This window comes from Polaromonas sp. YR568 (genome assembly GCF_943372955.1).
Classification (GTDB): Bacteria; Pseudomonadota; Gammaproteobacteria; order Burkholderiales; family Burkholderiaceae_C; genus Polaromonas.
This window is the reverse complement of sequence record NZ_CALSAL010000005.1, coordinates 111,414-225,381: the sequence shown is the minus strand read 5'-3', so window position 1 is coordinate 225,381 and position 113,968 is coordinate 111,414. Positions and strand designations below refer to the sequence as shown.

Here is a 113,968-nt window from a genome sequence, read left to right as displayed (position 1 = left end):
TCAACAAGGCGGACGCCTGGATTACGCGCGCTCGGCCATGTGTTAGTCCGGTATCGATGTCTTGCATCTGCAGGCATCTCTCGCCTTGTTCGGTCCATGGGCGGCTTTCGGCCAACAGCGACCCTTCGCTCTAGATCTCCGCCAATGTCGGGTGTCGGCAACCGCGGTCATTCGACCGTCAAGATTGACCGACGGCAGTCAGCCTGAAACGGTCTTCCTCAGACTTGACCCAACGTCCGCCTCCAAGAAGGAGCCGACAACTCCGATGCGCACTTACAGCGCCACTCTCAAGAGGCCCGCTTCACCCGACTGACGCCGCCCCCGTCACACCCACAGCACTCGTCAGCAGCTTAATCAGCTGCCGTGTCGCCGCCTACAAGTACCCTTTGTCGCGGTACATCATTACAAGTCACCCCAGCATGGTCTTCTCTTTCAACGGCACCTCTTTAAGCGCGGCGCCGCGCGGATTAGCCTTCAGGGGGTGGCGGGAGATGAAGTTCAGCAACCCGGTCTCGGCAATCAGCGCGCGCAGGCCCGAATTCGGCGAGTTGATGCAGACGATGAGAAGTGCTTGTATCTGTATAGCGTATTGAACATTATGGCGTTATTGTCTACAATACAATACATATGCCAGCCGCCACTCCCCTCAACAACACGCTCGACCGTCAACTGCTGATCCAGTTGGGTCAGCGCCTGCGCCAGGCACGCAAGGCGCAGGGCGTCACCACGACACAGATGGCCGACCGCGCCGGCATCGCCCGCATGACCTTGGCCTCTGTCGAGGCGGGGGAGCCTTCCGCCACCATGGGCACGTACGTGCGCGTCATGTCTGCCCTGGGTTTGTCTGGTGACCTGGTATTGCTGGCCAGCGGGGCGCGCCAGGCCGATGGACAGGCACCGATGAAGAAGGTGCAGGCCCGGGCTGCGAATCACGACGTCCAGGACCTGCAAAGCCTCATGCTGCACGAGGAAGCGGTGGCGATGCTGAAGAAGGAACCAGCGCTGATCGCACACGCGCAGGAAACACTGGAGAAGTGGCGCGCCACGGGGAACTCGAGCAGCAGGGTGCTGTGGGACGAATGGTCGGTGATCCTGCACCGCAGAGACTGGCGCCGAGCGCTGGCACGCACCCGGCGCTCGAACGAACTGCGCCAGGCATCGCCACTGCCCGTGCTGCTTCCCCCCGAGACCCGGGCACGGGTGCTCGACCAGGTGCGCCAGTTGAAAGAAGGCGTTGATCTCGCTGCGGCCACGCCGGGCCAGCATCACGCGGTGGATGCAACATGAAGCGGGCCGACCTTGAGCACGTGATCCGCGCGGCCGCCGACGCGACCGGCGAGTACGAGTTCGTGATCATCGGCAGCCAATCCATCCTTGGCGCTGTTGCGCACCCACCCGAAGAGCTGACCATGTCGATGGAGGCCGACATCTACCCACTGAACGCGGAGGAGAAGGCAGATGTGATCGACGGCGCGATCGGCGAGGGCTCGCCTTTCCAGGACACCTTTGGCTACTACGCGCAGGGCGTCGACTCCACCACGGCGATCTTGCCCGAGGGCTGGAAAGAGCGTCTGCATCGCGTTCAGAACGACGGGACCAATGGCTACCTGGGCTACTGCCTCGACGTCATCGATCTGTTCATGTCCAAGCTGGCGGCGCACCGCGAGAAGGATCGTGAATTCAACATGGCTCTGCTGCGTTTGGGTTATGTACGGATGGGCGCGGCACTCGCGATGGTGGGCAGCATGCCGCTCGACACAGAACGTAAACAGGAGTTGCGCCGACGGATCCGGCGCATGGTGCGCATGCTGAGGGATCGCGGGCACGAGCTTGCCGAATAGCGAGAAAGATCCGCCCAACAAAAACGCGCCCGAAGGCGCGTTTTTCATGGCGCATGAAGCCGCTTACTTCGCCACAACGCGCACCATCTCCAGGCACTTGTTGGAGTAGCCCCACTCGTTGTCGTACCAGGCGACGACCTTGATGAAGGTACCGTCGAGTGCGATGGACGCGTCAGCGTCAAAGATCGAGGTGCGGGTATCGCCGCGGAAGTCGGTGGCGACCACCTTGTCTTCGGTGTAGCCGAGCACGCCCTTGAGCGCGCCTTCGCTCTGCGCTTTCATCTCGGCGCAAATTTCTTTGAGCGTGGCTTCCTTGTTCAGCTCGCAGGTCAGGTCCACCACCGACACATCGGAAGTGGGCACGCGGAACGACATACCGGTGAGCTTCTTGTTCAGCTCGGGAATCACCACGCCCACCGCCTTGGCGGCGCCGGTCGAGGAAGGAATGATGTTTTCCAGAATGCCGCGGCCACCGCGCCAGTCTTTGTTGGAAGGGCCGTCCACGGTTTTTTGCGTGGCGGTGGCGGCGTGCACCGTGGTCATCAGGCCGCGCTTGATGCCCCACTTGTCGTTCAGCACCTTGGCCACAGGCGCCAGGCAGTTGGTGGTGCAGGAGGCGTTGGAGATGATGTCTTCGCCCTTGTAGGTCTTGTCGTTCACGCCGAAGACGAACATCGGGGTGTCGTCTTTCGACGGAGCCGAGATGATGACCTTCTTGGCACCCGCAGCCAGGTGCTTGCCAGCGCCAGCCTTGTCGAGGAAGAGGCCAGTGGATTCGAGCACGATGTCGGCGCCGATGTCGCCCCACTTCAGGTTGGCCGGGTCACGCTCCTGCGTCAGGCGGATCTTCTTGCCGTTGACGATCAGCGTGTTGCCGTCGACAGACACCTCGCCCTTGAAGCGGCCATGCACCGAGTCGTACTGCAGCATGTACGCCAGGTATTCCGGCTCCAGCAGGTCATTGATGCCCACGATCTCGATGTCGCTGAAGCTCTGCACCGCCGAGCGGAACACATTGCGGCCGATGCGGCCAAAACCATTGATACCGAGTTTGATAGTCATCTGAAGTTCTCCTGGAGGTTGAATCTTGGCGTTCCGTTCGCACTGAGCCCGAACGGTTGTGAAATCTGGTTTACTTTTTCAGAACCTTGCGCACGGTGTCTGCCACGTTCTCGGGCGTGAAGCCGAAGTGCTTGAACAGCACCGGCGCCGGGGCCGACTCGCCATAGGTGTCGATGCCGACCACCGCCGCGCAGCCGTATTTCCACCAGCCGTCAGTCACACCCATCTCCACGGCGATGCGCGGAAGGCCTTCGGGCAGCACTTCCGATTTGTAGGCGGGTTTTTGCTGGTCAAAGGTGGTGGTGCTGGGCATGGAGACCACGCGCACCGCAATCTTGTAGGTGGTGGCCAGCAGCTCCTGCGCCTTCAGTGCCAGCTGCACTTCGGAGCCGGTGGCGATGATGACGGCCTGGGCCTTTTTGTTCAGGCCCACTTCGGCAGGCTCGGCCAGCACGTAAGCGCCTTTGCTGATTTCACCCAGATCGTTTTTGGGTGCATAGGGCAGGTTCTGGCGGCTCAGCAGCAGCGCGGTGGGCTTGGTCTTGTTCTGCAGCGACACGGCCCAGGCCACGGCGGTTTCGGCGGTGTCTGCGGGGCGCCAGACATCGAGGTTGGGGATCAGGCGCAGGCTGGCGGCGTGCTCAACGGACTGGTGCGTCGGGCCGTCTTCACCCAGACCAATGGAGTCGTGCGTGAACACATGCACCACGCGCAGCTTCATCAGTGCGGCCATGCGGATGGCGTTGCGGCTGTAGTCGCTGAAGGTCAGGAACGTGCCGCCGTAGGGGATGTAGCCACCGTGTAGTGCCACGCCATTCATGATGGCGGCCATGCCAAACTCGCGCACGCCGTAGTTGATATGGCGGCCCACGACACCCACACCGTCAGCGTTGGGCGTCAGCACCACTTCGCCATTCATGTCGAAGCGCAGGGCCGGCGTGGCCTTGGTGTTGGTCAGGTTGGAGCCGGTGAGGTCGGCCGAGCCGCCCAGCAGCTCGGGCAGGCCGGCAGTGAAGGATTCGAGCGCCAGTTGCGAGGCCTTGCGCGAGGCCACGGTTTCGGCCTTGGTGTGCGCGCCGATGACGGTGTCCACCGCCAGCTGCGAGAAGCTCTTGGGCAGCTCGCCCTTCATGCGGCGCACCAGCTCGGCAGCGAGTTCCGGGTGCGCGGCCTTGTAGGCGGCGAATTTCGCGTCCCACGCGGCTTCGGCGGCCAGGCCCTTGGCCTTGGCGTCCCACGCGTCGTAGCTTTCCTTGGGAATCTCGAACGGCGCGTGCGGCCAGTTCAGGGCCTCGCGCGTGAGCTTGATTTCTTCCGCGCCCAGCGGCTCGCCGTGCGCTTTGGCGGTGTTGACGCGGTTGGGCGAGCCTTTGCCGATGTGCGTCTTGCAGATGACCAGCGTGGGCTTGTCGGTGGATTTCTTGGCGTCGGCAATCGCAGCCGTTACCGCGTCCACATCATGGCCGTCCACCGGGCCGATCACGTTCCAGCCGTAGGCAGCAAAACGCAGCGCGGTGTTGTCAACAAACCAGGGCGTGACCTGACCATCAATCGAAATGCCGTTGTCGTCGTACAGCGCAATCAGCTTGCCCAGCTTCCACGCGCCAGCCAGCGCCGCCGCTTCGTGGCTGATGCCTTCCATCATGCAGCCGTCACCCATGAACACATAGGTGTGGTGGTCGACGACGGTGTGGCCTTCGCGGTTGAATTCCTTGGCCAGCAGCTTCTCGGCCAGCGCCATGCCGACCGCGTTGGTGATGCCCTGGCCCAGCGGGCCAGTGGTGGTTTCCACGCCCGGCGTCACGCCCACTTCGGGGTGGCCAGCGGTCTTGCTGTGCAGCTGGCGGAAGTTTTTCAGCTCGCCAATCGGCAGCTTGTAGCCGGTGAGGTGCAGCAGCGCATAAATCAGCATCGACCCGTGGCCGTTGGACAGCACAAAGCGGTCGCGGTCCAGCCAGTGCGGGTTGTGCGGGCTGTGCTTGAGGTGGCGACCCCACAGGGCGACTGCCATGTCGGCCATGCCCATCGGGGCACCGGGGTGGCCGGAATTGGCCTGTTGAACAGCATCCATGGCCAGTGCGCGGATGGAATTGGCCATGAGGGATGAGGTGGTGTCAGCCATTGATGGGGTCCAGAGTGGAATGAGGAAACGGGAATCGAAGCACCCGGGGCCGGAATGGCACAACAACATCTGTTGAAGCGTGCGGCCACCGGCTCAGGGGAAACCCAGAATTTTAAGGGATGGGGCATAGCGGAACCCGATGACCCACCCGTACAGGGCCACGGACGAGGCAATGCTATGAAATCAATAGCTGTTTGACCATACTTAAAGCGGTGCCTCAGGCTTTGCGGTGTCAGCCCGAGGCGGGGCAGCGATAATCCGCCACACATGAGCACCCAAGCCCTGATCCTCGCCGCCGGACGCGGCGATCGCATGCGCCCCCTGACCGACGCCTGCCCGAAACCGCTGCTGGCGGTGCAGGGCCAAGCGCTGATTGCGTGGCATCTCGAAAACCTGGCGCGCGCCGGCGTGCGCGATGTGGTCATCAACACCGCCTGGCTGGAGGAACAGTTCGCGCCCGCGCTGGGCGATGGCAGCGCTTTCGGCCTGCGCATCCGCTATTCCCATGAAGGCGCCCGCTTTGGTGGCGCGCTCGAAACCGCAGGCGGCATTGCCACCGCGTTGCCGCTGCTGCGCGACGAGCCGTTCTGGCTGGTGGCGGGCGATGTGTACATGCCGGGCTTTACGTTTCCGGCAGCCGACGCAGCCGCCTTTGCAGCCTCCAACGCACTGGCCCACATCTATCTGGTGCCCAACCCGCCGCACAACCCCAAGGGCGACTTTGGCCTCTCAGCTGACGGGCTGGCGCTCAATGATGCCGACATCAAATACACCTACAGCACGGTGGGCCTGTACCGCCCCGCACTGTTTGCCAACACCCCGCCCGGCCAGAAAGCCGCACTGGCGCCGCTGCTTCGTGCCGCCATGCAGCACGAGCAGGTGACGGCGGCGCTATATTCAGGCGCATGGACCGACGTCGGCACACCGGAGCGTCTGGCCGAGTTGAATAGCTGAATTGAACGACTGACCGCGCCCAGCGGCAACACGGAAGCGACATGACTACCTCTACCACCGCTGTATACGCCAAACGCCGCGCCACCATCGCCCGCGCACTGAGAGCTGCCGGCGGCGGCATCGCGCTGCTGCCCACCGCACCCGAGTACCCGCGCAACCGCGACAGCGACTTTCCCTACCGGCACGACAGCTACTTTTATTACCTGACCGGCTTCACCGAGCCGCAGGGCTGGCTGGTGATCGAGTCCACCGGCAAGACCACGCTGTTTTGCCGCCCGAAAGACCTCGAACGCGAGATCTGGGACGGCATTCGCCTCGGCCCCAAGGCGGCTGTGACAGCGCTGGGCGTTGATGCTGCTTTTGCGGTGGACCTACTCGACGACAAGATGCCGCAGCTGCTGGCCAACCAGCCGGCGGTGTGGTTTCCGTTTGCCACGCACAAGGGGCTGGAAACACAGGTCGACAGCTGGCTGAACAAGGTGCGCGCCCGGGTACGCTTCGGCGCCGAATGCCCGCAGAGCCAGCACGACCTGTGCAAGCTGCTCGACGAGATGCGGCTGGTGAAAGACAGCCACGAAGTCGCCATCCTGCGCCGCGCTGGGCAGATCTCGGCCGGTGCCCATGTGCGCGCCATGATGACCTCGGCCGCCATGCTGCGCACAGGCGTCAAAGGCGGGCTTCGTGAGTACCACCTTGAAGCCGAGCTGCTGCACGAGTTCCGCCGCCATGGCTCGCAGTTCCCCGCCTATGGCAGCATCGTGGCCGCAGGCGCCAACGCCTGCATCCTGCATTACCGCGCCGGCGACACCGAACTGAAACCCGGCCAGTTGTGCCTGATCGACGCTGGCTGCGAGCTCGACGGCTACGCCAGCGACATCACACGCACCTTCCCGGCCGACGGCAAGTTCACGCCCGCCCAGCGCACGCTGTACGACATCGTGCTGGCCGCACAGGACGCTGCGGTGAAGGTCACCAAACCGGGCAAGCGCTTTCTGGACCCGCACGAAGCGGCTACGCGGGTGCTGGTGCAGGGCATGCTCGACACCGGCCTGCTGGCCAAGGCCAAACATGGCAGCGTCGATGATGTGCTGGAGTCCGGCGCCTACCGCCAGTTCTACATGCACCGCACCGGCCACTGGATGGGCATGGACGTGCACGACTGCGGCGACTACACCGAACCCGGCAGCAAGCCGCGCGAAGAGAAAGACGCTTTGGGCCAGACCGTGATGCGCAAGCCTTCACGCATCTTGCGGCCTGGCATGGTGCTGACCATTGAGCCGGGCATTTATGTGCGGCCGGCCAAGGGCGTGCCGAAAGAGTTCTGGAACATCGGCATCCGCATCGAAGACGATGCGCTGGTCACCGCCAAAGGCTGCGAGCTGATGACGCGCGGCGTGCCAGTGAAGGCCGACGAGATTGAAGCGCTGATGCGGGGCTGAGCCCCCTCACCCTCAAGTCCCGCCGGGTTCAGCCTTCGGTGCTGCCCACGGTGGCGGCACCACCATCGACCACCACGCCACGGGGGCTTGCCGGTTGTACAGGCGCCTGCGAAATCGTCATCACCACCACCCGGCCGCCGACGCTCACGCGCAGTTGCAGCGGCAGCCCGCCCGCTGGCGGCTGTGTGGCTACAAACGACTGGCTCTGCGCGTCGAAGCGCACCCATGCCGGCAAGGGCAGACCCGTGAGCGTGGTCACCGTCACTGGTGCACCAGCAGCTGCCTGGGCCAGCAGGCTCTGCGGCAACGAGAAGCGGAACAAGCCACCAGAGGCAGACGCGTCACGCGGCAGATTGACGGACACCAGGCCCGCTGCGCTGTCGGTCGGCTCGCGCACGGTGCCCACCTGCACGCCGGGGCTGTTGGCAGCGACGCAATTGGCTCCCTCGCAGCCGCTGCCAGCCGCCGTCGGGTTGCTCTCCAGCAGGGCATTGGCATCGGCCACGCTGAGGCCCGTCGCGACGGGCGCCGGTGCAGGCAAGGTCGAAGGTGGTGGCGTACCCGACAGAACCACGTTGCGGCTGGTCGTGAGGTCCACCACCGACGCGGTGGCGCTGGCGGTAGTGTCCTGCAGCACATAGTTCTGCGCATCGGCGCCGCCCAGCGCGATGCCGGTGATGGCGACCGGCTTGTTCGTGCCGGCTGCTGCCGTGTCAAAGTTGCCGGTGGCGGCGGCCACCGACAGGCTGTCGCCAGACACCGCGCCCACATAGGTGGCGCCGCCGGTGTTCAGCGAGGCCTGCGTGCCACCGTCCTGGGCCTTGTTGTTGGCCGTGATGCCGGCCACCCGGCTGATCGTCGCCGGCGTGATGTTGGCCGTGGTGACGGCGGTAGCGCTGACCGCGTAGTTGCCCGCATCGGTACCGCTGGCGCCCAACCCGCTCACGGTGACGGTCTTGCCGTTGCCCACATTCTTGTCGGCGAAGTTGGCGCCACCGCTGCTCACAGTGAGCACGTCGCCGGCCACCCGGTTGTCGGTGAGCGACACCGTCGCTGCGGTGCTGCCGTCATACACGCGGTTCTGCGCAGTGGCCGACACCGTCAGCGTGCGGGCCGTGATGTCGGCGCTGGTGCTGGCGGTGGTGTTTGCGCTGTAGTTGCCGGCGTCGGTGCCGGTCACGCTGATGCCGGTCACGCTGAGTGCCTTGCCGGTGCCCACATTCTTGTTGGCAAAGCTGGTCGTATTGCTGGACAGCGTGAGCACATCGCCGCTGAGGCGGTTGTCGCTCAGGTTGACGGTAGCACTGGTGGTGCCGTCATAGACACGGTTGACGCCAGTGGCGCTGACCGTCAGCGCGCGCTGTGTGATGGTCAGCGCGCCGTTGGTCAGTGCCAGCGTGTAGTTCTCGTTGTTGGTGGCCGAGACGGTGATCGCCACCGGACCGGCAGCCACGGCGGTGCGGTCCAGCGCGGTGGTGGCATAGGCCACGCCCACCCCGGTGGCGGTGTCGCCATCAATCAGGCCCGAGACGGTGCCTGTGAGCGTCGGGTTGCTGTCGCCATAGACTTTGGACTTGTTGTCGGTCACCACCGTCAGCGTGGGCGCGATGCGGTACAGGAAAGTGTTGGCACTGCCAGCAGGCACAAAGCTGGCGTTGCTGTTGTAGCGCTTGCTGTAGCCGGTGACGCCCTCGGTGGTGGTGGACGGGTTACCGGTGTAAACCAGATAGCGGCCCGCACTGGCTACGATGCCCGCAGTGCCGACGTTGTTGATCACCTGGCCGCCAGTGGCCGTGCCGGCCGCGTTCGAGCTGCCGGCCTTGAGCACCACCGCGTCGCCGGTTGCGCCTGAACTCACGGCGTTGTTCAGGGTCAGGTCAGATGCTGCACCGGTGGTTTCGATGCGCGCCGCGCCGGTGGTGGTGACACCCGCCACACCCACCGTGCCGACAGTCAGCGCGCCAGCCTGACGGTAGTCCACGCTGCCGGTGCTGGCCGCCAGCGTGGTGACGGCGTTGCTGGCGTGGGTGAGGGTGTAGGCACCGCCCGTTCCCTGCAGCGACAGCCCCGCCGCCTGAATGGCGCCGGTCTGCGTCACGGCACCAGTGGCAGACAACGTGGCATTGCCCGTGGTGGACAGCGCTGCCACGGCGACACCATTGCTGTCGGTGTACTGCAGCGCGCCTGCGGCGCTGGCCGTGTCGCCGGCGTTGCGCGCCTGCAGGTTCACGGTAGTCGCATCGTTGCCGGTGTTGGTGAGGGTGATGCCCGCGGTTCCTGCCGACAGCGTCTTCACATTCAGCGTGCCAGCCGTCAGGTTGCCAGTGGATGCCGTCTGCGTCACGGCGCCGGTGGCCACCAGGTCCAGCGTGCCCGTGCCCACGCTGGAAGCGCCGGTACCCACACCGAGGTTGACCGCGCCGGAACGGATGAACGCGCTGGCGTTGCCAGTGGTGTTGATGCTGAGGTCGGTGACCGCCACATCGATGCCATTGGCAGTGCTGGTGCCGATCTGCCCGTTGGCGTTCAGCGACAACTGGTCCGCCGTGATGGTGCGCACGCCGGTGTCGGTCATGCTGCCGGCGTTGAGCGTGAGGTTCTTGCCTGCCAGATTCACCGCAGCGCCCACGGTCAGCACACCGGTGCTGGCGATGTCACCGATCACGATCGCACCTGTGGCGCCGGTAGTAAGCGCGGTGAGCTCCGCCGTCTGCAGATCGAACGAACCGGCGGCGCCCAGCGTCATGGCGCGCGACGCCGTCCTGGGTTTGAGCGTGAGCGCGCCAGATGTGCTGAAGGCGTTGTTGCCGGTGTTGGTGTTGAGCGTCACGCTGTCGGCCACCACCGTGATGGCACCGCTGCCTGTGGCCACGTCAATGTTTGCGTTCTGCGTGTAAGTGCCGGTACCGGCATCAATGCTGACGGCGGCATTGGTGGTCGACAGGTTGCCGGCCACAGTGACGCTGCTGTTGCCATTGGTCAGTGCAAAGCCACCAGCAGCGGTGATGGCGTTGAGGGTGGTGATGTTGTTGGTCTGCGACGCGAGTTGCACCGCACCGCTGTCTGTACCCGTGACAGCCAGCGAGCCGGCGACGATTGCGCCCGACTGCGTCACGTTGCCCGCAGACTGCAGCGTCAGCGAGCTGGCGGTGTTGACGCCCGACAGATCAAAACCGCTGGCATCGCGCAGGCTGATGGCGCCCGCAGCGTTGGCCGTGTCTCCGCCATTGCGCGCCTGCAGGTTGGCGGTGGTGACCTCATTGCCGGCGTTGTTCAGGGTGATGGCAGCGCCGGCATTGATCAGTGTTTTGGCCGTCAGTGTGGGCGTGGTGATGGCACCGCTTTGCGTGATGGCGCCGCCGGCTGTCACCGACAGGCTGGTGGCCGCGCTGCTGGTGCCGAGGACGACGGCGTTGGAATCGCGCAGCGTGACGTTGTTGCCGCTGGTGATGGCGATACTGGAGAAGTTGTTGGTGGCGGTGCTCAGCGTGATGTTGTTACCCGTCCCCGCAGCCAGCGTGGTCGCGCCCGTCGCGACGACAGCGCCGCTCTGCGTGATGGCGCCTGCGGTGTTCACGTCCAGCGTGCCCGAGACAGTGGAGGTGCCCAGCACCAGCGCATTGGCGTCGGTGATGCCGACATTCAATCCGCTGGTCACGGCCACCGAGCCGAAGTCGTTGCCGCTGTTGTTCAGCGTGACGCTGTTGGTGGCACCTGCGGCCACGGTCGCAGTGCCCTTGATTTGAAGCGCGGTGCCTGCACCCTGGGTGATGGCGCCGGCGCCGGTGACGGTGAAGTTGCCGGTTCCGGCGCCGCCGGTGGTGTCGATGCTGCCCAGCACCTTGCTGACGCTGGTGTTGGTGAGGGTGACGTTGCCGCCGCCGGTGGTGATGGCGCCGCTGGCGCCGAAGCTGGTGGCGCCAGTACCGCTGGTGATGGCCACAGCCGTGTTGGTGCTGGTGATGGCGCCGTTGAGCGCGACCGCGTTGTTGCCGTTGGTGAGCGTGAAGCCGCCCGGCGTGGTGAGCGTGCCAAGGGCGGCGATGTTGTTGGTCTGCGTGCCAAGGTTCAGCGCGCTGCCCGCACCGGTCAGCGTGGCGCCAAGACTGGCGGCACTGACCACCCCGCTCTGCGTGACGGAGCCGCCGGCACCCAACGACAAGGTTCCGCTGACGGTGGAGGCGCCCAGTACCAAAGCGTTGCTGTCCGTCAGGCTGACGTTATTGCCGCTGGTCACGGCGACCGTGGCGAAGTTGTTGCTGCTGTTGTCCAGCGTGATGTTATTGGCTACGCCTGCCACCAGGGTGGTGGTGCCGGTCACGGCCAGCGCGCCGGTTTGCGTGATGCTGCCCGCTGTGGTCACGCCCAGCGTGCCGGAGATGGTGGAGGCGCCGAGCACCGCCGCATTGGCGTCGCGCAGGCTCACGTTACGACCAGACACCACCGACACCGTGCCGCTGAAATCATTTCCGGTATTGCTGAGCGTGATGTCGTTGCCAGCGCCCGCCGTCAGTGAGGTGGTGCCGCCTACAGTCAGGGCGCCGGTCTGGGTGACCGCGCCCGCTGCAGTCAGCGCGAGGTTGCCGCTGACACTGCTGGCTCCGACGATGACAACGCCACTGTCGCGCAGTGTGACGTTATTGCCGCTGGTGATGGCCACCGTGGCGAAGTTGTTGGTCGCGGTGCCCAGCGTGATGTCGTTGCCGGTGCCGGCGGCCAGCGTGGCGACCCCCGTCACCGCGACTGCGCCGGTCTGCGTGATGCTGCCTGCCGTGGTCACGCCCAGCGTGCCGGATACCGTGGAGGTGCCCAGCACGGCAGCATTCGCGTCCTGCAGGGTCACGTTGCGGCCAGAGACAACCGACACCGCGCCAGTGAAGTCGTTGCCAGTGTTGTTGAGCGTGATGTCGTTGGTCGTACCGGCTGTCAGTGAGGTGGTGCCGCCGATGGTCAGGGCGCCGGTCTGGGTGACGGCGCCGGCTGTCGTCAACGCCAGATTGCCGGTCACGCTGCTGGCGCCAAGTGCAACGGCGTTGGCATCGCGCAGCGTGACGTTATTGCCGCTGGTGATGGAGACGCTGGAAAAGTTGTTGGTGGCGGTGCTCAACGTGATGTTGTTGCCCGTGCCTGCGGCCAGCGTGGTCGCGCCGGTCGCCACGACAGTGCCGCTCTGCGTGATGGCGCCTGCGGTGTTCACGCCTAGCGTGCCGGAGATAGTGGAGGTGCCCAGCACCAGGGCGTTGCTGTCGGTCAGGCTGACGTTGTTGCCGCTGGTGATGGCCACCGTGGCGAAGTTGTTGCCGCTGTTGTCCAGCGTGATGTTATTGGCTGCCCCGGCCACCAGGGTGGTTGTGCCCGTCACGGCGAGCGCACCGGTCTGCGTGATGCTGCCTGCAGTGGTCACGCCCAGCGTGCCGGAAACGGTGGACGCACCCAGCACTGCCGCGTTGGCGTCCCTCAGGCTCACATTGCGGCCGGAAACGACCGACACCGCGCCTGTGAAGTTGTTGCCGGTGTTGCTGAGGGTGATGTCGTTGCCCGCGCCCGCCGTCAGTGAGGTGGTGCCGCCCACCGCGAGAGCGGCCGTCTGGGTGACGGCGCCCGCTGCCGTCAATGCCAGATTGCCGGTCACGCTGCTGGCGCCAAGTGCAACGGCGTTGGCATCGCGCAGCGTGACGTTATTGCCGCTGGTGATGGAGACGCTGGCGAAGTTGTTGGTCGCGCTGTCCAGGGTGATGTCGTTGCCTGTGCCGGCGGTCAGGGTCGTGGCGCCCTTGATCACCAGGGCGCCCGAGGTCTGCGACACGGCACCGGTGCCGGTGATGCTGAAATTGCCGGTGCCCGTGCCACCGGTGGTGTCGATGGCCCCCAGCGATTTGGTGGTGCCGGTGATGGCCACGTTGCCACCGCGTGTAGCCAGCGAGCCGCCCGCGCCGAAAGTGGTTGTCCCCGCTGCATTCAGGTTGGTTGACAGCGACGCGGTGGACGAGGTGATGGCGGCGTTGACCGCGATGTTGCCGTCGGCCGCCAGTGTCAGGGTGCGTGCGGTACCGCCGGTGTAGGCAATGTTGTTGGCCACCGTGATGTTGCCGCTGCCGCCCGTACCGGGGCTGGTGTTGACGATGACGTTGGCGCTGGCCAGCTGGCCCAACAGCGTGGTGATGTTGAGGTTGGCGGTGCCAGTGCCGTTCTGGAAGGTCGGGCCGGTGCCCAGCCCGCCTGAATTGGCGGCGGTGGAAATGGTGATGTCTGACGGGTCCAGCAGCAGCGTGCCGGTCGCCCCGCGTGCAGCCGTCAGGTCGGCCAGACCGGTGTATTCCAGATACTGTTTGCCGGAAACCTCGGCCATGCCGCCGTTACCGGACTCGCTGCCGCCGGCGGATGCGATCTGACCGGCAAAACGGGTGGTGTGATCGGCCCACACCACGACCTTGCCGCCATCGCCCGTGCGGCCGGCGCTGGCGTTGATCTGCACCTGCTCGCCGACAAAGGTGCCGCTGGCGTTCTGTTCCGGGCCTTGCCCCTGGTAGTTGCCGCCCACCAGCACCGTGCCGCCACCCGCATCGCCCGAGGTGTTGATGCGCGCGCCATCAGTGAGCGCCACCTTGTCGCCCAGCACATGCACCGTGCCGCCGGTCTGCCCTGAGGCGGTGCCACGGGCACTCAGCTCGCCGCTCACATTCACCACGCCGCTGCTGCCACCGCTCAACACGATCATGCCGTCGCGCTCAACAGCAGTGTCTGCGCGGATCACCCCGCTCTGGTTGATGACGGTCGCCAGCGCATCGCCCATGGCGCTTGCCAGCACCGCGACCTGGCCGCCGCTGGCGGTGATGCTGCCGCTGTTGCTGATGGCCGCACGGGCAGCAGCCGCATCGACAGAAAACCGCACCAGCCCTGCGCCGGAGGTGTCGACCGAGACACGGGAGCCGGCCAGCAGGCCCACCGAGCCGCCTTCAGCCGCGATGCTGCCCGCGTTGCTGACCTGCGGTGCCGCCAGCAACACGTAGCCGCCGCGATTCGTCTGGATGGTGCCGTGATTCTCGACCGGTCCTGCGCCTGCGGGCCCGGCGCTGAAGCGGTAACGGCCAGCCATGAAGTCATCGTTGCCAATGGCCAGGCTGGACGCGACGAGCCCGCCCACACTGACCTGCGCGCCGGGCGCAAACATCACGCCCGCCGGGTTGATGAGAAACACCTGTCCGTTGGCCGAGAGTGAGCCGAAGATGGACGAGGCGCCGTCACCGATCACCCGGTTGAGCGCGACCGAGGCCGCGCCGGGCTGGAGAAACTGCACCGACTGCCCGGCCCCGATGTTGAAGCTCTGCCAGTTCAGCACGGCCTTGTCGGTCGCCTGCGTGATCTGCATGGACTGGCCGCCTGTGGTGGCGATGCTGGCCTGCCCGGCAACCACCTCGCCGCCCGAAGGCAAGGCCGATGCCGGTTGCCATGCGGCCCCCAGCAGGAGCGCCAGCAGACTGGAAAGGCAACGTGCGGCGCGGATGCGGTAGGTGGCGGTCAGCTTGCGCGACAGGCGCACCGTGACGATACGCACCTGCCAGGGCGCGTAGGGCTTGCCTGAGTGGACGCCGTTACGCATGGCAATACCCAGTATGAGCGCCTGCGCGGCACCTGTCGATACCCCTGTCGAGGTCGATTTGGGAGCAAGGATCGATCATCTCGACTAGAACCAGGTTTGCGCCGACACCCAGGCACGTGGGGCCTTGGCACCATCGCCGGTGGAAGGCGGCAGGTCATTGCGTGGCCAGGCCAGGTAGGTGCGCAGCAGGAAGCGGCCGCTCTGACCCACGGTGGCGCCGATTCCGAAGCCGCTGAGGGTGAGGCTGTTGGCCGCCCCCGCCACCGTAGCGCCGTTGCGGTTGAAGTGCACCTGCCCGATGTCGTAGAAGGCCAGCAGTGTCAGGGGCAGCCCGATGACCGAGGCATCAATGTCATGGCGGTATTCGAGGTTGAGCAGCAGGCCGGTGTCGCCCACGCCTTCACCGACGGGGTAGGCCCGCACGCCGTAAGGCCCGCCCAGCGTCATCTTCTCGGCGGACGACAGGTTTTTGCTGGCCCACTGGGCTTGCGCCAGCAGCGAAACGCTGGCCGCCCGGTCAAGAATCTGCAGGCGCTGGTAATCGAGGTTCAATTTGCGGAAGGTACCGGCAGTCTTCAGCCCGGTCGCCCCGCTGTCACCGGCCTGGTCGGCCGGGCTCAGCGTCAGCTGGCCCAGCGTGGCGGTGGCCGAGTAGCTGTTGCGTGCCTGCCCGCCGCCGACGCCGTCGGCAAAATTCCCGGCCAGCCCGGCTTTGAGCGACAGGATTTCCCGCTCGCTCCGCAGCGCGGGGGTGGCGGTTTCATCCACCAGCTTCTTGCGCTCCACACCAGCGATGCCCTGCAGATTGGACTCGCGGCTTCGCACCAGCGGCTGAACCACCGTGACGCCGACGATGTCCGCCTGCCCGGTCGCACCCAGCGCCGTGAACTGCTTGCCCAATGCGTATTCGAGCCGCAGCACCTGCGCACTGACTTTGGTGCCGTAACCGCCCACCGGCAGGGTGTAGCCCACCCGGTAGGTGGCCGAGCCCTGCTGACTGGTGTTCTGGACGGTTGCCGCCAGCAGATCGCCACGGCCGAGCAGGTTGTTGACGCTGGCATTGACCGATGCACGGGCTGCCCCCGCCGCGCGGGCGCCGTGGTTGTCCACACCCACGGACAGGTCGGTGCGCGACCCGGCGGCCGTGACCGTCACCACCACATCGGCCTGCCCCGCCTCGCGGCCGGGCTCCACCACGGCGGCGGCATCGTAGCCCGCCAGATCACGCAGCAGCAGCACCGCCTTGTCGAGGGCGTATTCGGTGACTGCCTCGCCGGCCACCAGCTGCTGGCGGACCAGTTGCGTGGCAAAAGCGCTGGATATCTCCGGCGCCTCCGTCTTCACCGTGACCTGTCCGATGCGGGCTTCCAGCACCGCGATGGTCACCGTGCCACCGGTGGCCGCAAAAGCCTGCGCCGGAATGTAGGCCTCGGTGAGCAGATAGCCACGGGCCCGGTAAAAGGCGCTGATCCGGTTGGCGGCTTCCGTCAGGCCAACCAGGTCGGTGGGCCGGTTCAGCTGATCGGCCAGCAGGGGCGCCAGCACTGCGGCATCGAACACCCGGTTCCCCACAAAGCGGAACGCCGCCGGGGCCATGCGCACGGCAAGCGAGGCGGGTGAGCGCACCGCCGGCGCAGGGGCGCGAATGATGGGCGCGCCCTGGCGGGGCGCCGGCAGCGCGGGCGCCTGTGGCACCGACAACACACCCGCATCGGGTCGCCCACGCGGGGTTTGCGCCGTGGCTGCTGCAACAAGCAGCAGACCGACGATCAACAAACCCGAACGGGCCAACAACGGCGACACCGCGCGTGTGAGCAAGACTGTCTCCCCTTACAAAACGAAACAATTTGTAGTGCATCGGGTTGTAGTCGTTCCCCCGATGTAAGTCCAATGCTTTACGCGAAAGAGCTGATGCAAATGCCGGTTCTGCGCAATTTTGGGCATCAAATACAGTCAGGTCGTGCCTATTTCACGACAGTTCGGACTCAAGGCACAGCATGGCTCAGCGCACCGCACAGTCCTGAATTTCCTTGCCCGGGGCGAATTTCGCGACCGAAAAGTCACAGGCGCAGCACCTGTTTTGGCAACACCGCACAGCGCGGCACCTTTGTTGCATGCGCCTACAATCGCAAACCCTTACACGAAATTGACGGCCTCACCGGCCGCGTCTGCTGGAGACCCACTGAATGTCGACCACCCCCGCTGCAACGCCCGCCAACGGCGTGACTCCCCGTGAAGAAAAACGCGCTGAACTGCGCCGTGCAGCGCTCGAATACCACGAGTTTCCGACCCCGGGCAAGGTGGCCATCGCAGCGACCAAGCAACTGACCAACCAGCGCGACCTAGCGCTGGCTTACTCGCCAGGCGTGGCCGCGCCCTGCGAGGAAATCGTCAAGGACCCCAACAACGCGTTCAAGTACACCAGCCGGGGCAACCTGGTGGCCGTCGTCACCAACGGCACTGCCGTGCTGGGCCTGGGCGACATCGGCCCGCTGGCCTCCAAGCCGGTGATGGAAGGCAAGGGCGTGCTGTTCAAGAAGTTCGCCGGCGTGGACGTGTTCGACATCGAGATCGACGAGAAGGACCCCGCCAAGCTGGTGGACATCATCGCGTCGCTGGAGCCGACCTTCGGCGCTATCAACCTGGAAGACATCAAGGCACCCGACTGCTTCTATGTGGAGCGCGAACTGCGCAAGCGCATGAAGATTCCGGTGTTCCATGACGACCAGCACGGCACCGCCATCACCGTGGGCGCCGCAGTGCTGAACGCGCTCAAGGTGGTCGGCAAGAAGCCGGGCGACGTCAAGCTGGTCACATCGGGTGCGGGCGCCGCTGCGCTGGCCTGCCTGAGCCTGCTGCTCAAGCTTGGCATTGAGCGCAAGAACGTGTACGTCACCGACCTGGCCGGTGTGGTCTATGAGGGCCGTACCGAACTGATGGACGAGGACAAGATCCAGTTCGCCCAGAAGACGGACGCGCGCACGCTGGGCGAGGTCATCGACGGCGCAGACATCTTCCTCGGCCTGTCCGCCGGCGGTGTGCTGAAAAAAGACATGGTCGCGAAGATGGCCGCCAAGCCCATCATCCTGGCGCTGGCCAACCCGAACCCGGAGATCACGCCAGAAGAGGTCAAAGCGGTCCGCGACGACGCCATCATGGCCACCGGGCGCACCGACTACCCGAACCAGGTCAACAACGTCCTGTGCTTCCCCTACATCTTCCGCGGCGCGCTGGACGCCGGCGCATCAACCATCACCATCGAGATGGAAATCGCTGCGGTGCATGCGATTGCCGAGCTGGCCCAGGCCGAGCAGAGCGAGGTGGTGGCCGCCGCCTATGTGGGCGAGAAGCTCGCCTTCGGCCCCGAGTACCTGATTCCCAAGCCCTTCGATCCGCGGTTGATGATGAAGATCGCGCCGGCAGTGGCCAAGGCGGCAGCCGACAGCGGTGTCGCCCTGCGTCCGATCAAGGACATGACCGCCTACCGCGAGAAGCTGCAGAGCTTTGTCTACGCCTCTGGCACCATGATGAAGCCCATCTTCACCGCCGCCAAGAGCGCCGCACGCAAGCGTGTGGCCTACGCGGAAGGCGAGGAAGAACGCGTGCTGCGCGCCTGCCAGATCGTGGTCGACGAAGGTCTGGCACGGCCCACGCTGGTCGGCCGTCCGTCCGTAATTGCGCAGCGCATCGAGAAATTCGGCCTGCGCCTGAAAGAAGAGCTGGACTACGACGTCGTCAACGTCGAGCAGGACCACCGCTACCGCGACTTCTGGCAGACCTACCACCGCATCATGGAGCGCCGCGGCGTGACCGTGCAGATGGCCAAGATCGAAATGCGTCGCCGCCTGACGCTGATCTCCGGCATGCTGCTGCACAAGGGTGACGTGGACGGCCTGATCTGCGGCACCTGGGGCACCACCGCACACCACCTGTCTTACCTGGACCAGGTGATCGGCAAGCGCGAAGGCGTGAACACCTACGCCTGCATGAACGGCCTGATGCTGCCGGGCCGCCAGGTCTTCCTGCTCGACACCCATGTCAATTACGACCCGACGGCGGAGCAGCTGACCGAAATCACCACCATGGCCGCCGAGGAAATGATGCGCTTCGGCATCAAGCCCAAGGCCGCCCTCCTGTCGCACTCCAATTTCGGCTCCTCCGACCAGCCCAGTGCATTGAAGATGCGCCGCACCCTCGACCTGCTCCGGGAAAAGGCCCCCTGGCTGGAAGTGGACGGCGAAATGCACGGCGATGTGGCGCTGGACGCCGGCGCCCGCTCGCTGATCATGCCGAACAGCACCCTCTCCGGCGAGGCCAACCTGCTGGTGCTGCCCAATATTGATGCGGCCAATATCTCCTACAACCTGCTCAAGACAGCGGCTGGCGGCAACATCGCGATTGGCCCGGTGCTGCTGGGTGCCGCCAAACCCATGCACATCCTCACACCGACCGCCACCGTGCGCCGGATCGTGAATATGACAGCTCTGACAGTTGCGGACGCCAACGCGGCCAGATAATGCGTAAATAGTGAGCAAGTGCATACTTTTGATGCACTTATTCCCCTGCGCGCCTGCCTAAATTTTCAGCATCCACTTGCCTTTTGCCGCGACTTGCGGCAAACTACCGTTCTTGAATTTTCAGGGTTAACCCGGAAGCATCCGGGCTAAATCTGGAATCAAGTAAAGGATTTTTTTCATGTGGCGCAAAGGGTTGGGGCGATGGCGGCAGATGAATGCCGCCCTGCTGGTGGTCCTGCCGATGCTCATCGGCGGCGCTCTCGCCGGATGCACCAACGCGGTGCACGCCAAGAGCCCTCCAGGACTGGCGGCCGAGACCATCTCAGTCGCCCAGTTGCCGCCCCAGGGGCGCGACGTGATGAAGCTCATTTATCAAGGCGGTCCCTTCCGGTACGACAAGGACGGAACGGTTTTTGGCAATCGGGAGCGGTTTCTCCCGATCAGGCAACGCGGGTATTACCGCGAGTACACCGTCAGAACGCCAGGTGAGCGAAGCCGGGGGGCCCGGCGCATTGTGTGTGGTGGCCAGAAGCCCACCACGCCTGATGCCTGTTATTACACCGACGATCACTATGCGAGTTTTCGCAGAATCGTTCAGTAAGCTGAACCGTGATTGTCACTTTGAGTTGTTGACCTAAGAGAAAGAGTAGCGGAGATGGATACACCACTTCGTCGTGACAGCGACGCTCCTGCGCGCAAGGACCACGAAACGCCCTTGCGTGGCGTGCGTCCGAACATCGTGCAGTCGATTCGCGCGTTCCGCGTGCAGGACCTGCAGGATGCCGCGACGCACCTGAACCAGCACTTCCTGTATGCCAACCTGTGCAACGCACAGAGCAAGCAGGACGTGCTGGACATGATTGCAGCCCAGTACACCTTCCCGGCCCACTTCGGGAAGAACTTCGATGCGCTGTACGACTGCATGACCGACCTGGTCCACAAGTCTGGCCCGCAGCCGGGCTTTATCGTGGTGCTGGAGCAGATTCCTGCCCACGCCAAGTTCGACAAGGAAGCGCGCGAGCAGCTGCTCGACATCTTCAGGGATGCCGCGGACTACTGGGCGGATCGAAAGATCCCGTTCAGATGCTTCTATTCTTTTCTGTAGCCCGCTCCCCAGACATCGGCCAAGGGGATCGGGCGAATGAGGCCCAGCAAGCAGTTGCAGAAGGTGAAGAACCCATGCCTACCGACAAACTGGTAGACGTGTCGCCACTGGCTTTGCGCATGAGCAGTCCGTTCAACGCGGGTTACTGGCTCGCGGCTGCCTGAAGTCGCTGACTTCAGCTGCACAAAAAGCCCGCTTTTGCGGGCTTTTTTCATGCCACCGTCACGCGTCGCTGGCGGCTGATGGTGCCTCTCCAGTCAGGCTGTGAGCGAGTGACACGTATTCCGCCACCGGCACCTCTTCAGCCCGGCGCTGGACGTCAAACACACCCGAATAAGCCCGCTGGTCCAGCCATTTGCCAAGCGTGTGGCGCAGCAGCTTGCGCCGCTGACTGAAGGCGACCTGCACCAGCTCGCTGAGGGCGGCCACGCGGAGCGGGACAAATTCGGCATGCGGCACCATGCGCACCACCGCACTGTCGACACGCGGCGGTGGGTCGAAGCTCTCCGGCGGGACGAAAAGCACGTTCTCCATCGCGTAGCGCCACTGCAGCATGACGCTGAGGCGACCGTAGTCGCTGGTGGCAGGCGACGCGACCATGCGGTCAATCACTTCCTTTTGCAGCATGAAGTGCTGGTCTTCAATGACATCCACCGCATCGAGCAGGTGAAAGAGGATCGGGGTGGAAATGTTGTAGGGCAGGTTGCCCACGACGCGGAGTTTCCGGATAGTGGGCAAGTCCTTCTCACCGGGCCAAGACGCCTCTTGCGCCAGCCGCAGGAAATCGACCTTGAGCACATCGGATTCGACCACCCGGAGCTGCGGATGGGAGCGCAGCTGGCTGGCCAGATCCCGGTCGAGTTCGATGACGGTGAGCCGGCCCAGGCGCTCCACCAGCGGCTGTGTCAGCGCGGCAAGGCCGGGACCGATCTCGACCACGCGTTGACCGGGTTCGGGCGCAATCGCGCGCACGATGTCCTCAATGATTCCCTGATCGGTCAGGAAATGCTGGCCGAAGCGCTTACGGGGAATGTGTTTCACGTCATGCCATCAGGCGTGCGCAGGCCCGGGCCAGGCCAGCCATCACCAAACAATTGGGTTACTGGGGAGCTTCCCGGTATTCCACATAGGCCCTGCCCCGGACCTCTTGCGCCCACAGGGCGACGGCCTCGCCCAGTTTTCTCTCGCGCAGGACACTGCGCGCCAGCTCCCGCTGCTCGCGCGGTGACAGCTGGGTATTGCGGCGCTCCAGCACCTGGATGAGGTGAACACCGAAACGCGACACCAGCGGCTGCGAAATCTGGTTCGGCGCCAGGCCATTCATGGCATTTTCGAACTCAGGCACAAACAAGCCCGGACCCGCCCAACCGAGGTCGCCGCCGTCTTTGGCCGATGCATCCTCGCTGTTGTCACGGGCCAGCGCTGCAAAATCGGCTTGTCCGGCCACCACCTGCTGGCGCAGCCCGGCCAGTTTTTCGATGGCGGCAGCCTCGCTCAACTGCGGACTGGGCCGCAGCAGGATGTGCCGGGCGCGGGTCTGTGTGATGGCCATGCTGGGCATGCCCGCCTGGCGCTTTTCAATCACCTTGAGGATGTGGAAACCGGCGCCACTTCGGACCGGACCGGCCAGACCACCGACGGGCAGGGTCTTGACGGCCTCCACAAACAGCGGTGGATAACGGTCCACGTCGCGCAAGCCCATCTGCCCCCCCGTGCTGCGGGTGGCCGAGCCAGAGAACTCCAGGGCGAGGGCCGCAAAATCGCCACCGGCGCGCGCGCGCTCCACCACCTGCTGGGCCCTGGCCTGCAAGGCCGACACCTGATCGGCGGTCGCAGTCTCGGGGACTGGTACCAGAATTTCCGCCAGATTCAGCGCCTCGGGCGTGGCCGCGCCTGCGCCCGCCTGCTCGGCGAGGAACTGGTCGATGTCCTGCTCGGTGACCACCACACGGGGTTCCACCTCACGCTGACGCAAGCGGCTGACCAGCATTTCATCACGCAGTTCAGACCGGAACTGGTTGTAGTCAATGCCATCGGCCCTAAGGCGGCGGCGCAGCTCCTCGACCGTGATCTGGTTCTGTCGGGCCACGGTTTCCACCGCGCCCTCTACCGCGCTTTCCTCGACACGGATGCCTGAGGTCTTGGCCAGCTGGAGCTGCGCCTTGTCGATGATCATGCGGTCCAGGATCTGGGTCACCATCTCCCTGCGCGGCGGCATCGCCAGGCCCTGCTGTGCAATCTGCTGCTCGGTGCGCAACAGCCGCACGCGCACCTCGGTGTTGGTGATCGGCTCGGAATTCACCACCGCCACGATGTAATCGGCCTGCCGTGTTGCGCCCGCAGGCGCCGGGGCAGCGGCGGGACCCAGCAGGCGCTGGGCAGGCACCACCGGCCTGAGTCCCTGCGCGTGAACGGCCAGTGCCGGCAGCAGTGCACAGACCAGTGCAGACAGGATGCCCGGGACGAGGCTGAATTTTGCGGAAGAAGGATTATTCATAGGTGGTGAAGCGGCTCGGAGCCTCGATTTTCTCACGCAAGTACTGATAACGCGGCACATTTGACTTGAGCGTCTGGAGGGTGTTTGCACCAATGCGCGAGAAGCCGACCAGCTCCAGCTGGAACAGGATGCGGGTGTTGGAGTTGCTGATGCTGTTCGACGAGCGCTGAAGTACCAGGCGGGCAATCCAGCAGCATCCGTCGTATTCGAACCCGATGACCGAGTCCACCAGCTTCTTGTCGATCGTGCTGTAGTTCAGGCGGCCCACGCTGTAGAGGCGTCCACCGCCCTGCCCGCGCCCCTCGCCGAGGTCCAGGCCCTTGTCGCCCCACAGGTCGTTGACCGGCCACTGCCAGCCCACGTCAATCTGTTCGCTCACATTGCGCTGGCGGCGGAATGCGGCGCTGATCGCACGATAAGGCGTGGGGTTGTAGCGCACCCCAATGGACGCTCGTTCTGATTGACGAATTTTCTGGTTGTATTGCACAGTGGCATCAAAAGCCCACTGCGGTGTCCAACTAATCGAGGCGCCAGCCAACAAATCGCTCACACGATCGGTAATCGGAAGAGCGCCTGGCGTCGTCACACGTTGATCTGCAAAACGCAAGCGCTGGGCCACACCCACCCGCACCACCTCTGCCCCGGTAGAGGGCTCCAGCAAGCGGGAAGTCACGCCCAGAGTCAGCAGGTTGGCGTCCGCGATACGGTCATTGCCACCGAAGGCGTTTTCCGTGAAGACGGTCGCAAAATTGAAATCGGTAAGGCCCGAATCGTAGTTGGGCAGATTACTCTGGTCGCGAAAGGGTGTCCGCACGTAAAAGGCGCGCGGCTCCAGGGTCTGGGTAAAACTTCGACCGAAATAATCAGTACTTCTTTCAAACTGAAGGCCACTGTCAAGACTAAATGTCGGCACCACACGTGATGCGCTGGTCGAACCATTGGCCAGCGTTGAGTCGAACTGGTAATTAGTCGCATGCAACTGGATCTTGGGTGTAACGTAACCAGCAACGCCCAGCATTGGATAACTCGCCACGAACCGGGTGACCGCGCGATTGGCGTTCGGCTGTCGCGTCAGGCTACGGTCTGCAGAAAACCGGGTCAACTCGCCCAGAACGTACCAGTCAAAACCCCGACCCACCCCAAGCAACGGAGCATCGACTCGCGTGTAGTTTGCCGTGATCTGCGGCAATATGTCATATGGCGGCGTGATGGGAGAAGTGACGTCTTGCAGGGTCTGCCATTTGATCGTGCGAAGCGTAGTGCCAAAGAAACCTCGACCCCACGACAAAATGACATCGTTAGGTAATAGCCGTTGGGAGGTAGCGGCGCCCGGCGTCTGAAAATCGCGCCAGTAATCATTGTCACTGACCCGGTTCAGGTTCATCGACAGGCCCACCGCCCCCACTGACGCGATTCCGGTGTTGATCGGTCCGGTGTGCTGAAGGCTGTAGGACCACCGGTCGCGGTTACGCAACTTGTCGCCAGGCAGGATATTTGCACGCAGCGTGCCCGAATACCCGGGCTCCAGATAACGGAACTCCCCGGCCAGATCCACACCGCGCTTGCTGATGTACGCCGGCGACAGCGTGGCATCGCGGTTGGGCGCGATATCAAAATAGTAGGGCTGCCGGTACTCAAAGCCGCTGACCGAGCTGGTGGCAATCGTCGGCGGCAATAAACCCGACTTGCGCTTGTCGCTCAAAGGAAAACTCACCGACGGGAACGCCAGAATGGGCACCTTCTTGAACCGGATCACTGCATTTTTAGCCACCCCGACATCAGTTTCAAGATCAAACTCGAAGCTGTCTGCGGTGAGCACCCAGGATGGCTCCCAGGTGGCCTCGTTGTTGCGTTCGCAGGTGGTGTAGCTGGCCTTGCGTGCCGTGAGGTGCTTGTCGTCCAGAAAGTCAATGCGCTCGGCGCGACCATTGCCGCCATTGCTCAGGAAGCGGTAGCCCGGTGAAGTGAAGAAGCCCTCGAAGCGGTCCAGCTTGATCTCCAGCTCGGGGCCGTCAAAGCGGTTACCGGCGCGGTTGATGCGCACGTTGCCGCGGCTCTTGACCTGGTCATCCGGCTGGTAGTACTCGATGCGATCGGCGCGAATCGATGTAGCACCGCGGCGGAGTTCGGCGTTGCCGTCAATCAGCGTGTCCAGATCGGGACGCCCGGTGACGCGGTCACCGAAGACAAAGGTCGGTCCCTTGTCTTCCGGCCGGCTGGAGACTTCCTCCGCCAGCATGGGCGTGCTCTTGAGCTTGAGCCCCTCACCGACCACCTGCCCGGCCGTGCTTTCAGCAACCGGCGAGGTCGATGGGGTGGCGAGTGATGCCGGTGCGGCCTGCGTCTGGCCGTGCGCCAACCCTGCCCCCCCGCAGAAGGCGCCCAGCACCACCCACGAGACCGCGCGCGCTACCGGGGAAAGAATAAAGGGCAAGGGAGATGCCGGGCGCATCGTGAATGTGAGATAAACCCATTTGTAAAATCAGGCCCGATTATCCATGACCCACCCTCCTGCACCCTTTACACACCACAGGGTGCCAACACGGACCCGGCGCGCTTGCACAGCAGCCGTCGTTGCCGCATGACAACGCCCCTGATCACCTGGACCGATGCCGCGCGCGCCAGCGCTTTTTCGCAGTGGCTGCACGCCGTGGCGCCACAGCATGCCCTGCTGCCCGATACCGTGCGTCCCGCATCGGCCGATGCGAGCTTTCGACGCTATTTCCGCGTTGATGCAGAGCCCGGCCACACGAATGATGCGAAGAGTTACATCATCATGGATGCGCCCCCGGCACTGGAGAACTGCCGTCCCTTCGTGGACATCGCCCGCCTGATCCACGACGCAGGCCTGTCTGCGCCCGAGGTGCTGGCGTGGGACGAGCTGCAGGGCTTCATGCTCCTCAGCGATCTCGGCAGCCAGACCATGATGGAGGTGATTGCGCCGCCCGAGGGGCCTGACGCAGTGGCCGTGGCCACACCAGCCCACCATGCGCTGTACATGGCCGCCATCGACACCCTGATCGGCTGGCAGCTGGCCTCGCGGCCCGGCGTGCTGCCACCCTATGACGACGCCCTGTTGTCCCGTGAACTGGCGCTGTTCCCCGAGTGGTATGTCGCAAAACACCGCGGCATCGCGGTGGATGCCGGCTTGCAGGGCAAGCTGAGTGGCCTGTTCGAGCAGATCAAGGCCAGCAACCTGAACGCACTGGACGGCGCGCGCGTGTTCGTTCACCGCGACTTCATGCCCAGGAATTTAATAGCCCCCACGCTTGTCGCTTCGCGTACTACGCTGCCCCCTCAAGGGGCTAATTTTCCTAGGGGCGGCCCGTCGGAAAATTTCATGTCCCACACAACACGCGCTGAACCACGGTTAGGGGTACTTGACTTCCAGGACGCGGTTTACGGCCCCATCACCTATGACATCGCCAGCCTGCTGCGCGACGCCTTCCTGAGCTGGGAGGAAGACTTTGTGCTCGATGTCACAGTGCGCTACTGGCAGAAGGCGCGCGCCGCCGGCCTGCCGGTGGGCGATGACTTTGGCGAGTTCTACCGTGCCGTTGAATGGATGGGCCTGCAGCGCCACCTGAAAGTGCTGGGCATTTTTGCGCGCCTCACGCTGCGCGACGGCAAGCCCAAATACCTGGCCGACACGCCGCGCTTCATCCGTTACGTGCGCAACACCGCGGCGCGCTACCGCCAGCTCGGGCCGCTGATGGTGCTGCTCGACGAAATCGAAGGCAACGAGACCCGAATCGGGTACACCTTTTGATGGGCATCGCACTGCTTGATGTGGGCCCGCCGTGAGCGCGCGTTTTTTCGCCGACATCCCGCTGTCCACAGGCCTGACGGTCACCCTGCCGGAGCAGGCCGCACGCCATGTGCAGGTGCTGCGCCTGCAGCCCGGCAAGTCCATCGTGCTCTTCAACGGCCTGGGCAACGGTGACGGTGTCAGCGAAGGCGAGTTCACCGCCACCATCACCCGCATGGGCCGCAGCGACGTGGAAGTCACCGTCGGCGCCTACCAGGCCACCGCACGCGAGCTGCCGCGCGCCATCCACCTCGCCATGGGCATGCCCGCCAACGAACGCATGGACTGGCTGGTCGAGAAAGCCAGCGAGCTGGGGGCGGCCAGCATCCAGCCGTTGGTCTGCGAGCGCAGCGTGCTGCGCCTGAAGGGCGAGCGGGCCGACAAGAAACTGACGCATTGGCGCGCGGTGGCCGGCGCTGCCAGCGAGCAGTGCGGCCGCAATCGCCTGCCCGTGATCCATGAGGTGCTCAGCCTCACCGACTGGCTTGCGTCCTTGCCGGCTCCCGCCGCCAGCGCACCATTGGCCAACCGGCTGCTGCTCTCCTTGCAGGCCAGCGCCTTGCCCCTCGTCCAGCGCGCCGCGCCCTCGGGCCCGTTGATATTTCTCAGTGGTCCTGAAGGCGGTTTGAGCCCGTCCGAAGAGGCCACCGCAATGGCTGCTGGCTTTGTGGCTGTCACCCTCGGGCCACGCGTGCTGCGTGCTGAAACCGCGCCGCTGGCCTGCCTCGCCCTGCTGGGGGGCGCCGCATGAACCGCAACCTCTGGCTGCTGGTGGTCTGCCAAGGCCTGTTCCTCACCAACAACGTCACCTTTATCGCCATCAACGGGTTGGTTGGTCTCAATCTGGCGCCGTTAGGCTGGATGGCCACGCTGCCGGTGATGGGCTATGTGGTCGGCGGTGCACTGGCCACCGGCCCGGTGGCCTTTACCCAGCGCCGCTTTGGCCGGCAGGCTTCGTTCCAGCTCGGTCTGGCGGTGGCGGTGGCATCGGCGCTGCTGTGCTGCTATGCCGCCTACAGCCGCAATTTCTGGCTGCTGGTGGTGGCCACTGTGGTGGCCGGCTATTACGCAGCCAATGCCCAGCTGTACCGCTTTGCGGCCGCAGAGCTGTCGCTTCCGGCCTTTCGGGAAAAGGCCATTTCTCTGGTGATGGCGGGCGGCCTGCTCGGTGCGATCGCTGGCCCCAATCTGGCCGCACAGACGCGCAGCCTGACCGACGTGCCCTTCGCCGGCGCGTATCTGGCGCTGGCCGGCGTCGCGCTGCTGGCCATGGGGCTGCTGAGCCAGATTCGCTTTCCGCCAGTTGCCGAGACGACCGGTTCGCACGGCGGGCGGCCGCTGGGCGAGATTGTTCGGCAGCCGGTCTTCATCATCGCCGCAGCGTGCGGCGCACTGGGTTACGGCGTGATGAACCTGCTGATGGCAGCCACGCCGATTGCCATGCAGACCTGCGGCCTGCCGTTTTCTGATGTGGCCACCGTGCTGGAATGGCACGTGATCGGCATGTTTGCACCCGGATTTTTCACGGGCCACCTGATCAAGCGGTTTGGCACCCTGCCCATCATGGCGGTCGGTCTGGTGCTGAACATCGGGTGCGTGCTGATTGCGCTGTCGGGGGTAGATTTCACGCAGTTTCTCGCCGCGCTCTTTTTGCTCGGGCTGGGCTGGAACTTCCTCTTCACCGGCGCCACCACACTGGCGCTGACCGCTTACCGACCGGAAGAAAAAGACAAGGCCCAGGGCGCGCTGAACTTCTGCGTGTTCGTCGTGCTGGCGCTGTCCTCGCTGTCGTCGGGTGTGCTGGTCACCACGCAGGGCTGGACGCTGCTGAATGTCGGCTCGCTGTTCCCGCTGGCGTTGACCGGGCTGGCCCTAGGCTGGCTGGCGCTGCGCCGCAGCCGGGCGGGTGCCGTAGCCTAGAACCGGGCATCCAGCCAGGCCTTCAGCGCATCGAAGACCGGCGTCGCAAACTGCTCGTTGAAGAGCTCGTGGTAGAGACCATCAAAACACTGGCTGGTCACCATGCCCGGCTTCACCTGCGCTGACGTCGCAGCCGCCCTGGCAAAAGCCCGGCTGCCTGCCGGATTGACCAGCCGGTCAGCGCCAGCATAAAGCAGCAGGGTCGGCGTGGACCACCGCGCGGCCGCTTCGATGGTGGGCGGGCCGTTGTCGGCAATGAAGCGCCCCAGCCGGGCCGAGATGCGGTTGTGCACCAATCGGTCGGCGCGGTAGGCCGCGAGCACCTGCGGGTCGTGCGACAGATAGCGCTCATCGAGTCCGTTGCCCACGGTGAGATCGGGCGCCACACGGGGCAACACCGCGAGCAGCAGCTTTTGCAGCGGGTTGAGGCCGGCATCGAGCGCAGGCGACGACAGCACCAGGCCATCGACCGGGCGCAAACCCAGCGACACAAAGCGGCTCGTCACCAGCCCACCCAGACTGTGCCCCAACAGAATCAAGGGCAAAGGCTCTGTCACCCCTTCCGGCTGCAGGCTGTGCCGCCGCGTGTCGTCAACGATCTCGGCCAGGTCTTCCAGCAGCGCATCGTCGCTGGGCAACACACCACGCGCGCCACCCGACTCGCCGTGGCCGCGCTGGTCATAGGCGCGCACCGCAAAGCCCCAGTCCAGCAGCTTGTGCGCCACATTCGCATAGCGGCCCACATGCTCACCCAAGCCATGCACCATCAGCACCAGGGCACGCGGCGGTGCAGGCTCCAACCCCAGGCCGAGCGTCCACTCATCGAGTGGCCAGTCGTACACCGCCAGGTTTTCACCGTCGCGCGCGGTGAAAGGCGCCAGAACAGTCGGCTGCATGCGGGCGTTTCGCTTCAGGCGCTGTGCGGGCGGCGCCGCATCAGCCTGGCACGCGGGCCATCACGTGCGCCACTGCGGCCGTCAGCTTCTTGGCATAAGGCACATGCAGGAACTCATTCGGTCCGTGGGCATTGCTTTTGGGGCCGAGCACGCCGCAGACCATCATCTGCGCCTTCGGAAAGCCCTTGCTCAGCATGTTCATCAGCGGAATGGTGCCGCCCTGGCCGATGGTGCCGCAAGCTGCGCCAAAGAAGCTTTGCGAGGCATCGTTGAGCGCGCTCTCGAACCACGGCACGGTGCTGGGCGCATTCCAGCCGGTGGCGCCACCATTGCTTTCAAACGTCACCTTCGCCTGATACGGTGCGTTGTCTTCCAGCAGGGTCTTGAGCTCCTGCACGGCGGCGGCCGCGTCGATCAGCGGCGGGAAGCGCAGCGACAGCTTGAAGGCGGTGTAGGGCCGCAGCACATTGCCTGCATCCTGGAGCGTCGGAAAGCCTTCGGCACCAGTCACGCTCAGCGTGGGGCGCCAGGTACGGTTCAGCAGCGCCTCGACCGGGTCTGTCGTGGTGGGCAGGGCGAACGTGCTGGCACCTTCGCAGTCGTAGTGCGCCCACGGGAAGCGCTTGTAGATTTCGTCGCCGAGGATTTGCGCCGTGGCTTTGGCCTGTGCGAGCCGGTCGGCCGGAATCTCGCAGTGAAAACTTTGCGGCAACAGGCGCCCGGTCTTGCTGTCTTCGAGCCGGTCCAGCACCTGACGCAGGATACGAAAGCTCGAAGGCACCAGGCCGCTGGCATCACCAGAGTGCACGCCTTCGGTCAGCACCTCCACCTTCAGTACACCCGCCGCGTTGCCGCGCAGGCTGGTGGTGAGCCAGAGCTGGTCGTAGTTGCCGGCACCGGAGTCGAGACAGACCACCAGCGCCACCTCGCCCAGACGCGAACGCAGCGCATCCACATAGGGCAGCAGGTCGTAGGAGCCGCTCTCCTCACAGGTTTCAATCAGGCCGACGATGCGCGGGTGCGGCACCTTCTGCGCCTTCAGGGCCTGAATGGCTGCAATACTGGCGTACACCGCATAGCCGTCGTCGGCTGCGCCGCGGCCATAGAGCTTGCCGTCTTCGTATTTGGCGGTCCACGGGCTCAGGTCCTTGCGCCAGCCGTTGAACTCGGGTTGTTTGTCCAGGTGACCGTACATCAGGACAGTTTGTGTGGACCCGGCGCGCGTGGCTGGAATCTCGAAGAACAGCACCGGCGTGCGGCCTTCGAGACGCACTACTTCCAGCGTCAGGCCTTCCACTTTCTGCGCCTCGACCCACGCGGCGGCATTGCGCATCACGGTGTCGATGTGGCCGTGTTGTGCCCAGTCGCTGTCAAACGTGGGCGACTTCGCCGGGATGGCGATGTAGTCGGTGATCTGCCGGAGGATGTCGCCATCCCATTGGGCGCTGACCTGGTTCAGGGCCTCGGTGGCATTGAGGATGCTGGCGGGAATTTCGCGGTGCAGGGGGGCATTCATGCGGGGCTCCAGAAGGCGGTCGTCCGGCGATCACCGGCCCGACGCCAGCTCCTTACTTTACGCCTCCCGCCAAAACCCTGCTACCGCTTGTGGGACAACCGCCCAAGTCAACAGATCAAGCGCCGCAGGAAGCCATCGCCTCACCGAGCTGGATGGCACGGCCCGGCGCCCATGCAGGGTTGAAGGCGACGGGGCCTGGACCAAAGCGCTTCGGGAACAACATCACCACCGTGGAGCCCAGCAGGAAGCGGCCCATTTCGTCACCTTGCCGCAGCTCAGGTGCTGGCTGGTCGCCGGCCGGGTAGTCCCACTGCCGCAGCTGCCCCGGGCGCGGCGGGTTCACCACGCCATGCCAGACGGTGGCCATGCTGCCGACGATGGTGGCACCCACCAGCACCAGCACAAAGGGACCGAGCGCCGACTCGAACACGCAGACCACACGCTCGTTGCGCGCGAACAGGCCTGGCACACCGCGCGCCGTGGTTGGATTGACGGAAAACAGATCGCCCGGCACATGGATCATGCGCACCAGCCGCCCGTCGCAGGGCATGTGGATGCGGTGATAGTCGCGCGGGCTGAGGTACAGCGTGGCGAAGCTGCCGTTGTCAAAACGCGCGGCAAGCGCCGCGTCGCCGCCCACCAGCGCGGTAGTGGAATAGCGGTGGCCCTTGGCCTGGAAAATCTGGTCGCGCTCAATGGCGCCGAACTGGCTGATGGCGCCGTCCACAGGGCAGATCAGGTCGGCGCTGGCCAGCGGACGCGCGCCGGGCTTCAGCGCGCGGGTGAAGAAGGCGTTGAAGCTGCGGTAGCTGGCAATGTCCGGATTGGCCGCCTCGGCCATATTGACCTGGTATTTCGCCACAAAGCGCCGGATGATGGCTGTCGTGACCCAGCCCCGCTCGCGCGAGGCCACAAAGCCCGCGAAGGCGGTAAGGGCCTGCTTGGGCAAAAGGTACTGGAGCCAGACAGCGGAGCGTTCAGACACAAAAAAGGGCGGTAGTCGAAGACCGCCCGATTCTATCGGGGCACCACCGGGGGTTTGCCCGTGTCTGTCGCCCTTGCACGCGGCGCTGCGCGCGCCAATTCATACCGAATCACTTCGTGGGGTAGCCCGCCTCATTCAGCGTCGCCACCACCGCCTGCCGGTCACTGCCGGATTCAACGGTGACTTTTCTGGCCGGCAGATCCACTGCCACTTCGGCTTTCGGGTCCAGCGCCTTGACGGCTTCGGTGATGGCCTTGACGCAATGGCCGCAGCTCATGTTGGGTACAACGAATTCCATGACAACTCCTTGGGTGTGCAATCAACAATTCACCGCAACAGCTGCGGCAAAGAAGAAAGTAAGAGAAGTCTGAACCTTCCCACGGGGGCAAACTCAAGCCAGCGCACGATTGCCCTGACTGCCAAAAGGGGCATTGCGCAACCCCTGCTTGACCTTGCCATGATGGAAGGGTTCAAACTCTCCCACATGAATACGAACACATCCACCACCCTTCCGGCCAGCCCATCCCCCGCGCTGGCCTCCTGGCAGTTCCCTGTGGAGGGCATGACCTGCGCCTCATGCGCGACCCGCGTGGAGCGCGCACTGTCCAGCGTGCCGGGCGTGACCGAGGCCAGCATCAACCTGGCCACCGAGCAGGCCAGCGTGACCGCGCAGGCAAACATGTCGATGGCCACGCTGACCAGCGCAGTGGAAAAAGCCGGCTACCGCGTCGGCCAGCAGACCCTGCGCCTGCAGATTGGCGGCATGACTTGCGCCTCCTGCGTCAGCCGGGTCGAGAAAGCGCTGCGCCAGGTGCCCGGCGTGCTGTCGGCCCAGGTGAATCTGGCCACCGAAACAGCCGAGGTGCAGATGGCGGGCGCTGGCGGTGCCGCGCCGTTGATCGCCGCCGTCGTGAAGGCTGGCTACGAGGCCAGCGAACTCGCGCCGGACGCCAGCGCTACCGCCGCGAAGGGCGTCGCCTGGTGGCCCATCGCGCTGGCCGCTGCGCTGTCGGCGCCGCTCGCCTTGCCAATGGTCGGCATGCTGTTCGGGCGTGAATGGATGCTGCCCGGCTGGTGGCAACTGGCGCTGGCCACACCGGTGCAGTTCTGGCTGGGCTGGCGTTTTTATGTGGCCGGCTTCAAGGCAGTGCGCGCAGGCACCGGCAACATGGATCTGCTGGTGGCCATCGGCACCTCGGCCGCCTATGGCCTGAGCGTTTATCAGCTGCTGGTGCACGGCAACCATGGCATGGCGCATTTTTACTTTGAGGCGTCCTCCGTGGTCATCACGCTGGTGTTGCTCGGCAAGTGGATGGAGGCACGCGCCAAGCGACAGACCACTGAAGCCATCCGCGCGCTGAACGCGCTGCGGCCCGACACCGCGCGGGTGCGGCAGGGCAACGAAGAGCGCGAGCTGCCGGTGTCGCAGGTGCGGCTTGGCGATCTGGTGGTGGTGCGCCCGGGCGAGCGCCTGCCGGTGGACGGCGAGATCGTGGAAGGTGCCACGCAAGTGGACGAGTCGCTGATCACCGGCGAAAGCCTGCCCGTCAACAAGCACGCCGGTGACCATGTGACGGGCGGCGCTATCAATGGCGAGGGTCTGATCGTGGTGAAGACCACCGCGATTGGCGCTGAATCGACACTGGCCCGCATCGTGCGGCTGGTGGAATCGGCGCAGGCGAAGAAAGCGCCCATCCAGCGGCTGGTCGACCAGGTCAGCGCGGTGTTTGTGCCGGTGGTGCTGGTGATTGCGCTGGCGACGCTGCTGGGCTGGGGCCTCACCACCGGCAACTGGGAAACAGCCATCCTGAACGCCGTCGCGGTGCTGGTGATTGCCTGTCCGTGTGCGCTGGGTCTGGCGACGCCCACCGCCATCATGGCCGGCACCGGCGTGGCGGCGCGCCATGGCATCCTGATCAAGGACGCCGAGGCGCTGGAAGTGGCCCACCAGGTGCGCATGGTGGCCTTCGACAAGACCGGCACGCTCACCCAGGGCCATCCGGAGTTGGTCGCCTTGGACCCTTATGTCAGCCCGCATGCTGGCCCCCACGTGGAGACACGCGAGATGGTGCTGGCGCTGAGCGCCGCGATTCAATCCGGCAGCGAACACCCGCTGGCCCGCGCCGTGACCCGCCGAGCGAAAGAAGAGGCCAGCCCGGTGTGGGCGGCCACCGAGGTGCGCGCGGTGGCAGGGCGCGGCATGTCGGCGGTGGTGGAGGGCCGCCAACTGCGGCTGGGCAGCCCGCGCTTCATGCAGGAGCTGGGCGTGGACCTGTCGCCGATGACGGCGCGCGCCCAAGCGCTGGAGGCCGAAGGCCGCACCGTCTCGTGGCTGGCTGATATGGGCGCGCAGGTGACCCCGCAGGTGACTGCCCAGCCACGTCTGCTCGGTCTGCTGGCGTTTGGCGACACCCTCAAGCCCAGCGCGGCCGCAGCCGTGGCCAAGCTCCATGCACTGGGCATTGGCAGTGCCTTGCTGACCGGCGACAACGCCGGCAGCGCGAAGGCGGTGGCGCAGCAACTGGGCATCGACATCGTGCATTCGCAGGTGCTGCCTGAAGACAAGGCCCGCCTGATCGCGGAACTCGGGCAGAACCCGAAGACGCGGGGCGGCCGCGTGGCCATGGTTGGCGATGGCATCAACGACGCGCCAGCGCTGGCCGCCGCCGATGTGGGCATCGCCATGTCCACCGGCACCGATGTGGCCATGCATGCGGCAGGCATCACGCTGATGCGGGGCGACCCGGCACTGGTGGCCGACGCCATCGACATCTCGCGCCGCACCTACGCCAAGATCCGCCAGAACCTGTTCTGGGCTTTTTTCTACAACGTGGTCGGCATTCCGCTGGCCGCACTCGGCCTGCTGAGCCCGGTGATCGCCGGTGCCGCCATGGCTTTCAGCAGCGTCAGCGTGGTGTCGAACGCGCTGTTGCTGCGTCGCTGGAAAGGACGGTCAAAATGAAGAAGACGATTTCTGCCGAAGGCCCGCTCAACATTGGCGAAGCAGCCGCGCGCTCCGGCGTCTCGGCCAAGATGGTCCGCCATTACGAGTCGCTGGGCCTGCTGCCCACGGTGCACCGCACCGATGCAGGCTACCGGCAGTACGGCGACAAGGAAGTGCACACGCTGCGCTTCATTCGCCGCGCACGGACGCTGGGCTTCAGCATGGTCGAGATCGCCGAGCTGCTCAAGCTCTGGCAGAACACCCGGCGCAGCAGTGGTGACGTCAAGCGCATCGCGCTCACGCATGTGGCCGATCTGGAGCGGCGCATTGCGGAAATGGAAGCGATGAAAAGCACGCTCAAGCACCTCGCACATTGCTGCCACGGTGACAACCGGCCTGACTGTCCCATCCTCTCTGAGCTGGCTGCCTGAGCCAGCCACCCAAACGGCCCACCCGAACCGACAGCAGCATGCAGGACGAGCTGTTCACCGACGACTGCGCAGCGGGTGGCGCGACGCTGCTGCTGGCCCCGGGCGCATGGCTGCTGCCGGGTTGGGGGGTCAAGGTCGAAGCGGAGTTGCTGCAGTCGCTGGCAGGCGTGATGACCGCCGCGCCACCGCAGCAGATGACCACGCCAGGTGGCCAGGCCATGTCGGTCGCCATGACCCACTGCGGCCGTCTCGGCTGGTGGAGTGACCGCCGTGGTTACCGCTACGAACCCGCGCATCCGGCGACGGGCCAATCGTGGCCCGCAATGCCCGAATGCTTCGCCACGTTGGCTCGCGAAGCGGCCGCCGAGGCGGGTTTTGATGCCTTCGAGCCCGACAGCTGCCTGATCAACCGCTACGTGCCCGGTGCCCGCATGTCGCTGCACCAGGACAAGGACGAGAAAGACCTCACTGCACCCATCGTGTCGGTGTCGCTCGGCCTGCCGGTTGTGTTTTTATGGGGCGGCTTGCAGCGCAGCGACCGCGCGCAACGCATCCCGCTTCATCACGGCGACGTGGTGGTGTGGGGCGGCCCGTCGCGGCTGGCGTTTCATGGCGTGGCGCCGCTGGTGGCGGGCCATCATCCACAGCTGGGGCCGCAGCGCATCAACCTGACGTTCAGGCGGGCGGGTTAGCCGTCGCAGCGCCCGCTGCCGGCGGTGTGTCGGGGCCGGGAGCCGTCTTGCATTCCCAGAACACGCGCGCGGTGCAGCGGCGGCAGATCTCGGGGTCGAGCTTGCTGAAGATGGTGGAGATCGCGGTGAACTTGTCGGGGAACTGGTGCTCCGGGCCAAGCAGCGTGGTGAAGCCGGTCTTGCGCCACATGCGGATCACTTCCGGCCGGGGGCGGTGAAAGTACAGGTCGCCACCCATCGCGCGGCGCGCGGCCAGCTCGGCCTCCCACAGTTCTGCACCGGCAAGGTCAATGAAGTTCATGCTCTTGCCCATCACCAGCAGGTGTTTCTGCGGCTGCGGCCGGCTGCGCAGCTCGTGCAGGATGTCGGCCACGTGCTGCGTCGCGCCGAAATACACCTCACCCTCCATTCGCAAGAGCTTCAATTGCGGGCATTCCGGAAGTGGATGACGCGGTCCGTCATCGAATTCAACACCACGATGCACGCGTGCCGTGTCAACGGTTTCCAGCGCCGCATCGGGCGAAGGGTCGATCACCACAAACTGCCGGTCGGTTCCCGTACTGTCAAAACCCATGGTGCGCATTGCCGGGCGCGAGGTGCGATAGAGAAACGACATCAGCGACAAAATCATGCCCAGCAAAATCGCCATCTCCAGCCGTATGGTGACGGTGGTCACCATGGTCGCCAGCGCCACGCCGAAATCGCTGCGACTGAGCGTGAACAACTGCCGCCAGCGGGCCATGTCCAGCAAGGCCAGCGCCACCAGCACCAGCAGCGCCGACAGCGCTGCCATCGGAATGCGTGCCAGCAGCGACGCACTCACGGCCACCAGCGCCAGCAGCAGCAAGGCCGAAAACACCGACGCCAGCGGCGTGCGCGCACCGGCTTCGAGGTTTGGCATGGAGCGGTTCATCGAGCCGCAGGACACATAGCAGGAGAAGAACCCGCCGACCATGTTGGACAGGCCCTGCCCGCGGAATTCGCGGTTGGCATCGATGCGCTGACCCGAGCGCAGCGCCACGGTCTTGGCAATCGAGATCGCCTGGCCCAGCGCGACGATGGTCAGCGCAAAGGCCAGCCCGACCAGCTCAGGCACCTGCGACCACGCGATGCTCGGCACCTGGAAGTGCGGCCAGGGCGGCGGGATTTCGCCCACCAGGCGCAAGGGCACTGCAGGCATGGCGTTGCCAGGCATCAGCATTTGGCCCAAGCCCTGATCCCACAGCCAGACCAGCACCGTCGCGGTGAACAGGCCGATCAGCATGTAGGGCCAGTGCCTGCGCACGCGCCGCAGCACCAGTGCCACCGCTAGGGTGATGCCGCCCACCACCAGGGCGGCGGGCTGCGCCGTCAGCGCCTGGGTTGCCACATGCCGCAACACCGCGCCTGCGCCGTGCCCCTCCGGCTTGGCCAACCCCAGCAAGTCAGGCAGCGCATGCACCGCGATCAGCAGCGCGGCGCCGGAGGTGAAGCCGAACAGCACTGCCGGGGAAATGAAATTGGCCAGCATGCCCAGCCGCAGCGTGCCGATCAGCCACTGCATGATGCCGACCATCACAGTCACCGCCAGCGCCAGCTGGATGTATTGCGGGCTGAAGGCGATTGCCAGCGGCGACAGCATCGCAAACAGGGCCAGCGAATTGGCGTTGGTCGGGCCCGACATCACATGCCAGCTCGAACCGAACAGCGCCGCAATGATGCAGGGAATCACTGCGGTGTAAAGCCCGTACTGCGGCGGCAGGCCAGCCAGGGTGGCGAAGGCAATGCCCTGCGGCAGCACCAGCACCGCGCCCAGCAGGCCGGCCATCGCATCGGCACGCAGGGTGGCTGGCGACACGCGCCGCACCCAGTCACCCAACACACGTTCCAGCCATGAAGCGGGCACAGTAGAGGGAGCAGCGTCAGGCGGGGTGGTCATCCCTCAAAGCATAACGCGGCGGCTCGACAAGACGCGGCCGCGCCGCGGGGCATCACACCCATCCGGAGAGGCGTAACACCAGCCCGGCCAGCGCGCAGGCGACGATCACGGAAATCACGCCGCGCTTGAAGCGCAGCAAGGCCACCGCCGCCGCGACGGTGATACCCAGCGCAAAGAAGTCGATGCGCGCCAGCCAACCCTGCGACACGTCGGGGCGAATCGCAATGTGCGCGAGAAAGAACAGTGCCAGGCTGGCAATCACACCCACTACGGCAGCAGTAATGGCCGTCAGGGGCGCCGTGAAATGCAGCTTGCCATGGGTGGACTCCACCATCGGCCCGCCAGCCAGAATGAAAAGGAAGGACGGCAAAAAGGTGAACCAGGTCACCACGGTGGCCGCCAGTGCCGCGCCGGCAAAGAGCAGGTCCGGCCCCAGCACCTCCTTGGTCCAGCCGCCGACAAAGCCCACGAAGGCGACCACCATGATCAGCGGTCCGGGCGTGGTCTCACCGAGGGCCAGACCGTCCATCATCTGCAGTCCAGTCAGCCACTGAAAGTGCTCCACCGCCCCTTGGTACACATAAGGCAGCACCGCGTAGGCGCCGCCGAAAGTCAGCAAGGCCGCCTTGGTGAAGAACCAGCCCATCTGCGTCAGCGTGCCGCTCCAGCCCTGCCAGGCGCAGAGCACGCCAATGGGCAGCAACCACAGCACGGCGCCCACACCGACCACGGCAGCCAGCCGCGAGGATTTGAAACGCGCGTGTTCCGGCGTCGGCGTGTCGTCGTCAATCAATGCCGGGCCGTAATCTTTCTGCGCTGCTCCGTGGCCACCGCCACTGGAAAACTGATCGGGTGCGAAACGCGAACCCCACCACCCGGTCAGCGCCGCCAGACCAACGATCAGCGGGAAGGGCAGCTTCAGTACGTAGATGGCAACAAAGCTCATCACCGCGATCGCCCACAGCAGCGGCGCCTGTGACGGCTTCTTCAGGGACCGCGAGCCGATGCGGTGCACCGCCTGCAGCACAATCGCCGCCACCGCCGGCTTGATGCCGTAGAACAGCCCCGCCACCAGCGGCACGTCACCGAACGCGATGTAGATCCAGCTCAGCGCAATCAGGATGAACAGCGACGGCAGCACAAACAGCACACCCGCCACGATGCCGCCCCAGGTGCGGTGCATCAGCCAGCCGATGTAGGTGGCCAGCTGCTGCGCCTCTGGCCCAGGCAGCAGCATGCAGTAATTGAGCGCATGCAGAAAGCGGCGCTCGCTGATCCAGCGCCGCTGCTCGACCAGCTCGCGGTGCATGATGGCAATCTGCCCGGCCGGACCGCCAAAGCTGATGAAACCCAGCTTGAGCCAGAACCTGAAGGCCTCTGCAAAACTGACCGGGGTCATTGCGCCGCTCCTGCCATGGTGTGTACTTTCCAGTTGTGGGTTTCATCGCGCGCGCTGCGGCACCATTCATAGAGCGCGTCATAGACCGGCATCGCCGCTTCGAGCATGGCATGGTCATCGTCCGCATGCAGGCGGGAAAGCCCCAGCGACACGGCGAGCAGCCCGGCCGACTGCGGCGCCAGTTCGGGGCGTGCCGTGTCAGCCCCTCGCACGATGGTGGCCAGCACATCCAGGGCTGGATCCTGCAGTTCGAAGGCGCGCAGCAGGGCGTCAAAGCTGCACCGCTCCCACTCATGGGTGATGGGCGCATCCGGGATGTCGTAGGCCACGGCCCCCAGTCTGTCGGCTTCCTTGAATACGTCGGCCGTGGGGACGTAGAAAAACTCAGCGCGGGAGTCGATGAATCGGCGGATCAGCCACGGGCAGGCGATGCGGTCAATCTTGGGTCGCTCACGCGTGACCCAGTGCGACGGCCCTTCGCCGGTCACGCCCCAATCGGGACGCTGGCGCACCCGCAGCAGCGGGGCAGCGCGCCAGGTGGCGATGTCATCTGGCGTGTCAACGCCATCTTCGCCACCCTCGATGCCGCCTGCCAGCACACACGCATCCCATCCAGCGGCGCGCAGGGCTATCGCGGCATCTGCACTGACGTTGTGGCCATACACGCAATACACCACCACTTCGCGCGGCGTCTGGCTGCGGGCGTACGCGCTGACCTGCTCGGGCTGACAGCGCAGGGCACCGGCCAGCCGATAGGGGCTTTCAGCGAATTTGGCCTCGCGGCGCACATCAAGCAGCAGGGGCGCGTTGGCGCGGCCCATGCGGGCAGCGAGCTGTTGGGGGGAAATCGAGGGAACAGAATGGGTAGCGGTGTCCACGGAATACTCCAATGAGTTGCCAGCGCTTGGACGGGACACCGTCTATCTGTGAAGATTCGGGAGGCTGAAATCCCGATGGGCGAATGGTAGCACCAGCGCCCGCCCCTTTCCAGCCCGCATGACAGCCGGCTGCAAGGAAACGGCCATCACCCGCGTTCGAACTTGAACACCGCGCGGCTGGCACGCGCGTTGGGCCAGAATCGCACCTCACGCCCGTCCTGCAGGCCGAACTGGTCGAGGATGCGCAGCCGGTTCTTCAGCGCCAGCGCCTCGAAATCCTGCAGCGTGCCGACACGGATGTTGGGCGTGTCGTACCACTGGTAAGGCAGTACCTTGGTGACCGGCATGCGACCACGCAGCACCGCTAGGCGGTTGGGCCAGTGCCCGAAGTTGGGAAAAGCCACCACGCCGGTGCGGCCGACGCGGGCAGTCTCGCGCAGCATCACTTCGGCGTTGCGCAGGTGCTGCAGCGTATCGATCTGCAGCACCACATCGAACGAGCTGTCGCCGAACATGGCCAGCCCCTCGTCAAGGTTGAGCTGGATCACGTTCACGCCGCGCGCCACGCAGGCCTGCACGTTGGCGTCGTCCAGTTCCACGCCATAGCCCGAGCAGCCGCGCTCGCGGATCAGGTGGTCCAGCAGCTCACCGGTGCCACAGCCAAGATCCAGCACACGGGCGCCCTGCGGCACGAGACGGGCGATGGACAGCATGTCGGCTGGCGGAAGCGCGCTGGAAACAATGCGGGCGTTCATGCGGCCACCTTGCTGTCAAAGTAGGACCGCACCACGCCGAGGTAACGCTCATCCTCCAGCAAAAACGCGTCGTGCCCATGGGGCGCATCGATCTCGGCGTAGCTCACGTCGCGCTGGTTGTCGAGCAGCGCCTTGACGATCTCGCGGCTGCGCGCCGGCGCAAAGCGCCAGTCGGTGGTGAAGCTGACCAGGAGAAATTTGGCCTTCACATGCGCCAGCGCCTTTGTGAGACTGCCACCATGCGTCCGGGCCGGGTCGAAGTAGTCCAGCGCCCGCGTGATCAGCAGGTAGGTGTTGGCGTCGAAGTACTCGCTGAACTTGTCGCCCTGGTAGCGCAGATAACTTTCGATTTCGAATTCAATGTCCTGCGTTGTGTATTTGTATGGGGTCTCGGCGCCCGCGCTTTCCGCCACCGCCTGTCTGAGCTGCCTGCCAAATTTCTCGTTCATCACGTCATCGCTCAGATAAGTGATGTGCCCAATCATGCGGGCGATGCGCAGGCCGCGTTTGGGCAGTACGCCGTGGCGGTAGAAGTGGCCGCCATGGAAGTCCGGGTCGGTGACGATGGCACGGCGGGCCACTTCGTTGAAGGCGATGTTCTCGGCAGTGAGGTTGGGCGCGCTGGCCACGACCACCGCATGCCGCACGCGGTCGGGGTACTGCAGTGTCCAGCTCAGCGCCTGCATGCCGCCCAGGCTGCCGCCCATCACGGCCGCCAGCGTCTGAATGCCCAGCCGGTCCAGCAGCCGCGCCTGGGCGTTGACCCAGTCCTGCACCGTCACCACCGGAAAATCGGCACCATAAATTTCGTTGGTCTCCGGGTTGCGCTGCATCGGCCCGGTGGAGCCAAAGCAGGAACCGAGGTTGTTCACGCCAATCACAAAAAAACGCTTGGTATCGACCGGCTTGCCAGGGCCGATCATGGTGTCCCACCAGCCTTCGGATTTGGGGATGACCTGGCCGTTGGCGTCCGCATACACGCCAGCCACATGGTGCGAGGCGTTGAGCGCGTGGCAGATCAGCACCGCGTTCGATTTGTCGGCGTTGAGTTCGCCGTAGGTCTCGTAGCTCAGGTCGTAGCTGCACAGGCTGGCGCCGCTTTGCAGCGGCAGCGGCTCCGCGAAATGCATGGACAGTGGCGTGGCAACAAAACTCAAGACATCACCTGCAGAAAAGCAAAAACCCGGTACCGCTAAAGCGATTCCGGGTCGATGGATGTCGTCTTTAGCTGAACTTTTTAAGCGCCCGCAAGCTGAGCAAATCGGCGCTGAGGAAAGTATACCCCCACGGTCGCTCACTTCGTGTAGCTCCCCGCCCCCCAAGGGGGCCGCCCGCCTACGGCCCGGCAAAGCCGGTTCCGTGGCTCAGCTGGGTTGAAGAGTTCTTTGGGCACAACGAGCAGAGGCCACCATTCTTTCTGGGGGAGAGGAAGTAAGCTGCACCCAGTGCGCATGAACAGGGGTGATTAGATCAATATCGCCGCCAGTCCCAGTCCGGCAAAAATCAGCGCCGACGTCACATGCACCATGCGCAGGGGCACCCAGTGCATGGCCCGGCTGCCCAGCCACACCACGGGGACGTTGGCCAGCATCATGCCCAGCGTGGTTCCGGCCACCACACTCATATACGCGTCGTAGCGGGCGGCCAACATCACGGTGGCAATTTGGGTCTTGTCGCCCATCTCGGCCAGAAAGAACACGATGACGGTGGTTGCGAACACGCCCATCTTGGGCAGGCCCTTGGCGGTGTCGTCTTCGTCGAGCTTGTCGGGTATCAGCATCCACACCGCCATGGCGATGAACGAGGCGCCAAGGATCCAGCGCAGCATCTGTGGGCCGATGACGGTGGTGACCCAGGCGCCCAGCGCGCCGGCCAGTGCGTGGTTGGCAACAGTCGCGACCAGGATGCCGAACACGATGGGCCACGGTTTCTTGAACCGTGCAGCGAGCACCAGCGCGAGGAGTTGCGTCTTGTCGCCGATTTCGGCGAGGGCGACGATGCCCGTGGAGACGAGGAAAGCTTCCATGAAAAACACTCCGGCCGGGTGAGATCCCATGACTGCACGGACACCCCCAGCCAAGACGGGGCCCTGCAGTCAAAGGTCTCGCGGAGTCCGAAGACCGCTTGCGCCATGTCGCCACGCGGTGGCAAACAAGTCTGTTGACGCAAGCCCCTCTTCAGCATGCGGGCGGCGCCCGTGGTGCGAAAGGGTGGCTACTCCCCAATGACAGCTTCCATTGTAAATCGAACACCGATGCACCACTGGCGCACTTCTTGCTTTATTTTGGTGCGTTTCGCCGATTTCACGGATTTGCGCACCATAACAAGACATTTAACCCCCGAAAACGACAAGAGGATTTCATGGAAGCACTAAAACAGGGCTCGGATGCTTTGTTCATTCTGTTGGGCGGCATCATGGTGCTGGCCATGCATGCAGGTTTTGCCTTTCTGGAACTGGGCACGGTCCGCAAGAAAAACCAGGTCAATGCGCTGGTGAAGATCCTCACCGACTTCTCGGTCTCGACCGTGGTCTATTTCATGGTCGGCTACGGCGTGGCCTATGGCACGCACTTCTTCGTCGGCGCCGAGCAACTGGCCGCCAAGAATGGCTATGACCTGGTGAAGTTCTTTTTTCTGCTGACCTTCGCGGCGGCCATTCCAGCCATCATTTCCGGCGGCATTGCCGAGCGCGCGCGCTTTTACCCCCAACTGATTGCCACGGCCGTGATCGTTGGTCTGGTGTACCCGTTGTTTGAGGGCGTCGTCTGGAACCAGCAGTTCGGTGTGCAGGCGTGGATCAAGTCGCTGACGGGCGCGGAGTTCCATGACTTTGCCGGCTCCATCGTTGTGCACGCGGTGGGAGGCTGGCTGGCGCTTCCCGCCGTCATCTTGCTGGGCGCGCGCAGCAACCGTTACCGCAAGGACGGCGCAGTGTCGGCCCATCCGCCATCGAACATTCCGTTTCTGGCGCTGGGCGCGTGGATACTCACCGTGGGTTGGTTCGGCTTCAATGTGATGAGCGCGCAGACCATCGACAAGATTTCAGGTCTGGTCGCCGTCAACTCGCTGATGGCCATGGTGGGCGGCACGCTGGCGGCGCTGGCACTGGGCAAAAACGACCCGGGCTTTGTGCACAACGGCCCGCTCGCCGGGCTGGTGGCGGTGTGTGCGGGCTCGGACCTGATGCACCCGCTGGGCGCGTTGGTGGTGGGTGGCGTGGCCGGCGCGGTGTTTGTGGTGATGTTCACGCTGACGCAGAACAAGTGGAAGATTGACGACGTGCTGGGTGTGTGGCCACTGCACGGCCTGTGCGGCGCCTGGGGCGGCATCGCGGCCGGCATCTTTGGCAGCACCGCACTGGGCGGGTTGGGCGGCGTCACGTTCAGCGCGCAGGTCATCGGCACCTTGCTCGGCATCGGCTGGGCACTGCTGGCGGGCGTGGTAATTTACGGCGTGTTGAAGGCCACCATGGGGCTGCGGCTCACCCAGGAAGAAGAGCACGAAGGCGCCGACCTGTCGATTCACCGCATCGGCGCCACGCCGGAGCGCGAGGTGAACTGGTAAGTCGCTTCAGCGCCTTCAGTGAGGAAAGCGCCGCGCCACCGCGGGCGTGGCCCAGCGGTCCAGCGACCAGGGGCCCGCGCCGTAAATGGCCAGCCCCGCGAGCAGCGAACCCCAGAACACATGCTGCTGCAACGCGGCCGGCGCGATCTCGCTGAGTGAGATCACCGCCACCGCATTGACCACAAACAGGCCGAGGGCGGAAAACCGCCCGCCCAGGCCCAGCACCAGCAGCACCGGAAGCACGATCTCGCCCGCGGTGCCGAGCACGGCCGCGACTGAAGGCGACAGCAGCGGCACATGGTATTCATCGGTGAACAGCGCCACCGTGGTGCCCCAGTCGCGCAGCTTGGTCAGGCCCGACATGAAGAACACCTGCGCCACATACAGCCGCGCCAGCAGCGCCGCGGCCGGCTGCAGGTGATCCAGGGCGCGCGTCAGCATTGCCCACAGGCCGAGTGCGCGCGCGATGGGTGTGCCGGCGGGCGGGGCGACTGCGGTCGTCAAATCATGGGTGTCGTTCATGGTTCCTCCTGTGATGGTGTGATGTGCTTCTTGGTCTGCGTTTTAGCGTTTTAGTTTGCGTCTTGGCCATCGCTCAGGTCAGATCAGCGGGTGCGCATGACAGGCGCACCACCCCCGTCACCAGCCCCAGTGGCACCGCGCGACCGAGCCAGTCGCTGAAATCAAACTCTGTGGCCTGCGCCAACGCAAGGCCGAGCGCGGCATCGAGTGAGGCGCCTTGCTGCAAAGCCTGCAGCAAGGCCGCTTCAGCCGCAGTGACCACCGCCACGCGTGGCTTGAAGCCCTGGCGCCAGACCAGCGCCTGCTCGCTCACGCCAGCCTGAAGCCGCTCTGCGGCAGTGGCCAGGCCAGGCGCCGTCTCGCGGTGCGCGTTCACCAGACTGGCCACCGGATAGGGGCTGTCCAGCAACCACACACCTGCCGCCAGCTGCAGCGAAATATCTGAAGGGTCCATGCTGGCCAGCCACGCAAACGACGACGGCTCCGGCACCACATCGGCCGCACTGGCTGCCCGATGCAGCGCCCACTCGACCCTTGCCACATCGCCCAGAAATGCTTCCTCGGCAAGTTGCGGCGCCGCTTCCACAAATGCTGGCAGCTCGCCGCCCCACTGCGCCAGATCGCCACGCACGGGTGGCGCGCTGAGCCAGAAATGCCGGGCCAGCGCCGCAAAGTTGTCATCACCCAGCAACTGCGCCAGCACCGGATAGGCCGCGCCGAGCGCCCGCTCGGCCAGCGCCAGACCGTTGGTCTGGTAGGCCAGCAAGCCACGACGCGCCAGGGCCGCATGGCCACCCCCGGTCTTCAGGCGGGGCCACAAGGCGTGTTCATCGCGGTCGCCCACGAGCGCACGCAGCAATTGCTGCTGATCGTGCGCCAGTTGGGAGAGCGCGCTCATCGCTGAATCTCTCCGCGGGGCGATGCAACGGCGGACAAGGCGCGCGCCTGCGCCGCCTGATCCAGCAGCATCTCCAGCGGCGGCAGATCGGTGTCCCACTCCACCAGCGTGGGCACACCACCAAAACGCTGCAGCGCATGCCGATAAATCTGCCACACCGCGTCGCACACCACACTGCCATGGTCGTCGATGACCACATCGCCGCAGTCACGGTGTCCAGCCACATGCAGCTCGCCGACGACACCCACCGGGATGTGATCCAGCCACTGCATGCATGCCAAGACGGGATCGACATCGCTGCCCGCCAGACGGGCATTGCGTGCGTTCACATAAAGATTGTTCACATCCACCAGCAACTGACAGCCGGTATGGGCGGCCAGGTCGGCCAGAAACTGCGGCTCCTCGCGATCTGAGCCCTCAAAGCTCACATAGGCCGACAGGTTCTCCACCAGCAGCGGCGTTTTGAGGCGGTTCTGAACCCGCTCGACGTTCTCGCTCATCACCGCCAGCGCGGCAGCGTTGAAGGGAATCGGCAGCAGATCAGCCGCGTGCACGGGCGCATGACCGACAGGGGCGCCGGACAACAGGCCGCGGGCGAAACACGCATGGTCAGAGACGCGCACCGGATTGATGCGTGCCACCAGCTTCGCGAGCTGGTCGAGGTGCCAGGGGTCGATCCCGCAGGCCGAGCCCAGTCCCAGCCCCACACCATGAAGGCTGATGGGGTAGTGGCTGCGCGCCTGAGTCAGCACCGCCAGTGCAGCGCCGCCGTCGGCAAAGAAATTCTCGGAGTGAACCTCCAGAAAATCCACCGCCGGGCGCTGCTCCAGCACTTCGCCATAGTGCGCATGCCGCCAGCCGATGCCGACGGTGGTGGTCGCGGCCTTCGCAATGGCGGCCTCGTGCGCGAAAGAAGGGTTCATGGGTCAGACGCTGCGTTGATGGTCAAGGCAGCGTGGTCAACACCGTGCGGCATCGCTGGCGGAACAAGACACCAGACCGCAGAGGGGCGCACATCGCACTCCCGCTGCAGAAGCCAGCACCTGCCGATGATCAGCCTTTCTTTTGTGCCGCTTTGGCCTTGGCCTGCTCTGCGGTCAGACCTTTCAGGCTGGCGCAGGTGCCTTTGGCGACATATTTCCACTCGTTGATGTCGGCATTGACCTTGGACTGGCCAGCGCACGAATGGGTGCCACTGAGGTTGGCACAGTCGTTTTGGCCAGCGGCGGCGATGCCGTAGCACTTTTCTTTTTCCTGGGCCATCGCCGGCGTGGCAACGATCAGCGTGGACAGCAGGGAGGCAGCAGCAGCAGCAATCAGGGCGCGTTGGGTCATTTGAATATCTCCATCAGAATCGGGTTGAACACATCGGGATCGACCAGTTCAGCGAAGGGCTTGCCAATTCTGACTGGTTGCTCATTCGTCGGAGACGCGTCCAGTTTCTTACAGCGGGTGATCGAGGCTGCCGCATATCGCGCTCTTGATCCTCACGCCGCCGAAGGCGTTACAGCAGCTCGGCGATGCTGTCCCAGGCCTCTGGCGGAATACGGCCGACATACCGCTGCACCACCTTGCCCGTCTTGTCGATGAGAAGCGCCGAGGGCAGCTGCGCGTGCTTGCCGATGTTGTCCCTGTAGCCCGTCTCGCCGGTCCACAGCTGCACGAAGCGTTGCTTGAGTGGCACCGTGGCCGAAATGATGCGTTCGTAATCGAGGAAGTCCTGTACCCGCGTGTCGGTGTTCACGGCCACCAGCTCAAAGGGCTTGCCCGTCCAGCCCTGATAGTTGCTGCGCAGCTCCGGCATCTTGTCGCGGCACACCGCGCAGTTCGTGGACCAGAACATCACCAGCACCACCTTGCCCTTGAGCGACTCCAGCTTGAACGGCGCGCCCTCAATGGTTTTTCCCTCGATGGCAGGCAAGCTCGCGACCTGTGGGGCCGCCTGCGCCGCGGTCGCCGCGGGCCGCGCTGCCGTTTGTGCGCAGGCACCCGACATGGCCATCCACGACATGGCGAATGCAGCCACGCCCAGGGACAAACGCCTGGTGCAAGACAGAGGGGAAGGACGCGTTGCTCGGACAGAACTCATGGGGTCTCCTCGGGGTGAAATCGCTTCGCGCCTCCGCGCAAACCGGCGGTTGCAGGGTGTTGCCGCACTTGCTGCGGGCATGGTGAAACGGAGTATGCCGTGGGTGCGAAGTTCCGGGCAACCAAAAATCTCATGGATTTGCACACAAGGCGCACGCCGCCAGCTAGACTGCCGGGCGACGCCACTTCCAGATTCCACCATGGCCAGTTTTGAAGAGCAGTTGGTTGAGCACCGTGTCTATCTGCTGCGTTTCGCGCGCCTGCAACTGCGCAACGACGACTGGGCAGAAGACGCGGTTTCCGAGACCTTGCTGGCAGCGCTGTCCAAGCCGCAATCGTTTGGCAACCGCTCCCAGCTCAAGACCTGGCTGGTCGGCATCCTCAAGCACAAGGTGATTGACCTGATCCGCAGCAACGCACGGCTGGTGGCGGTGCCCGACGCGCATGCAGACGACGAGGGCGACGAACTCGACCGCCTGTCGTTCAAGGCGGATGGGCACTTTGCGGAGACGCCCAACGACTGGGGCAACCCCGATCAGACCTTGCAGCAGGTGCAGTTTTTCCAGGTGCTGGATGCCTGCATGGAAAAACTCCCGCCGGCGCTGGGGCGGCTGTTCCTGATGCGAGAGTGGCTGGAGCTGTCGTCGCAGGAAGTGTGTAAGGAACTCTCGCTCACGCCGACCAACTTTTATGTCCAGCTGCACCGCGCACGCCTGCGCTTGCAGGAGTGCCTCAACATCCACTGGTTTGGCAACCACAAGCCTCAGGCCAGCTGACGCCACGACTTCATCATGACCTTGCTACGACGAACTTGCCGGGAGGCGGCCGCACTGCTGATTGCGCGGGAAGACCGCGCGCTCAGCATCCCGGACCATGTGGCCCTGAAGCTCCATTTGATGGCCTGCAAGGCCTGTCCGAAGTTTGAGAACCAGGTCCTGACCATGCGCGCCGCCATGGCGCGCTGGCGCAACTATGCCGGCAACGACGCGGGCGCCGAGGCCGAAAACCCCGCCACGCCACCCGCCTGAGCCCGTCACTGGCGCCGCACACACCGCAAGGTTCTGTAACTATTGCCTCTGTGGTTACAGGCCCTGGCGCGCGGCGACACGGGTCGATGGAACACCCCGAAAGACCCGCTGCGGTCGTCCAGTGCGCACCCAACGCACTGGTTGGCTCCGCCAAAACAGCGACAGGCAATTCACCTGCCGCCCGCGGACTCTGGCATCGACGGGCGACGCTCATTTTGTCAATGTGTGCGCCCACTGACGCCAAGACAACCAGTTGCCGGTGTTTGCATCAGTGTTTTTTCTTTTGTACGCCTAGGCATCGGTGATGCGGGCGACGGCTTTGTTTCCCCTGCCAACGACCCTGCCAGCTCCGCAAGCACCAGGGGGAAGCCGGGCCACGGGTGGTATCGACGGTCTCCTCGCACCGCTTTTACCCTGCTGTCAACACCGTCCCGAAATCGTCGGATGGACCGCAAAGCCGCGCGGAACATGGGCTGGCGGCATGTACGGGATAACGATAGTTGATTGTGTTTTGAGTAAGTGAAGCATAATATGGCGGTACGGGTGTCAATACCTGTACACGTTAGGTGATCGGTCAGTTTCGCGCGCTACAGCGGTACGTATCAAGATTTGTTGTGCTTTCGGGACCCCATCGCTTTTGTTTTTGTGTTTTAGAGGAGTCCCTTCATGGGCAACAAACTTTACGTCGGCAATCTGCCGTACTCGGTGCGCGACGAAGATCTGCAGCAGTCTTTTGGTCAATTCGGCGCTGTCACCAGCGCCAAGGTCATGATGGAACGCGACACCGGTCGCTCCAAAGGCTTTGGCTTTGTCGAAATGGGCAGCGATGCTGAAGCCCAGGCAGCCATCAACGGCATGAACGGTCAGCCTCTGGGCGGCCGTAGTGTTGTCGTGAATGAAGCTCGCCCCATGGAGGCACGTCCTCCCCGTAGCGGCGGCTTCGGCGGCGGCGGTGGTGGCGGCTACGGTGGTGGCGGCGGCGGCGGTGGTTACGGCGGCGGTGGCGGTCGTTCCGGCGGCGGCGGCAGCGACGGCGGTTTCCGCAGCCCTTACGGCGGCGGCGGTAGCGGCGGTGGCCGTTCCGGCGGCGGCGGCGGTGGACGCGGCGGCTACTAAGCCCTGATCCATCTGCTCTTCAATTCGTAAGAATTGAAGAGCGCGTGAACCACACGCAAAAAAGGCTTCAAGACTTCGGTTTTGAAGCCTTTTTGCTTTGTCGTCGTCGAATTGGTTTGCCGCGCCTGGCAGGCGCCGGTTTCAACTTTCGCCGCTGCGGTGTTTGCGCGGTCGACCGGCCAGCGCTTTGTCGAACAGGGCATTGGGCAACAGGCGCAGCAGCTTGGCGACCACGCCCATCTGCCACGGGATCACGCTGTAGCTTTTTCCGGCCTGGATGACCGAAAAGGCCCTATCCGCAAACGCGTCCACCTTCATCAGGAACGGCATGGAATAGCGGTTCTGCTGCGTCAGCGGCGTATCGATGTAGCCGGGGCACACCGTCACCACTTTCACGCCACTGGCACGAAGCTCGCCGCGCAGGCTTTCGCAGTAGCTGATGACCGCCGCCTTGCTGGCGCAGTACGCGCCATGTCCAGGCAGTCCGCGGATGCCGGCCACGCTGCCAATACCGACCAGCGTTCCTGATCCGCGCTGGACCATGCCTGCAATGAAGGGGTGAAAGGTTGCCGCCACACCGACGTTGTTGGTGGCAAACGTCTGGGCCATAACCTGCAGGTCGGCGCGCTCTGCGGTGTCCATGCCGATACTGATGCCGGCATTGGCGATCACGACATCGGGCACGCCTTGAACAGCCATGCATTGCTGGCCAGCAGACACGATGCTGTCGATGTCAGACACATCGGCCTTGTACACCTGATAGCGGTCCACGCTCAGTGATTGCGCGATGGCCCAGGCTTCTACCTCGGCCGTGCGCCGGGCCACCAGCGCCAGCCGATAACCCGCCGCATGGTAGCGAAGGGCCAGCGCCTGGCCGATCCCGCTGGACGCGCCGGTGATGAAGACCAGTCGGGACATGGGTGCCTTGTAACCTTGGGCCTAGGGTTTGGCAGGGGGAGGCAGCGTCAACAGGGGCGCAGGCGCAGTGCCCTCTGTTGCCGCCGTCGCGGAGCGGGGCACCAGAATGCCGCGCACGCGCCCCTTGAGATTGGCCACCTGGTCCAGGTTGTCGTAGTCAAAGGTGTCGCCCACGAACTGGTCCTGACCGCGGATCAGCAACACGGGTTTATGGGACTGCACCCGTTCGTCGTTCAAAAAGGCATGCAGGAACTCGCCACGAAACTCCATGCGCGGCGCTTCTTTGCCGTCCACATCCTTGCCGGCCTCGCGCACCACCAGGGCATTACCGGTGAGCTGCACTTCCGATCCGTCGCCGTTGACATACGCCCGGTTGGCCGTGGCATTGGACACCCGCCCCTTCACGCTGACACTGCGGATGCGCACGTCGTCAATTTCAAGAATGTCGGTGTCGGCGTAATGCCGGCCCTCGACGCCGAACAGCTCGCTCTTGAGCTGCCCCTGCTCATCAAAGGTCTTGACGGTGAACTTGTTCAGGAAGTAATCCACCTCATGCCGAACCTCTTTCACCGTTTCGGCCGGCGGGGGCACTGGCGTGTTGCGCACCAGCCAGTACGTGCCGAGTGCGAGGGCGCCCATCATGGCCAGGGGCGCATAGATCGCCACCCGGTCCCACAGGTGCAGCGCCCGGCGCCATACCAGCCTGACGACCTGCAGCGGACTGCCGGTTTGCGCGGTCATGTTCACCGGGTGTATTCCGCGAGCAGCGCCGCGTAGCGACCACTGGCCACCAGCAGCAGATCGCACAGCTCGCGCGCCGCGCCGTGGCCGCCAGCCAGCTTTGTCACGTAGTGCGCCTGGGCGCTCACCTCAACCTGTGCATTGACTGGCGCGCAGCTGAAGGCGGCGCGGCACATCACTGGCAGGTCAGGCCAGTCGTCGCCCATGGCGGCCACTGCCGACCAGTCCAGTTGCAGCGCGGCCAGGGTGGCCTCGGCCGCAGGCAATTTGTCTTCGGTGCCAAAGTGGGCGTGGGTAATGCCCAGCGCCTGCAGGCGGGCACGCAGGGCCGGACTGTCGCGCCCCGTGATGACCGCCGGCGTGATGCCGCCTTTTTGCAGCATCTTCAGCCCGTGTCCATCCAGTGTGTTGAAGCGCTTGAGGGTTTCGCCCTGCTCCGAAATCAGCAGGCCGCCGTCAGTCAGTACGCCATCAATGTCAAAGAACGCGACGCGAATGCCTTGCGCGCGCAGCAGGAGTTGAGGCGGATAGCTGATGGCTGGCACGTGGGGGGTCATATGACTTTTGCGCGCATCAGATCGTTGGTGTTGAGCGCGCCGCACAAGGCCCCTGCGTCATCCACCACCAGCACGCTGTTGATGCGGTGCTGTTCCATCAGGGCCACCGCTTCCACGGCCAGGGCATCGGCCCGCACCGTTTGCGGGTTGGGGTGCATCACCTCGCCGGCGTGGCTGCTGCGCAGATCAACACCCTTTTCAATCAGGCGGCGCAAGTCGCCGTCGGTGAAGATGCCGAGCACCCGTTGGCTGCCATCCACCACAGCCGCGGCGCCCAGGCCCTTGGCGCTCATTTCGCGCATCAGGTCGGTGAAGTTGGTGTCCAGCCGCACCATGGGCACGGCATCGCCGCTGCGCATCACGTCGCTGATGTGCGTGAGCAGCTTGCGGCCCAGCGCGCCGCCAGGGTGTGAGCGCGCAAAGTCTTCTTCCCTGAAGCCGCGCGCGTCCAGCAGCGCCACCGCGAGGGCATCGCCCATGGCCAGTTGGGCTGTGGTGCTGGCCGTGGGTGCGAGGTTCAGCGGGCAGGCTTCCACAACCACACCGCTATCGAGCGTGACACGGGCCTGCTTCGCCAGCGTCGATTGCAGCCCGCCGGTGATAGCCACCAACGGCACGCCTTGCCGGTTCAGCACCGGCAGGATCACGGTGAGCTCTTCGCTCTCGCCGCTGTTGGAAATCGCCAGCACCACGTCGTCCGCCGTGATCATGCCCAGGTCGCCATGACTGGCCTCTGCAGGATGCACAAACAGGGCCGGCGTGCCTGTCGACGCCAGTGTGGCCGCCACCTTGCGACCGATGTGACCGCTTTTGCCCATGCCCATGACCACCACCCGGCCGCGACAGTCGAGTATCAAGGCCACCGCCTCGGCAAACTCCGGCCCCACACGCGCAGCCAGACCCTGCACCGCAGCGGCCTCGATGTCGAAGGTCTTCCGGGCCAAGACCATTGCCTGTGCGGCGTCAAATTTTCCGGCGTGATTCCCGGCATAAGAGCTCATGAGTCCATTCTATCGAGGACACCATGGCCCCACGCACAGCACACACGCCAATACCGGCAGCGACAGGGCTCGGCTACCATCCAGCCATGAGCGCACTGGAAATCACGCTGTTGTATCTGCTGGCTGCAGTGCTGGGCGTGGTGGCTTGCCGCTTCTTCAAACTACCGCCGATGCTGGGCTACCTCGCGGTGGGCGTGGTGATTGGCCCGAACGCGCTGGCGTTGTCGCAGAACGCCGACGGCGTGCGCCATCTGGGCGAGTTCGGCGTGGTGTTCCTGATGTTTGTGATCGGGCTGGAGTTCAACCTCTCCAAGCTGCGCTCGATGCGCCGGCATGTGTTTGGCCTGGGCATGCTGCAGGTCACGCTGACCATCGTGCTGGGCACCGGCGGCACGCTGTTTCTGGCTGCTGTCGCGCCGTCGCTGTGGGGCATGGGCTGGCAGACGGCGCTGGCGCTCTCGGGCGCGATCGCAATGAGCAGCACGGCCATTGTGGTGAAGCTGCTCTCCGAGCGCCTGGAGCTGGAATCCGAGCACGGCAAGCGGGTCATGGGCGTGCTGTTGTTCCAGGATTTGGCCGTGGTGCCCTTGCTGGTGCTGATTCCCGCACTGGGCTCGCCACCGGATCAGCTCTTTACCGCACTGGGTATTGCCGCACTCAAAGCCACCGTACTGCTGGGCGTGCTGCTGACTGGCGGGCAGCGCCTGATGCGCTGGTGGCTCACGCTGGTGGCGCGCCGCAAGAGCGAAGAGCTCTTTGTGCTCAACCTGCTGCTGGTCACGCTGGCGCTGGCCTGGCTGACCGAGCGCGCCGGGCTCAGTCTGGCGCTGGGTGCGTTTGTTGCAGGCATGCTGATCTCGGAAACCGAATACAAGCACCAGGTGGAAACCGACATCCGGCCGTTCCACGACGTGCTGCTGGGCCTGTTCTTCATCAGCATCGGCATGATGCTGGACTGGCGGCTGGTGCTGGAGCGCTGGCCGCTGGTGATTGTGCTGGTCACGCTGCCGGTTCTGTTCAAACTGGCGCTGGTCACCGTACTGGCGCGAGGGCTGGGCGCCACGGCCGGCGTGTCGCTGCGCACCGGTCTTTATCTGGCGCAGGCGGGCGAGTTCGGCTTTGTGCTGCTGTCGCTCGCGCAAGACAACAACCTGGTGCCGCCGGAACTGCTCAATCCGATTCTGGCCAGCATGGTGCTGTCGATGCTGGCAACGCCCTTCATCATCATGTACAGCAACCGCATCGTGATGAAGCTGGTGGCCAGCGAATGGCTGCAGCAGTCGCTGCAAATGACCACCATCGCGCGCAAATCGATCAACACCAGCAAGCACGTCATCATCTGCGGCTACGGCCGTTGCGGCCAGAACCTGGGCCACATGCTGGAGGCCGAAGGCATCCAGTACATGGCGCTGGACCTCGACCCGGACCGCGTGCGCCAGGCGGCCGCCGCCGGTGACTCCGTGGTGTTCGGCGATGCGGTGCGCCTGCAGGCACTGATGGCGGCAGGCTTGTCGCGCGCCAGCGCGGTGGTGGTGACTTACCTGGACACCGCCAGCGCGCTCAAGGTGCTGGCCAACACGCGCGCGCATGCGCCGCAGGTGCCGGTGATCATCCGCACGGTGGACGACCACGACCTCGAAAAGCTGCAGGCCGCCGGCGCCACGGAAGTGGTGCCCGAGGCCATTGAGGGCAGCCTGATGCTGGCCAGTCACGCGCTGGCGCTGGTGGGTGTGCCGATGCGCCGCGTGATTCGTGTGGTGCAGGACCAGCGCGACGCGCGCTACAACCTGCTGCGAGGCTACTTTCGCGGCGCCGATGACGATACCGTGAACGAAATCGACCAGGAGCGGCTGACCACCGTGACGCTGCCGCTGGGCAGCCGCTGGGTGGGCCAGTCGCTGGGCTCGCTCACACTCGATGCCGCCGGCGTGCGCGTGGTGAGCCTGCGCCGCAGCGACGGCAAAACCCACCAGGGCGAAGAAGACGCCGCGCTGGAGGGTGGCGACACTCTGGTGCTGTCGGGCCGACCGAAGGCGCTGGCGGTGGCCGAAGAGCTGCTGCTGCGCGGCCGGCCAGCCTGACGCAAACCGGTGCTGGTCGCTGGCACCGAACAGGCGGAATAGCCCCAGACCTGCCACGCCGCAGGTCTTGCGCCATCATTTGCGGCATTGTTTCCCGCTGGACGCCATCACCTCAGAAAGAAGACGATGCAACGACGCCCCTTGCTGATCCTGCCCTTTGCCGCACTGGCCACGCCGTGGGCCGCGCAATCGCAGACTTCGCCCACTGCCGCACCAGATGTTGTCGGCCTGCTGCGCGCCGGCGGGTGCGTGCTGATGCTGCGGCACGCGCAGACCGATCCGGGCATTGGCGATCCGCCCGGGTTCTCGCTGGCGCAGTGCAGCAGCCAGCGCAACCTGAGCGCACAGGGCCGCAGTCAGGCCAGTGCCATCGGGCAGTGGTTTCGCGGCCATGGCCTGCAGCCCCGGCAGGTGTTGAGCAGCGCGTGGTGCCGATGCAAGGACACGGCCGATCTGGCGTTTGGCCGGCACACGGTGTTGCCGGCGCTGGCCTCCACCTTCAACACCTCGACCGACGGCTCGCAGACGCGGGTCCTGCGCGGCTTGCTGAAAACGATTCCAGCGGGCCAGTTTGATGTGTGGGTCACCCACCAGGTGAACATCTCCGCGCTCAGCGGAGGCTATCCGGCAATGGGTGAGGGCTTCGTGCTGGGGCCCGACGCGACAATCCGGGGCCGCACGCTGTTTGCCTAGCCCCTGCCGCGCGAGGCGAGGGCTCAGTTCAGATCGCCGTACTGGGTGGTGCTGAGCGCCGGCATGGCGGGCGAGGGTGCCATTTCGGTGTCCTCAAAGCCGGTGAGCAGCGTGTAGGAGTGCGGCCCCTGCCGGGACTTGTCGGGCGCCTTGCTGGCTGCCCGTGCCGACGTTCGCTCGGGGGTGCGCTCCTGCGTCGCCCCGGCAAGCAGCGCCTTCTTGAAGGCGGCCACTTCCTCGGCTTGTATCGGCTCGTAGCGCGGTGCCGACGGTGCCTTTGCGCCTTCGGCGGGACGCTTCATGGTGGCGATGTCGTCCATGCGCCAGTAGACGGCCGGCACCGTGATTTCAAACCGGGCCTTGGCGTGCTGGATGATCTGCGTTTCGAGTTCACCGAACTTCTCGGGCTGACTGAAACCGTGGGCCAGATCCACCATGACCATGAATTCATTGCCGCGCGGGTCCAGCGACAGCACCTTGAACTTGTAGCCCGACGACAGCACGCCCGCGTGGGTCATGGCCTCGCGAATGGCCAGGTAGAGCTGGTCACGCCGGGCGTGGCGCTTGAGCTTGCCGGATTCGCTGCGGGCATCGCGCTCGGGCGCCGGGCGCTCCGCCGCCGCTTCAGATGGTTTGCTGCGCTCGGTTTTGGCGTGCTTGCGGTCGCTTGTCACCGCGCCCATGGCTGCGCTTTTGGCCGCGCCTTTAGCCGATGAGCGGCGGCTGGAATCGCCGGAAAGCCAGTTGAAAAAAGCCATTTTGGAGGTGTGTTCCGTGAATACCCGACCAGCGCATATGCCGGGTCAGGATGAGGCGTCAATCAAACTGTACTGCAGCAAGCGCGTGACGCCATAGAGGTTGTCGGTAAAAAGTCACGCGACGCTTCATTCTTGCGGTGTTGGATGGCCGGAGATCTGCGGCGCTCAGGTCACGGCCACGCGTTTGGGTCGGTTGTAAAGCCGTTTGGCCATCACCGCGCCCATGGCCATGGTCAGCTCCAGCGCGATCGGGCTGTGGCGGTTGGCCAGCTCCAGAAAGCGGGTGGCCGTCAGGCACCAGAGCTTGCAGGCAGTCGACGCCTGCACCGTCGCACTGCGCGGCATGTGGGAAAAGAAGGCCCCTTCGCCAACCACCGAACCGGCCCCCACCATGGCCATGCGCACGCGGGATTTCTCATCCTGATAGTGAACGCTGAGCGTGCCACTTTCGATGAAGTAGAGCGTACGGTCCTGCGCGCCCTGCTCCATCAGCACCTGCCCGCTGTTCAGCGCGAAGGGCTGCATGTAACTGGCCAGGATTTCCCAGTTGGGCTGGCTGAGCTGACAACGCAAGGCGTCGCTGGCGTGGCAATGCGCAATGGCCTTGGCGAGCCCCTGAATGTCAAAGCGGAGGGTGGACGGCAATGGTGCGTTCATGGTCGCTGGACGATACCGGCGCCCCGGTGGCCCCGCAAGAGACGTTAACCGCCCCTTACACCTGATACAGCGCAGGCGGCTTTTGTAATCGCTGGCGTACAGACGGCGGCGCCCGCCGGTTGTGCGGTCTGTCTTTGCGCTAGGGCTTTGCGCTATTTGCCAATACAGAATTTCGAGAAGATTTCGCCCAGCAAGTCATCGGGCGTGAACTGGCCGGTGATCTCGCTCAGGTGGCCCTGCGCCTGGCGCAGGTCTTCGGCCAGCAGGTCCAGCGCTGGTTGGGCGGCATCGAGCTGCTGGCTTGCGGTGTCTAGCGATTCGGCCACCCGCCGCAAGGCCTGCACGTGCCGCTCGCGGGCCATGTACACCCCTTCCGGCGCGGCCTGCCAGCCCACCACCTGCAACAGGCGCTGGCGCAGCGCGGGCAGACCTTCACCCGTCTTGGCGGACATCGCCACACCGTCAGCCGTGAGCGCCGCCAGGCCGGGCCGCTCGGTGGTCGGCATCTGGTCGGTCTTGTTCCAGATGTCAATGACAGGCGTGCCGCGTGGCAGCTTTGCAGCGAGCGTTGCGCGGATCTGGCCGTCGGCCTGCTGGTAATCGGGCAGGGCCTGCCGGGTCAGGTCGTGGAGGAACAGCACCGCGTTGGCGGTTTCGATTTCGGCCCACGCGCGTTCCACGCCTATTTTTTCCACCTCGTCGAGTGCGTCGCGCAAGCCGGCGGTATCGACCACATGCAGCGGTACGCCGTCGATCTGGATCAGTTGCGCCACCTTGTCACGCGTGGTGCCGGCAATCGGCGTGACGATGGCCAACTCGGCGCCCGCGAGCGCATTGAGCAAGGAGCTCTTGCCCGCATTGGGTTGCCCGGCAATCACCACCTTGATGCCTTCGCGCAGGATGGCGCCCTGCACCGCACGCTGCATCACGGCGGCCAGGGTTTGCCGGATGCGGTCGAGTTGACCGGCCGCATCTGCCTTTTGCAGGAAGTCGATGTCTTCCTCGGGGAAATCCAGCGTGGCCTCGACCAGCATGCGCAGGTGAACCAGCTGATCCAGCAGCGCCTCGATGGCAACAGAAAACTCGCCCGACATGGAGCGTGCGGCCGACAGCGCTGCAGTTTCAGTGCTGGCATCAATCAGGTCGGCAATCGCTTCGGCCTGCGCCAGATCGATCTTGTCGTTCAGGAAGGCGCGTTCGGTGAATTCGCCCGGCTGAGCAAGGCGCAGTTTGGGCAAGCGCGGCAGTTGCTCGCCACCGGTTGCCGGTTCCTTGCTCGCAGCGGCCTCCAGGCAGCGCGCCAGCAACAGCTGCAACACCACCGGCCCACCGTGGGCCTGCAGTTCCAGAACGTCTTCGCCGGTATAGGAGTGTGGCGCGGGGAAGTGGATCGCCAGCCCCTGGTCAATGATCTGGCCCGTCGCATCCCTGAAGGGCAGATAGGTCGCATGCCGCGGCTGCAGACTGCGCCCGCACACCGCCTGAATCACCGGCGCAATGTTTTTACCCGACACCCGCACAATGCCCACCGCGCCGCGCCCGGGGGCGGTGGCGATGGCAACAATCGGGTCTTCGTGGCGGGCCAGCATGGTGGAGCAATGGTAATCGGCAGATTGGAATGAAGAAGGGCCGCGTGAGCGGCCCTTTTTTTTGTTCCTGCTACCGTCAGCGGAACTTTGGCAGATTGAACTCGGGCGGCACGCCCATGCGGGTGTTGATGACCCACTGCTGCGCAATCGAGAGCACGTTGTTGGTGATCCAGTACAGCACCAGACCGGCCGGGAAGAAGAAGAACATCACGCTGAAGATCAGCGGCATGAACCACATCAGCTTGGCCTGCATCGGATCCGGCGGTGCCGGATTCAGGGCGGTCTGCAGCATGGTGGTGAGCGTCATCACGACCGGCAGGATGTAGTACGGGTCTGGTGCTGACAAGTCCTGGATCCAGCCAATCCACGGCGCGTTGCGCATCTCGACGCTGGACAGCAGCACCCAGTACAGCGCGATGAACACCGGAATCTGCACCATGATCGGGAAGCAGCCACCCATCGGGTTGACCTTTTCCTCGCGGTAGATCTTCATCATGGCCTGCTGCATTTCCTGCGGCTTGTCTTTCAGACGCTCGCGCATTTCCATGATCTTCGGATTGACGGCCTTCATCTTGGCCATGCTGGCGTAGGCCTTGGCGTTGAGCCAGTAGAAGGCGATCTTCAGCAGCAACACCAGCGCCACAATCGCCCAGCCCCAGTTGTGCAGGAAGCCGTGCAGCTTGTCGAGCAGCCAGTACAGCGGCTTGGCCAGAATGGTGAGCCAGCCGTAGTCCTTGACCAGCTCCAGGCCGGGGGCAAGCGCTTCAAGGGCTTTTTCTTCCTGCGGGCCGACAAAGAAGCGGGTCTCGATGGCGGCTGTCGCGCCAGCGGCCACGGGCTCCAGCGGCGTGATCATGCCGACGGCGTACAGGTTGTTGTCGACCTTGCGGAAGAACAGGTCGCGCTTGATGCCGTCGGCCAGAATCCAGGCGGTAGCAAAGTAATGCTGCACCATGGCCACATAGCCGTTAGTCGCCTGTTTTTCGGCTTCGACCTTGTTGTTCTCGATGTCCTTGAACTCCACCTTCTGGTACTTCTTGGCCTCTGTATAGATGGCCGGGCCGGTAAAGGTGGAATAGAAAGCGGACTCACCGGGTGGCGGGTTGCCGTCACGCACCAGCTGCATGTAGAGCTGCGGCGCCACGGCCGCCGTGCCGGTGTTAACGACTTCATGGCGAACGCCGATGTCGTAAGCGCCGCGCTTGAGGGTGTAGGTCTTGATCAGCTTGACACCGCCGACGTCGGCCGATTCAAAGCGGACTTGCAGGGTGTCCTGACCGTCCTTGAGCGTCCGGTCGCCGGGAACCACCGTCATGGCGGTCTTGTGCGTGGGCAGGGCCGCAATCGCGCCATTGGCGCCGCCGGAGATCAGCCCGCTTTGTGCCAGATACACGCGCTTGCTGCTTTCATCCAGCAGCACGAAGCCTTGTTCCTTTTGCTCGGCGTCCTTGAACTTGGGGAACACCGAATGCACCATGGAGCCGCCTTCGCTGTCGAAGGTGAGCGACATGACATCGGTCGTGACCACCACGCGTTCGCGGTTGGGCGTTGCGGCGATGGCTGGTGCGCCGGTGGGCACAGCGCCTGGCGTGGCCACAGCTCCCGTAGACACCGGTGAAGGCACGGACGCAGCACCTGCGCCGCTGGCGGCCGGGGCGGCGGCAGAAGCTGGAGATGCGGTGGCAGCGGGCTTGCTGGTCTGGCTTTGTGTGGCCGACGGGAAGAAAGTGGGCGTCTTGCCCTGGTGGACTTGCCACTGGTCCCAGAGCAGGACCATGGAGAAACCAAAAATCACCCACAAGATGGTGCGGCGGATGTCGTTCATGACGGCGTCTTTTCAGAAGAGGGTGCGGAAGAAAGTGAATTCGCCGGGTTCACCAGGCGGGAGAAGAGAAAACCGGATCGACCTGCGGGCGGCACCGGGTCATGGCCGCCGGCACACCAGGGCTGGCAGCGCACCAGCCGGTGCAAGGTCAGGTAAGTGCCCATGACTGCGCCGCGCTGCTCAAGCGCCTGCAGAGCATACGCAGAGCAGGTGGGCTCAAAGCGGCAACCCGAACCCAGCCACGGGCTGAGCAGCAAACGGTAGGCTTTGACGAGGCCCATCAACAGGGCTTGCGGCAGCCGGATCAATCGGCCCGGCAGACGGGGGCCGGTCATGGTGCGCTCACCCCGGCAAGTAGCAGGGCGTGGACTTCGGCGCGAACCGCCTGTTTCAGCGGCTCGGACGTGGCGCTGATGAATTCCTTGCGGGAAAAGTCACGCCGCAGGCGGACCACATAGGCGGCCTGGGGATACTGGCGCGAAAAGTCTGCACTCACGGTGTAAATCTGCCTTTTGATGGCATTGCGCGTGACGGCCCGCTTGGCCCAGCGCTTGGGAACCATGGCCCCGATCCAGAAGTCTTGGCGGGGAAACAGAGGCCGCGCCGCCACAGCCGTTACCGTTGCCACAACGGCGGCGTCGGCTTCAGCAGGCTGCGCGTCCAGCGTGTTGCGGTGCAGGGCAAAGTGCGTCGTCTTGGCGACGATCGCACCGGCCAGCACAGCCTGAAACTGGGGTCTGGTTTGAAGCCGCTGCACAAGCACCCGGCTTCAATTCAGGCGTGCAGGAATGAGCAGCCAACAGCCTGCGTGACGCAGACTCAGACAGCCAGACGCTTGCGGCCTTTGGCGCGGCGCGCAGCAATCACGGCACGGCCACCGCGGGTTTTCATGCGGGTCAGGAAACCGTGCGTGCGGGCACGCTTGACTTTGGAAGGTTGGTATGTGCGTTTCATGATGAATCCAGTCCTGTTAAGCCGACCGGCACGGAGGCCGCTCGCTGTACTCCCGAGCAATTCGAATGATCTTGGTGGCCATACAACACAGCCAGCTCTGCAAGCCCGCAGGACATGCAGCATGCTCGCACCAGAACAAACCGGGCGGGCAGCGTCAATCCGCTACGAATCGGGGAACCCATGATTATCGCAGATTTCCCAGTCCAGGCAACAGCTTAGGCCAGTTTGTGGGGGTAAAGGCTCAGATCCGGCCACCGCTGTGGCCACGGGGCAGACGGCCAGATATTCGCCCGCAGGCTGGCTTCAAGACAACCCTGTCGCCGTCTGAAAATAGGTTGAAACCCGGGTCATTTATTGTGTGGATAACTTGCCCCGCGGACTACAATCAACGGTGCCAAAAATAAACGATATCCACAAGCACCATGCGGCCCCAGCACCGCTGGCCACCCGCACTCCACACCCATGACCGAGGGAATCACCCCAGACTCTGGCCACGATTTGTGGCAAAACTGCGTCGATCATCTGGCGCAGGAACTGCCCGAGCAGCAGTTCAACACCTGGATCCGGCCGCTGGTGGTGGACGTGGCTCCCGACCTGTCCAAGGTCACCGTGCAGGTCGGCAACCGCTTCAAGCTCGACTGGGTTCGCGCGCAGTACGCTGGCCGCATCTCAGCCCTGATCGAGAAAATTTCCGGGCAAAGCATACCGATTGAGTTAGCGCTCGCTCCCCGTGAATCGCCCGCCAAATCGAATTCACTGATTCGTAACTTTGAGGGTGCCGGTGTGCCCGAGCCCATCGGCCTGGGTGTGGCAGAAGAGGCGCCAGGCGCGCCTTTCAAGAACCGGCTCAACACCGCGCTGACCTTTGACACCCTGATTGAAGGCACGGCCAACCGCATGGGCCGGGCTGCGGCGCTGCATGTTTCCAGCAGCCTGGGGCAGCTTTACAACCCCCTCTTTATCTACGGCGGCGTCGGTCTAGGCAAAACCCACCTGATGCACGCCATCGGCAACAAGTTGTTGTCAGACAACCCGGCGGCCAAAGTTCTCTACATCCACGCGGAGCAGTTTGTGTCGGATGTGGTTAAGGCCTACCAGCGCAAGACATTTGACGAGTTCAAGGAGCGTTACCACTCGCTCGACCTGCTGCTGATCGACGACGTCCAGTTCTTTGCCAACAAGGACCGCACGCAGGAGGAGTTCTTCAACGCCTTCGAGGCCCTGCTGACCAAGAAGTCGCACATTGTGATGACCAGCGACACCTATCCCAAGGGCCTGACGGACATCCACGAGCGGCTGGTGTCGCGCTTCGATTCCGGCCTGACAGTCGCCATCGAGCCGCCCGAGCTGGAAATGCGCGTCGCCATCCTGATCCGCAAGGCCGAGGCCGAGGGCGCCGTGATGCCGGAGGAAGTCGCGTTTTTTGTAGCCAAAAACGTCCGCTCCAACGTGCGCGAGCTGGAAGGCGCGTTGCGCAAGATCCTGGCGTACTCGCGCTTCAACCTGAAGGAAATCTCCATCCAGCTGGCCCGGGAGGCGCTGCGCGACCTGCTGTCCATCCAGAACCGGCAGATCAGCGTGGAAAACATCCAGAAGACAGTGGCCGACTATTACAAGATCAAGGTCGCCGACATGTACAGCAAGAAGCGCCCGGCCAGCATCGCCCGGCCGCGCCAGATTGCCATGTACCTGGCCAAGGAACTGACCCAAAAGAGCCTTCCCGAGATCGGCGAGCTGTTTGGCGGGCGCGACCACACCACCGTGCTGCACGCCGTGCGCAAAATGTCGGCCGAGCGCCAACAGATGACCGAGCTCAACCAGCAGCTGCACGTGCTCGAACAGACGCTGAAAGGCTGAAAAATAGCCGTGCTGACAACCATGGGGACAACTTTTGAACAACCGTACAGTTATCCACAGAAGCAGATGACAATGGCAAGTTGTTCATCTTCGGCAGTGCAGTTCAGGGGCGACTGAGCACAAGGTTAAACAAACGCCAAGTGGTTGATCAAAAAGGGGAAAATGGTACTGTCCACAGAAGTGCGCTGCCCTTACTACTACTACTAATTTGAATTAAAGAATTAAAGAGAAACAAGAGGAAGTCATGATCGTTCTGAAAGCCACCCAGGATAAAGTTTTGTCGGTCCTGCAATCGGTCTCCGGCATCGTGGAGCGCAGACACACACTGCCGATCCTGGCCAATGTGCTGATCCGCAAGACGGGCGCACAGGTGCAGCTCACGACGAGCGATCTTGAGATCCAGATCCGCACCACGGCTGACTTGGATGGCGACAGCGGAAACTTCACCACCACGGTGGGAGCCCGCAAGCTGATCGATATCCTGCGCTCCATGCCCAGCGACCAGACGGTGTCGCTGGAGTCATCGCAGAACAAGCTGATCCTCAAGGGCGGCAAAAGCCGCTTCACGCTGCAGACGCTGCCGGCTGAAGACTTTCCGCTGGTGCAGGAAGCCGCCAACTTCGGCCCCAGCTTCTCGGTGCCGCAGAAGGTGCTGAAAGAACTGCTCAACCAGGTGTCGTTTGCAATGGCGGTGCACGACATCCGCTACTACCTCAACGGCATTTTGTTCGTGGCCGAAGGCAAGCAGCTCAGTCTGGTCGCCACCGATGGCCACCGCCTGGCGTTTTCGTCCGCCACGCTCGATGTGGAAGTGCCCAAGCAGGAGGTGATCCTGCCGCGCAAGACGGTGCTGGAAATGCAGCGCCTGCTGAGCGACAAAGAGGGCGCGATTGAAATGCAGTTCGCCGGCAACCAGGCCAAGTTCAGCTTTGAGGGCATGGAGTTTGTCACCAAGCTGGTCGAGGGCAAGTTCCCCGACTACAACCGCGTGATCCCCAAGAACCACAAGAACATCATTACTCTGGGCCGCGTGCCCCTGCTGGCCAGCCTACAGCGCACCGCGATTCTTACCAGCGAGAAGTTCAAGGGCGTACGCCTGAACATCGAACCCGGCACGCTGCGTGTGGCTTCCAACAATGCCGAACAGGAAGAAGCCGTCGATGAACTCGACATCGACTACGGCGGAGATGCCATCGAAATCGGCTTCAACGTCACCTACCTCATCGACGCACTGGCCAACATGGACCAGGACATGGTGAAGATCGAGTTGGCTGACTCCAACAGCTCGGCGTTGCTCACCATTCCCGACGATGCCGCCTTCAAGTACGTCGTGATGCCGATGCGGATTTAAGGCAAAAACCTTCCGCTCCAACAGCGTTAACTGCGCAAAACACCCGACAGACCCGCGACTCTCCGCGGGTTTGGTCATTCAAGAGATTGAAGAAACCGAAGCAATTCGGATGAAACCCGGACATAAAGCTGGCTATGACAGACGAAAACAAACCGAACGAAGCCGAACAAGTGCATGTGACCGACGGCGCGGCAGGCGAGGGAAGCTCTAATTTCCAGCCCAAGATCGACACCAACCAGGCTGGCGCATCTGAAGCTTATGGCGAGGGCTCGATCCAGATTCTGGAAGGCCTGGAGGCCGTGCGCAAGCGCCCCGGCATGTATATCGGCGACACGTCTGACGGCACCGGTTTGCATCACCTGGTGTTTGAGGTGGTAGACAACTCGATTGATGAAGCCTTGGCCGGCCACTGCGACGATATCGTGGTCACTATCCATTCGGATAACTCGGTCAGCGTGACCGACAACGGCCGGGGCATTCCGACCGGCATCAAGATGGATGACAAGCACGAGCCCAAGCGCTCTGCGGCTGAGATCGCCCTGACCGAGCTGCATGCCGGCGGCAAGTTCAACCAGAACAGCTACAAGGTCTCAGGTGGCCTGCACGGCGTGGGTGTGAGCTGCGTGAACGCACTGAGCAAGATGCTGCGCCTGACGATTCGTCGCGATGGCAAGGTGCATGTGATGGAGTTCTCGCGCGGCTTTGTGCAGAACCGCATCGTCGAGCAGGTGGACGGCATTGATGTGTCACCGATGAAGGTGATGGGCGATACCGACAAACGCGGTACCGAGGTGCACTTTCTGCCCGACACGGACATCTTCAAGGAAAACAACGATTTTCATTACGAGATTCTCAGCAAGCGCCTGCGCGAACTGAGCTTTCTGAACAACGGCGTGCGCATTCGCCTGAAGGACGAGCGCACAGGCAAGGAAGACGACTTTTCGGGTGCCGGCGGTGTGAAGGGCTTTGTCGAGTTCATCAACAAGGGCAAGACAGTGCTGCACCCCAATGTGTTCTCGGCCATGGGCGACCGGCAGAGCGACCAGGGCACCAACATCGGTGTGGAGCTGGCCATGCAGTGGAATAGCGGCTACAGCGAGCAAGTCCTCTGCTTCACCAACAATATTCCGCAGCGCGACGGCGGCACCCATCTGACGGGCTTGCGCGCCGCCATGACGCGCATCATCAACAAATACATCGACGACACCGAGATGGCCAAGAAGGCCAAGGTGGAAGTGACCGGCGACGACATGCGCGAGGGCCTGTGCTGCGTACTGAGCGTGAAGGTGCCCGAGCCCAAGTTCAGCAGCCAGACCAAGGACAAGCTGGTCAGCAGTGAAGTGCGCGGCCCGGTGGAAGACATCGTGAGCCGCCTGCTCAACGATTACCTGCAGGAGCGGCCGAACGACGCGAAGATCATCGTCGGCAAGATCATCGAAGCTGCGCGCGCCCGCGAAGCGGCCCGCAAGGCACGCGACATGACCCGCCGCAAAGGCGTGCTCGACGGCATGGGCCTGCCCGGCAAGCTGGCCGACTGCCAGGAAAAAGACCCAGCGATGTGCGAAATCTATCTGGTCGAGGGTGACTCTGCCGGGGGTTCTGCCAAGCAGGGCCGCGACCGCAAGTTCCAGGCGATTCTGCCGCTGCGCGGCAAGATTCTGAACGTCGAGAAAGCCCGCTACGAAAAGCTGCTGACAAGCAACGAGATTTTGACGCTCATCACTGCACTGGGCACTGGCATCGGCAACGCCGGCGGGCCGGGCGGATCGGCGGGCACCGACGACTTCAACGTTGCCAAGCTGCGCTACCACCGCATCATCATCATGACCGACGCCGACGTGGACGGCGCGCACATTCGCACACTGCTGCTGACCTTCTTCTACCGCCAGATGCCCGAGCTGGTGGAGCGCGGCCACATCTACATTGCCCAGCCACCGCTGTACAAGGTGAAGGCCGGCAAGGAAGAGCAGTACCTGAAAGACACCGCCGCGCTTGACGGCTTCTTGCTGCGCATTGCGCTGAAAGACGCCAGCGTGCAAACCGGTGGCGATGGCAGCACCGTGCTGACTGGCGACACGCTGGCCGAGCTGGCGCGCAAGCACCAGCTGGCTGAATCGGTGATTGCCCGCCTGCGCGGTTACATGGACGCCGAGGCACTGCGCGCGATTGCCGACGGCGTGAGCCTGAGCCTGGACACCGTGGCCGAAGCGGAAGCCTCGGCCATCACGCTGCAGGCCAAGCTCCGCGAGCTGAACACCACCGGCGCGCCGGCCGAAGTGGCGGGTGAGTTCGACGTGCGCACCGACAAACCCATTCTGCGCATCAGCCGCCGCCACCACGGCAACGTGAAGAGCAGCGTCATCACGCAAGACTTTGTGCATGGCGCCGACTACGCCACATTGGCCGATGCGGCCGCCACCTTCAGGGGCCTGATCAGCGAAGGTGCCAAAGCCATGCGCGGCGAGGGCGAGCGCCAGAAGGAAGAAAAGATCAGCGACTTCCGTCAAGCCATGGCGTGGCTGATCGGCCAGGCCGAAAACGCCACCGCCCGCCAGCGCTACAAAGGCCTGGGCGAGATGAACCCCGCCCAGCTCTGGGAAACCACGATGGACCCGACCGTGCGCCGCCTGCTGCGCGTGCAGATCGACGACGCCATTGAAGCCGACCGCGTGTTCACTATGCTGATGGGCGACGAGGTGGAGCCGCGGCGGGAGTTCATTGAGCAGAATGCGCTGCGGGCGGCAAATATTGACGTTTGAACCCCAGCGTCGATTGCACGGCGCGGCGCCTTCTCAGGGAATTACGGAAAGCTCAGCTATATAAATTCGAATCTTGAGGCATGCGCCTCAAGAAATTTCTGATCTGGCCTGAACTTCTCTGGAAGCCTGATTTTCTTGCCGTCGTAGCGCAAAAGCGCGTCCCGCATAAAACGATCATTGCTAGTACCCTTAAGCTTTTGCGCAATCCGGATCGTGTGATCCGGTAGCACTGTGAGCAATCCTTGGTCATAGGCGCGGTCGTGAAGCGCTGACAAGCACAGTCCATTCTGTGGGTTTAGCCGGTTTGCCTTGTCCACACTCCACGGGACGATATGACTGGCAATCACCAATTTTTCGTGGTTCAAACCACTGATGCAGCAGGTGGAGTTGTAGCTGGCCAGAATGGCACGGCGGAAGCGGACTTGATTGACACGAGCTTGTATCAAAACAGACTTAGTCTTGCCCTCGACAATCTCGGGCACCTCATCAATAACGTCAACAGCGGCCGGTAGCCCATGAGACACAGCCAGCCGATCAAATTCGGCAGCGGCACTCAGGGCGATGGAATCCCAATTGGCTAGTAACTCTTGCCATATTTGTTGATCGAGCTTAGAGGCATTTCCCATTCCACGGCGGCCACTTGCGACGATCTGTGGATCAAGGCTTGCAAGATTCACCAGTTTGAGTGCAACAGAACCCGGAGTCCGTCCAATCCATTGGGCGAGCTGCTTGATCTTTGCGTTTCGATGATGCAATTGACCGAATGGGAGTTGCAAATAGATGTGCAGTGCGGCGAGCGTTTCTTTTCGGGTCCAGTTTTGCGATGCAGTCATTAGCGATTCACCTTTACAAGCGGAGTATGCCGATCTCGGGCGGTGATAACAATGCTTATCGCAAGAACTAGGTTGCGCAGAACAAGGCATCGATAAAGCAAACATCCCAGTCGCCGTAGCACTTGTCTTGAAAGACCAGAGTGCCTTCAACGATTTGTAGTTTCTGGGTTGCCTCTGCAGCGTCCGGAAAAAACTTTGCCGCTTCACGCTTGTTGGGAAATCTAACGCTGACCTCTTGGCCGTATTGTGTGCGTACGTAAAGGATGGGCCCTATTTTGGGTCCTGCGAAGCCACGGCCCGTCATGGTCTGTTGTGGGAAATCTCTTCCATGTGACAGGGAAAGATAAAGCCCCGGGCGTTTTGGCATAACGCCCCAATCGGACAGACCTAGTGCTGGGTTTTGCATGGCGACCTCGCTAGTGTTGGAGGCCAGAGAATAGGTATTCCCGTGAGTGTTGTGACCCAGGGCTTTACCTGGGGCGCGCTATGTTGTTTAGCTACCCAACCACCCCCACCCCCTCCACCTCAATCAAAAACCCATAGTGCAACACCGGTACTGGCACCACCGCCCGCGCTGGTGGCTCGGCGCCTGCCCATTCTTTGTAGATGCGGTTGAATGCGGGCCAGTGTTCAATGTCCGTGACGTACACGCGCACCTGCACCAGCTGGGCGATGCTGCTGCCTGCGGCTTCCAACGCGGCTTGCACGTTGGCCAGCGCCTGTGTGGCCTGGTCTTCAAAGCTGGCTTGATTTAGCTTTTCGCCTGCCGGGGTGATGGGCAGCTCGCCTGAGATGAAGACAAAGCCGTTAGCCTCCACGGCGTGGCTGTAGTGGCCGCCGGGTGGGGCCATGGTGCTGGGGTTGATGCGCTGGATGGTCATGGTGGCCTTGTTGGTCTTTGCCCGTGCTCACCAGCCGTAAAAGCGCGGCCAGGTGGGGCCGACTTCTTCGCCCCCTTCTCCCTGATAAATGGCGTGGTACTCGGGGAACTGGGCGCCTGTGGCGCAGGCGTGGTTGGGCAGCACGCGCAGCTGGGTGCCGACGGGAAAACGCTGCGCGATGCCCAAGTCTGCCTCGCCGCTGCGGCTGATGATGCCGTGCTCCTGGTTGGCGCCGGTGAGGGTGTAGCCCGCGATGCGCTGACCGCTGGCGTTGCACAGCTGGCCGTAGCCGTAGTCGTGGTGCTGCTTCTGGGTGCCGCGGTCGCGGCTCATGGCCATCCAGCCGGCGTCCACAATGGCCCAGCCCTTGTCGACCTGGTGGCCGATCACGGTGGTCAGCACGCTCAGCGCCACATCGTCTGGCGAGCACACGCCCACGTTGGCCATGACCAGATCAAAAAACACATAGACGCCGGCGCGCACTTCGGTCACGCCATCGAGCTGGCGGGCTGACAGCGCGGTGGGTGTCGAGCCGACACTGACATTTGGGCAGGGCAGACCGGCGGCGCGCAGGCGCTGGGCGGCCAGGACGCACAGGCTGCGCTCTTGCTCGGCCATGGCTTCCAGTGCCTCGGGGGTGCTCAGGTCGTAGCTGGAGCCCGCGTGGGTCATGACGCCGCCCAGCGTGGTGCTGCCGCCCTGGTGCAGCAGCTGGCCGATGGTGATCAGCTCATCGCCCTGCGGTTGCACGCCGGAGCGGTGGCCGTCGGTGTCGATTTCGATCCACACCTCAAAGGGCACGCCGTGCTCGCGTGCGTAGGCGACGATGGCGTTGGCTGAGTCAGTGCTGTCGGCAATGATCTTGAGCGCGCAGCCTTGGGCAATCAGGGCGGCGGCCTGTTTGAGCTTGGGCGCGACCATGCCGACGGCGTAAAGAATGTCGGTGATACCGGCGGCGAAAAACTGCTCGGCTTCTTTGAGTGTTGAGACCGTGATGCCGCGTGCGCCTGCTTCGATCTGCGCTTGGGCGATGGCGATGCATTTGGTGGTTTTGACATGCGGGCGAAAGGCCACGCCCAAGCTGTTCATGCGCTGCTGCATGCGGGTGATGTTGCGCTGCATGCGGGCGGTGTCGACCAGCGCGGCGGGGGTGTTGAGGTCCTGGAGGTGCATGGCGGTGATTTTGCCTGTGGCTTGGGGGTTTTGGTGGTCCTTCGACAGGCTCAGGACGAACGGGCAAGGGGTGGCACGAACGGGCGTTGGACAAGCACCGCATAATCCAAGCCACACAACAAGGAGCACACCGTGGCACTACTGATTCTGGGCTTGGTACTTTTTCTAGGCACGCACTCCATCCGCATCTTTGCCGAAGGCTGGCGCACCGCCATGATCGGGCGAATGGGCGCCCTGCCGTGGAAGGGGCTGATCGCCGTGTTATCGCTGGTCGGCTTTGTGATGATCGTCTGGGGCTTTGGCATGGCGCGGCAGCAGCCGGTGCAGCTGTGGGCTCCGCCGGTGGGCATGCGGCACCTGGCCAGTTTGCTGACGCTGATTGCCTTTATCTTCTTGGCTGCGGCCTATGTGCCGGGCAACATCATCAAGGCGAAGCTGCGCCACCCGATGGTGCTGGCGGTGAAGGTGTGGGCGCTGGCGCACTTGCTGGCCAACGGCAATGTGGCGCATGTGATTCTGTTCGGCACCTTCCTGGTGTGGGCGGCGCTGAACTTCCGCGCGGCGCGTGGGCGCGATCGGGCTGCTGGCACGGTGTACCCGGCGGGCAAGGCGGCTGCCACGGCCATCACGGTGGTGGTGGGTGTAGTGGCCTGGGCCGGCTTTGCCTTCTGGGCGCACGGCGCGTGGATTGGTGTGCGGCCGATCGGTTGAGCTGTGGCTGGCCCGGTGTGTGGCGGGCGCGTGCGGTTGCATGTCGAGTCTTCGATAAAGCTGCAAGCAAAGTCGCAATAAAACCCGCAGAAATTGCCAAAAGTTTATATAAAGCATAGACTTAGGCATGTCTGCAAAGTCGCAAAAATTCAGCCTTTACGACCATCCAGCGCAAATGGAGCCTTTGCTGCCCGGTGAGCACGCACTGGCGCCCTTGCTGGAGCAGGCCCACGATGTGCAGCGAGAGGCGCGCACGCTCGCGGGGGCCGGCGCACCTGCGGCGCTGCGCCAGTTGCTGCGCGCCATGAACTCCTATTACAGCAACCGGATTGAGGGCCAACACACGCTGCCTTTTGAGATCGAGAGTGCGCTGCGCAACGACTACTCGCACGATGCAGACAAGGCGCGGCGGCAGCGCCTTGCATTGGCGCACATGGACACAGAGCAGGCGATTGAGGCCGGCTGGAAGGGTTGGCCCCAGCAGCAAGTGTGGTCTGCCCGCATGGTGCAAGACATCCACCAGGACTTGTTCGCCCGCCTGCCAGAAGCAGACCGAACCTTGCCTGAAGGCGATGTGTTGGTGCCCGGTGCGTTGCGCGACCGGGACGTGAGTGTGGGCGTGCATGCGGCGCCCGCATACGCTGCAATTGAGGCCATGCTGGATCGATGGGGGCGTTTCTATGGTGGCGTGCGGCGGGGTGAGCTGCAGGTGGTGGCTGCTGCGGCGTCGCACCACCGGCTGGCGTGGATTCACCCTTTCCGTGACGGCAACGGCCGCGTGGCGCGCCTGCACACGCATCTGGCATTTGGCTCATTGGGTTTGACCAATGGGCTGTGGTCCCCGCTTCGGGGGTTTGCGCGCAGCCATGAGGCTTACTACGCGCATTTGGCCGCGGCCGATGAGCCGCGCGCTGGTGATCTGAATGGGCCTGACAATTTGTCTGAGCGCGCACTGGTCGCGTGGGTGGCCTACGTGCTGGACCTGTGTCTGGACCAGGTGCGCTTCATGACGGGATTGCTGGACATAGCCGGCATGAAGGGCCGTATTGCGGCCTGCCTGGCTTTCGAGGAAAACGTGGTGAAGGCCGGGGTGCGCAGCGAGTCGCTGCGCGCGCTGCACTACCTGTGGCTCACGCAGGGCGAGCTGGAGCGCAGCGAGTTCAAGGCGATGCTGGGCCTCGGCGAGCGCCTGGCTACCGCGCAGGTGACCGCGCTGCTCAAGCGTGGCCTGCTTGCCACCGACTCCCCGCACGGCAAGCTGCGGTTTGGGGTGCCGCAGCATGCACTGCGGTTTTACTTTCCCAACTTATGGCCGGAGGCCGAGGCGGGCCCGCCCGGGCAATGAGCACTGCGGCCGCTGCGGCATCAGGCCGCGAGCGCGTCCTTGATCCACTTCACCACGGCCTCGCTCGCCACCACCGGTGTGGTGAGGTGGTTGGCCTGCACTTCCAGGTACTGGCTTTTGGGGTTGGCGGGCAGTTTGTCGACAAAGTAGCTGCGCGCAACATTGCGGATGCTGTCAGCGTCGCCAACCACTGTGAGCACTGGCGTCGTGGGTGGAATACGCGGCGCGGTGACGCCCATGTCGGCATCGGACGCGGGGTCGAAGTACGACAGATAGTCTTTGGCGGTGGCGATCACCGGCAGCTGCCGGCCCTGGTTGATGTCTGAAAAGCGCTCGCGCACGTCGCCTTTACCTTCAGCAACCAGCTTGCGTGCTGCGTCCACGCTGTCGCGCACGGTGGTGTTTTGCTGGAAGGTGTAGTACCGCGCGGGCACATGGCCCGGTGCCAGCAGCACCAGCGCCTGCACGTCACCGCCGCGCGCGGCAAAACCCATGGCGGCGGGCGAGCCCATGCTGTGCCCGGCAATCGCGATGTGGGTGGCGCCCTGGCTGCGCAGGGTTTTGACGTGGGTGGCAATCTCGGCCATGGCTTGGTCAAAGTGGCCATCGAGGTAGCGGCCGCGCGACCACGGCATGTCGGGGTACAGCGCCAACATGCCGGCGCTTTCAAGCACGGGCTTGAGGCGGCTCATGTTCGGGTCCTGGTTGCTGCCGGGGTTCTTGCCGTGCAGCATGAGCACGCCGATACGCTGCGGGGTCTGCGCCCACGCGGGCAGGCCCAGCGCGGCGGGAACGGCAGCCAGTGCGCCAGTGAGCAGGCGGCGACGGGTGGGGGTGAGGGCGGCGGTGTTCGAGTGGGGCTGGTGTGGTGTGGTCATATGGCGTTGGATGCTGCCACAAAGCAGCCGGAGCGTGATTCGTGAAAACCCATGCAGCGCAAGTGCCGGCCGCTACTCGTCGTCGGCATCGCGCTCGCGCCGGCTGCGCCAGATGGCGCGCACCAGCCACAGCCCGCCAGCGGCGGCGCTCATGAAACCCAGAAACCCGAACAGCGGCAAGCCGAACAGCGTGGGCCCGCCCTTGACTGTCATCACGATGGACGAGCCGATGATCAGTGCCGAAATCACCAGCGCCATGGCTAACCGGTTGGCCGCGCGGTCGATCTGGTCGCCCACGCGCTTGAGGTGCGCCAGCTCGATGCCCACCTGCACGCGGCCGTGGCGCGCGTTGCGCAGCAGGCGTGAGACATCGTGCGGCAGTTGCTCGACCACCGAAAGCGCGCGACGTACTGCACGCCAGCCGCGGCCGGCCAGCGCCTGCGGCTGGAAGCGGGCACGCACCACCTCGCGCAGCAGCGGCGTGGCTTCGGTGGACATGTGAAAGCCCGGGTCCAGCGCGCGGCCCATGCCTTCGAGCGAGATGAAGGCCTTGATGAGCAGCGCCAGATCGGGCGGCAGGCCGAGCCGGTGTTCGCGCAGCAGGCTGGTCACGTCAGACAGCATCTGGCCCAGGTTCAGCTGCGCGAGCGGCGTGCCGTGGTACTGGTCGACAAAGGCCTCGATCTCGCCTTCCAGCTGGCCGAGGTTCACGCCCTGTTCGTTGCCCGTCCACTCCAGCAGCACATCGGCCACCGCCTGCGGCTGCTGCTCGACCAGCCCCAGCAGCAGTTGCAGCAGCTCTTCGCGCCGGCGCTCGGTGAGGCGGCCGACCATGCCGAAGTCGATGAAGGCGATGCGGTTGCCGGGCAGGTAGAACACGTTGCCGGGGTGCGGGTCGGCGTGGAAGAGTCCGTCTTCCACAATCATCTTGAGCACCGCGTGCGCGCCGCGACGGGCCAGCTCGCTGCGGTCAAAGCCGGCCTCGGGCGTGAGCTGGTCGAGCGCGCTGCCGGGCACGCCCTGCACCAGCTCCTGCACGTTGACGCGCTGGCCGGTGTGGGCCCAGTGCACGCGTGGAATGCAGATGTAGTCGAGCGCTGCGAGGTTCTTGGCAATGCGCTCGGCGTGGCGGCATTCGGCAGCCAGGTCCAGCTCGCGGCGCAATGACTTGGCCAGCTCCTGCACCAGCTGCTGCGGGCGGTAAGGCTTGAGCGCGGGCAGTTCGGTTTCGGCCAGCGCGGCGGCACGCGCCATCAGGCGCAGATCGGCCTCAATCACCTCGGTGATCCCGGGGCGGCGGATTTTGACGATGACCTCGCTGCCGTCTTTCAGACGCGCGCGGTGCACCTGGGCGATGGAGGCGGCGGCCAGGGGCTCGGTGTCAAACCAGGCAAAGACGTCCTCCGGCTCGCCACCGAGGTCGGCGCGCAGCTGTGGCCGCAACTGCTCGAGTGGCACTGGCGGCACATGGCTGTGGAGTTTTTCGAACTCGGCGATCCACTCGGGACCAAACAGGTCTGCGCGGCCAGCGAGGATTTGCCCCAGCTTGACGAAGGTGGGGCCCAGCTCTTCCATGGCCAGACGGACCTGCTCAGGTGGCTCAATGCGCGCGAGTTCAGCCGCGTCGTCCCAGCGCAGCACATGGCCGGCGCGTTCGAGCTGGTCGGCCATGCCGAGCCGTCGCACGCTGTCGCCAAAGCCGTGGCGCACCAGCACGCCAATGATTTCCTTGAGGCGCGAGATGTCCCGTGCCGCACCGAGAGAGCCCATCAACATGCAGCCATGATAGTCCGCGAGGGGCCGTGCGGGTTGCGTTTGGTTGCTTGCGATACATCTGCCCCCGGATGCGCTTTCACATCATGAAGAGTGGGCCTTGAATGAGTGCTCACTTACATCGTACGCCCTTTGAGGTGGCGACTTTGAATCGCCTTACAAAGTCAACGAAACCGAAACCTGCGCGCGGTTTTGGCTTGCGAGGATGGAGGCCTGTTCAACCACAGGAGTTTCAATGACTCGACTCGACCATTCATCCATTCAGCAATCCACCCCCCGCGTGACCTTCCGCGGTAACCGTCGCTCACTGCCTGCTGGCCAGTTGCGGGCCCTGGCATCGGGGGTGCTGTTGACCACCGCGATGGCGTGGGGTGTTGCCGCACAGGCTGGCCCGCTGGGCCTTGACGTGGGCGGCACCTTGAACGGCACAACCGGTGTGAACGTGGCAGCCGGGCCCGCCGTGGGCGTTGGTGTGAATGCAGGTGTGGGCGGTGGCGTGGGCGTGGGCACCACCGGTGCTGGCGCCGGCGGTGGTGCCAACACCGGCGTGACCATCGGCGGCGGCACCGCCAACCGCGCCCTGGGCGTGGATGTGCGCGCCGGAGCCAATGGCAATGTGACGGCCGAAGAGCGCTCTGCGGCCATGCGTGCAGCGGGCTCGACGGGCGCCAGCATGCAGGGCGACAACGCGGCTGCCGGTTCCGTCAGCGGCTCAGGTTCCGTGAGTGCGACGGGTGCAGCCAACCGCACGGCGGGTATGGCCGATACCGTGAAAGGCACTGCCAAAGCCACCGCAGGCAAGGCGCGGCAGGCGGGCCAGAGCGTGGTGGGTAAAGCCACTGGCGCAGTGCAGGGCGCGGGTAGCGTTGATGCTGGCGTCAATGCGTCTGGTGGATTGATGAGCCGCTAAGCGGCAGGGCATTCCGGCCCCTGTGACCCATCTCCGGGTAGGTCACGCCCTCAAACACCTGCCCGCAAGGGCGGGTGTTTTCACGTCTGGCCTTAATGCATTTCAGGGCGCCGCGCGCACCGGCTTGCTTTGGGGCTGATTCCTGGGCTGATCCGGCAACTCGATCTTCACTTCCAGCACATCCAGGTTGTCCTGCCGCTCCAGGTGCAGCTTGATGTCGTGCGGGTTGATGTGAATGTATTTGGCGATCACAGCAACCAGGTCGCGCTGCAGGGCGGGCAGGTAGTCGGGCTCGTGGCCACGGCCGGTGCGCTCGTGAGCCAGGATGATCTGCAGGCGCTCTTTGGCAACGCTGGCGGTCTTTTTTTTCTCGCCGAGCAGGAAAGACAGAAACGAGGCCATGCCTTACTTGCCTCCAAACCAGCGCTTGAAAAGGCCGGGCTTTTGCGCGTCGATGAAGCGCATCGGTTTGTCCTTGTCGCCGAGGAAGCGATCCACCACGTCCTTGTAGGCTTCCGACACGTCGCTGCCCTGCATATGTACTGCGGGCACGCCCTGGTTGGAGGCTTGTAGCACCGACTCGGATTCCGGGATCACGCCAATCAGCTTGATGCGCAGGATGTCCTGGATGTCTTCGAGCGACAGCATCTGCCCCTGATCCACCCGGCCCGGGTTGTAGCGGGTGATCAGCAGGTGCTCCCTGATCGGCTCTCCGCCATCGATGCCGCGCTTGGTCTTGCTCGACAGCATGCCGAGGATGCGGTCCGAGTCGCGCACCGAGGAGACCTCAGGGTTGGTGACGATGAGCGCCTCGTCGGCAAAGTGCATGGCCATCAGCGCGCCGGTCTCGATGCCGGCCGGTGAGTCGCAGACGATGTATTCGAAATCCATCGTGGCAAGGTCTTTCAGGACTTTCTCCACGCCGTCCTTGGTCAGCGCGTCCTTGTCGCGGGTCTGCGAGGCGGCCAGCACGAAGAGGTTGTGGCACTGCTTGTCCTTGATGAGTGCCTGGTTGAGTGTGGCTTCGCCCTGGATGACGTTGATCAGGTCGTACACCACGCGCCGCTCGCAGCCCATGATGAGGTCGAGATTGCGAAGGCCGACGTCGAAGTCGATCACGGCCGTCTTGTGCCCGCGCAGCGCGAGGCCGCTGGCAAAGCTGGCGCTGGTGGTGGTTTTGCCCACCCCGCCCTTGCCGGAGGTGACCACAATGATTTTTGCCATCAGATGAGAATCCTTTTGAGAACGGAACGGGAAATGAGGAGACGTTGACAAGGGTGAATGCGCGATGTGCTCACATGGCGTGCATCACCAGTCGGTCGCCGCCCTCACCGGAGCCATCGCCCGGAATCAGCAGCACTTGGGTGGGCCGGCCGGCAATGCCTTCGGGCAGTGGTGTTTCGGCGGTGCGGTAGACGCCCGCGATGGAGATCAGCTCGGCTTCGAGCAGCAGCGCGAAGATGCGCGCGTCGGTGTTGCCGCGCGCACCGGCCATGGCCTTGCCGCGCAGGGGTGCGTAGACATGGATGTGGCCATCGGCGATGACTTCGGCGCCGGCGTTGACCATGGCCAGCACCACCAGATCGCGGCCACGGGCATAGACCTGCTGGCCGGAGCGCAGCGGCTTGTCGATGACCAGCGCGCCGGAGGGCACGGCCACGCGCTCGGTCAACACCGGTGGCGAGGGGATGTTGACTGGCGTGGCTTTGCTCACCGGGCGGGTGGGTACCAGATGCGCGTCGGGCACGGGCAGCAGGCCAGCCGCGAGCGCGGCGACCATGTGCGATGGGCTGCCGCCCTTCACGCACAGCGGCACCAGCTGGAACTGGCCCAGCAGCGAGATCAACGCCGGAAAGTCCACCGGACCAGCACCTGCCGCACCGCCCGCCGACTGCAGCGGCGAGAGGTCGATCATCAGCGCGTCCTGATCGAAGAAATCGGGCACGTCGCCATAGCGCGCCTGCAGCTCGCAGGCCAGCACGGCGAGGTCGGTGGACTTGAGCAGCAGCGCCACCAGAGGCAGGTTGGCGCTTTTGATCTCGAAGGTGGCGGGCGCGTTGGCTGTCAGGGCAACAGTCATGAGTGATGTGTGGGGCGTGGAGTGGGGGTGCCCGCAAGGCGAGGCATTTCCCGTGACGTCTGGAACCGCCCGCCAGCGCGCAGCGCCGCCAGGCAAAGCGAAGGCCGAGCGTAGCGGCGGATGGTGCGGATGCAGTCGCACGCTTTGTCGCAGTTGTGAGCGGGTGAAACGCGGCGTGACGCGGGTGCAGAACCGAGAACGCCCTGTGCCGGGGCATGGCGGCATGTTCGCCGGTGCGGTTTTGTAACGGCGCTGCCTGACGCTTACATTGGCGTACGCCTTTGAATGACGCGCAGGGCAATGTGCCCTGCGCGCTGTGCGGCTCAGGCCGCTGCGGCGTGCAATGTGGTCTTGCGTTGAGCGGGAATGCGGCGGCGCGGAGTGGTCGGCGCCTGCGCGACCATGCCCCGGTGCCGTTCGCCAGCCTGACCAGCGAGGGTGCTGATGAACTGCGCTTCGGGCAGGTTCTTCCAGTAGCGGCGCGGCATTTCCTTTTGCATCATCTTCAGCTTCAGGCGCGCCGGGTTGAAGATGTGCTGGTAGTAGGTGAGCCACAGCTGCTCGCCGGCGTCTGCCTCGGGCGCGTCCAGCTTGCGCGCGCCGGGACCGAAGTGCAGTGTGGCGCCGTTCCAGTCCATGCTGCGCTCGGGCGTGAGGATGGCCCAGCGCATCTGCGTGAAGCGGCGGGTGAAGAAAGGCGCAATGGCCTCGACGATGTGGTGCTCGGGTTCGAACCAGGCCACATGCAACGGCCCGCCTTCGGGGTGGGTGCGGAAGGTGTCGTCCTGCACGGTGCGAAAGCGCACGAAGGCTTTCATCTTGTGCATGTCGCGGCGCACCGCCTGCGCCATCTGCCCGGCGAGCACCCGGTCCGCGTCGAGCGGGTCGTGCCGCAACGAGGGCTCGTGCACCATGCGCCACAACAGCCGGTACATCAGGTCAAAGCGACCCGGATCGCGGTGCAGGATGACGGTTTGGAGCAGGGCCATGAAGTCGGGCGGCACCGAAACCACTGGGGCGTTCTGCGGTGGTGGGGCGTCTGTGGGTGAGGTGTCGGCTGAACCTGCGAACAGATCCTGTGCCCGCGTGTCGCTGCAGTGCCAGCTCACGCCCGAGGGCGGCACCTGCTGCGCCAGCAGCGCGCGGGCCATGCGGCGAAAACCTTCAAAGTCGGTGGGGCCCTGCAGCGTGACCGGCCGCAGCATGTGGCCAAACAGGTCGGTGGTCAGCAGGTCATTCATCACGCCCATGCAAAGCTCCTTTCGCTGTGGTTCGCCCGTCCCGTGGCCTGTGCCATCGCTGGTGTGGCCACTGGGGCAGCCGGGGCAGGCGATGAACCGGAGGGTGCCCTGCGCGGCGCAGCCAGTGGCGTAGGCTCCGGCCGCATGTCGGTGACAGCCTGCGTCCCGGCATCGTCAAACAGCCCGGGCTGCTGGGGCACCAACCGGGCCGCCAGGTTGGCCGCATCCAGCGCGTTGCCGGGCTGGTGGTCGGCCAGCAGCACAAAGGGCATGACTTTGTTGAGCGGCACATGCAGGCGCAGCAGGTCGTCGGCGCGCAACTGGCGCACGCGCCGTGCGGCGACGATGCGGGTGACCGCTTTCACGCCCAGACCAGGCACACGCAGCAGCATTTCGCGCGGGGCGCGGTTCAGATCTACCGGGAACTGGCCGCGGTGGGCCAGCGCCCAGGCGAGCTTGGGGTCCATGTCGAGGGCCAGCATGCCTGCGGTGCCGCCAGCTGTATGGGCGGGCGGCACGATCTCGTCGTGTGCGAAGCCGTAAAAGCGCATCAACCAGTCGGCCTGATAAAGCCGGTGTTCGCGCACCAGCGGCGGCTGGCGCAGCGGCAGGTGCGCCGACGCATCAGGAATGGGGCTGAAGGCCGAGTAGTACACCCGGCGCAAGCGGTAGGCGCCGTACAGCCCCGCGCTGGTCTGCAGGATGGTGCGGTCGTCGGCGCTGTCGGCGCCCACGATCATCTGTGTGCTCTGGCCGCCCGGCGCAAAGCGCGGTGGCTGGGCGCGCTGCACTCCCGCCAGACGGCTGCGTGGCATCGAGATGATGTGGCTGCGGCGGGCCTCGCGCGACTCGCCCTGCGCGTGGTCAATGTGCTGCCGCAGCTGGCCCATGGAACGTGTGATGGCGGCGCCGTCTTTCTCGGGCGCCAGCGCTGCGAGGCCGGCGGGCGTGGGCAGTTCGATGTTGATGCTGAGCCGGTCGGCGTAACGCCCGGCGCGGGCCAGCAGATCGGGCGATGCGTCAGGAATGGTCTTGAGGTGGATGTAGCCGCGGAAGTCATGCTCTTCGCGCAGCACGCGGGCCACCTCGACCACCAGCTCCATGGTGTAGTCGGGGCTCTGGATGATGCCCGACGACAGGAACAGGCCTTCGATGCAGTTGCGGCGGTAAAAATCGAGCGTGAGCTGCACCACCTCATCGACGGTAAAGCGGGCGCGGGGCACGTTGCTGCTGACGCGGTTGACGCAGTACAGGCAGTCGTAGGTGCAGAAATTGGTGAGCAGGATTTTCAGCAGCGAGATGCAGCGGCCGTCGGGCGCGTAGCTGTGGCAGATGCCCGAGCCTTCGGTGGAGCCGATGCCTTTGCCGCCCACGGAGTTGCGCGCGCTGGTGCCGCTGGAAGCGCACGAGGCGTCGTATTTGGCCGCATCGGCCAGGATGGCGAGTTTCTGTTGAATAAACACTGTATTAATATACAGTGTTTGGGCTGGGGCTGCACGGGGTGTGGTTTTCCCGCGACCTTCAACCCGGAACCGGGCGGTCCCCTGGGTGCGTTACAGCTCGATTTCAGCCGCCAGCGGCGCGTGGTCCGATAGGTGAGACCAGGGCTTGCTGGGCAGCACCACCGGTGCGTGGCCGATGGCATTGCGGACATAGATGCGGTCCAGCCGCAGCAGCGGCAGGCGCGCCGGGAAGGTGCGGGCCGCCTGCCCATGGGCCTGCACAAACACCTCGTGCAGGTCGGCGCCTTGCTCCAGCAGCACATGGGCGCGGTGGCGCCAGTCATTGAAGTCGCCGGCCACCACCACCGGGGCCTGCGGCGGAATGCCCTTACGCACCAGATCGCAGAGCATCTGCATCTGCTGCACGCGGTGCGACTCCATCAGGCCCAGGTGCACGCAGATGGCATGCACGTTGACGCTGCGCCCGGGAATCTGCAGCTCGCAGTGCAGCAGGCCGCGCCGCTCGGGGCCGCTGATGGACACATCAATGTTCTCGAAGCGCACGATGGGGAACTTCGACAGCACTGCGTTGCCATGGTGGCCGTTGGTGTAGACCGCGTTGCGGCCATAGGCGAACTGCGGCCAGATGGTGTCAGCCAGAAACTCGTAATGCGGCGTCTCGGGGTAGTTGTCGAACTTGTCGGGGTGCTTTTCGTGGTTGCCGGTGACTTCCTGCAGGAACACCACGTCGGCCCCCACCTGCCGCACGGCTTCGCGCAGCTCGGGCAGGATGAACTTGCGGTTGAAGAAGGTGAAGCCCTTGTGGATGTTGACGGTGAGCACCTTGAACGAGAAGGTGGATTCCGGGCTCACGGCCGCCATGGCGGTGCGGGTGTCGGCATCGACAGCGGCCATGTCCACTTCACCGAAAAGCTCTGGCGGGCTGGCGGTGCGGATATCGTCGGGCAGGGTCTGCAGTGACGGAGGGGCGTTGGCGGGTGGCGTGACGGGTTTGTCTTGCATTGAGGGAGAGCGTGGACCGGATCGGTGATTGTCATTCTGCGCCTCGCGGAGCGCCTGTAGGACGGTAACCTTTTTGGCCGGGGGGAATGTTTGCGTCAGGTCAAGCAGAAGCGAAAAGCACCTTCTGGCGCACGTGAAAACGCCCGCTCAGCCCGGAGATGGACGGAGCGGGCGCGAGGGCCCAGGCGCTGGCCGCTGAGGACATCAGCCCCTGCTCAATCTTCGTTCAGCCCTTGTGCATGCCGCCGTGGTGGCCATGGTGACCACCGCCGCCGCGCCGGCCCATCTTCTGGTGCTCGGCATCAAAGGTTTTCTTCTGCTCGGGTGCGAGCGTCGAGTAGAAGGTCTTGATAGCGTCGTTGCGCTTGCCCATGGCCGTGTTCATGGCGGTCATGCGTTCGGCGCGCAGGGCGGTCATCCGATCGATGCGCTCTGGCGTGGTCAGTTTGGCGATCTCGGCGCGCTGCTCGGCGGTGGGGCGCTTGCCCCAAGTGCCCTGGCCGGCAGGCGGCTGCAGCGCGGTGGTGAAGCTGGTCCACGCGCCTTCCTGGGCCGGCGTGATGTTGAGTTTGGCTTTCAAGTCAGCCATGCGCTTGGCCGTGCGTTCGGCCATTTTGGCCTGCATCTTGGCAGGGTCGTGTTTGCCCATGTGGTGGCCCCCATGGCCACCGTGCCCGCTCGTGACTGCAGGGCTGGCTGGGGCAGGGGTGGCGGTGCCCTGCGCTGTGGCGCTGACGCCCACGGTGGCCAGCAGGCCGGCGAGCACGAGGGCGTTGAAAGTGGAGGAGCGTTTGAATGTGACAGACATGGAGAACTTCCTTTCAGAAAGTATTGCGGATCGTCTTGTAGCCCTGCTGCCCGTGCCCGCTTTGGGCCCTGTGGCGTCAGGTTGAAGGTCAGTGTGGGCGCGGGCTGTATCGGCGCCATGAGGCCCGCGTGATGGTTTGTAAAGATCAGTGAAAGCCGTGTTTCCACGTGACCGAAAGGCGGGTTCCCGGCGGCGTTGCCATCCCTTGCTGCGCTGCATACAATGGGTGCAGCTTGTCGGGGTGCCCAGGAAGTTTCTTTCAGGGCTGAGATCGCAGATGCGAGACCCGCTGAACCTGATCGGGATCATGCCCGCGTAGGAAACAAGGCACTTGGCTCCGGCACCTTCAACGCAAACCGAAGGACTCCCCGGCCTCCCAGGCAAGCACCGCCCACACCCTGTGGAATTGCTGGACGTTCTGGAGAACAAAGCCATGGCCAAAACCCGTCTCACCGTCGACACCAACGACCTCACCAGCCGCATCACGCGCGCGCCCTTTCCTGGCTCGGCCAAGATCTACATCGAAGGTTCGCGCCCCGACATCCGGGTGCCGTTCCGCGAGGTCACGCTGACCGACACGCTGGTGCATGAAGGCGCCGGCGAGCCGCGCCGCGAGGCCAATCCGCCGCTGCGCCTTTATGACGCGTCGGGCGTGTACACCGACCCGTCGCAGCCGATTGACATCACCCGTGGCTTGCCGCCCCTGCGCGGCGCGTGGATCAACGAGCGTGGCGACACCGAGGCCCTGCCCGGCATCAGCAGCGCCTACGGCCGCCAGCGCCTGAACGACCCGGCCCTGAGTGCGCTGCGCATGGCGCACGCCCCGGTGCCGCGTCGCGCCAAGGCTGGCGCCAATGTGTCGCAGATGCATTACGCCCGCAAAGGCATCATCACCCCCGAGATGGAATACATCGCGGTGCGCGAGAACCTGGTGCGCGCCCAGCTGGCCGAGCGGCTGGCCACCGAGCGCATGCCGAAGAAGGGGCATTCGTTCAACGCCGCGATTCCGGAGCAGATCACCGCCGAATTCGTGCGTGACGAAGTAGCTCGCGGCCGCGCGGTGATTCCGAACAACATCAATCACCCCGAGAGCGAGCCGATGATCATTGGCCGCAACTTCCTGGTGAAGGTCAATGCCAACATCGGCAACTCGGCGGTCACGTCGAGCATCGAGGAAGAGGTCGACAAGCTGGTGTGGTCCATCCGCTGGGGCGCTGACACGGTGATGGACCTCTCGACCGGTGAGAACATCCACGAGACGCGCGAGTGGATTCTGCGCAACTCGCCAGTGCCCATCGGCACGGTGCCGATTTATCAGGCGCTGGAGAAGGTCAATGGCAAGGCGGAAGACCTGACCTGGGAGTTGTTCCGCGACACGCTGATCGAGCAGGCCGAGCAGGGTGTGGATTACTTCACCATCCACGCGGGCGTGCGTCTGGCCTATGTGCCGCTGACGGCCAATCGCCTGACGGGCATCGTCTCGCGTGGTGGCTCCATCATGGCCAAGTGGTGCCTGGCGCACCACCGCGAGAGCTTCCTTTACGAACGCTTCGATGAGATCTGCGAGATCATGAAAGCGTACGACGTGTGCTTCTCACTCGGCGACGGCCTGCGCCCCGGCTCGATTGCCGACGCCAACGACGAAGCGCAGTTTGCCGAGCTGCACACGCTGGGCGAGCTGACGCAGATCGCCTGGAAGCACGATGTACAGGTGATGATTGAAGGCCCCGGCCATGTGCCGCTGCAGCTGGTGAAGGAAAACGTCGACAAGCAGCTCGAGGCCTGCTACGAGGCGCCGTTCTACACACTGGGCCCGCTGATCACAGACATCTCGCCCGGCTACGACCACATCTCGTCGGCCATGGGCGCGGCCAACATCGGCTGGTATGGCACCGCCATGCTCTGCTACGTGACGCCCAAGGAGCACCTGGGCCTGCCGAACCGTGATGACGTGAAGCAGGGCCTGATCGCCTACAAGATTGCCGCGCACGCCGCCGATCTGGCCAAGGGTTACCCCGGCGCGCAGATGTGGGACAACGCGGTGAGCAAGGCGCGCTTCGAGTTCCGCTGGGAAGACCAGTTCCGCCTGGCCATCGACCCCGACACGGCGATGAAGTACCACGACGAAACGCTGCCAAAAGAGAACGCCAAGGTGGCGCATTTCTGCTCGATGTGCGGACCGAAGTTCTGCTCGATGAAGATTTCGCAGGAGGTGCGTGACTTCGCGCGTCTGAACCCGGCCAGCACCACGTTGGCGGCCGGCGTGATTCCGATTCGTACGGCGACGGCACCGGCCGATGTCGCTGTGGTGGAGGCTGTGGTCGAGGCGGGCTTTGAAGAAAAGGCCGAGGAGTTCCGCCAGCGCGGGAGTGAGATTTATTCCTGATAGCCCACCATTCGCCCTGAGCGGGTCGAAGCGCTCGGCGAAACGCGTCACCATGACAAGTCAACCCCACATCGGCATTGTCGGCGCCGGCCTCGCGGGCCGCACGCTGGCCTGGCGGCTGCTGCGCGCTGGCTGCCGCGTGACCCTGTTCGATGCGCGCCCGCGCGACGACCTGGCCACCGCGTCGCAGACGGCGGCAGCCATGCTGTCGCCGCTGGCGGAGCTGGCGGTGTCGGACGAGGTGGTGTTTGCGCTCGGCCAGCGCTCGATGCAGCTGTGGCCGCGCTGGATTGACGAGCTGGAGACAGCGGGCGCAGGCCGCGTGTACTTCCGCCGTGAAGGCACGCTGGTGGTGGCGCATGCGCCGGACCAGGCCTCGCTGGAGCACTTCACGCGGCTGCTGCAGCACAAGCTGCCTGCCGCCAGCCGCGCACAGATTTACACGCTCGACGCGGCGGGCGTGGCGCGCCATGAACCTGCCTTGGCCGGACGCTTTGGCGAAGGACTATTTCTCGATGGCGAGGGCCAATTGGCCAATGACCAGCTGCTGGCGTCACTGGCGCGCGCCATCGATGCGCTCGGCGGCCAGTGGTACGAGGGCGTGGCGGTGGAGCGCGTGGAGGCGCACCGCGTGGTCTGTAAGGATCAGAGCCATGCCGTCGATGTGGCGGTGGATGCACGTGGTGTGGGCAGCCATGCGCAGTGGCCGGCAGGCAACCCGCTGCGCGGCGTGCGTGGTGAGGTGCTGCGGGTGGAGTGCGCGGGCGTGAGCCTGCAGCGCCCGGTGCGCCTGATGCACCCGCGCTACCAGCTCTATGTGGCGCCGCGGCCCGATCACCAGTTTGTGGTCGGCGCGACCGAGCTGGAGTCGGAAGACACCGGCCCGGTGACGGTGCGTTCCATGCTGGAGCTGGGCAGCGCGCTGCACAGCCTGCACCCCGGCTTCGGCGAGGCGCGCGTGCTGCGCATGAGCGCGGCCCTGCGGCCGGCACTCGACGACCACCGCCCGGTGGTGGAAGCGCGCAGCGGCGTGTGGCACATCAACGGCCTGTACCGCCACGGCTATCTGTGTGCGCCGGCACTGGTGGACGATTTGGCGCGTCACATTCTTCAGCCTGGCCATGTTCCTGATGCGGAGCGCGCCGAGGCCCATGAGGTGCATTCATGAACACGTTTGAAATTTCACTCAACGGCGAGCGCATGCAGACCGAGGCACCGACCTTGCAGGACTTGCTGCTGGCACGCGGCTACCAGCTGGGCGCCGCCTTTGCGTGCGCCATCAACAGCGCGTTTGTGCCGAGGGCGCAGTGGCCCGAGCGGGCGCTGCAACCGGGCGACAAGATTGATGTGATTACCCCTATTCAAGGCGGATAGAACATGACTCTGCTGCTGGAGTAACGACATGACTTCTGAACCCTCTTCAATCGCCCACGGCCTGCCGTGGACGGTGGCGGGCACCACGCTGCGCAGCCGCTTCTTTCTCGGCACCTCGCACTACCCCTCGCCTCAGGTGCTAGGCGATGCGGTGCGGGCCAGCGGCACCGAGGTGCTGACGGTCGGCCTGCGCCGGCTGCAGCCAGAGAGCGGTGGCGGCAACAGCTTCTGGCAGCGGGTGCAGGCGATGAAGTGCCACATCCTGCCGAACACCGCGGGTTGCCACACGGCGCAGGAAGCCATCACGCTGGCGCAGATGGCGCGCGAGATTTTCGGCACCGTGTGGATCAAGCTGGAAGTGATTGGCGACGACTACACGCTGCAACCCGACACCGTGGCCACGCTCGAAGCCGCCACGGCGCTGGCCAAAGACGGCTTTGCGGTGTTTGCCTACACCACCGACGACCTGGTGATGGCGCAGCGCCTGCACGCGGCGGGCTGCGCGGCGGTGATGCCCTGGGCGGCGCCGATTGGCACCGGCCGCGGTCCGCTCAACCCCTACGCGCTGGAGACCATGCGCCGCCGCCTGCCCGACGCGGTGCTGGTGGTCGATGCCGGTCTGGGCCGGCCCTCGCATGCGGCGCAGGTGATGGAGCTGGGCTTCGACGCGGTGCTGCTCAACACGGCCGTGGCGCAGGCCGGCGACCCGGTGCGTATGGCGCGCGCCTTTGCCGATGGCGTGGCGGCCGGCCGTGCGGCGTATGAATCCACCCCCATGCCTGAGCGCGCTGCCGCGCAGGCATCGACTCCCACGGTGGGCGTGCCGTTTTGGCACAACGCCTGACCTGATCTGATTGTTTGTCATGAACCCCAATGCATTCGCTCCCCTGATCGCCCCAATCGGCTTTTATCCTGTCGTACCGGATGCGGAATGGGTGCAACGCCTGCTCGGCTGGGGTGTGCGCACCATTCAGTTGCGCTTCAAGGCCACGGGGCACACACCGGAAGAGATCGAGCGCGAAGTGCGCGCGGCGGTGGCCGCAGGTCGTGCCGTGCCTGATGCGCAGGTGTTCATCAATGACCACTGGCAGATGGCACTGGCGGTAGGTGCCTACGGCGTGCATCTGGGGCAGGAAGACCTCGACGCGCTGTCCGCGGCCGACCTGCACACGCTGCAAGCCTCAGGTGTGCGGCTGGGCGTGAGCACGCACACGCCAGCCGAGCTGGCGCGGGCCAAGGCGGCGCGGCCGTCTTATGTGGCGATTGGCCCGGTGTACCCGACCACGCTCAAGAAGATGCCCTACGAGCCGGTGGGGCTGGAGCGCCTGAAGCTCTGGGCGGCGGATGCGGCACCTTACCCGGCGGTGGCCATTGGCGGCATTTCACTGGAACGCATGCCTGGCGTGATGGGCTGCGGCGTGGATGGTGTGGCGGTGGTCAGCGCGGTGACGCAGGCGGCCGACCCGGAGCGGGCCGCGCACAAAGGGCTTGAGCTGGCACGCCAGCGCTGAGCCCAGGCCGGCCCATGAGTGGCCGGTTTTCTAGATACGCCCCTCTTCAACCGCATGACAGGCCACGCGCACACCCGCGATGGTTTGCAGCACTGGCCGCTCTTCGCGGCAGCGCGCGTTGGCGTGCGGGCAACGTGGGTTGAATGCGCAGCCGTTTGGTGGATTCAGCGGATTGGGCACTTCACCTTGCACAGGCGTTCGGGCGCGGCCGGTGTCGTGCATCTTGGGAATCGCATCCAGCAGCATGCGTGTGTAGGGGTGGCGCGGGCTGTCAAACAGCGTGTGCTTGTCGGCCAGCTCCACCAGCCGCCCCAGATACATCACGCCCACCTGGTCGCTCACGTGCCGCACCACCGCGAGGTTGTGGCTGATGAAGAGGTAGGTCAGGCCGCGCGCGCGCTGCAGGTCTTTCATGATGTTGAGCACCTGCGCCTGCACGCTGACGTCAAGCGCTGACGTGGGTTCGTCGCAAACCAGAAACTCCGGTTGCGTGGCCAGCGCACGCGCAATCGAGATGCGTTGGCGTTGACCGCCCGAGAACTGGTGCGGGTACTTGACGCGGTCCAGCGGTGACAGGCCGACGGACTGCAGCAACTCGCCCACGCGTGCTTCCAGGGCCTGGGGATCGCTCTCAATGGCGTGCTCGAGCAAGGGCTCGGCAACGATGTCCTGCACGCGCCAGCGCGGATTCAGGCTGGCGTAGGGGTCCTGGAAAATCATCTGGATGCGCCGCCGCAGCTGGCGGCCTTCGGGCGTTTTGAAGGCGGCATGTGCGTCCACGCCGTCAAAGCCAAAGCCGCCGCGCGTCGGCTCATAGAGGCCCACCAGCAAGCGCGCCACGGTGCTCTTGCCGCAGCCGGACTCACCGACCAGGGCCAGTGTCTGGCCGCGCTGGATTTCGAATGACACGCCATCGACTGCGCGCAGCAGCTGGCGCGGTTTGCGCTCGATCACGCGGTTGAGCCAGGGCGGCGAGACGTCAAAGGTCTTGGCCAGATCGGTGGCCACAACAAGCGGGGCCTCCGCGCTGGCCTCGCCAGGTGCGGCTGGAGCGCTGTTCTTTTGATGGGGGGTAACGCCGCTCATGCGCGTGTCTCCATCGCGGTCTGTGCATGCAGCCAGCAGGCGGCGTGTGTGCCGCCCGCGGGCTGCAGGTCAGGGCGTTCGACATGGCAACGGTCAAACACCTTCTCGCAGCGCGGGTTGTACGCGCAGCCCGCGGGAATGGCATTCAGGCGCGGCATGGCGCCATCGATCTGGTGCAGGCGTTCGCGGTCCACGCTCATGTCCGGAATGCAGGCCATCAGGCCGGCGGTGTAGGGGTGGGACGGGCGGTTGATGACGTCATGCACCGGGCCGATCTCGGCAATCCGGCCCGCGTACATCACCGCCACGCGGTCGCAGGTCTCCGCGATCACACCCATGTCGTGGGTGATCAGCATCACGGCAGCGCCTCGGTCCTTGCAGATGGTCTTGAGCAGCGTGATGATCTGCGCCTGAATCGACACATCCAGTGCGGTGGTGGGCTCGTCGGCCACGATCAGTTGCGGCTCGGCTGCCAGCGCCAGGGCGATCACCACGCGCTGGCGCATGCCGCCCGAAAACTGGTGCGGGAAGTGGTCGATGCGCTGCTCGGCTGCCGGGATGCCGGTGTCCCTGAGCAACTCGATGGCGCGGCGGCGCGCCTCTGATTGGCTCACGTTCAGGTGCGTGATGATGGTTTCCGTCAGCTGCCGGCCGACCGAGTACAGCGGGTTGAGCGAGGTCAGGGGGTCCTGGAAAATCGCGCCAATCTTGCGACCGCGAATCCGGCGGATTTCCTCGTAAGGCAGCTGGTCAATGCGTTTACCTTCCAGCAGGACCTGCCCTGACGCGATGCGCCCAGGCGGCTCCAGCAGGCCGATGATGGCCGCGCCGGTGAGGGATTTTCCGGCGCCCGACTCACCCACCACGCCGAGGATTTCCCCGGGCGCGATGTCGAACGAGATGTCGTCAATGGCGCGCAAGGTGCCACGCCGGTGGGGAAATTCCACCACGAGGTTCTTGACTTGAAGCAGACTCAAGGCCTGCCCCCGATGCGGCCTGCGGCCGCCTCCCCCTCAAGGGGGCACCACCAGCGGCCCGGCAGAGCCGGTTCTGCGGTGGTTGCTTGAAAAGAAATTCGCATCATTGCAATCTGGGATTTAAAGCGTCACGCAGCCAGTCGCCCAGCAGGTTGACCGACAGCGCAATCAGCACCAGCATGGCGCCGGGAAAAATGGTGATCCACCATTCGCCTGAAAAAAGATAGTCGTTGCCGATGCGGATCAGCGTGCCGAGCGATGGCGAGGTGGGCGGCGCACCGACGCCGAGGAACGACAGCGTGGCTTCCGTGATGATGGCCGTGGCGACCTGGATGGTGGCCAGCACCAGGACCGGCCCCATCACGTTGGGCAACACATGCAGCCGCATGATGCGAAACGGCGCCACGCCCGTCACGCGTGCGGCCTGGACGTACTCCTTGTTGCGTTCGACCAGCGTCGAGCCGCGCACGGTGCGGGCGTACTGCACCCAGCCGGTCAGCGAGATCGAGATGATCAGCACGCCGAAGGCCAGGGTCTCATGCGCATTCGGGAACAGCGCGCGCCCCACGCCGGCAATCAGCAGCGCCACCAGAATGGCAGGAAAGGACAGCATCACGTCGCACAGGCGCATCAGCAGCCCGTCGACCCAGCCGCCCAGGAAGCCGGCGATGAGTCCGAAGCTCACCCCGACGACGACCGACAGCACCACCGAGGCCAGACCGACCGCCAGCGAGATGCGCGCGCCGTACATCAGCGCCGACAGGATGTCGCGGCCCTGGTCATCGGTGCCCAGCAAAAAGCCTTTGGAGCCGCCCTCGCTCCAGGCGGGTGGAAGGCGGGCGTTGCCGAGCTCCAGCGTTGTCAGGTCAAAGGGGTTGTGCGGCGCAAGCCACGGCGCAAACACGGCAGCCACCAGGCACACCAGCGCAATGACCGCGGCAACGATGGCGGTGGGCGAGGAGACAAAGCTGTGGCCGACGTCGCTGTCGCGCCATTTTTTCAGGAAATTCATATCAGTGTCCGCCCGGCTTTTCAACGCGCAGGCGCGGATCGACGGCAAAGTAAAGCAGGTCCACCACCAGATTGATGACCACGAAGATCAGCGCAATCAGGCACAGGTAGGCCGCCATCACGGGAATGTCGGCAAAGGTCACGGCCTGGATGAACAGCAGGCCCATGCCGGGCCACTGGAACACCGTCTCGGTGATGATGGCAAAGGCGATCAGCCCGCCGAGTTGCAGGCCGGTGATGGTCATGACGGGCACCAGCGTGTTCTTCAGGGCATGGCCAAAATGCACGGCCCGGTTGGTCAGGCCCCGTGCGCGCGCGAACTTGATGTAGTCGGTGCGCAGCACTTCAAGCATTTCCGCGCGCACCAGCCGCATGATCAGCGTGAGCTGGAAAATCGCCAGCGTGATCGCCGGCAGCGTGATGTGCTGCCAGCCCTTCGCCGTCAACAGCCCGGTGCTCCACCAGCCCAGCTGTGTCACTTGCCCGCGGCCAAAGCTGGGGAACCAGCCCAGCGTGACGGCAAACACCAGGATCAGCAAAATTCCGATCAGGAAGGTGGGCAGCGAGACCCCCAGCAGCGAGACGGTCATGAACAGCTGGCTGATGAAGGAGCCGCGCTTGAGTGCTGCATACACGCCCATGGGAATGCCCACCATCAGGGCCAGCACGCCAGCCATCAGGGCGAGCTCCAGGGTTGCCGGCAGGCGCTCGCCAATCAGGCGCGAGACCTTCGTGCCCTGGCGCAGGCTCATGCCAAATTCGCCTTGCGCGGCGTTCATCAGGAAGTGCCAGAACTGCACCACAAAGGGCTGGTCCAGCCCGAGCTCGGCACGCATCGCGCGCACCTGTTCGGGCGTGGCGTCCTGCCCCAGCAGGAAAACGACCGGGTCACCGACATACTGAAACAGCATGAAGGCGATCAGCGCCACGCAGACCATGACGACGACGGCTTGCGCCAGTCGCCGGAGAATGAATGCAAGCATCGTGATTCAGGCAGGCCAGACCCGCCGGGGTGCACACAGAAATGAACCAGCCGGTACCGCCAGGGGGCGCGGTCCGGCTGGGGGGCTAGGGGTCAACAGGTCAGGCGCAGTAGGTCAGTTGACCTTGATCAGGCGCCAGTCAAGCCGGTTGTCGGCGCGGTGCACGACGTCGATGTTCTTCTTCATGGCCCAGGGGATGATCTGGTTGTGAAGCGGAAGGTGGGACACATCTTCGTTCGACAAGGTCAGCGCTTCGGTCAGCAGGCGGGCGCGGATCAGCGGGTCGGTCTCGGTCTTGGAGCGGTCAATGATGGCGTCCAGCTTGGGGTTGCTGTAGCGGCCCACGTTGTAGTTGCCGTCACCGCCCGTGCCCACCGTGCGCACCAGCGACTGCAGCGAGTACAGCGCATCGAAGGTCGGCACGCCCCAGCCCAGCATGTAGATGCTGGCCTCGTAGCGCTGGATCATCGGGAAATAGGTGGCCAGCGGCAGCGTGCGCAGCTTGGCTTTCACCCCGACGCGCGCCCACATGGCCGTGACGGCCTGGCAGATCTGCTCGTCATTGATATAGCGGTTGTTGGGGCAGGCAAAGTCCACCTCGAAGCCGTCCTTGTAGCCGGCGTCGGCCAGCAGCTTCTGGGCGGCAGCCACATCAAACGGGAAGCGCGCGTGAACTGATTCGGTCCACCCCGCCACCTGCGGCGCCACCAGCGCACCGGTGGGCTGGCCCTGGCCACGCAGCGCGACGCGTGCGATGGTCGGCATGTCGATGGCCTGGTACAGCGCCTTGCGAACGCGCACGTCCTTCAGCGGGTTCTTGCCCTTGATGTTGCTGCCCACCAGTTCGTTGCGGAACTGGTCCATGCCAAAGAAAATGGTGCGGTTTTCAATACCGTCGAGCACTTTCAGGTCGGGGTTGGAGCGCACCCGTGGCAGGTCTTGCGGGCTTGGGTCAAGCACCAGATCGACCTCGCCCGAGAGCAAGGCGGCCATGCGCGTGGCCACGGCCTTCACCGGTGTGTAAACCACCTCGGTGACATTGCCTTCGGCCTTGCCCCACCAGTTGGGGTTTCTGACCAGCACGATCTTCTGGTCGGGCTGCCACTCCTTGAGCATGAACGGACCGGTGCCGTTGGCATTGCGGTGCGCAAAGTTTTCTTCGGGCGTCTTGATGTCTTTGGGCGTGGCGGAGTTGTTCTTTTCTGCCCATGCCTTGCTCATCATGCGCAGCTCGGTGAGCTGGTTGATCAGCACCGGATTGGGGCCGGCCGTGATGATGTCGATGGTGTTGTTGTTGACCTTGACGACCTTGGTGATGCCCTGGGTGTAGACCGTGTAGTTGGAGTTCTTGCCCATGGCGCGTTCGAGCGAGAACACGGCGTCATCGGCGGTGAAAGGCGTGCCATCATGAAACTTCACGTTGTTGCGCAGCGTGATGCGCAACTGCGTGGGCGTCATCTGGTTCCAGCTCGTCGCCAGCACGGGCTCCGGCTTGAAGGTGCGGCTGTTGTAGAAAACGAGCGAGTCATACACCGCAGAGTGGACGCTGTTGCCCAGGGCGTTGTTCTGCGAATGGATGTCCCATGTCGGAATGTCGCTGGCGCTGGTCCATTTGAAGGTTTTGGCCTGCACCGTGCTGGTGCCGAGAGCGAGCAAGACACACAGAGCGATGGAGCTGCGGGTGAGTTTCATGGGCGTGTTACCTGACTGAGTGAATGACAAAAAAGGACTATGCAACAAACGTTCCCGGTGCAAGCACGGTGCTTACCCCATGTCCTTGCCCCTGCCTATGCGTTGCGGCGCCGGGAAGTCCGATGGCAGGCGCCACCGGCAGGAAAATTGCGATTCGTCAATGTCTGACACAGTCGGGCGCTCATCTAAACGTAGCACGCACTGGAGCTGGGCCCGCTCAACAGGCCCGTTTCACCCGGCGCTCGGGATGGCCGCCGGTGTCGTGCAGGAGACACCTTCCAGGTGGGCGATGAGGTGTGTGATGGGCGGCGCTGGAAGGCTTGCGCCGGCCCTGCACCCCTAGGTCAGCCTGTGGGGGTCAGCCCGTCATCACATCAGCTCAGGCGGCCTTCAGCGTCGGGTAGTCGGTGTAGCCCTTGGCGCCACCGCCATAGAAGGTGGCCTTGTCCGGCGCATTGAGCGCGGCGCTCTTGCGCAGGCGTTCCACCAGATCGGGGTTGGCCAGGAAGGGCACGCCAAATGCCACCAGATCGGCGCCATTGGCCACGGCTTTTTCGGCGAGTGCCTTGTCGTAGCCGTTGTTCACCATCCAGGCGCCCTTGCCGCCAGCGGTGCGATAGGCGGCCTTGAGCGCCGCGTAGTCAAACGGTGCATCGGGCAGCTCGCGCGGGCCGCCGGTAGCGCCTTCGATGATGTGGATGTAGGCCAGGTTCAGCGACGCCAGCTCGCGCACCACGTATTCAAACAGCGGCTGCGGGTTGCTGTCGCGGGCATCGTTGGCCGGCGTGACGGGTGACAGGCGAATGCCGGTGCGACCACCACCAATGGCCGATGTCACGGCGCGCACCACTTCCAGCAGCAGGCGGGCGCGGTTCTCGATGCTGCCGCCGTAGTCATCGGTGCGCTGGTTGGAGCCGTCGCGCAGGAACTGGTCCAGCAGATAGCCGTTGGCGCCGTGCACTTCCACGCCGTCAAAGCCGCAGGTCTCGACCGCATTGCGCGCCGCCACTTGGTAGGTGTGCACGATGCCGGGCAGTTCTTCGGCCTTCAGCGCGCGCGGCTCGGAGGTGTCGACAAATACTGGCGCGCCGTCTTTCAGCAGCACTGTCTTGGTTTTGGCGGTGATGGCTGAGGGCGCCACCGGCTGGCCGCCGTCGGGCTGCAGGTCGGTATGCGAGACACGGCCCACATGCCAGAGCTGCACCACGATCTTGCCGCCGGCTTCGTGCACCGCGTGCGTCACGCGCTTCCAGCCGTCAAGCTGTTCGGTGCCGTAAAGACCTGGCACGTCGGCATAACCCTGGCCCTGGTGGCTGATGGCGGTGGCCTCGGTGATCAGCAGGCCGGCCGAGGCGCGCTGGGCGTAGTACTCGGCCATCAGCGGTGTGGGGATGGCGTTGGGCGCGCGGTTGCGCGTCAGCGGCGCCATCACGATGCGGTTGGCCAGTGCGAGATCGCCCGCGTGGGTGGGGTCGAACAGTGTGGTCATGGAAAGCTCCCTAAGAACGAAAGAGGGCGTAGTGTGCGCGTCATGCAATGACTGCGCACAACACGGGCTGCTCGGTTCGTGATAGGGGCTTTGCGGCGAAACAACTGCTTACTTGATGAGGCCTTCCTCCTTCATCGCGGCCTGCACGGCCGGGCGGGCCGCCATGCGCTCGCGGAAGGCCGCGATGTTGGCAAAGCCCGAGATGTCCACACCCACGCGCGGGGCCCAGTTGGTCACGGTGAAGAGGTAGGGGTCGGCCACGCTGAAGGTCTCGCCCATCAGGTACTGTTTGCCGGCCAGTTGGGCATCGACCCATTTCAGGCGCGACATCAGGCGGTCGATCACGATGGGCTTGTAGTCGGCTGGTGTGGCGGCGTTGAACAGCGGGCTGAAGCCCTTGTGCAGTTCGGTGCCGATGAAGGTCAGCCACGACTGCAGCTGGTAGCGCGCCAAGGTGCCGTTGGCGGGCGCCAGTTTTTTCTCGGGCACCAGGTCGGCGATGTACTGCACGATGGCCGGGCCTTCGGTGAGGCGGGTGCCGTCGTCGAGCTCCAGCAGCGGCACATAGCCCAGCGGGTTGATGGTGTAGTAGTCAGTGCCGTCTTCGAGCTTGTGGGTTTTGGTGGGCGCCAGCATGTGCTGGAACTTCAGGCCAGACTCGTGCAGCGTGATGTGGGGCGACAGCGAGCAGGCGCCGGGCGAGTAGTAAAGCTTCATGGAAAGACTCCTTGGCAGGAAAGGTAGGAAAGGCAGCCAACGCAGGCGCCAGCCGCCGTGAAACTGGTGAGCGAAGCGGTGATGCTAGCCGGGTTGCGTCATCCTTGCAGTGCGTTGCCCATGGCCGCTTGCGAGCGGTTACCGCATCACAACGCGCCACAATAGTGGCATGACCAAGGTTTTCAAATGGCTGGTGATTGCCGCGCTGGCGCTGATGCTGCTGCTGGCGGCCACGGCCTTCACGCTGCACCGCTGGATCGGCACCGACGACTTTCGCGGCCGCCTGGAGCGCGAGGCCTCCAGCGCACTGGGTGTGCCGGTGGCGCTGGGCAACATTGCGGTGGACGTGTGGCCGCTGCCGGCGGTGGCGCTCAGCGGCATCGAGGTGAAGACCGCCGCGCCCATTACCGTGGGCCGTGTCGAGGTGCGCCCGCTGTGGCGCCCATTGCTCTCGGGCCGCCTGGAGGTGGCGACGCTGCTGGTGCGCCGCGCGGTGATTCCGCAGCGCGGCGTCGATGCGGTGATGCTGGCGATGCAGAAGAAGACTCCGGAGCCCGCAGCGGCCCCCAAAGGCGGCAAGCCGCCCACGCCTGCGACCGATGCAGGCGGTGCGGAGGCGGGCGCGGCGGTGGCGGCTTTTCTGCCGCGCCGCACGGTGTTGGATGACGTGACCTGGGTCAGTGTGGCGGGCGCCCGCACCACGGTGCAGGCCGACGCACAGCTTGGCAGCGACGGGCTGCCGGACAACGCCACGTTCAAATTGCTCAAGGGCCATCCGCAGGGGCTGCAGGCCACGCTGGTGCGCAAGGAGGCGGCGCCTGACCTGGCCAGCGCGGGGCATGAATGGGTCCTGAAGGTCAATGTGGGCGGTGGCACGGTGGAAGGCCCGCTGGGTCTGCAGCGTGCGCCGGGCGCCGAAGGGCGCGGACCGCAGGGCGGTGTGTGGGTGCTCAAGGGGCAACTGAAGACGCAGGGCGTCGAGGTGTCGGCGCTCACCGCGCCGAGCAAGACACTCACCGGTTTGCTGGATGCCACGACCACCCTGCAGGGGCGGGCGGCCAGCACGGCGGCGCTGGCCGAAGCCCTGCAGACGCAGACCACTTTCACGGTGCGCAACGCGGTGCTGGACGGCATTGATTTGGCCAAGGCGGTGCAGACGGTGGGCATCAGCCGCGGCGGGCAGACCCGCATCGACACCCTGGCCGGGCAGGTCACGACGCAGGGCAAGGCGGTGCAGCTGAGCAATCTGGTGGCCAGCTCCGGTGCGCTCAGCGCCACCGGCAGCGTGGCCATTTCGCCCGCCAAGGCGCTGAGCGGACGCGTCACAGTGGCCGTTGCCGGCGACACCAAGGTGGGCAGCGCGCTCGGTGGTGCGGTCGGCGTGCCACTCACGGTGGGCGGAACTATCGACAAGCCAGAGGTGAGCCTCTCGCGGTCGGCGCTGGTGGGTGCGGCCATCGGTACTGCATTGCTGCCGGGCGTGGGCACGGGTGCCGGCGCGAACATTGGCGACCGCATGGGTGAAGGTTTGCGCGGGCTGTTCGGCAAATAAGCTCACCACGCGACGCTTCGCTGCAAAGCGTTACGCCGAGTTACCTTCAGCAACCCACCCAGACCGGCCTGACGGCCATGTCCTACAGGTCGATGCGGGCGCTGCTGAGCGGCTGTGGCGCTGCTGGCTTTTAGCATGGAGCCAAGGGGCAGCACGACTTGCCTGACCCGCCCGACGGACGTCACGCATTGCCATATCGCAGTGACTTGTCGTTCGAACTCTGTAATTCCCCCGACCGCCAGCAGGCGCTGGCTGCATCGGGGCGCGATGAACAGGAGACCGCCATGCTCAAGTACGCGATTATTTTTGCCGTCATTTCCCTGATTGCCGGCGCGCTCGGCTTCGGTGGTGTGGCCGCCGGTGCGGCCGGCATTGCCAAGGTGCTGTTCGGCTTCTTCCTCATCCTCGCCGTCATCTTTGTGGTGCTGGCCGCACTCGGAGTGGGTGCAGTGAAGAAGGTGCTCAAGTGACAGACCCGAAGCACCATCCCAAGGAATCCACTCGCGCCGTCATTACCGCGCCGGCTCTGCTGCCTGCCTTGCCGGCCACGCGCGGCAGCCGTGCGCTGATGCGGCTGCAGGCCGGTGTGGCCGAGCTGCTGCTGGTGTGTCGCCTGCGTGCCCGTCAGCGGGCGGTGCAGTCGGCCGATGTGCTGGAGCGTGCCGCACGCATTGTGTGGGTCACCTGCCAGCACTGGTTTGTGCTGGAGTCGCAGGCGCACCGCCAGCCCCGAACCCGACTTTGATTTTCTGAATTCCCCCACCCCATGCACACCACCGTGATCGACCTGCTGCTGGAATACCAGGTCAGCGCCCCCGCCCATTTCCTGTTTCACATCGAGGCGGCGTTTGACGACGGCCACTGCGTGGTGCAGGAGCGCTTGACCATCACGCCAAGCATGAAGGTGCGCAGCTTTTCAGACGAGCGCAACGGCAACCGCTTCTTTCGCCTCGACGCGCCGCCCGGCGTGCTGTCGGTCAACTACCACGCGACGGTGGAGCTGCACCAGCCGGCGATTCCGCTGCATCTCGACGAGGCGCCGGTGACAACAGTGCCTGACGATGTGCTGCGCTACCTGATGCCCAGCCGCTATTGCGAGTCGGACGTGATGAGCCGTGCGGCGCAGCAGCTGTTTGGGCATTTGCCGCCGGGCATTGGCCGGGTGCGTGCGATCGAATCGTGGATTCACGACTCGATTGCGTACCTGCCGGGCTTCAGCAACTCCACCACCACGGCGCAGGAGGTGTTTGTGCACCGCGCCGGTGTCTGCCGCGACTTCGCGCATCTGGGCATCACGCTGTGCCGCGCCCTGAACATCCCCGCGCGGCTGGTGGTCGGCTATGTGCACTTTGCCGATCCGCCAGAAGACTTTCACGCAGTGTTCGAAGCCTGGCTGGAAGGGCGCTGGGTGCTCTTCGATGCCACGCGCATGGCGCCCATCGACCGGCTGGTGCGCGTCGGCACGGGGCGCGATGCCAAGGACGTGGCTTTCGCTACCATCTTTGGCGGCGTGCAGATGCTGCGCAAGGACATGCGTGTGGTGGAAGGCGACGCCCAGGCGCTGGCTGTCATGCCGCGCTCCGTGTCGGCCGCCCCGGCGCGTTTGTTGACGGCCGGCTAGCGCTGTCTCTGACAGCTCAGGGCGGCGTGGTCAGCAGCTCCAGCCGGTCCAGATAACGGAGCGCATGGGCGTTGCCGGTCGCCCGCGCGTCCTCGTCGGAGCCACACATGTCCAGTGAGGCGGCCAGTCCGCTGCAGACCGCCGGGCGCTCCGGCTGGCCGAAGATCAGGCAGCGGTTGTCGGCATCGAGCTGCACGCAGCGCACACCGGCCGGCTTGCCGTGCGGCATGCCGGGAATCGCAGAGCTGATGGAGGGCGCGATGCAGCAGGCACCGCAGCCGGGGCGGCAGTTCACGGCAGCAATCAGTCCGGTTTGATCTTGGCCCGCGCCACCACCTCTTTCCAGCGCGTCTGCTCGGTCTTGATGAAGGCCGCGTACTGCGCCGGTGTGTCGCCCACGGGCAGGGCGGTGTCGCCGCGCAGACGCTCGGTGGCCTGCGCGTTGCGCATCGCTTTGGCGCAGCCGTCGGCGATGCGGTCGATGTGGGCCTGCGGCATGTTGGCCGGCGCGTTGAGGCCGTACCACTGCGTCATTTCGAAACCGGGGAAGCCGCTTTCGGCCACGGTGGGCACATCGGGCAGCTGGGGCAGGCGGTCCTTGGTGCCGGTGGCAATGCAACGCAGCTTGCCGGCCTTGATGTGGCCCAGAATCGCCGGCGCGCCCACGCTGGCGGCTTCGAGCCGGCCCGCCAGCAGGTCGGTGAGCTGTGGGCCGGTGCCGCGGTAGGGCACATGCAGCACGAAGATGCCGGTGGCCATTTTGAGGTATTCAAACGCCAGATGCCCGGCGCTGCCGTTGCCTGCTGAGCCGTAGTTGAGCTGGCCGGGCTTGGCTCTGGCCAGCGCGATGAACTCTTTGAGGTTCTTCACCGGCACGTCGGCGTTGACCACATACAGGCTGGGCACCTTGGCCAACAGCGAGATCGGCTTGAAGTCCTTTTCAGTGTCGAAGGGGAGCTTGTCGTAGATGTAGGGGTTCACCGCCATGGTGCCGATGTGGCCGAGGATGATGGTGTGGCCGTCGGTGGAGGCGGCGCATTCCTGCATGGCGATGTTGCCGCTGGCGCCGGGCTTGTTCTCGACAAACACGTTCTGGCCCAGGCTTTTGCTCAGCTCGCCGGCAGCCGAGCGCGCCACGATTTCCGAGCTGCCGCCCGGTGCGAAGGGCACCAGTAGGCGGATGGGCTTGGTGGGCCAGGCGGCTTGCGCGTGGGCGCTGGTCAACAGGCCTGGCAGGGCGGTGCTGGCGGCGAGGGCGCCAGCGGTCTGGATGACCTGGCGACGGTTGATGGACTGGTTCATGGGTGTCTCCCTGTAATGGCTTGAAACCCCGACTGTAGGCTTTTTGCAGGCCTTTGCGGCGCGCAGCAGGTACGGGCTTGCACGGGGGTTGCGGGACCTGGCATGCCGGCCGATGTGTCAGCGGATGTGTCAGCACACAGGGCACGGGCTGTCGCATTTTGAGAATTCCCGCAGGCCGCACAGGGTTTGCCCTAGGGGCCGCGCCAGAGCGCAACCGAACAATCGTATGCAGAGTCATTCATAGGCAAGGCCTGTGGGCGCGGTGCGCTGTAGTTGCCGTGGCCGCAGCCATTACCCCAAGGAGATCGGCATGCAAAAAGTGTTGCACATCAACCCGGAGAAATGCACCGGCTGTCTGCAGTGCGAGATGGCGTGTTCTTACGAGAACTACGGCGTGTTCGCGCCAGCCAAGTCGCGCATCAAGGTGTTCGATTTCCACGAGACCGGCAAGAAGGTGCCCTACACCTGCACCCAGTGCGACGAAGCCTGGTGCCTGCATGCCTGCCCGGTCGAGGCCATCACCATGGACAAGCTCACCGGCGCCAAGGTGGTGAACGACAGCACCTGCGTGGGCTGCAAGGTCTGCACCATCGCCTGCCCGTTCGGCACCATCAACTATGTGCAGGAAACCGGCAAGGTGCAAAAGTGCGACCTCTGCGGCGGCGAGCCGGCCTGCGCCGAAGCCTGCCCGACCGGCGCCATCACCTTCATCGACGCCAACTGGACTGGTCTGGACAAGATGCAGGCCTGGGCCGACAAGCTGGGCAACCAGCCGTCTTCCATCTGAGTTTGAAGGAGCACATACATGTCCTGGGCTGGAAAAATCCTCCGCGTCAACCTCACGGCTGGCACTGTCACCTCTGAACCCCTCAACATGCAGTGGGCCGAGAGCTATCTCGGTTCGCGCGGTCTGGGCAGCAAGTACCTCACCTCGGAAGTCAATCCGAAGGTGGACCCGCTGTCGCCAGACAACAAGATCATCTGGGCCACCGGCCCGCTGACCGGCACCATGGCCTCCACTGGGGGCCGCTACACCGTCATCACCAAGAGCCCGCTGACCGGCGCGATTGCTTGCTCCAACTCGGGCGGCTACTGGGGCGCCGAGCTGAAGATGGCCGGCTGGGACATGGTCATCTTCGAGGGCAAGTCACCCAAGCCGGTGTACCTCTACATCAACGACGACGTGGCCGAGCTGCGTGACGCGACCCACCTGTGGGGCAAGAGCGTCTGGGAAACCGAAGCCATGCTCAAGAAGGGCCTGCAGGACCCGCTGATGCGCGTCTCCAGCATCGGCAAGGCGGGCGAGAACGGCGTGCTCTACGCGGCGGTGGTCAACGACCTGCACCGCGCCGCCGGCCGCTCGGGCGTGGGCACCGTGATGGGCAGCAAGAACCTCAAGGCGATTGCGGTGCGCGGCACGATTGGCGTGGGCAACATCCGCGACCCGAAGGCCTTCATGAAGGTCACCTTCGAGAAAAAGAAAATCCTGCACGACAACGCCGTCACCGGCCAGGGCCTGCCGAAGTTCGGCACCCAGGTGCTGATGAACGTCATCAACGAAGTCGGCGGCCTGCCGACCCGCAACCACCAGGATGTGCAGTTTGAAGGCGCCAAAGACATCTCGGCCGAAGCCATGGCCACGCCGCGCGAGACCGACGGCAAGGCCCAGCTGCTGACCAACCAGGCCTGCTTTGGCTGCACCATTGCCTGCGGCCGCATCAGCAAGATGGACGCCGGCCACTTCACCGTGGCCAACAAGCCGCAGTACTGGGGCGCTTCGGGCGGCCTGGAATACGAAGCGGCCTGGGCGCTGGGCGCGGCCAACGGCGTGAAGGATCTGGAGGCGCTGCAATACGCCACCCTGATCTGCAACGAGGAAGGCATTGACCCGATCAGCTTTGGCGCGACCATCGGCGCGGTGATGGAGCTCTATGAAATGGGCGTGCTCACCAAGGAGCAGGTTGGCATCGAGGCGCGGTTCGGCTCGGCGCAAGCGCTGGCGTTTCTGGTGGAAGAAACCGTCAACGGACGTGGCTTTGGCAAGGAAATCGGTCAGGGCTCCAAGCGCCTGACCGCCAAGTACGGCCACCCCGATCTGTCGATGTCGTCCAAGGGCCAGGAATTCCCCGCCTACGACGGCCGCGCGATTCAGGGCATTGGCCTGGCTTATGCCACCTCCAACCGTGGCGGCTGCCACCTGCGCGGCTACACGATTGCGTCTGAGGTGCTGGGCATTCCGGTCAAGACCGATCCGCTGGAGCACGAAGGCAAGCCCGAGCTGGTCAAGGCCTTCCAGGATGCGACGGCTGCGTTCGATTCGTCGGGCCTGTGTGTGTTCACCACCTTCGCTTGGGGCCTGGCCGATCTGGCGCCGCAGCTGCAGGCGGCCTGCGGCGAGCAGTACACCACCGAAGAGCTGGAAAAAATTGGCGAGCGCATCTGGAACATGGAGCGCGAGTTCAACAACGCGGCCGGCTTCACCAAGGCCGATGACTCGCTGCCCAAGCGCCTGCTGACTGAAGCCGCCAAGACCGGCCCCGCCAAGGGCAAGGTCAACATGCTGGCCGAGATGTTGCCCAAGTACTATGCCGCGCGCGGCTGGGACGCTGAAGGCGTGCCGACCAAGGCGACGCGGGAGCGGCTGGGGCTCTGATCCCCGCCGCTGGGTGATGAACACGGGTGGGCACTGCATGCAGGCCCACCCTTTTTACTTGTCACGTTCAAGTTGACTGTTTGAGAAAGCCATTGCCATGACCCACCACGTCATTCTGGGCGCAGGCCCTGCCGGTGTGATTGCTGCGGAAACCATCCGCAAGCACGCGCCCCACGACACTATCACGCTGGTCGGTGACGAGAAGGAGCCGCCGTATTCACGCATGGCGATTCCCTATCTGCTGATGGGTAACATCGATGAGCGCGGCACCTACCTGCGCAAGAGCGACAGCCACTTTGCCGACCTCAAGATCAAACAGGTCACGGCCTGCGCCAGCGCGATGGACGCCGCCAAGAAAACCGTGTTGCTCGACAACGGCCAGACGCTGGCCTTTGACAAGCTGCTGATCGCCACCGGCTCGCGCCCGATGCGCCCGCCGATTCCCGGCATGGACAGCGCCGGCGTGCACCCCTGCTGGACGCTGGAAGACGCGCGCCAGATCATGGCATTGGCCCAGCCCGGCGCCCGCGTACTGCAGATGGGCGCAGGCTTCATCGGCTGCATCATCATGGAGGCGCTCAAGCAGCGCGGCGTGGAACTGAGCGTGGTGGAGATGGGTGACCGCATGGTGCCGCGCATGATGGGCCCCACGGCTGGTGGCATGATCCGCGAGTGGTGCGAGACGCAGGGCGTGAAGGTGTTTACCGGCACCAAGGTCGAAGGCATTGACGCGTCGGGCAAGGGCGGCCCGCTGAAGGTGCGCCTTTCCAGTGGCCAGACGGTGGAGGCCGATCTGGTGATCAGCGCCACCGGCGTCAGGCCCAACATCGCGTTCCTTGAAAAATCCGGCGTGACCTGCCTGCAGGGCGTGCTGACCGACGAACACCTGCAGACCAATGTGCCCGGCATTTACGCGGCGGGCGATTGCGCCGAAGCGTTTGACAAGGTGAGCGGCAAAACCATTGTCAGCGCCATCCAGCCGAATGCGGCCGAGCAGGCGCGCGTGGCGGCGCTGAACATGGTGGGCCAGCGCGCCAACCTGCGCGGCGTGACCCAGATCAACGTGCTCGACACGCTGGGGCTGATCTCCACCAGCTTCGGCAACTGGGAGGGCGTCCCCGGCGGCGAGGGCGTGGAGCTGACCGACCGAAGCGCCGTCAATGGCATGGGCCGGCATCTGAGCCTGCAGTTCAACGGCGATGTGATGGTCGGCTGCAACAGCGTCGGCTGGACCGACCACGTGGGCGTGATGCGCGGGCTGGTTGAGGGCGCGGTGAAACTCGGGCCGTGGAAAGACGTGCTCAAGCAGGACCCGACCAAGCTGATGGAGGCGTACCTGGGCAGCGCGCAGGGGCAGGGCGAATGGACCGGTGCGGCCGACCAGCGGCGGCGCTGATCGCCACGGTATTTGCACATCCGTCATGAAAATCACCTTCAAGCTGTTCGCTACGCTCACCGACTATTTGCCGCCCGAGTCGCGCCGCAGCAACGTGGTTGAGCTTGACGTGGCACCCGAGGCCACCATCAGCCAGATCATCGAGCCCTTCGGTCTGCCGCAAAAGCTGGTGCACCTGGTACTGGTCAATGGCACTTACATCCAGCCCGAGCAGCGCCTGACGCGCACGCTGGTCGAAGGCGACGTGCTGGCCATCTGGCCGCCGATTGCCGGGGGGTAGTGCTTGCAGTCGTTTTACGCGGCGGCGTTTGACCGCGAGATGGGCTGCACCGAAGCCGAATGGCTGGGCTGGCTGCCCGCCGCCATCGGCAGCCACCCATGGCAGCGCGAGGGTGCATCAGTGCAGGTGCAGATTGAGCCGGGAACCTTGAGGATCGAATGGCAGACCGGCGAACCGCGCCTGCTGGGCGGCCTCGCCCGCATTCCCCGGCTGCATGTGCGCTTTGCGTTCAGCGGACTGGACGACGCGCAGCGCTATGTGTTCATGAAGCGCTTTGATCTGTATATGCAGAGGGGTGGGGGATGAGTCAGGGCGTTAGCCGGCCAATCGTCCCGCCGCAAACAACACCTGATCAATCACCGCCTGCACATTCTTGCGGTGCGTCTCGTCGACCAACTTGCCGTAGGCGTCAAAGGCTTCGCCAGCACGGCCCAGCGCAAAGGCCTTGGGAGCGACCCAGCACTGTGCGTTGAGCAGCAGCGGCATCAGGTGACTTTGTGAGCGCAAACCGCCCAGGGCGCCGGTAGAGGCGCTGAGCACGCCGACCACCTTGCCGGTGAAGGATTTGAAGCCTTGCTGCCAGGCCGGGTCGCTTTTCACGGGGCTGGAGGCCCAGTCGATGGTGTTCTTCAGCAGGGCGGTGTAGCTGCCGTTGTATTCGGGCGAGCAGATGATCCAGGCCGGGTGCTCGAACATGATCTGCTTGAGCTTCATCACGTCGGGCGGCGTGCCCTGCGCTTCGAGGTCGGCGTTGTACATGGGGATGTCGAGCTCGCCCAGCTCCAGCAGGGTGACGCTGGCGCCGCTGGCGCGGGCCATGTCGGCGGTGGCATGGGCCAGCTGGCGGTTGAAAGACTTGGCGCGGGTGCTGCCGGCAAAGACCAGCAGCTTGGGTACCGAATGGGTCGGGGTGGTGGGCGTGTTCATCGCGCGATTTCAACACAGTGGGTGAGGGCTTGGCGGTGCGCTGCCCAAAGGGTGTCGAGTGCGGTAAAATGTACGAAATCAATAGTTTTGTACAAAATGCACACCATTCCCTTGAGCGAATTCCGCGCCCATGCTTCCGCCATGATTGATCTGGTGGAAAAGGGCGAGACTGTGCGCATCCTTCGCCACGGCAAGCCGGTGGCTGAACTGGTGCCGCTGAAGGCTGAGGCGCAGACGCGCCTGCCGAGCTGGAAGCAGCCGTTTGAGCCGGTGCAATTGCCACCTGGCGTGTCGCTGTCGCAAGCGGTGCTGGATGAACGGGACGAAGCGCCATGGTGAGCCGGGCCGGCAAATCTGAGCGCGCCTATCCGGCCGTGGTCGCCACGCGGGCGGTGGCCAGGGATGGCGACATGCGCCTGATGTTCGATGCCTCGGCGCTGACCAAGCGGTATGCGTCCGAGCCGGGGCGTGAGCGCGTACTTGCGCTGTTTCAGATGGCAGGTGAGTTGCTGGTGGCGGCGCATTGTCAGACGGAGCTGGCTTCGGCGCTGCTGCGGCGCCGGCGTGAAGGCAACTTGCCACCGGCCGAGTTTGACCGTGTGTGGACAGCGGCACAAAGCGATGTGGCAGACATGATCCGGGTGCCGCTGGACAGCCATGTGGAGCGTTTCGCCTTTGCCGCCATGGAGCACGGCCCGCTGCGCGGCATGGATGCGCTGCACGTCGGCAGTGCTTTGGTGGCACGGGTGGACTTGTTTGTGACGGCCGACCGGCGCCAGGCACAGGCCGCGCGCGGCATGGGACTGCAGACGGAGTTGATTCAGGGCGACAGCGATGTTGCCGCAACAGGAATGGCAGCATGATTTACCCACAGGAATTTGACGTGATCGTGGTCGGTGGTGGCCATGCCGGCACCGAGGCCGCGCTGGCTGCGGCCCGCATGGGCTGCAAGACGCTGCTGCTCAGCCACAACATCGAGACGCTGGGGCAGATGAGTTGCAACCCCTCGATTGGCGGCATCGGCAAGGGCCACCTGGTAAAAGAGGTCGATGCACTGGGCGGCGCCATGGCGCTGGCGACCGACGAGGGCGGCATCCAGTTCCGCATTCTCAACAGCTCCAAGGGGCCGGCCGTACGCGCCACCCGGGCACAGGCCGACCGCATTCTGTACAAGGCGGCCATCCGCCGCATGCTGGAGAACCAGCCCAACCTGTGGCTGTTCCAGCAGGCAGTCGATGACCTGATGGTGGAGGGCGACCGCGTGGTTGGCGCGGTGACGCAGGTCGGCATCCGCTTCCGCTCACGCACGGTGGTGCTGACGGCGGGCACCTTCCTCGACGGCAAGATTCATGTGGGCCTGAACAACTACGCGGCCGGCCGGGCGGGCGACCCGCCTGCGGCGTCGCTGAGTGCGCGCCTCAAGGAGCTGAAACTGCCGCAGGGGCGCCTGAAGACCGGCACGCCGCCACGCATTGATGGCCGCACGATTGACTTCAGCAAATGCATCGAGCAGCCGGGCGATGGCATGCCGGGCGGTACCGACGGGCCGGTTCCAGTGTTCAGCTTCATGGGCGGGGGCATTGCCCACCCGAAGCAGATGCCCTGCTGGATCACCCACACAAACGCCCGCACGCACGAGATCATCCGCTCCGGCTTTGACCGCAGCCCCATGTTCACCGGCAAGATCGACGGCGTCGGCCCGCGCTACTGCCCCAGCGTGGAAGACAAGATCAACCGCTTTGCCGACAAGGAAAGCCACCAGATTTTCCTGGAGCCGGAAGGCCTGACCACGCACGAGATCTACCCCAATGGCATCTCGACCAGCCTGCCGTTTGACATCCAGTACGAGCTGGTGCGCTCGATGGCCGGCATGGAAAACGCCCACATCCTGCGGCCGGGCTACGCCATCGAGTACGACTATTTCGACCCTCGGGCGCTCAAAACCAGCTTTGAAACCCGGGCCATTGGCGGGCTGTTCTTTGCCGGCCAGATCAATGGCACTACTGGCTACGAAGAGGCGGCCGCCCAGGGCCTGTTCGCCGGCATGAACGCGGCGCTGCAATGCCAAGGCAAAGAGGCTTGGTTGCCCAAGCGCGACGAGGCCTACCTCGGCGTGCTGGTGGACGACCTGATCACCAAGGGCGTGACCGAGCCCTACCGCATGTTCACCAGCCGGGCCGAGTTCCGCCTGATGCTGCGCGAGGACAACGCCGACATGCGCCTGACCGAAAAAGGCCGCGAGCTTGGCCTGGTGGATGACGCCCGCTGGGACGCCTTCAACCGCAAGCGCGACGCTGTTTCACGTGAAACAGAGCGCCTTCGCTCCATCTGGGTGAACCCGAACAACCTGCCGGTGGCTGAGGCCGAGCGGGTGCTGGGCAAGTCGATTGAGCGCGAATACAACCTGCTCGACCTGCTGCGCCGCCCCGATGTGAACTACGCCGGACTGATGTCGCTGGAGGAGGGCAAGTACGCCAATCCGGTGCTCGCTGCCGAGATGGCGGCCAGCGACGACATGGCAAAAACTTTGATCAAGGGCGTCATTGAGCAGATCGAGATCACCGCCAAGTACGCCGGCTACATCGACCTGCAGAAGACCGAAGTCGAGCGCGCCGCGCACTACGAGAACCTCAAACTGCCGACCGACCTGGACTACCTTCAGGTCAGCGCGCTGAGCTTCGAGGCTCGGCAAACCTTGGCCAAGCACCGGCCCGAAACGCTGGGCATGGCGTCGCGGATTCAGGGCATCACCCCGGCCACCATCTCGCTGCTGCTGGTGCACCTGAAAAAGAACCTCTGGAAGAACAAGGTGCCAGCCTCCGCAGAACAGGCCCGGGTCTGATGGCGGGCGCAGATCTGCGGGCCACGCTGGTGGCCGGTCTGGCCGAGCTTGGCTTGGAGCTGAGCGAAGAGCAGGTCAGCAGCCTGCTTGCCTATCAGGACCTGATCGGCAAATGGACGCAGGTCTACAACCTGACGGCGGTGCGCGACCCGGCAGAAATGATGACCCATCACCTGCTCGACAGCCTGGCGGCGGTGTTGCCGCTGCGGCGGTATCTGGCGCAGGCTGGTCTGACGTCCGCTCGTCTGTTTGACGTCGGCTCGGGTGCGGGGCTGCCCGGCGTCGTTTTCGCGATCTGCTGCCCGAATGTGAAAGTGACTTGCGTGGACACGGTGGCTAAGAAAGCCGCCTTCATCAAGCAGGCCGCGCTGGCGCTGAAGCTGCCCAATCTGCATGGCCTGCATGCCCGGGTTGAAACCATCACCCCGCCAGCAACCGAACCCTTCGACGTGATCTGCTCCCGCGCCTTCGCCTCGCTGCCGGATTTCACCCGCTGGTCTGCCAGCGCGCTGGCGCCGCAGGGGGTGTGGATGGCGATGAAGGGCAAGCACCCCGACGATGAACTCGCCGCACTGCCTGCCGACGTGACCATGTTTCACGTGGAACAGTTGCGGATTCCGGGGCTGGATGCCGAGCGCTGCATCGTCTGGCTGCGTCAAAAAACCACGGTTTAGGCTTACGCCAGCCGTTTCTGGCCAGAGTGGGCTAGGGGACGTAGGGGCCTGACGTAAACTCACGCCTCACTCGGGGGTTTTTATGCTGGGTTCTTTTGCCGGCGTCGCTGATTACGGCGCCTTTGTCATCGCCATCGTCGTTTTCTTGCTGATCCCCGGCCCCGGCAATCTGGCGCTGATCACCTCGACCAGCAAGGGCGGCATCGCTGGTGGGCTGGGCGCCACTTTCGGCGTGATCGCGGGTGACCAAGTCCTGCTGTGGGCGGCGGTGGCCGGCGTGTCGGCGTTGATGGCGGCGTATCCGACCGCTTTTCATCTGGTGCAGTGGGCCGGTGCGGTGTACCTGGCCTGGCTTGGCATCAAGATGCTGATGGCCAAACCCGGCGATGCCCCCATCCTGCAGATCAAGCCGCGGCACTATTTCCAGCAGGCGCTTTTCATCACCCTGCTCAACCCCAAGGCTATCGTGTTCTACATGGCTTTCTTCCCGCTGTTTGTCGATCCGGCCCAGCACCAGGGCCTGACCACATTTGCGGTCATGGCGGCAACGATTGCCGGTCTGACCTTTCTCTACGGTCTCACCTCGACCCTGCTGACCCACTTTCTGGCCGAACGCGTGCGCGCCAACCCGAAAATCACTAGCCTGCTGAACAAGCTGGCGGGTGTCTTTCTCATCGGCTTTGGCATCAAGCTGGCTGTTTCCAAATAATCCCGATCCCATAAAAAGAATCAGATGGCCAAAATTTTCTGTGTTGCAAACCAAAAGGGCGGGGTAGGCAAGACCACGACGACCGTGAACCTCGCGGCGGGTCTCGCCAAGGTTGCCCAGCGTGTGCTGATGATCGACCTGGACCCGCAAGGCAACGCCACCATGGGCTCGGGCGTGGACAAGCGCAAGCTGGAACTCACGGTGTATGACGTGCTGCTCGAATCCGCATCCATCGCCGAAGCGCGGGTGCGCAGCGAGAAGTGTGGCTATGACGTGCTGGGCGCCAACCGCGAGCTGGCCGGTGCCGAGGTCGAGCTGGTGGAGGTGGAGCGCCGCGAAAAGCGCCTGAAGCTCGCGCTGGAAGCAGTGGCCGCCGACTATGACTTCGTGCTGATCGACTGCCCGCCCTCGCTGAGCATGCTCACCCTCAACGGCCTGTGCTGCGCGCACGGCGTGATCGTGCCAATGCAGTGCGAGTACTTCGCGCTAGAGGGCCTTACCGACCTGGTCAACACTATCAAACAGGTGCACGCCAACCTCAACAAGGATCTGCAGATCATCGGCCTCTTGCGCGTGATGTTCGATCCGCGCATCACCCTGCAGCAGCAGGTGAGTGACCAGCTCAAGCAGCACTTCGCGGACAAGGTGTTCAACACCGTCATCCCGCGCAATGTGCGCCTGGCCGAAGCGCCCAGCTACGGCCTGCCCGGCGTGGTGTTCGATCCGTCCTCCAAGGGCGCACAGGCCTTTGTGACCTTTGCCGAAGAAATGGTCGAACGCATCCGCAAGATGTGACGCCAGCCGCATGAGCACCGACACCTTAAGCTATCAATTCAATAGCGCACTCCCTCTGCGACACCAGTGAAAGCGGCGAACGTCCTGATTCTTCCCGGCTGGCAGAACAGCGGCCCTGACCACTGGCAAAGCCGGTGGGAGCGTGCCCACGGCTACACCCGCGTCGAGCAGCACGACTGGATGCGGCCGCTGCGCGGCGACTGGAGCGCCCGGCTCGAAGACGTGCTGCTGTCCTGTGACGAGCCCGCCGTGCTGGTCGCCCACAGCCTGGGTTGCATGCTGACTGCTGCATGGGCCTCGCACTCCCGAAACACGCAGCGCGTCAAAGCCGCCTTGTTGGTGGCGCCGCCCGATGTGGAGCGTGACGATGTGCGCCAGATGCTACCGGGCTGGGCACCTGTGCCAATGCACAAACTGCCGTTTCCTGCCGTGGTGTTCTGCAGCAGCGACGACCCGTTCGGCGCACCCGACCGCGCCCGCCAGTTCGCCACCGCCTGGGGCGCCGAGCTGCACGACGTCGGTCCGCGCGGCCACCTGAATGCCGAGAGCGGCCTGGGCGACTGGCCCGAGGCGCATGAGCACCTGCAGCGATTGATGCGGGGCTGAGGCGTAAATGCGCTGGAGCCCTGGAACCCGACACACTTGAAAGACGAAAAGAAAACCATGGTCACCAAAAAACCCAAAGGACTGGGCCGCGGACTCGAAGCCCTGCTGGGCCCCAAGGTCAGCGAGAACACATCCGACGCGGACAACAACGCCAGCAGTCTCAACGGCCCGGGCCTGCCTGCTTCGCTGCGGCTGGTCGACATGGTGCCCGGCCAGTACCAGCCCCGCACCCGCATGGACGAGGGCGCGCTGTACGAGCTGGCCGAGTCCATCAAGGCGCAGGGCATCATGCAGCCCATCCTGGTGCGGCGGCTGAGCAAGGGCGCCAACGACGGCAAATACGAAATCATTGCCGGCGAGCGGCGCTTCCGGGCGGCCAAGATTGCGGGCCTGGACAGCGTGCCGGTGCTGGTGCGCGATGTGCCCGACGAAGCCGCCGCCGCGATGGCGCTGATTGAAAACATCCAGCGTGAAGACCTCAACCCGCTCGAAGAAGCCCAAGGCTTGCAACGCCTGATCAAGGAGTTTGGGCTCACTCACGAACTGGCAGCGCAGGCGGTAGGGCGCTCGCGCAGCGCGGCTTCCAACCTGCTGCGGCTGCTGAATCTGGCCGACCCGGTGCAGACCATGCTGATGGCTGGCGACCTCGACATGGGCCATGCCCGTGCGCTGCTGGGCCTGGACCGCGCCGCGCAGATCACCGCCGCCAACCAGATCGCCGCCAAGAAAATGTCGGTGCGCGAGGCGGAAAGCCTGGTCAAGAAACTCAGTGCCGAGTTCTCGCTGAAGCCGCAAAAAGCCGCCAAGGAAAAGTCGCGCGACACCCGCCGAGTCGAAGAAGAGCTGGCCGACCTGCTGATGGCCGAGGTCGAGGTGCGCGTGAAAAAGCAGGTCAAGCGCAACGGCCGCCGCGAAGACATGGGCGAGGTGGCGATCCAGTTCAGCTCGCTGGATGAACTCAACGGACTGATCGAGCGCCTGCGCGGCAACCGCTGAAGCCATGGTGTCGCCACTGCGGCGCCTGTGGGCTGCGGTCGTCAACGACCCGCTGCTGCTGATCCTGCTGGCGGCTCTGGCCGCGCTGCTGGTCTTCGCGCCAACGCCGGCGGGGGGCTTTCCGGCGGGCTATTTGCGGCTGGTGGACTGGCCAACGGTCGCTGCACTCACCGGCCTGCTGGCCCTGACGGTGGGGCTGGACGCCAGTGGCGGCCTGCACCGCCTCGGCGTGTGGCTGCTGCACTTCATGCACACCGAGCGCCGCACCGCCCTGTGTCTGGTGCTGGCGTCGGCAGCCCTGTCCACCGTGCTCACCAACGACGTGGCGTTGTTCGTGGTGGTGCCGCTCACGCTGGGCGTGTGCCGCATCACCGGGCTGCCGGCGACCAAACTGGTCATTTTTGAAGCGCTGGCGGTGAATGCCGGCTCGGCGCTCACGCCCATCGGCAACCCGCAGAACATTTTTCTGTGGCAGCTGTCGGGCAGTTCGTTTGCCGGTTTTGTGCAGCACATGCTGCCGCTGGTCGCGGTACTGATGGGGCTGCTGCTGGCGTTGACCTGGGTGGTGTTCCACGGCACCGCGCCGCTGGTGCGCAGCGACGATGCGCCGCCCGCGCTCGACCGCCCAGTCCTCATCACCTCGCTGCTGCTCTATGTGCCCTTTCTGATCGCCACCGATTTGCGCCAGGCGGGTTGGGCGGCAGCCGCGGTGCTGGGGGTGTTGGCGCTGCTGCGGCCGCGCCTGTTGTTGCGCCTGGACTGGGGCCTGCTGCTGGTGTTCGTGCTGATGTTCATCGACCTGCGGCTGCTGGCCGGGCTGGGCGCGGTGCGCGATGCCATCACTGCGCTGGACCTGTCGCAGCCGATGCGCCTCTACCTTGCCGGCATTGGCGCCTCGCAGCTCATCAGCAACGTGCCGGCCGCGATTGCGCTGGCGGAGTACTCTAACGACTGGCGTGTGCTGGCCTATGCCGTCAACGTCGGCGGCTTTGGCCTGATGGTCGGGTCACTGGCCAACCTGATTGCCTTGCGTATGGCAGGTGACCGCCGGGCAT

Annotated in this window: 104 protein-coding genes and 2 riboswitches (1 of these 106 running past the window's edge); of the genes, 48 read left to right on the top strand and 56 right to left on the bottom strand. The window is 64.6% G+C overall.

Annotated features, from left to right (window positions below; translation table 11 throughout):
- Positions 1–627 precede the first annotated feature (627 nt).
- Positions 628–1,287, top strand: coding sequence for a helix-turn-helix transcriptional regulator (locus tag AAG793_RS13875; RefSeq protein WP_341909120.1), 660 nt, complete (start codon positions 628–630; stop codon positions 1,285–1,287).
- Complete coding sequence (locus AAG793_RS13870) at positions 1,284–1,841, top strand: DUF6036 family nucleotidyltransferase (RefSeq protein ID WP_341909118.1); 558 nt, start codon at positions 1,284–1,286, stop codon at positions 1,839–1,841. The genes AAG793_RS13875 and AAG793_RS13870 overlap by 4 nt, the downstream gene beginning before the upstream one ends.
- A 63-nt stretch (positions 1,842–1,904) precedes the next feature.
- Here AAG793_RS13870 and gap read toward each other — a convergent pair whose 3' ends face one another.
- Both gap and tkt read right to left on the bottom strand, forming a co-directional pair.
- Positions 1,905–2,903: a type I glyceraldehyde-3-phosphate dehydrogenase gene (gene gap / locus AAG793_RS13865; protein WP_341909116.1), complete on the bottom strand. Its 999-nt coding sequence runs from the start codon at positions 2,901–2,903 to the stop codon at positions 1,905–1,907.
- 70 nt (positions 2,904–2,973) lie between these two features.
- Entirely contained in the window at positions 2,974–5,025 is a 2,052-nt protein-coding gene (gene tkt / locus AAG793_RS13860; protein WP_341909114.1) for a transketolase, read from the bottom strand.
- 267 nt (positions 5,026–5,292) lie between these two features.
- Here tkt and murU point away from each other — a divergent pair, with 267 nt between their 5' ends.
- Together murU and AAG793_RS13850 are read left to right on the top strand one after the other, a co-directional pair.
- Positions 5,293–5,979, top strand: coding sequence for an N-acetylmuramate alpha-1-phosphate uridylyltransferase MurU (gene murU, locus AAG793_RS13855; RefSeq protein WP_341909112.1), 687 nt, complete (start codon positions 5,293–5,295; stop codon positions 5,977–5,979).
- A gap of 41 nt (positions 5,980–6,020) precedes the next feature.
- A complete protein-coding gene (locus tag AAG793_RS13850; RefSeq protein WP_341909109.1) occupies positions 6,021–7,418 on the top strand; it encodes an aminopeptidase P N-terminal domain-containing protein in 1,398 nt (465 codons plus the stop codon).
- A 28-nt stretch (positions 7,419–7,446) separates the two neighbouring features.
- Here the strand turns inward: AAG793_RS13850 and AAG793_RS13845 are convergent, their stop codons facing one another.
- Complete coding sequence (locus AAG793_RS13845) at positions 7,447–15,018, bottom strand: YDG domain-containing protein (protein WP_341909105.1); 7,572 nt, start codon at positions 15,016–15,018, stop codon at positions 7,447–7,449.
- An 84-nt stretch (positions 15,019–15,102) separates the two neighbouring features.
- On the bottom strand, positions 15,103–16,836 hold the full coding sequence (locus AAG793_RS13840) for a ShlB/FhaC/HecB family hemolysin secretion/activation protein (RefSeq protein ID WP_341909101.1): 1,734 nt from the start codon (positions 16,834–16,836) through the stop codon (positions 15,103–15,105).
- Positions 16,837–17,204: 368 nt separating this feature from the next.
- Here AAG793_RS13840 and AAG793_RS13835 point away from each other — a divergent pair, with 368 nt between their 5' ends.
- The 3 genes from AAG793_RS13835 to AAG793_RS13825 all read left to right on the top strand — a co-directional run bounded on the left by AAG793_RS13835 (position 17,205) and on the right by AAG793_RS13825 (position 20,640).
- Positions 17,205–19,535, top strand: a complete 2,331-nt coding sequence (locus AAG793_RS13835; protein ID WP_341909098.1) for an NADP-dependent malic enzyme — start codon at positions 17,205–17,207, stop codon at positions 19,533–19,535.
- Between the two features lie 241 nt (positions 19,536–19,776).
- On the top strand, positions 19,777–20,136 hold the full coding sequence (locus AAG793_RS13830; RefSeq protein ID WP_341909137.1) for a ribonuclease domain-containing protein: 360 nt from the start codon (positions 19,777–19,779) through the stop codon (positions 20,134–20,136).
- Positions 20,137–20,190: 54 nt separating this feature from the next.
- The gene (locus AAG793_RS13825) at positions 20,191–20,640 is read left to right on the top strand and encodes a barstar family protein (RefSeq protein ID WP_341909096.1); all 450 of its coding nucleotides are present in this window, start codon (positions 20,191–20,193) and stop codon (positions 20,638–20,640) included.
- 222 nt (positions 20,641–20,862) lie between these two features.
- Here AAG793_RS13825 and rsmA read toward each other — a convergent pair whose 3' ends face one another.
- From rsmA to AAG793_RS13810, 3 genes are read right to left on the bottom strand one after another with little or no spacing between them, the layout of a single operon-like run.
- Complete coding sequence (gene rsmA / locus AAG793_RS13820; RefSeq protein WP_341909094.1) at positions 20,863–21,681, bottom strand: 16S rRNA (adenine(1518)-N(6)/adenine(1519)-N(6))-dimethyltransferase RsmA; 819 nt, start codon at positions 21,679–21,681, stop codon at positions 20,863–20,865.
- A 58-nt stretch (positions 21,682–21,739) separates the two neighbouring features.
- On the bottom strand, positions 21,740–23,137 hold the full coding sequence (locus AAG793_RS13815) for a peptidylprolyl isomerase (protein WP_341909091.1): 1,398 nt from the start codon (positions 23,135–23,137) through the stop codon (positions 21,740–21,742).
- On the bottom strand, positions 23,130–25,376 hold the full coding sequence (locus AAG793_RS13810; RefSeq protein ID WP_341909090.1) for an LPS-assembly protein LptD: 2,247 nt from the start codon (positions 25,374–25,376) through the stop codon (positions 23,130–23,132). The genes AAG793_RS13815 and AAG793_RS13810 overlap by 8 nt, the downstream gene beginning before the upstream one ends.
- A gap of 342 nt (positions 25,377–25,718) precedes the next feature.
- On the opposite strand from AAG793_RS13810, the gene AAG793_RS13805 reads away from it, so the two are divergent.
- Genes AAG793_RS13805 through AAG793_RS13795 form a run of 3 tightly spaced genes read left to right on the top strand, consistent with a single transcriptional unit; the run spans position 25,719 to position 28,865 of the window.
- A complete protein-coding gene (locus AAG793_RS13805; protein WP_341909088.1) occupies positions 25,719–26,906 on the top strand; it encodes a phosphotransferase in 1,188 nt (395 codons plus the stop codon).
- Positions 26,907–26,937: 31 nt separating this feature from the next.
- The gene (locus AAG793_RS13800) at positions 26,938–27,696 is read left to right on the top strand and encodes a 16S rRNA (uracil(1498)-N(3))-methyltransferase (protein WP_341909086.1); all 759 of its coding nucleotides are present in this window, start codon (positions 26,938–26,940) and stop codon (positions 27,694–27,696) included.
- Positions 27,693–28,865, top strand: a complete 1,173-nt coding sequence (locus AAG793_RS13795; RefSeq protein ID WP_341909083.1) for an MFS transporter — start codon at positions 27,693–27,695, stop codon at positions 28,863–28,865. Before AAG793_RS13800 ends, AAG793_RS13795 begins: the two co-directional genes overlap by 4 nt.
- Here AAG793_RS13795 and AAG793_RS13790 read toward each other — a convergent pair.
- From AAG793_RS13790 to AAG793_RS13775, 4 genes are all read right to left on the bottom strand, one after another.
- The gene (locus tag AAG793_RS13790; protein WP_341909081.1) at positions 28,862–29,761 is read right to left on the bottom strand and encodes a lysophospholipase; all 900 of its coding nucleotides are present in this window, start codon (positions 29,759–29,761) and stop codon (positions 28,862–28,864) included. The genes AAG793_RS13795 and AAG793_RS13790 overlap by 4 nt on opposite strands.
- 40 nt (positions 29,762–29,801) lie before the next feature.
- Positions 29,802–31,277, bottom strand: coding sequence for a M20 family metallopeptidase (locus AAG793_RS13785; protein ID WP_341909079.1), 1,476 nt, complete (start codon positions 31,275–31,277; stop codon positions 29,802–29,804).
- 115 nt (positions 31,278–31,392) lie between these two features.
- Positions 31,393–32,262, bottom strand: coding sequence for an archaetidylserine decarboxylase (gene asd, locus AAG793_RS13780; RefSeq protein ID WP_341909077.1), 870 nt, complete (start codon positions 32,260–32,262; stop codon positions 31,393–31,395).
- Positions 32,263–32,371: 109 nt separating this feature from the next.
- The gene (locus AAG793_RS13775) at positions 32,372–32,560 is read right to left on the bottom strand and encodes a heavy-metal-associated domain-containing protein (RefSeq protein WP_341909075.1); all 189 of its coding nucleotides are present in this window, start codon (positions 32,558–32,560) and stop codon (positions 32,372–32,374) included.
- Between the two features lie 186 nt (positions 32,561–32,746).
- Between AAG793_RS13775 and AAG793_RS13770 the strand changes: the two genes are divergently transcribed.
- From AAG793_RS13770 to alkB, 3 genes are read left to right on the top strand one after another with little or no spacing between them, the layout of a single operon-like run.
- The gene (locus AAG793_RS13770) at positions 32,747–35,224 is read left to right on the top strand and encodes a heavy metal translocating P-type ATPase (protein WP_341909073.1); all 2,478 of its coding nucleotides are present in this window, start codon (positions 32,747–32,749) and stop codon (positions 35,222–35,224) included.
- The gene (gene cueR / locus AAG793_RS13765) at positions 35,221–35,637 is read left to right on the top strand and encodes a Cu(I)-responsive transcriptional regulator (protein ID WP_341909071.1); all 417 of its coding nucleotides are present in this window, start codon (positions 35,221–35,223) and stop codon (positions 35,635–35,637) included. Before AAG793_RS13770 ends, cueR begins: the two co-directional genes overlap by 4 nt.
- A gap of 38 nt (positions 35,638–35,675) precedes the next feature.
- The gene (alkB, locus tag AAG793_RS13760) at positions 35,676–36,329 is read left to right on the top strand and encodes a DNA oxidative demethylase AlkB (RefSeq protein ID WP_341909069.1); all 654 of its coding nucleotides are present in this window, start codon (positions 35,676–35,678) and stop codon (positions 36,327–36,329) included.
- Here the strand turns inward: alkB and AAG793_RS13755 are convergent.
- The 6 genes from AAG793_RS13755 to AAG793_RS13730 form a co-directional block, all read right to left on the bottom strand.
- On the bottom strand, positions 36,313–38,247 hold the full coding sequence (locus AAG793_RS13755) for a SulP family inorganic anion transporter (RefSeq protein WP_341909067.1): 1,935 nt from the start codon (positions 38,245–38,247) through the stop codon (positions 36,313–36,315). The two genes, alkB and AAG793_RS13755, sit on opposite strands and share 17 nt — an antisense overlap.
- A 52-nt stretch (positions 38,248–38,299) precedes the next feature.
- On the bottom strand, positions 38,300–39,646 hold the full coding sequence (gene chrA / locus AAG793_RS13750) for a chromate efflux transporter (RefSeq protein WP_341909065.1): 1,347 nt from the start codon (positions 39,644–39,646) through the stop codon (positions 38,300–38,302).
- Positions 39,643–40,524 (bottom strand): chromate resistance protein ChrB domain-containing protein, encoded by an 882-nt coding sequence (locus AAG793_RS13745; protein ID WP_341909063.1) that lies wholly within the window; start codon positions 40,522–40,524, stop codon positions 39,643–39,645. The genes chrA and AAG793_RS13745 overlap by 4 nt, the downstream gene beginning before the upstream one ends.
- Positions 40,525–40,670: 146 nt before the next feature.
- Complete coding sequence (gene metW / locus AAG793_RS13740) at positions 40,671–41,279, bottom strand: methionine biosynthesis protein MetW (protein ID WP_341909060.1); 609 nt, start codon at positions 41,277–41,279, stop codon at positions 40,671–40,673.
- Entirely contained in the window at positions 41,276–42,436 is a 1,161-nt protein-coding gene (locus tag AAG793_RS13735) for a homoserine O-acetyltransferase (RefSeq protein WP_341909056.1), read from the bottom strand. The genes metW and AAG793_RS13735 overlap by 4 nt, the downstream gene beginning before the upstream one ends.
- A 308-nt stretch (positions 42,437–42,744) precedes the next feature.
- Positions 42,745–43,305 (bottom strand): TMEM165/GDT1 family protein, encoded by a 561-nt coding sequence (locus AAG793_RS13730; protein WP_341909053.1) that lies wholly within the window; start codon positions 43,303–43,305, stop codon positions 42,745–42,747.
- A gap of 3 nt (positions 43,306–43,308) precedes the next feature.
- A riboswitch (yybP-ykoY riboswitch) is annotated at positions 43,309–43,514 on the bottom strand.
- A gap of 126 nt (positions 43,515–43,640) precedes the next feature.
- Here AAG793_RS13730 and AAG793_RS13725 point away from each other — a divergent pair.
- The gene (locus AAG793_RS13725) at positions 43,641–44,843 is read left to right on the top strand and encodes an ammonium transporter (protein WP_341909050.1); all 1,203 of its coding nucleotides are present in this window, start codon (positions 43,641–43,643) and stop codon (positions 44,841–44,843) included.
- A 15-nt stretch (positions 44,844–44,858) separates the two neighbouring features.
- Here the strand turns inward: AAG793_RS13725 and AAG793_RS13720 are convergent, their stop codons facing one another.
- The 5 genes from AAG793_RS13720 to AAG793_RS13700 all read right to left on the bottom strand — a co-directional run bounded on the left by AAG793_RS13720 (position 44,859) and on the right by AAG793_RS13700 (position 48,352).
- Positions 44,859–45,365 (bottom strand): DoxX family protein, encoded by a 507-nt coding sequence (locus tag AAG793_RS13720; RefSeq protein ID WP_341909047.1) that lies wholly within the window; start codon positions 45,363–45,365, stop codon positions 44,859–44,861.
- Between the two features lie 73 nt (positions 45,366–45,438).
- Positions 45,439–46,263: a DNA-binding domain-containing protein gene (locus AAG793_RS13715; RefSeq protein WP_341909045.1), complete on the bottom strand. Its 825-nt coding sequence runs from the start codon at positions 46,261–46,263 to the stop codon at positions 45,439–45,441.
- On the bottom strand, positions 46,260–47,186 hold the full coding sequence (locus tag AAG793_RS13710; protein ID WP_341909043.1) for a DUF692 domain-containing protein: 927 nt from the start codon (positions 47,184–47,186) through the stop codon (positions 46,260–46,262). Before AAG793_RS13710 ends, AAG793_RS13715 begins: the two co-directional genes overlap by 4 nt.
- Positions 47,187–47,316: 130 nt before the next feature.
- A complete protein-coding gene (locus AAG793_RS13705; RefSeq protein ID WP_341909042.1) occupies positions 47,317–47,598 on the bottom strand; it encodes a DUF2282 domain-containing protein in 282 nt (93 codons plus the stop codon).
- Between the two features lie 169 nt (positions 47,599–47,767).
- Positions 47,768–48,352, bottom strand: coding sequence for a TlpA disulfide reductase family protein (locus tag AAG793_RS13700; protein ID WP_341909040.1), 585 nt, complete (start codon positions 48,350–48,352; stop codon positions 47,768–47,770).
- A gap of 199 nt (positions 48,353–48,551) precedes the next feature.
- Between AAG793_RS13700 and AAG793_RS13695 the strand changes: the two genes are divergently transcribed.
- The 3 genes from AAG793_RS13695 (at position 48,552) to AAG793_RS13685 (ending at position 50,495) form a co-directional block, all read left to right on the top strand.
- On the top strand, positions 48,552–49,127 hold the full coding sequence (locus AAG793_RS13695) for a sigma-70 family RNA polymerase sigma factor (protein ID WP_341909038.1): 576 nt from the start codon (positions 48,552–48,554) through the stop codon (positions 49,125–49,127).
- 15 nt (positions 49,128–49,142) lie between these two features.
- Positions 49,143–49,379 carry a zf-HC2 domain-containing protein gene (locus tag AAG793_RS13690; protein ID WP_341909036.1) on the top strand — a complete coding sequence of 79 codons (237 nt, stop codon included), beginning with the start codon at positions 49,143–49,145 and terminating at the stop codon, positions 49,377–49,379.
- 666 nt (positions 49,380–50,045) lie between these two features.
- Positions 50,046–50,495 carry an RNA-binding protein gene (locus AAG793_RS13685; RefSeq protein ID WP_341909034.1) on the top strand — a complete coding sequence of 150 codons (450 nt, stop codon included), beginning with the start codon at positions 50,046–50,048 and terminating at the stop codon, positions 50,493–50,495.
- A 141-nt stretch (positions 50,496–50,636) separates the two neighbouring features.
- On the opposite strand, the gene AAG793_RS13680 is transcribed toward AAG793_RS13685, so the two are convergent.
- From AAG793_RS13680 to AAG793_RS13665, 4 genes are read right to left on the bottom strand one after another with little or no spacing between them, the layout of a single operon-like run.
- Positions 50,637–51,413, bottom strand: a complete 777-nt coding sequence (locus AAG793_RS13680) for an SDR family oxidoreductase (RefSeq protein ID WP_341909032.1) — start codon at positions 51,411–51,413, stop codon at positions 50,637–50,639.
- Between the two features lie 21 nt (positions 51,414–51,434).
- Positions 51,435–52,154, bottom strand: a complete 720-nt coding sequence (gene lptC, locus AAG793_RS13675) for an LPS export ABC transporter periplasmic protein LptC (RefSeq protein ID WP_341909030.1) — start codon at positions 52,152–52,154, stop codon at positions 51,435–51,437.
- 2 nt (positions 52,155–52,156) lie between these two features.
- Positions 52,157–52,711 carry an HAD hydrolase family protein gene (locus AAG793_RS13670; protein ID WP_341909028.1) on the bottom strand — a complete coding sequence of 185 codons (555 nt, stop codon included), beginning with the start codon at positions 52,709–52,711 and terminating at the stop codon, positions 52,157–52,159.
- Positions 52,708–53,661, bottom strand: a complete 954-nt coding sequence (locus AAG793_RS13665; RefSeq protein ID WP_341909026.1) for a KpsF/GutQ family sugar-phosphate isomerase — start codon at positions 53,659–53,661, stop codon at positions 52,708–52,710. The genes AAG793_RS13670 and AAG793_RS13665 overlap by 4 nt, the downstream gene beginning before the upstream one ends.
- Before the next feature lie 137 nt (positions 53,662–53,798).
- Here AAG793_RS13665 and AAG793_RS13660 point away from each other — a divergent pair, with 137 nt between their 5' ends.
- Positions 53,799–55,793, top strand: a complete 1,995-nt coding sequence (locus tag AAG793_RS13660) for a cation:proton antiporter (protein ID WP_341909134.1) — start codon at positions 53,799–53,801, stop codon at positions 55,791–55,793.
- Between the two features lie 126 nt (positions 55,794–55,919).
- Complete coding sequence (locus AAG793_RS13655; RefSeq protein WP_341909024.1) at positions 55,920–56,486, top strand: histidine phosphatase family protein; 567 nt, start codon at positions 55,920–55,922, stop codon at positions 56,484–56,486.
- Between the two features lie 23 nt (positions 56,487–56,509).
- Here AAG793_RS13655 and AAG793_RS13650 read toward each other — a convergent pair whose 3' ends face one another.
- The 7 genes from AAG793_RS13650 to rpmH all read right to left on the bottom strand — a co-directional run bounded on the left by AAG793_RS13650 (position 56,510) and on the right by rpmH (position 62,269).
- Positions 56,510–57,244, bottom strand: a complete 735-nt coding sequence (locus AAG793_RS13650; protein WP_341909022.1) for a hypothetical protein — start codon at positions 57,242–57,244, stop codon at positions 56,510–56,512.
- A gap of 165 nt (positions 57,245–57,409) precedes the next feature.
- Positions 57,410–57,901: a cyclic nucleotide-binding domain-containing protein gene (locus tag AAG793_RS13645; protein WP_341909021.1), complete on the bottom strand. Its 492-nt coding sequence runs from the start codon at positions 57,899–57,901 to the stop codon at positions 57,410–57,412.
- A gap of 152 nt (positions 57,902–58,053) precedes the next feature.
- Positions 58,054–59,490, bottom strand: a complete 1,437-nt coding sequence (gene mnmE, locus AAG793_RS13640; RefSeq protein ID WP_341909019.1) for a tRNA uridine-5-carboxymethylaminomethyl(34) synthesis GTPase MnmE — start codon at positions 59,488–59,490, stop codon at positions 58,054–58,056.
- Between the two features lie 76 nt (positions 59,491–59,566).
- The gene (yidC, locus tag AAG793_RS13635; protein ID WP_341909017.1) at positions 59,567–61,315 is read right to left on the bottom strand and encodes a membrane protein insertase YidC; all 1,749 of its coding nucleotides are present in this window, start codon (positions 61,313–61,315) and stop codon (positions 59,567–59,569) included.
- The gene (gene yidD, locus AAG793_RS13630) at positions 61,312–61,650 is read right to left on the bottom strand and encodes a membrane protein insertion efficiency factor YidD (RefSeq protein WP_341909014.1); all 339 of its coding nucleotides are present in this window, start codon (positions 61,648–61,650) and stop codon (positions 61,312–61,314) included. The genes yidC and yidD overlap by 4 nt, the downstream gene beginning before the upstream one ends.
- Complete coding sequence (locus tag AAG793_RS13625; protein ID WP_341909010.1) at positions 61,647–62,072, bottom strand: ribonuclease P protein component; 426 nt, start codon at positions 62,070–62,072, stop codon at positions 61,647–61,649. Before AAG793_RS13625 ends, yidD begins: the two co-directional genes overlap by 4 nt.
- A 62-nt stretch (positions 62,073–62,134) precedes the next feature.
- The gene (rpmH, locus tag AAG793_RS13620) at positions 62,135–62,269 is read right to left on the bottom strand and encodes a 50S ribosomal protein L34 (RefSeq protein WP_007862708.1); all 135 of its coding nucleotides are present in this window, start codon (positions 62,267–62,269) and stop codon (positions 62,135–62,137) included.
- Positions 62,270–62,731: 462 nt separating this feature from the next.
- On the opposite strand from rpmH, the gene dnaA reads away from it, so the two are divergent.
- The 3 genes from dnaA (at position 62,732) to gyrB (ending at position 68,236) form a co-directional block, all read left to right on the top strand.
- On the top strand, positions 62,732–64,126 hold the full coding sequence (gene dnaA / locus AAG793_RS13615) for a chromosomal replication initiator protein DnaA (RefSeq protein WP_341909008.1): 1,395 nt from the start codon (positions 62,732–62,734) through the stop codon (positions 64,124–64,126).
- A 244-nt stretch (positions 64,127–64,370) separates the two neighbouring features.
- A complete protein-coding gene (gene dnaN / locus AAG793_RS13610; protein WP_341909005.1) occupies positions 64,371–65,477 on the top strand; it encodes a DNA polymerase III subunit beta in 1,107 nt (368 codons plus the stop codon).
- 134 nt (positions 65,478–65,611) lie between these two features.
- The gene (gene gyrB, locus AAG793_RS13605; protein WP_341909002.1) at positions 65,612–68,236 is read left to right on the top strand and encodes a DNA topoisomerase (ATP-hydrolyzing) subunit B; all 2,625 of its coding nucleotides are present in this window, start codon (positions 65,612–65,614) and stop codon (positions 68,234–68,236) included.
- Positions 68,237–68,292: 56 nt separating this feature from the next.
- On the opposite strand, the gene AAG793_RS13600 is transcribed toward gyrB, so the two are convergent.
- The 4 genes from AAG793_RS13600 to AAG793_RS13585 all read right to left on the bottom strand — a co-directional run bounded on the left by AAG793_RS13600 (position 68,293) and on the right by AAG793_RS13585 (position 71,123).
- A complete protein-coding gene (locus AAG793_RS13600) occupies positions 68,293–69,069 on the bottom strand; it encodes an HNH endonuclease (protein ID WP_341909000.1) in 777 nt (258 codons plus the stop codon).
- Between the two features lie 67 nt (positions 69,070–69,136).
- A complete protein-coding gene (locus AAG793_RS13595; RefSeq protein ID WP_341908997.1) occupies positions 69,137–69,475 on the bottom strand; it encodes a hypothetical protein in 339 nt (112 codons plus the stop codon).
- Positions 69,476–69,566: 91 nt separating this feature from the next.
- Positions 69,567–69,950: a RidA family protein gene (locus tag AAG793_RS13590; protein ID WP_341908995.1), complete on the bottom strand. Its 384-nt coding sequence runs from the start codon at positions 69,948–69,950 to the stop codon at positions 69,567–69,569.
- A 27-nt stretch (positions 69,951–69,977) separates the two neighbouring features.
- A complete protein-coding gene (locus AAG793_RS13585) occupies positions 69,978–71,123 on the bottom strand; it encodes a DSD1 family PLP-dependent enzyme (protein WP_341908993.1) in 1,146 nt (381 codons plus the stop codon).
- Between the two features lie 132 nt (positions 71,124–71,255).
- On the opposite strand from AAG793_RS13585, the gene AAG793_RS13580 reads away from it, so the two are divergent.
- Both AAG793_RS13580 and AAG793_RS13575 read left to right on the top strand, forming a co-directional pair.
- Positions 71,256–71,834 (top strand): NnrU family protein, encoded by a 579-nt coding sequence (locus AAG793_RS13580; protein ID WP_341908991.1) that lies wholly within the window; start codon positions 71,256–71,258, stop codon positions 71,832–71,834.
- A 127-nt stretch (positions 71,835–71,961) separates the two neighbouring features.
- The gene (locus AAG793_RS13575) at positions 71,962–73,179 is read left to right on the top strand and encodes a Fic family protein (RefSeq protein ID WP_341908988.1); all 1,218 of its coding nucleotides are present in this window, start codon (positions 71,962–71,964) and stop codon (positions 73,177–73,179) included.
- 20 nt (positions 73,180–73,199) lie between these two features.
- Here the strand turns inward: AAG793_RS13575 and AAG793_RS13570 are convergent, their stop codons facing one another.
- Positions 73,200–74,057, bottom strand: a complete 858-nt coding sequence (locus AAG793_RS13570; protein ID WP_341908986.1) for an alpha/beta hydrolase — start codon at positions 74,055–74,057, stop codon at positions 73,200–73,202.
- A gap of 72 nt (positions 74,058–74,129) precedes the next feature.
- On the bottom strand, positions 74,130–75,833 hold the full coding sequence (locus tag AAG793_RS13565) for an AarF/UbiB family protein (protein ID WP_341908984.1): 1,704 nt from the start codon (positions 75,831–75,833) through the stop codon (positions 74,130–74,132).
- Positions 75,834–76,065: 232 nt separating this feature from the next.
- Between AAG793_RS13565 and AAG793_RS13560 the strand changes: the two genes are divergently transcribed.
- Complete coding sequence (locus AAG793_RS13560; protein WP_341908982.1) at positions 76,066–76,740, top strand: hypothetical protein; 675 nt, start codon at positions 76,066–76,068, stop codon at positions 76,738–76,740.
- 102 nt (positions 76,741–76,842) lie between these two features.
- Here the strand turns inward: AAG793_RS13560 and minE are convergent, their stop codons facing one another.
- From minE to AAG793_RS13525, 7 genes are all read right to left on the bottom strand, one after another.
- Positions 76,843–77,142, bottom strand: a complete 300-nt coding sequence (gene minE / locus AAG793_RS13555; protein WP_341908980.1) for a cell division topological specificity factor MinE — start codon at positions 77,140–77,142, stop codon at positions 76,843–76,845.
- A 3-nt stretch (positions 77,143–77,145) separates the two neighbouring features.
- Positions 77,146–77,964, bottom strand: coding sequence for a septum site-determining protein MinD (gene minD, locus AAG793_RS13550; protein ID WP_341908978.1), 819 nt, complete (start codon positions 77,962–77,964; stop codon positions 77,146–77,148).
- Positions 77,965–78,034: 70 nt separating this feature from the next.
- Positions 78,035–78,820 (bottom strand): septum site-determining protein MinC, encoded by a 786-nt coding sequence (gene minC / locus AAG793_RS13545; RefSeq protein WP_341908977.1) that lies wholly within the window; start codon positions 78,818–78,820, stop codon positions 78,035–78,037.
- 323 nt (positions 78,821–79,143) lie between these two features.
- Complete coding sequence (locus AAG793_RS13540; RefSeq protein ID WP_341908974.1) at positions 79,144–80,070, bottom strand: TIGR03915 family putative DNA repair protein; 927 nt, start codon at positions 80,068–80,070, stop codon at positions 79,144–79,146.
- Positions 80,061–81,524, bottom strand: a complete 1,464-nt coding sequence (locus AAG793_RS13535; RefSeq protein WP_341908972.1) for a putative DNA modification/repair radical SAM protein — start codon at positions 81,522–81,524, stop codon at positions 80,061–80,063. The genes AAG793_RS13540 and AAG793_RS13535 overlap by 10 nt, the downstream gene beginning before the upstream one ends.
- 90 nt (positions 81,525–81,614) lie before the next feature.
- Complete coding sequence (locus AAG793_RS13530) at positions 81,615–82,385, bottom strand: endonuclease/exonuclease/phosphatase family protein (protein ID WP_341909132.1); 771 nt, start codon at positions 82,383–82,385, stop codon at positions 81,615–81,617.
- 367 nt (positions 82,386–82,752) lie between these two features.
- Positions 82,753–83,334 (bottom strand): Spy/CpxP family protein refolding chaperone, encoded by a 582-nt coding sequence (locus AAG793_RS13525; protein WP_341908969.1) that lies wholly within the window; start codon positions 83,332–83,334, stop codon positions 82,753–82,755.
- Between the two features lie 227 nt (positions 83,335–83,561).
- A riboswitch (TPP riboswitch) is annotated at positions 83,562–83,673 on the top strand.
- 94 nt (positions 83,674–83,767) lie between these two features.
- On the opposite strand from AAG793_RS13525, the gene thiC reads away from it, so the two are divergent.
- Genes thiC through thiE form a run of 5 tightly spaced genes read left to right on the top strand, consistent with a single transcriptional unit; the run spans position 83,768 to position 88,605 of the window.
- Positions 83,768–85,720 (top strand): phosphomethylpyrimidine synthase ThiC, encoded by a 1,953-nt coding sequence (gene thiC / locus AAG793_RS13520; protein WP_341908967.1) that lies wholly within the window; start codon positions 83,768–83,770, stop codon positions 85,718–85,720.
- Positions 85,721–85,772: 52 nt separating this feature from the next.
- On the top strand, positions 85,773–86,888 hold the full coding sequence (gene thiO, locus AAG793_RS13515) for a glycine oxidase ThiO (protein ID WP_341908965.1): 1,116 nt from the start codon (positions 85,773–85,775) through the stop codon (positions 86,886–86,888).
- A complete protein-coding gene (gene thiS, locus AAG793_RS13510) occupies positions 86,885–87,094 on the top strand; it encodes a sulfur carrier protein ThiS (protein ID WP_341908963.1) in 210 nt (69 codons plus the stop codon). The genes thiO and thiS overlap by 4 nt, the downstream gene beginning before the upstream one ends.
- A 28-nt stretch (positions 87,095–87,122) precedes the next feature.
- Positions 87,123–87,938 (top strand): thiazole synthase, encoded by an 816-nt coding sequence (locus AAG793_RS13505; RefSeq protein WP_341908960.1) that lies wholly within the window; start codon positions 87,123–87,125, stop codon positions 87,936–87,938.
- 19 nt (positions 87,939–87,957) lie between these two features.
- Complete coding sequence (gene thiE, locus AAG793_RS13500; protein ID WP_341908958.1) at positions 87,958–88,605, top strand: thiamine phosphate synthase; 648 nt, start codon at positions 87,958–87,960, stop codon at positions 88,603–88,605.
- Between the two features lie 30 nt (positions 88,606–88,635).
- Here the strand turns inward: thiE and AAG793_RS13495 are convergent, their stop codons facing one another.
- The 7 genes from AAG793_RS13495 to gstA all read right to left on the bottom strand — a co-directional run bounded on the left by AAG793_RS13495 (position 88,636) and on the right by gstA (position 96,560).
- A complete protein-coding gene (locus AAG793_RS13495; protein ID WP_341908956.1) occupies positions 88,636–89,691 on the bottom strand; it encodes an oligopeptide/dipeptide ABC transporter ATP-binding protein in 1,056 nt (351 codons plus the stop codon).
- A complete protein-coding gene (locus AAG793_RS13490) occupies positions 89,688–90,668 on the bottom strand; it encodes an ABC transporter ATP-binding protein (RefSeq protein ID WP_341908955.1) in 981 nt (326 codons plus the stop codon). The genes AAG793_RS13495 and AAG793_RS13490 overlap by 4 nt, the downstream gene beginning before the upstream one ends.
- A 103-nt stretch (positions 90,669–90,771) precedes the next feature.
- Complete coding sequence (locus tag AAG793_RS13485) at positions 90,772–91,680, bottom strand: ABC transporter permease (protein ID WP_341908952.1); 909 nt, start codon at positions 91,678–91,680, stop codon at positions 90,772–90,774.
- Between the two features lies 1 nt (position 91,681).
- Positions 91,682–92,662 (bottom strand): ABC transporter permease, encoded by a 981-nt coding sequence (locus AAG793_RS13480; RefSeq protein WP_341908950.1) that lies wholly within the window; start codon positions 92,660–92,662, stop codon positions 91,682–91,684.
- Between the two features lie 114 nt (positions 92,663–92,776).
- Positions 92,777–94,354, bottom strand: a complete 1,578-nt coding sequence (locus AAG793_RS13475) for an ABC transporter substrate-binding protein (protein ID WP_341908948.1) — start codon at positions 94,352–94,354, stop codon at positions 92,777–92,779.
- Positions 94,355–94,733: 379 nt separating this feature from the next.
- Positions 94,734–95,843 carry an alkene reductase gene (locus AAG793_RS13470; RefSeq protein WP_341908946.1) on the bottom strand — a complete coding sequence of 370 codons (1,110 nt, stop codon included), beginning with the start codon at positions 95,841–95,843 and terminating at the stop codon, positions 94,734–94,736.
- A 108-nt stretch (positions 95,844–95,951) separates the two neighbouring features.
- Complete coding sequence (gstA, locus tag AAG793_RS13465; RefSeq protein WP_341908944.1) at positions 95,952–96,560, bottom strand: glutathione transferase GstA; 609 nt, start codon at positions 96,558–96,560, stop codon at positions 95,952–95,954.
- A gap of 169 nt (positions 96,561–96,729) precedes the next feature.
- On the opposite strand from gstA, the gene AAG793_RS13460 reads away from it, so the two are divergent.
- From AAG793_RS13460 to AAG793_RS13445, 4 genes are all read left to right on the top strand, one after another.
- Positions 96,730–98,112: an AsmA family protein gene (locus AAG793_RS13460; protein WP_341908942.1), complete on the top strand. Its 1,383-nt coding sequence runs from the start codon at positions 96,730–96,732 to the stop codon at positions 98,110–98,112.
- A 284-nt stretch (positions 98,113–98,396) separates the two neighbouring features.
- Positions 98,397–98,582, top strand: a complete 186-nt coding sequence (locus AAG793_RS13455; protein ID WP_341909130.1) for a DUF1328 family protein — start codon at positions 98,397–98,399, stop codon at positions 98,580–98,582.
- Complete coding sequence (locus tag AAG793_RS13450) at positions 98,579–98,857, top strand: hypothetical protein (protein ID WP_341908940.1); 279 nt, start codon at positions 98,579–98,581, stop codon at positions 98,855–98,857. Before AAG793_RS13455 ends, AAG793_RS13450 begins: the two co-directional genes overlap by 4 nt.
- Positions 98,858–98,878: 21 nt before the next feature.
- Entirely contained in the window at positions 98,879–99,733 is an 855-nt protein-coding gene (locus AAG793_RS13445) for a transglutaminase family protein (protein ID WP_341908938.1), read from the top strand.
- 16 nt (positions 99,734–99,749) lie between these two features.
- Here AAG793_RS13445 and AAG793_RS13440 read toward each other — a convergent pair whose 3' ends face one another.
- Both AAG793_RS13440 and AAG793_RS13435 read right to left on the bottom strand, forming a co-directional pair.
- The gene (locus tag AAG793_RS13440; protein ID WP_341908936.1) at positions 99,750–100,028 is read right to left on the bottom strand and encodes a YkgJ family cysteine cluster protein; all 279 of its coding nucleotides are present in this window, start codon (positions 100,026–100,028) and stop codon (positions 99,750–99,752) included.
- Between the two features lie 8 nt (positions 100,029–100,036).
- Positions 100,037–101,035 carry a tripartite tricarboxylate transporter substrate binding protein gene (locus tag AAG793_RS13435; protein WP_341908933.1) on the bottom strand — a complete coding sequence of 333 codons (999 nt, stop codon included), beginning with the start codon at positions 101,033–101,035 and terminating at the stop codon, positions 100,037–100,039.
- A 310-nt stretch (positions 101,036–101,345) separates the two neighbouring features.
- Between AAG793_RS13435 and AAG793_RS13430 the strand changes: the two genes are divergently transcribed.
- The 5 genes from AAG793_RS13430 to AAG793_RS13410 all read left to right on the top strand — a co-directional run bounded on the left by AAG793_RS13430 (position 101,346) and on the right by AAG793_RS13410 (position 105,670).
- Positions 101,346–101,822 carry a 4Fe-4S dicluster domain-containing protein gene (locus tag AAG793_RS13430; RefSeq protein ID WP_341908931.1) on the top strand — a complete coding sequence of 159 codons (477 nt, stop codon included), beginning with the start codon at positions 101,346–101,348 and terminating at the stop codon, positions 101,820–101,822.
- 18 nt (positions 101,823–101,840) lie between these two features.
- On the top strand, positions 101,841–103,688 hold the full coding sequence (locus AAG793_RS13425) for an aldehyde ferredoxin oxidoreductase family protein (RefSeq protein ID WP_341908927.1): 1,848 nt from the start codon (positions 101,841–101,843) through the stop codon (positions 103,686–103,688).
- Positions 103,689–103,785: 97 nt separating this feature from the next.
- Positions 103,786–105,084: an FAD-dependent oxidoreductase gene (locus tag AAG793_RS13420; protein ID WP_341908925.1), complete on the top strand. Its 1,299-nt coding sequence runs from the start codon at positions 103,786–103,788 to the stop codon at positions 105,082–105,084.
- Between the two features lie 25 nt (positions 105,085–105,109).
- Positions 105,110–105,364, top strand: a complete 255-nt coding sequence (locus AAG793_RS13415) for a MoaD/ThiS family protein (protein ID WP_341908923.1) — start codon at positions 105,110–105,112, stop codon at positions 105,362–105,364.
- Between the two features lie 3 nt (positions 105,365–105,367).
- Positions 105,368–105,670 (top strand): hypothetical protein, encoded by a 303-nt coding sequence (locus tag AAG793_RS13410; RefSeq protein ID WP_341908921.1) that lies wholly within the window; start codon positions 105,368–105,370, stop codon positions 105,668–105,670.
- A gap of 9 nt (positions 105,671–105,679) precedes the next feature.
- On the opposite strand, the gene AAG793_RS13405 is transcribed toward AAG793_RS13410, so the two are convergent.
- A complete protein-coding gene (locus AAG793_RS13405; protein WP_341908919.1) occupies positions 105,680–106,291 on the bottom strand; it encodes an NAD(P)H-dependent oxidoreductase in 612 nt (203 codons plus the stop codon).
- A 96-nt stretch (positions 106,292–106,387) separates the two neighbouring features.
- Between AAG793_RS13405 and AAG793_RS13400 the strand changes: the two genes are divergently transcribed.
- The 9 genes from AAG793_RS13400 to AAG793_RS13360 form a co-directional block, all read left to right on the top strand.
- Entirely contained in the window at positions 106,388–106,630 is a 243-nt protein-coding gene (locus tag AAG793_RS13400; RefSeq protein ID WP_341908918.1) for a type II toxin-antitoxin system Phd/YefM family antitoxin, read from the top strand.
- On the top strand, positions 106,624–107,154 hold the full coding sequence (locus AAG793_RS13395) for a type II toxin-antitoxin system VapC family toxin (protein WP_341908916.1): 531 nt from the start codon (positions 106,624–106,626) through the stop codon (positions 107,152–107,154). The genes AAG793_RS13400 and AAG793_RS13395 overlap by 7 nt, the downstream gene beginning before the upstream one ends.
- Entirely contained in the window at positions 107,151–109,133 is a 1,983-nt protein-coding gene (gene mnmG / locus AAG793_RS13390; RefSeq protein WP_341908914.1) for a tRNA uridine-5-carboxymethylaminomethyl(34) synthesis enzyme MnmG, read from the top strand. Before AAG793_RS13395 ends, mnmG begins: the two co-directional genes overlap by 4 nt.
- Positions 109,133–109,807, top strand: coding sequence for a 16S rRNA (guanine(527)-N(7))-methyltransferase RsmG (rsmG, locus tag AAG793_RS13385; RefSeq protein WP_341908912.1), 675 nt, complete (start codon positions 109,133–109,135; stop codon positions 109,805–109,807). The genes mnmG and rsmG overlap by 1 nt, the downstream gene beginning before the upstream one ends.
- 82 nt (positions 109,808–109,889) lie before the next feature.
- On the top strand, positions 109,890–110,516 hold the full coding sequence (locus tag AAG793_RS13380) for a LysE family transporter (protein WP_341908910.1): 627 nt from the start codon (positions 109,890–109,892) through the stop codon (positions 110,514–110,516).
- 24 nt (positions 110,517–110,540) lie between these two features.
- Positions 110,541–111,311, top strand: coding sequence for a ParA family protein (locus AAG793_RS13375; RefSeq protein ID WP_341908908.1), 771 nt, complete (start codon positions 110,541–110,543; stop codon positions 111,309–111,311).
- 66 nt (positions 111,312–111,377) lie between these two features.
- The gene (locus AAG793_RS13370; RefSeq protein ID WP_341908905.1) at positions 111,378–111,917 is read left to right on the top strand and encodes an alpha/beta fold hydrolase; all 540 of its coding nucleotides are present in this window, start codon (positions 111,378–111,380) and stop codon (positions 111,915–111,917) included.
- Positions 111,918–111,974: 57 nt separating this feature from the next.
- The gene (locus AAG793_RS13365; RefSeq protein WP_341908903.1) at positions 111,975–112,913 is read left to right on the top strand and encodes a ParB/RepB/Spo0J family partition protein; all 939 of its coding nucleotides are present in this window, start codon (positions 111,975–111,977) and stop codon (positions 112,911–112,913) included.
- A gap of 4 nt (positions 112,914–112,917) precedes the next feature.
- Positions 112,918–113,968, top strand: partial view of an SLC13 family permease gene (locus AAG793_RS13360; RefSeq protein WP_341908901.1) — the 5' portion only. 74 nt of this gene lie beyond the right edge of the window; the window shows 1,051 of its 1,125 coding nt (coding positions 1–1,051); it begins with the start codon at positions 112,918–112,920; its stop codon lies off the right edge, out of view.

Coding starts and splice junctions, on each gene's coding strand:
- AAG793_RS13495 (WP_341908956.1), bottom strand. CDS start 89,691: ATGAGCGGCGTTACCCCCCATCAAAAGAACAGCGCTCCAGCCGCACCT.
- AAG793_RS13470 (WP_341908946.1), bottom strand. CDS start 95,843: ATGACCACACTGTTCGACCCCACCCACGCGGGCGATCTCGCACTGGCC.
- AAG793_RS13660 (WP_341909134.1), top strand. CDS start 53,799: ATGAGCGCACTGGAAATCACGCTGTTGTATCTGCTGGCTGCAGTGCTG.
- AAG793_RS13435 (WP_341908933.1), bottom strand. CDS start 101,035: ATGAACCAGTCCATCAACCGTCGCCAGGTCATCCAGACCGCTGGCGCC.
- AAG793_RS13785 (WP_341909079.1), bottom strand. CDS start 31,277: ATGAATGCCCCCCTGCACCGCGAAATTCCCGCCAGCATCCTCAATGCC.
- AAG793_RS13425 (WP_341908927.1), top strand. CDS start 101,841: ATGTCCTGGGCTGGAAAAATCCTCCGCGTCAACCTCACGGCTGGCACT.
- minD (WP_341908978.1), bottom strand. CDS start 77,964: ATGGCAAAAATCATTGTGGTCACCTCCGGCAAGGGCGGGGTGGGCAAA.
- gyrB (WP_341909002.1), top strand. CDS start 65,612: ATGACAGACGAAAACAAACCGAACGAAGCCGAACAAGTGCATGTGACC.
- AAG793_RS13850 (WP_341909109.1), top strand. CDS start 6,021: ATGACTACCTCTACCACCGCTGTATACGCCAAACGCCGCGCCACCATC.
- AAG793_RS13665 (WP_341909026.1), bottom strand. CDS start 53,661: ATGGTCTTGGCCCGGAAGACCTTCGACATCGAGGCCGCTGCGGTGCAG.
- AAG793_RS13755 (WP_341909067.1), bottom strand. CDS start 38,247: ATGACCACCCCGCCTGACGCTGCTCCCTCTACTGTGCCCGCTTCATGG.
- alkB (WP_341909069.1), top strand. CDS start 35,676: ATGCAGGACGAGCTGTTCACCGACGACTGCGCAGCGGGTGGCGCGACG.
- AAG793_RS13595 (WP_341908997.1), bottom strand. CDS start 69,475: ATGCAAAACCCAGCACTAGGTCTGTCCGATTGGGGCGTTATGCCAAAA.
- AAG793_RS13815 (WP_341909091.1), bottom strand. CDS start 23,137: ATGAATAATCCTTCTTCCGCAAAATTCAGCCTCGTCCCGGGCATCCTG.
- AAG793_RS13835 (WP_341909098.1), top strand. CDS start 17,205: ATGTCGACCACCCCCGCTGCAACGCCCGCCAACGGCGTGACTCCCCGT.
- gap (WP_341909116.1), bottom strand. CDS start 2,903: ATGACTATCAAACTCGGTATCAATGGTTTTGGCCGCATCGGCCGCAAT.
- AAG793_RS13530 (WP_341909132.1), bottom strand. CDS start 82,385: ATGGCGGCCGTGAGCCCGGAATCCACCTTCTCGTTCAAGGTGCTCACC.
- AAG793_RS13525 (WP_341908969.1), bottom strand. CDS start 83,334: ATGTCTGTCACATTCAAACGCTCCTCCACTTTCAACGCCCTCGTGCTC.
- AAG793_RS13415 (WP_341908923.1), top strand. CDS start 105,110: ATGAAAATCACCTTCAAGCTGTTCGCTACGCTCACCGACTATTTGCCG.
- AAG793_RS13680 (WP_341909032.1), bottom strand. CDS start 51,413: ATGTCCCGACTGGTCTTCATCACCGGCGCGTCCAGCGGGATCGGCCAG.
- AAG793_RS13475 (WP_341908948.1), bottom strand. CDS start 94,354: ATGAAACTCACCCGCAGCTCCATCGCTCTGTGTGTCTTGCTCGCTCTC.
- AAG793_RS13570 (WP_341908986.1), bottom strand. CDS start 74,057: ATGACCACACCACACCAGCCCCACTCGAACACCGCCGCCCTCACCCCC.
- gstA (WP_341908944.1), bottom strand. CDS start 96,560: ATGAAGCTTTACTACTCGCCCGGCGCCTGCTCGCTGTCGCCCCACATC.
- AAG793_RS13705 (WP_341909042.1), bottom strand. CDS start 47,598: ATGACCCAACGCGCCCTGATTGCTGCTGCTGCTGCCTCCCTGCTGTCC.
- AAG793_RS13600 (WP_341909000.1), bottom strand. CDS start 69,069: ATGACTGCATCGCAAAACTGGACCCGAAAAGAAACGCTCGCCGCACTG.
- dnaA (WP_341909008.1), top strand. CDS start 62,732: ATGACCGAGGGAATCACCCCAGACTCTGGCCACGATTTGTGGCAAAAC.
- AAG793_RS13685 (WP_341909034.1), top strand. CDS start 50,046: ATGGGCAACAAACTTTACGTCGGCAATCTGCCGTACTCGGTGCGCGAC.
- AAG793_RS13590 (WP_341908995.1), bottom strand. CDS start 69,950: ATGACCATCCAGCGCATCAACCCCAGCACCATGGCCCCACCCGGCGGC.
- AAG793_RS13505 (WP_341908960.1), top strand. CDS start 87,123: ATGACTTCTGAACCCTCTTCAATCGCCCACGGCCTGCCGTGGACGGTG.
- AAG793_RS13400 (WP_341908918.1), top strand. CDS start 106,388: ATGCACACCATTCCCTTGAGCGAATTCCGCGCCCATGCTTCCGCCATG.
- yidC (WP_341909017.1), bottom strand. CDS start 61,315: ATGAACGACATCCGCCGCACCATCTTGTGGGTGATTTTTGGTTTCTCC.
- tkt (WP_341909114.1), bottom strand. CDS start 5,025: ATGGCTGACACCACCTCATCCCTCATGGCCAATTCCATCCGCGCACTG.
- AAG793_RS13485 (WP_341908952.1), bottom strand. CDS start 91,680: ATGAATTTCCTGAAAAAATGGCGCGACAGCGACGTCGGCCACAGCTTT.
- chrA (WP_341909065.1), bottom strand. CDS start 39,646: ATGACCCCGGTCAGTTTTGCAGAGGCCTTCAGGTTCTGGCTCAAGCTG.
- thiC (WP_341908967.1), top strand. CDS start 83,768: ATGGCCAAAACCCGTCTCACCGTCGACACCAACGACCTCACCAGCCGC.
- AAG793_RS13715 (WP_341909045.1), bottom strand. CDS start 46,263: ATGAGCGCGCTCTCCCAACTGGCGCACGATCAGCAGCAATTGCTGCGT.
- AAG793_RS13710 (WP_341909043.1), bottom strand. CDS start 47,186: ATGAACCCTTCTTTCGCGCACGAGGCCGCCATTGCGAAGGCCGCGACC.
- AAG793_RS13670 (WP_341909028.1), bottom strand. CDS start 52,711: ATGACCCCCCACGTGCCAGCCATCAGCTATCCGCCTCAACTCCTGCTG.
- AAG793_RS13560 (WP_341908982.1), top strand. CDS start 76,066: ATGACTCGACTCGACCATTCATCCATTCAGCAATCCACCCCCCGCGTG.
- AAG793_RS13775 (WP_341909075.1), bottom strand. CDS start 32,560: ATGGAATTCGTTGTACCCAACATGAGCTGCGGCCATTGCGTCAAGGCC.
- metW (WP_341909060.1), bottom strand. CDS start 41,279: ATGAACGCCCGCATTGTTTCCAGCGCGCTTCCGCCAGCCGACATGCTG.
- mnmE (WP_341909019.1), bottom strand. CDS start 59,490: ATGCTGGCCCGCCACGAAGACCCGATTGTTGCCATCGCCACCGCCCCC.
- minC (WP_341908977.1), bottom strand. CDS start 78,820: ATGACTGTTGCCCTGACAGCCAACGCGCCCGCCACCTTCGAGATCAAA.
- AAG793_RS13480 (WP_341908950.1), bottom strand. CDS start 92,662: ATGCTTGCATTCATTCTCCGGCGACTGGCGCAAGCCGTCGTCGTCATG.
- AAG793_RS13540 (WP_341908974.1), bottom strand. CDS start 80,070: ATGGGCGTGATGAATGACCTGCTGACCACCGACCTGTTTGGCCACATG.
- AAG793_RS13380 (WP_341908910.1), top strand. CDS start 109,890: ATGCTGGGTTCTTTTGCCGGCGTCGCTGATTACGGCGCCTTTGTCATC.
- AAG793_RS13565 (WP_341908984.1), bottom strand. CDS start 75,833: ATGTTGATGGGCTCTCTCGGTGCGGCACGGGACATCTCGCGCCTCAAG.
- AAG793_RS13805 (WP_341909088.1), top strand. CDS start 25,719: ATGACAACGCCCCTGATCACCTGGACCGATGCCGCGCGCGCCAGCGCT.
- AAG793_RS13795 (WP_341909083.1), top strand. CDS start 27,693: ATGAACCGCAACCTCTGGCTGCTGGTGGTCTGCCAAGGCCTGTTCCTC.
- AAG793_RS13455 (WP_341909130.1), top strand. CDS start 98,397: ATGCTCAAGTACGCGATTATTTTTGCCGTCATTTCCCTGATTGCCGGC.
- AAG793_RS13695 (WP_341909038.1), top strand. CDS start 48,552: ATGGCCAGTTTTGAAGAGCAGTTGGTTGAGCACCGTGTCTATCTGCTG.
- AAG793_RS13770 (WP_341909073.1), top strand. CDS start 32,747: ATGAATACGAACACATCCACCACCCTTCCGGCCAGCCCATCCCCCGCG.
- AAG793_RS13875 (WP_341909120.1), top strand. CDS start 628: ATGCCAGCCGCCACTCCCCTCAACAACACGCTCGACCGTCAACTGCTG.
- rpmH (WP_007862708.1), bottom strand. CDS start 62,269: ATGAAACGCACATACCAACCTTCCAAAGTCAAGCGTGCCCGCACGCAC.
- AAG793_RS13650 (WP_341909022.1), bottom strand. CDS start 57,244: ATGGCTTTTTTCAACTGGCTTTCCGGCGATTCCAGCCGCCGCTCATCG.
- yidD (WP_341909014.1), bottom strand. CDS start 61,650: ATGACCGGCCCCCGTCTGCCGGGCCGATTGATCCGGCTGCCGCAAGCC.
- AAG793_RS13585 (WP_341908993.1), bottom strand. CDS start 71,123: ATGCACCTCCAGGACCTCAACACCCCCGCCGCGCTGGTCGACACCGCC.
- thiO (WP_341908965.1), top strand. CDS start 85,773: ATGACAAGTCAACCCCACATCGGCATTGTCGGCGCCGGCCTCGCGGGC.
- AAG793_RS13405 (WP_341908919.1), bottom strand. CDS start 106,291: ATGAACACGCCCACCACCCCGACCCATTCGGTACCCAAGCTGCTGGTC.
- AAG793_RS13375 (WP_341908908.1), top strand. CDS start 110,541: ATGGCCAAAATTTTCTGTGTTGCAAACCAAAAGGGCGGGGTAGGCAAG.
- mnmG (WP_341908914.1), top strand. CDS start 107,151: ATGATTTACCCACAGGAATTTGACGTGATCGTGGTCGGTGGTGGCCAT.
- AAG793_RS13845 (WP_341909105.1), bottom strand. CDS start 15,018: ATGCGTAACGGCGTCCACTCAGGCAAGCCCTACGCGCCCTGGCAGGTG.
- lptC (WP_341909030.1), bottom strand. CDS start 52,154: ATGACCGCGCAAACCGGCAGTCCGCTGCAGGTCGTCAGGCTGGTATGG.
- rsmG (WP_341908912.1), top strand. CDS start 109,133: ATGGCGGGCGCAGATCTGCGGGCCACGCTGGTGGCCGGTCTGGCCGAG.
- AAG793_RS13790 (WP_341909081.1), bottom strand. CDS start 29,761: ATGCAGCCGACTGTTCTGGCGCCTTTCACCGCGCGCGACGGTGAAAAC.
- AAG793_RS13825 (WP_341909096.1), top strand. CDS start 20,191: ATGGATACACCACTTCGTCGTGACAGCGACGCTCCTGCGCGCAAGGAC.
- AAG793_RS13395 (WP_341908916.1), top strand. CDS start 106,624: ATGGTGAGCCGGGCCGGCAAATCTGAGCGCGCCTATCCGGCCGTGGTC.
- AAG793_RS13725 (WP_341909050.1), top strand. CDS start 43,641: ATGGAAGCACTAAAACAGGGCTCGGATGCTTTGTTCATTCTGTTGGGC.
- AAG793_RS13830 (WP_341909137.1), top strand. CDS start 19,777: ATGCTCATCGGCGGCGCTCTCGCCGGATGCACCAACGCGGTGCACGCC.
- cueR (WP_341909071.1), top strand. CDS start 35,221: ATGAAGAAGACGATTTCTGCCGAAGGCCCGCTCAACATTGGCGAAGCA.
- murU (WP_341909112.1), top strand. CDS start 5,293: ATGAGCACCCAAGCCCTGATCCTCGCCGCCGGACGCGGCGATCGCATG.
- AAG793_RS13645 (WP_341909021.1), bottom strand. CDS start 57,901: ATGAACGCACCATTGCCGTCCACCCTCCGCTTTGACATTCAGGGGCTC.
- thiE (WP_341908958.1), top strand. CDS start 87,958: ATGAACCCCAATGCATTCGCTCCCCTGATCGCCCCAATCGGCTTTTAT.
- AAG793_RS13575 (WP_341908988.1), top strand. CDS start 71,962: ATGTCTGCAAAGTCGCAAAAATTCAGCCTTTACGACCATCCAGCGCAA.
- AAG793_RS13870 (WP_341909118.1), top strand. CDS start 1,284: ATGAAGCGGGCCGACCTTGAGCACGTGATCCGCGCGGCCGCCGACGCG.
- minE (WP_341908980.1), bottom strand. CDS start 77,142: ATGGCCTCGTTTCTGTCTTTCCTGCTCGGCGAGAAAAAAAAGACCGCC.
- AAG793_RS13420 (WP_341908925.1), top strand. CDS start 103,786: ATGACCCACCACGTCATTCTGGGCGCAGGCCCTGCCGGTGTGATTGCT.
- AAG793_RS13445 (WP_341908938.1), top strand. CDS start 98,879: ATGCACACCACCGTGATCGACCTGCTGCTGGAATACCAGGTCAGCGCC.
- AAG793_RS13720 (WP_341909047.1), bottom strand. CDS start 45,365: ATGAACGACACCCATGATTTGACGACCGCAGTCGCCCCGCCCGCCGGC.
- AAG793_RS13690 (WP_341909036.1), top strand. CDS start 49,143: ATGACCTTGCTACGACGAACTTGCCGGGAGGCGGCCGCACTGCTGATT.
- AAG793_RS13730 (WP_341909053.1), bottom strand. CDS start 43,305: ATGGAAGCTTTCCTCGTCTCCACGGGCATCGTCGCCCTCGCCGAAATC.
- AAG793_RS13655 (WP_341909024.1), top strand. CDS start 55,920: ATGCAACGACGCCCCTTGCTGATCCTGCCCTTTGCCGCACTGGCCACG.
- AAG793_RS13810 (WP_341909090.1), bottom strand. CDS start 25,376: ATGCTGGCGGAGGAAGTCTCCAGCCGGCCGGAAGACAAGGGACCGACC.
- AAG793_RS13430 (WP_341908931.1), top strand. CDS start 101,346: ATGCAAAAAGTGTTGCACATCAACCCGGAGAAATGCACCGGCTGTCTG.
- AAG793_RS13365 (WP_341908903.1), top strand. CDS start 111,975: ATGGTCACCAAAAAACCCAAAGGACTGGGCCGCGGACTCGAAGCCCTG.
- dnaN (WP_341909005.1), top strand. CDS start 64,371: ATGATCGTTCTGAAAGCCACCCAGGATAAAGTTTTGTCGGTCCTGCAA.
- thiS (WP_341908963.1), top strand. CDS start 86,885: ATGAACACGTTTGAAATTTCACTCAACGGCGAGCGCATGCAGACCGAG.
- AAG793_RS13460 (WP_341908942.1), top strand. CDS start 96,730: ATGACCAAGGTTTTCAAATGGCTGGTGATTGCCGCGCTGGCGCTGATG.
- AAG793_RS13700 (WP_341909040.1), bottom strand. CDS start 48,352: ATGAGTTCTGTCCGAGCAACGCGTCCTTCCCCTCTGTCTTGCACCAGG.